The organism is Mesorhizobium sp. M1004 (genome assembly GCF_040318795.1).
Lineage (GTDB): Bacteria > Pseudomonadota > Alphaproteobacteria > Rhizobiales > Rhizobiaceae > Mesorhizobium.
Genome location: NZ_JAMYNB010000013.1, coordinates 56340 through 168433, shown reverse-complemented (window position 1 = coordinate 168433; position 112094 = coordinate 56340). Strand labels below are relative to the sequence as shown.

General features: G+C 63.2%; 107 protein-coding genes, 1 other RNA gene and 2 pseudogenes (2 of these 110 cut by a window edge). 37 read left to right on the top strand and 73 right to left on the bottom strand.

Annotated features, from left to right (window positions below; genetic code table 11):
• A protein-coding gene (locus NKH54_RS25300) for a PilZ domain-containing protein (RefSeq protein ID WP_023685169.1) crosses the window boundary here: on the top strand, positions 1-187 show its 3' portion. Its footprint begins 98 nt before the window's first position; the window shows 187 of its 285 coding nt (coding positions 99-285); the start codon falls outside the window, past its left edge; the stop codon is at positions 185-187.
• An 81-nt stretch (positions 188-268) separates the two neighbouring features.
• Here NKH54_RS25300 and ilvC read toward each other — a convergent pair whose 3' ends face one another.
• The 3 genes from ilvC to NKH54_RS25285 all read right to left on the bottom strand — a co-directional run bounded on the left by ilvC (position 269) and on the right by NKH54_RS25285 (position 2578).
• Complete coding sequence (gene ilvC / locus NKH54_RS25295) at positions 269-1288, bottom strand: ketol-acid reductoisomerase (protein WP_353029238.1); 1020 nt, start codon at positions 1286-1288, stop codon at positions 269-271.
• Positions 1289-1311: 23 nt separating this feature from the next.
• Positions 1312-1977, bottom strand: coding sequence for a TetR/AcrR family transcriptional regulator (locus NKH54_RS25290; RefSeq protein ID WP_245271367.1), 666 nt, complete (start codon positions 1975-1977; stop codon positions 1312-1314).
• Positions 1978-2119: 142 nt separating this feature from the next.
• Complete coding sequence (locus NKH54_RS25285) at positions 2120-2578, bottom strand: MarR family winged helix-turn-helix transcriptional regulator (protein WP_353029237.1); 459 nt, start codon at positions 2576-2578, stop codon at positions 2120-2122.
• 62 nt (positions 2579-2640) lie between these two features.
• Here NKH54_RS25285 and NKH54_RS25280 point away from each other — a divergent pair, with 62 nt between their 5' ends.
• Complete coding sequence (locus tag NKH54_RS25280) at positions 2641-2979, top strand: Rieske (2Fe-2S) protein (RefSeq protein ID WP_352445541.1); 339 nt, start codon at positions 2641-2643, stop codon at positions 2977-2979.
• 1 nt (position 2980) lies between these two features.
• Positions 2981-3739: a glutathione S-transferase family protein gene (locus tag NKH54_RS25275; RefSeq protein ID WP_353029236.1), complete on the top strand. Its 759-nt coding sequence runs from the start codon at positions 2981-2983 to the stop codon at positions 3737-3739.
• Here the strand turns inward: NKH54_RS25275 and NKH54_RS25270 are convergent.
• Positions 3696-4937, bottom strand: a pseudogene (locus NKH54_RS25270) (FAD-dependent oxidoreductase); the annotation flags it as partial. The gene NKH54_RS25275 and the pseudogene NKH54_RS25270 overlap by 44 nt on opposite strands.
• A 75-nt stretch (positions 4938-5012) precedes the next feature.
• Complete coding sequence (locus tag NKH54_RS25265; protein ID WP_023690335.1) at positions 5013-5420, bottom strand: winged helix-turn-helix transcriptional regulator; 408 nt, start codon at positions 5418-5420, stop codon at positions 5013-5015.
• Positions 5421-5558: 138 nt separating this feature from the next.
• On the opposite strand from NKH54_RS25265, the gene NKH54_RS25260 reads away from it, so the two are divergent.
• A complete protein-coding gene (locus NKH54_RS25260; protein WP_023712683.1) occupies positions 5559-6449 on the top strand; it encodes an SDR family oxidoreductase in 891 nt (296 codons plus the stop codon).
• Positions 6450-6499: 50 nt separating this feature from the next.
• On the opposite strand, the gene NKH54_RS25255 is transcribed toward NKH54_RS25260, so the two are convergent.
• The 4 genes from NKH54_RS25255 to NKH54_RS25240 all read right to left on the bottom strand — a co-directional run bounded on the left by NKH54_RS25255 (position 6500) and on the right by NKH54_RS25240 (position 12368).
• The gene (locus NKH54_RS25255; protein WP_023731260.1) at positions 6500-7540 is read right to left on the bottom strand and encodes an SDR family oxidoreductase; all 1041 of its coding nucleotides are present in this window, start codon (positions 7538-7540) and stop codon (positions 6500-6502) included.
• Between the two features lie 35 nt (positions 7541-7575).
• The gene (locus NKH54_RS25250; protein WP_286459217.1) at positions 7576-9495 is read right to left on the bottom strand and encodes a potassium transporter Kup; all 1920 of its coding nucleotides are present in this window, start codon (positions 9493-9495) and stop codon (positions 7576-7578) included.
• 141 nt (positions 9496-9636) lie between these two features.
• Positions 9637-11550 carry a potassium transporter Kup gene (locus NKH54_RS25245; RefSeq protein WP_023823130.1) on the bottom strand — a complete coding sequence of 638 codons (1914 nt, stop codon included), beginning with the start codon at positions 11548-11550 and terminating at the stop codon, positions 9637-9639.
• 77 nt (positions 11551-11627) lie between these two features.
• Positions 11628-12368: a pyridoxine 5'-phosphate synthase gene (locus tag NKH54_RS25240; RefSeq protein WP_353029235.1), complete on the bottom strand. Its 741-nt coding sequence runs from the start codon at positions 12366-12368 to the stop codon at positions 11628-11630.
• 112 nt (positions 12369-12480) lie between these two features.
• Between NKH54_RS25240 and NKH54_RS25235 the strand changes: the two genes are divergently transcribed.
• A complete protein-coding gene (locus tag NKH54_RS25235; protein WP_023682069.1) occupies positions 12481-12900 on the top strand; it encodes a SpoIIAA family protein in 420 nt (139 codons plus the stop codon).
• 20 nt (positions 12901-12920) lie between these two features.
• Here NKH54_RS25235 and NKH54_RS25230 read toward each other — a convergent pair whose 3' ends face one another.
• From NKH54_RS25230 to NKH54_RS25190, 9 genes are all read right to left on the bottom strand, one after another.
• Positions 12921-14048 (bottom strand): ATP-dependent DNA helicase, encoded by a 1128-nt coding sequence (locus NKH54_RS25230; protein WP_023668361.1) that lies wholly within the window; start codon positions 14046-14048, stop codon positions 12921-12923.
• Between the two features lie 140 nt (positions 14049-14188).
• Positions 14189-14839 carry a hypothetical protein gene (locus NKH54_RS25225; RefSeq protein WP_352595385.1) on the bottom strand — a complete coding sequence of 217 codons (651 nt, stop codon included), beginning with the start codon at positions 14837-14839 and terminating at the stop codon, positions 14189-14191.
• A 146-nt stretch (positions 14840-14985) separates the two neighbouring features.
• A complete protein-coding gene (locus NKH54_RS25220) occupies positions 14986-15336 on the bottom strand; it encodes a nitrile hydratase accessory protein (RefSeq protein ID WP_352595382.1) in 351 nt (116 codons plus the stop codon).
• Entirely contained in the window at positions 15323-15982 is a 660-nt protein-coding gene (gene nthB, locus NKH54_RS25215; RefSeq protein ID WP_352595380.1) for a nitrile hydratase subunit beta, read from the bottom strand. The genes NKH54_RS25220 and nthB overlap by 14 nt, the downstream gene beginning before the upstream one ends.
• Positions 15979-16602 (bottom strand): nitrile hydratase subunit alpha, encoded by a 624-nt coding sequence (gene nthA, locus NKH54_RS25210; RefSeq protein WP_023668357.1) that lies wholly within the window; start codon positions 16600-16602, stop codon positions 15979-15981. Before nthA ends, nthB begins: the two co-directional genes overlap by 4 nt.
• Positions 16603-16666: 64 nt before the next feature.
• Positions 16667-19828 carry an efflux RND transporter permease subunit gene (locus tag NKH54_RS25205; RefSeq protein WP_353029233.1) on the bottom strand — a complete coding sequence of 1054 codons (3162 nt, stop codon included), beginning with the start codon at positions 19826-19828 and terminating at the stop codon, positions 16667-16669.
• Positions 19825-21114 (bottom strand): efflux RND transporter periplasmic adaptor subunit, encoded by a 1290-nt coding sequence (locus tag NKH54_RS25200; protein WP_023702995.1) that lies wholly within the window; start codon positions 21112-21114, stop codon positions 19825-19827. Before NKH54_RS25200 ends, NKH54_RS25205 begins: the two co-directional genes overlap by 4 nt.
• Positions 21115-21339: 225 nt before the next feature.
• Positions 21340-21936 carry a LysE family translocator gene (locus NKH54_RS25195; protein ID WP_023688075.1) on the bottom strand — a complete coding sequence of 199 codons (597 nt, stop codon included), beginning with the start codon at positions 21934-21936 and terminating at the stop codon, positions 21340-21342.
• 123 nt (positions 21937-22059) lie between these two features.
• Positions 22060-23016 carry an acyl-CoA desaturase gene (locus NKH54_RS25190; protein ID WP_023714739.1) on the bottom strand — a complete coding sequence of 319 codons (957 nt, stop codon included), beginning with the start codon at positions 23014-23016 and terminating at the stop codon, positions 22060-22062.
• A gap of 156 nt (positions 23017-23172) precedes the next feature.
• Between NKH54_RS25190 and NKH54_RS25185 the strand changes: the two genes are divergently transcribed.
• On the top strand, positions 23173-23553 hold the full coding sequence (locus NKH54_RS25185; RefSeq protein WP_023702997.1) for a metalloregulator ArsR/SmtB family transcription factor: 381 nt from the start codon (positions 23173-23175) through the stop codon (positions 23551-23553).
• An 11-nt stretch (positions 23554-23564) separates the two neighbouring features.
• Here the strand turns inward: NKH54_RS25185 and ilvN are convergent, their stop codons facing one another.
• The 3 genes from ilvN to NKH54_RS25170 form a co-directional block, all read right to left on the bottom strand.
• Positions 23565-24137 carry an acetolactate synthase small subunit gene (gene ilvN / locus NKH54_RS25180; RefSeq protein ID WP_023668352.1) on the bottom strand — a complete coding sequence of 191 codons (573 nt, stop codon included), beginning with the start codon at positions 24135-24137 and terminating at the stop codon, positions 23565-23567.
• Between the two features lie 81 nt (positions 24138-24218).
• Positions 24219-26015, bottom strand: coding sequence for an acetolactate synthase 3 large subunit (locus tag NKH54_RS25175; RefSeq protein ID WP_023668351.1), 1797 nt, complete (start codon positions 26013-26015; stop codon positions 24219-24221).
• A 331-nt stretch (positions 26016-26346) separates the two neighbouring features.
• Positions 26347-27309 carry a DUF1236 domain-containing protein gene (locus tag NKH54_RS25170; protein ID WP_023668350.1) on the bottom strand — a complete coding sequence of 321 codons (963 nt, stop codon included), beginning with the start codon at positions 27307-27309 and terminating at the stop codon, positions 26347-26349.
• Between the two features lie 586 nt (positions 27310-27895).
• Here NKH54_RS25170 and NKH54_RS25165 point away from each other — a divergent pair.
• The 3 genes from NKH54_RS25165 (at position 27896) to NKH54_RS25155 (ending at position 30398) form a co-directional block, all read left to right on the top strand.
• Positions 27896-28198, top strand: coding sequence for a DUF1236 domain-containing protein (locus tag NKH54_RS25165; RefSeq protein ID WP_023731684.1), 303 nt, complete (start codon positions 27896-27898; stop codon positions 28196-28198).
• Between the two features lie 164 nt (positions 28199-28362).
• Complete coding sequence (locus tag NKH54_RS25160; protein ID WP_023668348.1) at positions 28363-29754, top strand: sensor histidine kinase; 1392 nt, start codon at positions 28363-28365, stop codon at positions 29752-29754.
• Entirely contained in the window at positions 29751-30398 is a 648-nt protein-coding gene (locus NKH54_RS25155; protein ID WP_023668347.1) for a LuxR C-terminal-related transcriptional regulator, read from the top strand. The genes NKH54_RS25160 and NKH54_RS25155 overlap by 4 nt, the downstream gene beginning before the upstream one ends.
• A 49-nt stretch (positions 30399-30447) precedes the next feature.
• Here NKH54_RS25155 and NKH54_RS25150 read toward each other — a convergent pair whose 3' ends face one another.
• From NKH54_RS25150 to tmpA, 3 genes are all read right to left on the bottom strand, one after another.
• The gene (locus NKH54_RS25150; protein ID WP_023750905.1) at positions 30448-30876 is read right to left on the bottom strand and encodes a hypothetical protein; all 429 of its coding nucleotides are present in this window, start codon (positions 30874-30876) and stop codon (positions 30448-30450) included.
• Between the two features lie 392 nt (positions 30877-31268).
• A complete protein-coding gene (gene tmpB, locus NKH54_RS25145) occupies positions 31269-31853 on the bottom strand; it encodes a (R)-1-hydroxy-2-trimethylaminoethylphosphonate oxygenase (RefSeq protein WP_023751655.1) in 585 nt (194 codons plus the stop codon).
• Positions 31850-33001 (bottom strand): 2-trimethylaminoethylphosphonate dioxygenase, encoded by a 1152-nt coding sequence (gene tmpA, locus NKH54_RS25140; RefSeq protein ID WP_352712329.1) that lies wholly within the window; start codon positions 32999-33001, stop codon positions 31850-31852. The genes tmpB and tmpA overlap by 4 nt, the downstream gene beginning before the upstream one ends.
• Before the next feature lie 121 nt (positions 33002-33122).
• On the opposite strand from tmpA, the gene NKH54_RS25135 reads away from it, so the two are divergent.
• The gene (locus tag NKH54_RS25135; RefSeq protein ID WP_023668343.1) at positions 33123-34013 is read left to right on the top strand and encodes a LysR family transcriptional regulator; all 891 of its coding nucleotides are present in this window, start codon (positions 33123-33125) and stop codon (positions 34011-34013) included.
• A gap of 138 nt (positions 34014-34151) precedes the next feature.
• The gene (locus tag NKH54_RS25130; RefSeq protein ID WP_023668342.1) at positions 34152-35954 is read left to right on the top strand and encodes an NAD(P)/FAD-dependent oxidoreductase; all 1803 of its coding nucleotides are present in this window, start codon (positions 34152-34154) and stop codon (positions 35952-35954) included.
• Here the strand turns inward: NKH54_RS25130 and NKH54_RS25125 are convergent.
• The 3 genes from NKH54_RS25125 to NKH54_RS25115 are packed head-to-tail and all read right to left on the bottom strand — an operon-like array spanning position 35951 to position 37367.
• A complete protein-coding gene (locus NKH54_RS25125; protein ID WP_353029232.1) occupies positions 35951-36472 on the bottom strand; it encodes a GNAT family N-acetyltransferase in 522 nt (173 codons plus the stop codon). The two genes, NKH54_RS25130 and NKH54_RS25125, sit on opposite strands and share 4 nt — an antisense overlap.
• 15 nt (positions 36473-36487) lie before the next feature.
• Positions 36488-36796, bottom strand: a complete 309-nt coding sequence (locus NKH54_RS25120) for a hypothetical protein (RefSeq protein ID WP_023682084.1) — start codon at positions 36794-36796, stop codon at positions 36488-36490.
• 4 nt (positions 36797-36800) lie between these two features.
• On the bottom strand, positions 36801-37367 hold the full coding sequence (locus NKH54_RS25115) for a helix-turn-helix domain-containing protein (protein ID WP_023690908.1): 567 nt from the start codon (positions 37365-37367) through the stop codon (positions 36801-36803).
• Between the two features lie 152 nt (positions 37368-37519).
• Between NKH54_RS25115 and NKH54_RS25110 the strand changes: the two genes are divergently transcribed.
• Entirely contained in the window at positions 37520-39352 is a 1833-nt protein-coding gene (locus NKH54_RS25110) for an ATP-binding protein (RefSeq protein ID WP_023668338.1), read from the top strand.
• 287 nt (positions 39353-39639) lie between these two features.
• Here the strand turns inward: NKH54_RS25110 and NKH54_RS25105 are convergent, their stop codons facing one another.
• A complete protein-coding gene (locus tag NKH54_RS25105) occupies positions 39640-40431 on the bottom strand; it encodes a GGDEF domain-containing protein (protein ID WP_023690907.1) in 792 nt (263 codons plus the stop codon).
• Between the two features lie 131 nt (positions 40432-40562).
• Entirely contained in the window at positions 40563-41546 is a 984-nt protein-coding gene (gene miaA, locus NKH54_RS25100; protein ID WP_023733841.1) for a tRNA (adenosine(37)-N6)-dimethylallyltransferase MiaA, read from the bottom strand.
• On the opposite strand from miaA, the gene serB reads away from it, so the two are divergent.
• Together serB and NKH54_RS25090 are read left to right on the top strand one after the other, a co-directional pair.
• A complete protein-coding gene (serB, locus tag NKH54_RS25095; RefSeq protein ID WP_353029231.1) occupies positions 41536-42423 on the top strand; it encodes a phosphoserine phosphatase SerB in 888 nt (295 codons plus the stop codon). The two genes, miaA and serB, sit on opposite strands and share 11 nt — an antisense overlap.
• Entirely contained in the window at positions 42420-42992 is a 573-nt protein-coding gene (locus tag NKH54_RS25090; RefSeq protein WP_023744631.1) for a GNAT family N-acetyltransferase, read from the top strand. The genes serB and NKH54_RS25090 overlap by 4 nt, the downstream gene beginning before the upstream one ends.
• A gap of 43 nt (positions 42993-43035) precedes the next feature.
• On the opposite strand, the gene NKH54_RS25085 is transcribed toward NKH54_RS25090, so the two are convergent.
• From NKH54_RS25085 to NKH54_RS25060, 6 genes are all read right to left on the bottom strand, one after another.
• Complete coding sequence (locus NKH54_RS25085; protein ID WP_023668334.1) at positions 43036-44553, bottom strand: DegQ family serine endoprotease; 1518 nt, start codon at positions 44551-44553, stop codon at positions 43036-43038.
• Between the two features lie 238 nt (positions 44554-44791).
• A complete protein-coding gene (locus tag NKH54_RS25080) occupies positions 44792-44977 on the bottom strand; it encodes a DUF2065 domain-containing protein (protein ID WP_023668333.1) in 186 nt (61 codons plus the stop codon).
• Between the two features lie 4 nt (positions 44978-44981).
• Positions 44982-45938 (bottom strand): protease modulator HflC, encoded by a 957-nt coding sequence (hflC, locus tag NKH54_RS25075; RefSeq protein ID WP_353029229.1) that lies wholly within the window; start codon positions 45936-45938, stop codon positions 44982-44984.
• Positions 45938-47053, bottom strand: coding sequence for an FtsH protease activity modulator HflK (gene hflK / locus NKH54_RS25070; protein WP_352761885.1), 1116 nt, complete (start codon positions 47051-47053; stop codon positions 45938-45940). The genes hflC and hflK overlap by 1 nt, the downstream gene beginning before the upstream one ends.
• A gap of 145 nt (positions 47054-47198) precedes the next feature.
• Positions 47199-47717, bottom strand: coding sequence for a dihydrofolate reductase (locus NKH54_RS25065; RefSeq protein ID WP_353029228.1), 519 nt, complete (start codon positions 47715-47717; stop codon positions 47199-47201).
• On the bottom strand, positions 47717-48733 hold the full coding sequence (locus tag NKH54_RS25060) for a DUF4424 domain-containing protein (RefSeq protein ID WP_023735947.1): 1017 nt from the start codon (positions 48731-48733) through the stop codon (positions 47717-47719). The genes NKH54_RS25065 and NKH54_RS25060 overlap by 1 nt, the downstream gene beginning before the upstream one ends.
• A 147-nt stretch (positions 48734-48880) precedes the next feature.
• Here NKH54_RS25060 and cobF point away from each other — a divergent pair, with 147 nt between their 5' ends.
• Complete coding sequence (gene cobF, locus NKH54_RS25055; RefSeq protein WP_023668328.1) at positions 48881-49654, top strand: precorrin-6A synthase (deacetylating); 774 nt, start codon at positions 48881-48883, stop codon at positions 49652-49654.
• A 202-nt stretch (positions 49655-49856) separates the two neighbouring features.
• Here the strand turns inward: cobF and NKH54_RS25050 are convergent, their stop codons facing one another.
• The 4 genes from NKH54_RS25050 to modA all read right to left on the bottom strand — a co-directional run bounded on the left by NKH54_RS25050 (position 49857) and on the right by modA (position 52891).
• A complete protein-coding gene (locus NKH54_RS25050; RefSeq protein WP_023682094.1) occupies positions 49857-50198 on the bottom strand; it encodes a winged helix-turn-helix domain-containing protein in 342 nt (113 codons plus the stop codon).
• 69 nt (positions 50199-50267) lie between these two features.
• Positions 50268-51380, bottom strand: a complete 1113-nt coding sequence (gene modC, locus NKH54_RS25045; RefSeq protein WP_353029227.1) for a molybdenum ABC transporter ATP-binding protein — start codon at positions 51378-51380, stop codon at positions 50268-50270.
• Positions 51377-52081: a molybdate ABC transporter permease subunit gene (gene modB, locus NKH54_RS25040; protein ID WP_353029226.1), complete on the bottom strand. Its 705-nt coding sequence runs from the start codon at positions 52079-52081 to the stop codon at positions 51377-51379. Before modB ends, modC begins: the two co-directional genes overlap by 4 nt.
• A gap of 15 nt (positions 52082-52096) precedes the next feature.
• The gene (gene modA / locus NKH54_RS25035) at positions 52097-52891 is read right to left on the bottom strand and encodes a molybdate ABC transporter substrate-binding protein (protein WP_156939240.1); all 795 of its coding nucleotides are present in this window, start codon (positions 52889-52891) and stop codon (positions 52097-52099) included.
• Positions 52892-53050: 159 nt separating this feature from the next.
• On the opposite strand from modA, the gene NKH54_RS25030 reads away from it, so the two are divergent.
• Positions 53051-53260, top strand: coding sequence for a hypothetical protein (locus NKH54_RS25030; RefSeq protein WP_245263047.1), 210 nt, complete (start codon positions 53051-53053; stop codon positions 53258-53260).
• 15 nt (positions 53261-53275) lie between these two features.
• Here NKH54_RS25030 and NKH54_RS25025 read toward each other — a convergent pair whose 3' ends face one another.
• Both NKH54_RS25025 and NKH54_RS25020 read right to left on the bottom strand, forming a co-directional pair.
• Positions 53276-54070, bottom strand: a complete 795-nt coding sequence (locus tag NKH54_RS25025) for a thymidylate synthase (RefSeq protein ID WP_023682098.1) — start codon at positions 54068-54070, stop codon at positions 53276-53278.
• A gap of 337 nt (positions 54071-54407) precedes the next feature.
• Positions 54408-54719: a DUF2853 family protein gene (locus tag NKH54_RS25020; protein ID WP_023668323.1), complete on the bottom strand. Its 312-nt coding sequence runs from the start codon at positions 54717-54719 to the stop codon at positions 54408-54410.
• 168 nt (positions 54720-54887) lie between these two features.
• Here NKH54_RS25020 and ssrA point away from each other — a divergent pair.
• Positions 54888-55246, top strand: a transfer-messenger RNA (tmRNA) gene (gene ssrA / locus NKH54_RS25015).
• A gap of 212 nt (positions 55247-55458) precedes the next feature.
• Here ssrA and NKH54_RS25010 read toward each other — a convergent pair.
• Positions 55459-56664 (bottom strand): multidrug effflux MFS transporter, encoded by a 1206-nt coding sequence (locus NKH54_RS25010; RefSeq protein WP_023682099.1) that lies wholly within the window; start codon positions 56662-56664, stop codon positions 55459-55461.
• 188 nt (positions 56665-56852) lie between these two features.
• Between NKH54_RS25010 and NKH54_RS25005 the strand changes: the two genes are divergently transcribed.
• From NKH54_RS25005 to NKH54_RS24990, 4 genes are all read left to right on the top strand, one after another.
• Positions 56853-57536: a TetR/AcrR family transcriptional regulator gene (locus NKH54_RS25005; RefSeq protein ID WP_023668320.1), complete on the top strand. Its 684-nt coding sequence runs from the start codon at positions 56853-56855 to the stop codon at positions 57534-57536.
• Between the two features lie 130 nt (positions 57537-57666).
• Positions 57667-58212, top strand: a complete 546-nt coding sequence (locus NKH54_RS25000) for an SspB family protein (protein ID WP_023667419.1) — start codon at positions 57667-57669, stop codon at positions 58210-58212.
• Positions 58213-58230: 18 nt separating this feature from the next.
• Positions 58231-58425 (top strand): DUF4169 family protein, encoded by a 195-nt coding sequence (locus tag NKH54_RS24995; protein ID WP_023682102.1) that lies wholly within the window; start codon positions 58231-58233, stop codon positions 58423-58425.
• A gap of 13 nt (positions 58426-58438) precedes the next feature.
• Positions 58439-58660, top strand: coding sequence for a ribbon-helix-helix domain-containing protein (locus NKH54_RS24990; RefSeq protein ID WP_353029224.1), 222 nt, complete (start codon positions 58439-58441; stop codon positions 58658-58660).
• Between the two features lie 7 nt (positions 58661-58667).
• On the opposite strand, the gene NKH54_RS24985 is transcribed toward NKH54_RS24990, so the two are convergent.
• The 3 genes from NKH54_RS24985 to NKH54_RS24975 all read right to left on the bottom strand — a co-directional run bounded on the left by NKH54_RS24985 (position 58668) and on the right by NKH54_RS24975 (position 64663).
• A complete protein-coding gene (locus NKH54_RS24985; RefSeq protein WP_353029223.1) occupies positions 58668-62600 on the bottom strand; it encodes an AsmA family protein in 3933 nt (1310 codons plus the stop codon).
• A gap of 153 nt (positions 62601-62753) precedes the next feature.
• Positions 62754-63188 carry a hypothetical protein gene (locus NKH54_RS24980; RefSeq protein ID WP_352522192.1) on the bottom strand — a complete coding sequence of 145 codons (435 nt, stop codon included), beginning with the start codon at positions 63186-63188 and terminating at the stop codon, positions 62754-62756.
• A gap of 65 nt (positions 63189-63253) precedes the next feature.
• Positions 63254-64663, bottom strand: coding sequence for an FAD-binding oxidoreductase (locus NKH54_RS24975; protein ID WP_353029222.1), 1410 nt, complete (start codon positions 64661-64663; stop codon positions 63254-63256).
• Between the two features lie 223 nt (positions 64664-64886).
• On the opposite strand from NKH54_RS24975, the gene NKH54_RS24970 reads away from it, so the two are divergent.
• From NKH54_RS24970 to NKH54_RS24955, 4 genes are all read left to right on the top strand, one after another.
• Entirely contained in the window at positions 64887-65372 is a 486-nt protein-coding gene (locus NKH54_RS24970; protein ID WP_023712460.1) for a thioesterase family protein, read from the top strand.
• Positions 65373-65518: 146 nt separating this feature from the next.
• A complete protein-coding gene (locus tag NKH54_RS24965; protein WP_013531006.1) occupies positions 65519-65716 on the top strand; it encodes a hypothetical protein in 198 nt (65 codons plus the stop codon).
• Positions 65717-65974: 258 nt separating this feature from the next.
• Positions 65975-67123: a histidine kinase dimerization/phosphoacceptor domain -containing protein gene (locus NKH54_RS24960; protein ID WP_023667428.1), complete on the top strand. Its 1149-nt coding sequence runs from the start codon at positions 65975-65977 to the stop codon at positions 67121-67123.
• Complete coding sequence (locus NKH54_RS24955) at positions 67120-67569, top strand: response regulator (RefSeq protein ID WP_023668313.1); 450 nt, start codon at positions 67120-67122, stop codon at positions 67567-67569. The genes NKH54_RS24960 and NKH54_RS24955 overlap by 4 nt, the downstream gene beginning before the upstream one ends.
• Before the next feature lie 3 nt (positions 67570-67572).
• Here the strand turns inward: NKH54_RS24955 and NKH54_RS24950 are convergent, their stop codons facing one another.
• Positions 67573-68478, bottom strand: a complete 906-nt coding sequence (locus tag NKH54_RS24950; protein WP_023682108.1) for a dienelactone hydrolase family protein — start codon at positions 68476-68478, stop codon at positions 67573-67575.
• Between the two features lie 295 nt (positions 68479-68773).
• On the opposite strand from NKH54_RS24950, the gene NKH54_RS24945 reads away from it, so the two are divergent.
• Entirely contained in the window at positions 68774-68914 is a 141-nt protein-coding gene (locus NKH54_RS24945) for a hypothetical protein (protein ID WP_023713551.1), read from the top strand.
• 212 nt (positions 68915-69126) lie between these two features.
• Here NKH54_RS24945 and NKH54_RS24940 read toward each other — a convergent pair whose 3' ends face one another.
• On the bottom strand, positions 69127-71466 hold the full coding sequence (locus NKH54_RS24940; RefSeq protein WP_196814830.1) for a glucose/quinate/shikimate family membrane-bound PQQ-dependent dehydrogenase: 2340 nt from the start codon (positions 71464-71466) through the stop codon (positions 69127-69129).
• Between the two features lie 98 nt (positions 71467-71564).
• Between NKH54_RS24940 and NKH54_RS24935 the strand changes: the two genes are divergently transcribed.
• A complete protein-coding gene (locus NKH54_RS24935; protein ID WP_353029221.1) occupies positions 71565-72542 on the top strand; it encodes a DUF2059 domain-containing protein in 978 nt (325 codons plus the stop codon).
• An 80-nt stretch (positions 72543-72622) separates the two neighbouring features.
• A pseudogene (locus tag NKH54_RS32545) lies at positions 72623-75527 on the top strand (ATP-dependent helicase).
• 312 nt (positions 75528-75839) lie between these two features.
• Here the strand turns inward: NKH54_RS32545 and NKH54_RS24920 are convergent.
• The 5 genes from NKH54_RS24920 to NKH54_RS24900 form a co-directional block, all read right to left on the bottom strand.
• Positions 75840-76880 carry an ABC transporter permease gene (locus tag NKH54_RS24920; protein WP_023725342.1) on the bottom strand — a complete coding sequence of 347 codons (1041 nt, stop codon included), beginning with the start codon at positions 76878-76880 and terminating at the stop codon, positions 75840-75842.
• Complete coding sequence (locus NKH54_RS24915; protein WP_023668308.1) at positions 76877-77674, bottom strand: ATP-binding cassette domain-containing protein; 798 nt, start codon at positions 77672-77674, stop codon at positions 76877-76879. Before NKH54_RS24915 ends, NKH54_RS24920 begins: the two co-directional genes overlap by 4 nt.
• Positions 77675-77760: 86 nt before the next feature.
• Entirely contained in the window at positions 77761-78774 is a 1014-nt protein-coding gene (locus NKH54_RS24910; protein ID WP_023682113.1) for a substrate-binding domain-containing protein, read from the bottom strand.
• 116 nt (positions 78775-78890) lie between these two features.
• Entirely contained in the window at positions 78891-79796 is a 906-nt protein-coding gene (locus NKH54_RS24905) for a sugar phosphate isomerase/epimerase family protein (protein ID WP_023744620.1), read from the bottom strand.
• Positions 79796-80827 (bottom strand): Gfo/Idh/MocA family protein, encoded by a 1032-nt coding sequence (locus NKH54_RS24900; protein ID WP_353029220.1) that lies wholly within the window; start codon positions 80825-80827, stop codon positions 79796-79798. Before NKH54_RS24900 ends, NKH54_RS24905 begins: the two co-directional genes overlap by 1 nt.
• Before the next feature lie 194 nt (positions 80828-81021).
• Here NKH54_RS24900 and NKH54_RS24895 point away from each other — a divergent pair, with 194 nt between their 5' ends.
• Positions 81022-82047, top strand: a complete 1026-nt coding sequence (locus NKH54_RS24895; RefSeq protein ID WP_023697001.1) for a LacI family DNA-binding transcriptional regulator — start codon at positions 81022-81024, stop codon at positions 82045-82047.
• A 161-nt stretch (positions 82048-82208) separates the two neighbouring features.
• Complete coding sequence (locus tag NKH54_RS24890) at positions 82209-83684, top strand: esterase-like activity of phytase family protein (protein ID WP_353029219.1); 1476 nt, start codon at positions 82209-82211, stop codon at positions 83682-83684.
• Between the two features lie 78 nt (positions 83685-83762).
• Here the strand turns inward: NKH54_RS24890 and NKH54_RS24885 are convergent, their stop codons facing one another.
• Positions 83763-84557 carry a L,D-transpeptidase gene (locus NKH54_RS24885; protein WP_023826609.1) on the bottom strand — a complete coding sequence of 265 codons (795 nt, stop codon included), beginning with the start codon at positions 84555-84557 and terminating at the stop codon, positions 83763-83765.
• A gap of 176 nt (positions 84558-84733) precedes the next feature.
• On the opposite strand from NKH54_RS24885, the gene NKH54_RS24880 reads away from it, so the two are divergent.
• Positions 84734-86206, top strand: a complete 1473-nt coding sequence (locus NKH54_RS24880; protein WP_023826608.1) for an MATE family efflux transporter — start codon at positions 84734-84736, stop codon at positions 86204-86206.
• A 3-nt stretch (positions 86207-86209) separates the two neighbouring features.
• Here NKH54_RS24880 and NKH54_RS24875 read toward each other — a convergent pair whose 3' ends face one another.
• Positions 86210-87292: an MFS transporter gene (locus tag NKH54_RS24875; RefSeq protein ID WP_353029243.1), complete on the bottom strand. Its 1083-nt coding sequence runs from the start codon at positions 87290-87292 to the stop codon at positions 86210-86212.
• A 3-nt stretch (positions 87293-87295) separates the two neighbouring features.
• Positions 87296-87418: a hypothetical protein gene (locus NKH54_RS24870; protein ID WP_353029218.1), complete on the bottom strand. Its 123-nt coding sequence runs from the start codon at positions 87416-87418 to the stop codon at positions 87296-87298.
• A gap of 153 nt (positions 87419-87571) precedes the next feature.
• On the opposite strand from NKH54_RS24870, the gene NKH54_RS24865 reads away from it, so the two are divergent.
• On the top strand, positions 87572-88147 hold the full coding sequence (locus NKH54_RS24865; protein WP_023682120.1) for a TMEM175 family protein: 576 nt from the start codon (positions 87572-87574) through the stop codon (positions 88145-88147).
• Positions 88148-88159: 12 nt separating this feature from the next.
• Here the strand turns inward: NKH54_RS24865 and NKH54_RS24860 are convergent, their stop codons facing one another.
• The gene (locus tag NKH54_RS24860) at positions 88160-88441 is read right to left on the bottom strand and encodes a hypothetical protein (protein ID WP_023668298.1); all 282 of its coding nucleotides are present in this window, start codon (positions 88439-88441) and stop codon (positions 88160-88162) included.
• Between the two features lie 131 nt (positions 88442-88572).
• Here NKH54_RS24860 and NKH54_RS24855 point away from each other — a divergent pair, with 131 nt between their 5' ends.
• The gene (locus NKH54_RS24855) at positions 88573-89439 is read left to right on the top strand and encodes an SDR family NAD(P)-dependent oxidoreductase (protein WP_023682121.1); all 867 of its coding nucleotides are present in this window, start codon (positions 88573-88575) and stop codon (positions 89437-89439) included.
• Between the two features lie 26 nt (positions 89440-89465).
• Here NKH54_RS24855 and NKH54_RS24850 read toward each other — a convergent pair whose 3' ends face one another.
• The 3 genes from NKH54_RS24850 to NKH54_RS24840 form a co-directional block, all read right to left on the bottom strand.
• Entirely contained in the window at positions 89466-89897 is a 432-nt protein-coding gene (locus tag NKH54_RS24850) for a low affinity iron permease family protein (protein ID WP_023750938.1), read from the bottom strand.
• A gap of 382 nt (positions 89898-90279) precedes the next feature.
• Positions 90280-90921: an LbetaH domain-containing protein gene (locus tag NKH54_RS24845; RefSeq protein WP_023733062.1), complete on the bottom strand. Its 642-nt coding sequence runs from the start codon at positions 90919-90921 to the stop codon at positions 90280-90282.
• 60 nt (positions 90922-90981) lie between these two features.
• Positions 90982-91500, bottom strand: a complete 519-nt coding sequence (locus NKH54_RS24840; RefSeq protein WP_023753104.1) for a CreA family protein — start codon at positions 91498-91500, stop codon at positions 90982-90984.
• Between the two features lie 182 nt (positions 91501-91682).
• Between NKH54_RS24840 and NKH54_RS24835 the strand changes: the two genes are divergently transcribed.
• The 3 genes from NKH54_RS24835 to NKH54_RS24825 all read left to right on the top strand — a co-directional run bounded on the left by NKH54_RS24835 (position 91683) and on the right by NKH54_RS24825 (position 95163).
• Positions 91683-92258 (top strand): SCO family protein, encoded by a 576-nt coding sequence (locus NKH54_RS24835; protein ID WP_023697009.1) that lies wholly within the window; start codon positions 91683-91685, stop codon positions 92256-92258.
• A gap of 82 nt (positions 92259-92340) precedes the next feature.
• On the top strand, positions 92341-93213 hold the full coding sequence (locus tag NKH54_RS24830; protein WP_353029217.1) for a 50S ribosomal protein L11 methyltransferase: 873 nt from the start codon (positions 92341-92343) through the stop codon (positions 93211-93213).
• A gap of 105 nt (positions 93214-93318) precedes the next feature.
• Entirely contained in the window at positions 93319-95163 is a 1845-nt protein-coding gene (locus NKH54_RS24825) for an aminopeptidase P family protein (RefSeq protein ID WP_352797189.1), read from the top strand.
• Positions 95164-95318: 155 nt separating this feature from the next.
• Here NKH54_RS24825 and NKH54_RS24820 read toward each other — a convergent pair whose 3' ends face one another.
• Positions 95319-95615: an AzlD family protein gene (locus NKH54_RS24820; protein ID WP_023741691.1), complete on the bottom strand. Its 297-nt coding sequence runs from the start codon at positions 95613-95615 to the stop codon at positions 95319-95321.
• Complete coding sequence (locus NKH54_RS24815; protein ID WP_023668289.1) at positions 95612-96340, bottom strand: AzlC family ABC transporter permease; 729 nt, start codon at positions 96338-96340, stop codon at positions 95612-95614. Before NKH54_RS24815 ends, NKH54_RS24820 begins: the two co-directional genes overlap by 4 nt.
• A 116-nt stretch (positions 96341-96456) precedes the next feature.
• Here NKH54_RS24815 and NKH54_RS24810 point away from each other — a divergent pair, with 116 nt between their 5' ends.
• Entirely contained in the window at positions 96457-97215 is a 759-nt protein-coding gene (locus NKH54_RS24810) for an SDR family NAD(P)-dependent oxidoreductase (RefSeq protein ID WP_023682129.1), read from the top strand.
• A gap of 22 nt (positions 97216-97237) precedes the next feature.
• On the opposite strand, the gene NKH54_RS24805 is transcribed toward NKH54_RS24810, so the two are convergent.
• From NKH54_RS24805 to murG, 12 genes are all read right to left on the bottom strand, one after another.
• The gene (locus NKH54_RS24805; protein WP_353029216.1) at positions 97238-97930 is read right to left on the bottom strand and encodes a DUF2461 domain-containing protein; all 693 of its coding nucleotides are present in this window, start codon (positions 97928-97930) and stop codon (positions 97238-97240) included.
• Positions 97930-100134, bottom strand: coding sequence for an NAD-dependent DNA ligase LigA (gene ligA / locus NKH54_RS24800; protein WP_353029215.1), 2205 nt, complete (start codon positions 100132-100134; stop codon positions 97930-97932). The genes NKH54_RS24805 and ligA overlap by 1 nt, the downstream gene beginning before the upstream one ends.
• A 111-nt stretch (positions 100135-100245) precedes the next feature.
• A complete protein-coding gene (gene recN, locus NKH54_RS24795; RefSeq protein ID WP_023817957.1) occupies positions 100246-101919 on the bottom strand; it encodes a DNA repair protein RecN in 1674 nt (557 codons plus the stop codon).
• A 218-nt stretch (positions 101920-102137) separates the two neighbouring features.
• A complete protein-coding gene (locus tag NKH54_RS24790; protein ID WP_023817956.1) occupies positions 102138-103007 on the bottom strand; it encodes an outer membrane protein assembly factor BamD in 870 nt (289 codons plus the stop codon).
• A 263-nt stretch (positions 103008-103270) separates the two neighbouring features.
• Positions 103271-104218, bottom strand: coding sequence for a UDP-3-O-acyl-N-acetylglucosamine deacetylase (gene lpxC / locus NKH54_RS24785; protein WP_023817955.1), 948 nt, complete (start codon positions 104216-104218; stop codon positions 103271-103273).
• Between the two features lie 271 nt (positions 104219-104489).
• Positions 104490-106148 (bottom strand): cell division protein FtsZ, encoded by a 1659-nt coding sequence (gene ftsZ, locus NKH54_RS24780; RefSeq protein WP_023705548.1) that lies wholly within the window; start codon positions 106146-106148, stop codon positions 104490-104492.
• 66 nt (positions 106149-106214) lie between these two features.
• A complete protein-coding gene (ftsA, locus tag NKH54_RS24775) occupies positions 106215-107522 on the bottom strand; it encodes a cell division protein FtsA (RefSeq protein ID WP_023682133.1) in 1308 nt (435 codons plus the stop codon).
• Positions 107519-108460 carry a cell division protein FtsQ/DivIB gene (locus NKH54_RS24770; protein WP_353029214.1) on the bottom strand — a complete coding sequence of 314 codons (942 nt, stop codon included), beginning with the start codon at positions 108458-108460 and terminating at the stop codon, positions 107519-107521. The genes ftsA and NKH54_RS24770 overlap by 4 nt, the downstream gene beginning before the upstream one ends.
• The gene (locus tag NKH54_RS24765; RefSeq protein WP_023668279.1) at positions 108448-109374 is read right to left on the bottom strand and encodes a D-alanine--D-alanine ligase; all 927 of its coding nucleotides are present in this window, start codon (positions 109372-109374) and stop codon (positions 108448-108450) included. The genes NKH54_RS24770 and NKH54_RS24765 overlap by 13 nt, the downstream gene beginning before the upstream one ends.
• A 301-nt stretch (positions 109375-109675) precedes the next feature.
• A complete protein-coding gene (gene murB / locus NKH54_RS24760; protein WP_353029213.1) occupies positions 109676-110641 on the bottom strand; it encodes a UDP-N-acetylmuramate dehydrogenase in 966 nt (321 codons plus the stop codon).
• The gene (murC, locus tag NKH54_RS24755; protein WP_353029212.1) at positions 110638-112044 is read right to left on the bottom strand and encodes a UDP-N-acetylmuramate--L-alanine ligase; all 1407 of its coding nucleotides are present in this window, start codon (positions 112042-112044) and stop codon (positions 110638-110640) included. The genes murB and murC overlap by 4 nt, the downstream gene beginning before the upstream one ends.
• On the bottom strand, positions 112044-112094 hold the end of the coding sequence (gene murG, locus NKH54_RS24750) for an undecaprenyldiphospho-muramoylpentapeptide beta-N-acetylglucosaminyltransferase (RefSeq protein WP_353029211.1). 1074 nt of this gene lie beyond the right edge of the window; only the last 51 of its 1125 coding nucleotides appear in the window; its start codon lies off the right edge, out of view; the stop codon is at positions 112044-112046. The genes murC and murG overlap by 1 nt, the downstream gene beginning before the upstream one ends.

Below are 112094 nucleotides of genomic sequence, written 5' to 3'. Positions count from 1 at the left end.
GCGCAACATGCATGCCGGCGGCGCAGAGCTGAAAGTGTCTATAGACGCGCGCGTGCCGGACGAGTTCCTGCTCTATGTGCCGGTCGACGGCATCGGCTACAAGGCCATCGTGCGCTGGCGCCGCGACGACCGCATCGGCGTCGAGTTCACCGGCACCGAGCCGAAGCCGCATTGGCACTATGGCTGAGCATCCTGATCGATAAACCGGCATGAAAGAGCCGGCGGATCGCTCCGCCGGCTCTTTGCTCCCAATCCCGACGACTGCGGGTTAGTTCTTGGCCTTGTCGACCAGCTTGTTCTTGGAAATCCAGGGCATCATGGCGCGCAGCTTGGCGCCGACTTCCTCGATCTGGTGGCTGTCATTGTTGCGGCGGATGCCCTTGAAGCGCGACATGCCGGCGCGGTATTCCTGCATCCACTCCGAGGTGAATTTTCCGGTCTGGATGTCCTTCAGCACGCGCTTCATCTCGGCCTTGGTCTCGGCGGTGATAATGCGCGGGCCAGAGACATATTCGCCCCATTCGGCCGTGTTCGAGATCGAGTAGTTCATGTTGGCGATGCCCCCTTCATAGATCAGGTCGACGATCAGCTTGACCTCGTGCAGGCACTCGAAATAGGCCATTTCGGGCGCATAGCCGGCTTCCACCAGCGTCTCAAAACCGGCGCGGATCAGTTCGACCAGGCCGCCGCAGAGCACGACCTGCTCGCCGAACAGATCGGTCTCGCATTCCTCGCGGAAATTGGTCTCGATGATGCCCGAACGGCCGCCGCCGACGCCGCAGGCGTAGGACAGAGCGAGATCGAGCGCGTTGCCGGAAGCATCCTGGTTGACGGCGACCAGGCACGGCACGCCGCCGCCCTTCTGGTATTCGCCGCGCACCGTGTGGCCGGGGCCTTTCGGCGCGATCATGACGACATCGACGGTCGACTTCGGCTCGATGAGGCCGAAATGCACGTTGAGGCCGTGCGCGAAGGCAATCGCGGCGCCGTCACGAATGTTTGGCGCAATTTCGTTTTTGTAGATGTCGGCCTGCAATTCGTCAGGCGTCGCCATCATCATCAAATCGGCCCATTTGGCAGCGTCCGCCACGCTCATCACTTTCAGCCCATCAGCCTCGACCTTCTTGGCGGTCGCCGATCCCGCCTTGAGGCCGATGGCGATTTCCTTGGCGCCGGAATCCTTGAGGTTGAGCGCGTGCGCCCGGCCCTGGCTGCCATAGCCGATAATGGCGACCCTCTTGCCCTTGATCAGATTGAGATCGGCGTCGCGATCGTAATAGACACGCATCTTTTGCTTCCTTCCCACAGAGATTAGAGGCCTTGCGGCCCGGTTTTTGCTCCATAAAGAGCGAGAAACTGCTGCGTCGCCCGGGCGGCATCGCCGCCGATCGCCGCTTCAGTCAATTCCAGCCTGTCGCCGAGCAGCAGACGGATCTGCACGTCGCGGGCGACCAGCCCGAAAAAGGTCCGGAACGCCATTTCGGCGTCCGTAAAGTCGAGCAGCCCGGCCTGCTTGCCGGCAAGCAGCACCGGCTTCAACCGTCTGGCCAGCGCGAAACGGCCATTCTCCAGCACGATCGCGCCGAGATCGTCCTTTCCGGATCCGGCATGGCCGACCGCGACGCGGTTCAGCGCGATCGAGGTATCGCTCGAAATCACCTTCAGCCAGTCCGAGGCGAAGCCTTCCAGGCTTGCCGTCAGCGAGGCAAGATCGAGCCGCTCACCGTCGACCGGCACCACGCGCACTTTCGATGCCTGCCACTGCACGGTCGCCGTCAGCAGTCCGTCGCGGTCGCCGAACCATTTGTAGAGCGTTTCCTTCGAGCAGCTGGCGCGGCGCGCCACCGCCGTCATGGTCAGATTGTCGCCCTCCTCGACCAGCAGCCGCAAAGCCGCGTCCAGGACGGCCTTTTGCCGCTCTGTCAGCACTTCGCTGGTATCGATCTCGGCCCTTGCCTGCAACAATTTCCTGCCCATTCGATGAGTTCGCCGGGTCGCCTCAAACGGCGTACCGTACGTTACGGTTCGGCATATTGCGCAATCCTATGCTCGACGCAAGGGGTCAGGTAGAAAAATCGTCGACTGAGAGCCGCCGAGCAAACCACGAGATTCTGACGGATCAATCATCGGCGGGCGGATGGCGCAGCTCTCCAAGCAGGCTCGCCAGTATCTTCAGCTCCTCCGCGGAGAGTTTTGCGCCGACCAATTCCGCAATCGACCGTCCATAGACAGCCCACATCCGCCGCCGCGTCTCACGGCCCTTGGCCGAGATGCGGATGGTCTGGCCGCGGCCGTCATCGGCAACCCTGAGCTTCTCGACCAGTCCGTCGGCCTCGAGCCGCGCCAGGAGCCGCGAGATGTTGTACTGCGCAAACAGTGTGCGCTCGGTCAGCTGGAATGGCCGCAGCCCGCCCTCACCCGCCTCGGCGAGTTCATGCAGCACGTCATACCAGTCGAGCGGCGGCAAGCCGCTGGTCTTCAAAGCCTCTTCCGCCTTTTCGATGAGCTGGCGCGAAACCCGCATCAGGCGGGCCCAGGCCTTGACGGCTTCGGGCGAAGGCGTGGTTGTTTTGGTCATGACCCATCCTAGGCGGTAGATGCAGTTGCATCAAGCTTGACGGTCGATGCACTTGCATCTATATGCATGCAACTGCATCGATCCGGGAAAGATCCACGAAACACGAAATTTGCAAAGTCGCCGACGTCCCACAGACGGGCAGCCTGATCGCACCGTTCTTCGGCCGCGAGGTCCATGTCTGGCGCAGCGGCGAGCGTGTCCGCGCCGCCGCCAATGTCTGCCTGCATTTCGGCGGGCCGCTCGACTGCAAGGACGGCAAGCTGGTCTGCCAATGGCACGGCGCCGCCTTCGACATGACATCAGGCGACCGAATCGAAGGGCGGGCGCCAAAAGCGTCGCGACTGATGTTCCTGTCGACGCGCGTCGAGGACGGCGCGTTGAACTATGTCTGGGGAGAGTGACATGCCTGAGAAGAATGAAATGCCTGAGAAGAATGAAATGACTGGCAAGCTCATTCTCGTCAGCCATCATCTATGCCCCTATGTGCAGCGCGCGGCGATCTCGCTGGCCGAGAAAGGCGTGCCGTTTGATCGTGTCACCATCGACCTCGCCAACAAGCCGGACTGGTTCAAGGCGATTTCGCCGCTGGGCAAGGTGCCGCTGCTGATCGTCCAGGCAAATGGCGAGGAGACGGTGATCTTCGAATCCGCCGTCATTCTCGAATTCCTCGAGGAGACGCAAGCCAATCCTCTGCATCCGGCCGACGCCTACGCCCGTGCCCGGCATCGCGCCTGGATCGAGTTCGGCTCGGCGACATTGAACGCCATCGGCCGGTTCTACACGGCTTCGACGGAGGCCGCCTTCCTGGCAGAGTCCACGGCACTTTCGGCCATGTTCGATCGTCTGGAGGACGAACTGGCCGACCAGGCCGGACCGTGGTTCAATGGCGAGTGCTTTTGCCTCGTCGATGCCGTCTACGGCCCGGTCTTCCGCTATCTCGACGCCTTCGACCGGATCGGCAATTTCGGCATTCTGGACGGCAAGCCATTGGTCCAGGCCTGGCGCAAGGCGTTGAGCGAACGCGCCTCGATCAAGGGTGCCGTGGCGCCGGACTATCCGCAGCGGCTGCGTCTATTCCTGCGTGCGAGAAATTCGTTTCTCTCGACCCTGATCCCGCCGGATGATCTGGCCAGTGCACCTCCTCTAGCCCGATCCGCCTGAACGGATCGATCAGCGTGCCGGCCACCATCGAGGCAAGCACGCTTGGCACTGGCGGGATTTTGGCGATGGTTGCCACCAGCCTGTCGCGGAAGAAGGGCAGCATCGTGCCGTCCGACTGGTAGAACGGCGTCAGCGCCAGCGACAGCAGCTGGAAGATCCGAACATGCCATCGCCGCGCCCGGGCGTAGCTTTCCAGCGCTGCCTCGACGTTGCCCGTTTGTGCCAAGGCATGGCTGAGTGCTGCCGCGTCGAGCAGCGCCATGTTGGCGCCTTGCCCGAGCTGCGGGCTGGTCGAATGCGCGGCATCGCCGATCACGGCCAGCCTGCGGCCGGCCGGCAGCTTCATCGTGTGGTGGCCGTAGCGCGCCAGCGACAGCTGGTCGAAGCTGTCGATCTGGCTGGTGAACGCCTCGCACTGTGGCCACAGCGAGACCAGTCTCGCCTTCCAGGCGTCGAGCCCTGCCGCGCGCACGTTTTCGGCATCCGCCGGCTTCAGGCTCCAGAAGAACGCCGCCATCTTTTCCCCGCCCGGCTCCGGTCGGCCGATCGGCAGGACGCCGATCATCACGCTGGCCTTGTCGTAGCGCTGCAGCAGCGCATTTTCGTCGAAGCCTTCGCGCCAGCCGAGCGAGGCCCAGAACGCGCCGTAAGTGAGCTGCCGCGGCTGGGCCGGATCGTTGAGGCACCGGCGCAGCTTCGAACGCGAGCCGCTGGCGTCGACGACGAGGTCGAACGGCCCTGCCCTGCGGCCCCCCACCGTTCGGCTCTTGTCGAAGATCAGGCTTGCCCGCTCACCGACGTCCAGCGCCTCGATCTCGACACCGGTTTCCATGGCTATGCCTTGGCGCTGCGCGGCGCGGAACAACACGTTGAACAGCGCCGCCCGGTGCACCGCCAGCCCGAAGCGGCCGCCAGGCTGCGCGTCGTAGCGCACGGCGAGCACGGTGCGGCCGGTCGAGGCATCGGCGCCATGCAGACGCTCGATGCGGCTGCCGAGCGCCAGAATGTCGTCGAGCAGGCCGAGATCGGCAACCACGCTCAGCCCGGTCGGCTGCAGGATCAGTCCGGAGCCGACGGGCTTGGGCTCCTCGAAACGTTCGAAGATGGTGACGTTATGGCCCGCACGCTTGAGAAAGAGCGCGGTGGCGAGCCCTGCCGGGCCGGCGCCCGCAATCGCGATGTCTAGAGATTTTTCCATTGCCCGCCCAACCACTGGCGGGACAATCCTTCAGCGCCATTGTCAAATCAAGCCGTTGCTGCATGGACCAAAATATCAGCCACCGGCGTCGAAGGCAGCGCGCGCCTTGCGCACCGCACCATGGTTGAGTTCGGCCCACAGGATCAGTTGATGCAAGGCGCCGAACATCGAACGGCCGAGATCGGTCAGGCTGTATTCGACGCTTGGCGGCTTGGTCGGGAACACTTCGCGATGAACAAAGCCGTCGCGCTGCAGATCGTGGAGCGTCTGGGTGAGCATGCGCTGCGAGATGTCGGGCACCAGGCGCCGCAACTCGCCGAAACGATAGGGCTGCTCTGCGAGCGCCGCCATCAGCAGCGAACTCCATTTGCCGTTCACGCCCTGCATCACGTCGCGAACCGGGCAATCGGCAATGTTTGCGCCATCGCTGGTGGCTTTGAATATATTGAGCTTGGTTCTCAGATTGACGACCTTGCCGTCCATCGCTGCTGGTTCCCTGGCGGTGCCTACCTCCCTAAAAACTGCCTTCTTTACGGTGGCCGGTCAATTCTTATTTTAGTGCTGGTCTCTTTTTGAGACTGTCAAAAGCACCCGCCACCCGGCGCAATTTCAGGATCCCCCATGACCGCAACCCTTCTCGTCACCGGCGCTTCCGGCCAGCTTGGCCGCGGCGTCATCAACCACCTGCTGGACACATTAAAGATCTCCGCAAACCGCATCATCGCCACCACCCGTACACCCGCCAACCTTGCCGATCTGGCGGCGCGCGGCGTCGTCGTCAGAGCCGCTGACTTCAACGACCCGCAATCGCTTGCCGAGGCCTTCGCGGGAGCCGACCGGGCACTCGTCATCTCGACCAACGAACTTGAGGTACAGGGGAAGCGGCGCGAGCAGCAGCTTGCGGCGGTGACGGCGGCCAAACAGGCTGGCGTCGGCCACCTGCTGTACACCTCGATGCCCAACCCCGAGCCTGGTTCGCCGGTTGTTTTCGCGCCCGACCACTACGACACCGAACAGGCGATCAAGGCGAGCGGGATCCCCTACACGATATTCCGCAATGGCTGGTATAACGAGAACCTGTTCATGGCGTTGCCGCAGGTTCTGGCATCGGGTCAGTGGTACACCTCCGCCGGCGACGGCGCCATTTCCTACGGCACGCGTGACGATTTCGCGGCGGCGATCGCAGCGGGGCTCGCCTCGGACAGCAGCGAAAGCGCGACTTACACGCTCACCGGCCCCAGTGCGTATACGGCTGCCGAAGTGGCGGCGTTGGTCACCGAGGTCACCAGCAAGCCGATCCAGGTCATCCAGCTTTCCGACGAAGCCCTGACCGAGGGAATGAAGTCGGCCGGCCTGCCTGAACCCTTCGCCAAGGTGCTGGTTTCATTCGACGCCGCCGCACGCGCCGGTGACCTCGGCATGGTGACAGACGCGGTCGAAAAACTCTCCGGCCGAAAGTCGGTGCCGCTGAAGCAGTTTCTGGAGACGAACAAGGCTGCACTGGCCGGCTGAAAGCTGCCGTTGCGGGACGCCGAGCCCTTAAGGTTCGGCCTCCCGCACAATTACCTACGTCGCTTGACCAGTCCCAGCCGGATCAGGCTTTCGCCCGTGGCAATCAAAGCATCTTCGCGCGAGCGTGGCGCCCAGCCGAGCACGCGCACCGCCTTGGCGTTGGTGGCGTTCTTGATCTTGCCCAGTTCCGTTGCGAGTTGTGCCGCTTCCGGATTAAACAGCCCGATGATGCGCACCAGCCAATCGGGAAACTCCCGCGTCGAGACGCGCGACGCCGCCGGCCCAAGCCGCGTCTTCAGGGTCTGCGCGATCTCGCGCACCGTCATGAAATCGCCGGCGACAGCGAGGAACCGTTCGCCCTTGGCGGCGGGGTGGGTCATGGCGCGAACATGCAGATCCGCCACGTCGCGCGCGTCGACGACGCCGAAGGACAGGCGCGGCAGCCCAGGCACGGCGCCGTTCAGCATGCGCTGGACAAATTCGGTCGAGGTCGAATGGTCCGCGCCGAGCACCGGTCCAAAGATGCCAACGGGATTGACGACCGCAAGCTCCAGCGCGCCGCCCTGCTCGGCGATGAAATCCCAGGCCGCGCGCTCGGCGAGCGTCTTGGACTTCACATAGGCGCTGACCTTGCCTGCCGGATCGGTCCAGTTTTCCTCGTTGAAAGGCTGCCCATCCGCGCGCATCTTGCCATAGCCGACGGCCGCGAAGGATGAGGTGAGCACGACGCGCCTGACCCCGGCATCCCGCGCCGCCCGCAGCACGCGCAACGCGCCCTCGCGCGCCGGAAGGATCAGGTCATCCTCATGCGTGGGCACGCCGGGCGGAAAAGGCGATGCGACATGCAGCACGTAATCGCAGCCGGCCACCGCCGCCGGCCAGCCTGCGTCGGCCATCAGATCGGCATGGGCGAATGAAAGGGCGTCACCGGGCTCCGTGCCACCTGCCTTGAGCATGGCGAGCACATCGGCTTCGCGCCTGGCCGATCGCACGGAGGTGCGGACGCGGTAGCCGGCCTTCAACAGTTCGAGGATGCAGTGAGCGCCGAGGAAGCCGGACCCGCCGGTGACCAGCACCAATTCGCCGCTCATATTAGCCTCCTCGACGATTTATCCGTTCGAGACCCTCAGATCGCCACCTGCGTGCCGATCTCGACCACACGTCCGGTCGGGATCTGGAAATACTCCGTCGCATCGGCCGCCGAGCGGGCGAGCCCGATGAACAGCTTGTCCTGCCACACCGGCATGCCGGAATTGGGCGATGCCTTGAGCGAGCGCCGCGACAGGAAGAACGACGTCGTCATGATGTCGAACTTCCAGCCCTGCTTGCGGCAGATCGCCAGCGCGCGCGGAATGTTGGGCTGCTCCATATAGCCGAAGGTCAGCGTCACCCGCATGAACAACTCGTTGACTGTCTCCATCTTGACCCGCTCGCTGTCGGGCACCAGCGGCTGCGGTGCGGTGACCACCGACAGAATGACGTTCTGCTCGTGCAGCACCTTGTAGTGCTTCAGGCTGTGCATCAGCGCTGTCGGCGCGCTTTGCGGATCGCTGGTCAGGAACACGGCGGTGCCGGACACCAGCTGCGGCTTCTTCTTCAGCAGATTGCCGGCGAGGAAATCGAGCGGGATTTCGTTGCGCCGGGTCTTGTCGAACAGATAGCGGCTGCCGCGCACCCAGGTCCACATCGCCAGAACGATGGTGAAGGCCACCGCAAGCGACGCCCAGCCGCCCTCGAACACCTTCACGATGTTGGAGGCGAAGAAGCCGATGTCGATGAAGCCGAACAGCGCCGTCATGGCGACCGCCACCCACAGCCGCCATTTCCAGATGCGGGTCATGACGACGAACAGCAGCACCGTCGTCACCAACATGTTGCCGGTCACCGAGATGCCATAGGCGGAGGCGAGCTTGCTCGATTCGCCGAAACCGACGACCAGCAACATCACCGCCAACGCCAGCAAAACATTGACGCGCGGCATGTAGATCTGGCCCGACTGCCGTTCCGACGTGTGCAGGATTTCGAGGCGCGGCAGCATATTGAGCTGCACCGCCTGCCTGGTCAGCGAGAAGGCGCCCGATATGACCGCCTGGCTGGCGATGACCGTCGCCGCGGTTGCCAATACCACCATCGGGATCAGCGTCCAGCCTTCGTTCATCTCGAAGAATGGATGGCCGACGTGACCGTTCTTCGCCAGCACGAAAGCGCCCTGCCCGGCATAGTTTAGCAGTAGGCAGGGAAACACGATGGCCAGCCAGGCGAGCACGATGGGCTTGCGGCCGAAATGGCCGAGATCGGCATAAAGCGCTTCGGCGCCGGTGACGGCGAGGAAGATGGCGCCGATGGTGACGAAGGCGACATCGGGCGAATTGATCAGGAAGGCGACGATGTAGTGCGGGCTGACCGCCCACAGGATTTCGGGATCGGCGATGATGTGGTTCAAGCCCGAAAGACCGATAGCCAGGAACCAGACCGCCGTGATCGGCCCGAAGATCAGCGCCACACCGCCGGTCCCGAAGCGCTGCACCGAAAACAGGATCGCCAGGATGACCAGCGTCAGCGGCACGACGTAGGGCTGGAAGGTCGGGGTAACGACATTCATGCCTTCAACCGCCGAAAGCACCGAGATTGCCGGCGTGATGACGGCGTCACCGAAGAACAATGACGCGCCGACAATACCGATGGCCAGGATGATCGCCGAGCGGGTCGGGAAACTGCCGCGCGCCAGCGCCATCAGCGACAGCACGCCGCCCTCGCCTCGGTTGTCGGCTCTGAGCACAAACATGATGTATTTGATGGTGACGATAATCGTCAACGACCAGATGATCAGCGACAGCACGCCCAGAATATCGCCGCGCTCGGCGATTTCGCCGCCGGAGGACGCAACAAGCGCTTCCCGGAAGGCGTAGATCGGGCTGGTGCCGATGTCGCCATAGACCACGCCGAGCGCGCCCAGCATCAGAACTTTGGTGCTGTGCTGTTCGATTTCGGGATGGCTCGATTGTTCGACGGGTTCTGCCTCAATACCAGCATTGGTAAGGGCCATGGACGACACTCCGATAAGCGCGCGGTGCTCTACGCTTGCTGCGATGCAATATCAAGTGCCGTGACGGTAGGGCTACCATGTTCCCAGCGCAGGGCTTGCCCCGCAATGACCGGTGCGTGGCGTCAAAGGCTGCCGGAAACCTCAGATCGCCACCTGCGTGCCGATCTCGACCACACGTCCGGTCGGGATCTGGAAATACTCCGTCGCATCGGCCGCCGAGCGGGCGAGCCCGATGAACAGCTTGTCCTGCCACACCGGCATGCCGGAATTGGGCGATGCCTTGAGCGAGCGCCGCGACAGGAAGAACGACGTCGTCATGATGTCGAACTTCCAGCCCTGCTTGCGGCAGATCGCCAGCGCGCGCGGAATGTTGGGCTGCTCCATATAGCCGAAGGTCAGCGTCACCCGCATGAACAACTCGTTGACTGTCTCCATCTTGACCCGCTCGCTGTCGGGCACCAGCGGTTGCGGTGCGGTGACCACCGACAGAATGACGTTCTGCTCGTGCAGCACCTTGTAGTGCTTCAGGCTGTGCATCAGCGCTGTCGGCGCGCTTTGCGGATCGCTGGTCAGGAACACGGCGGTGCCGGACACCAGCTGCGGCTTCTTCTTCAGCAGATTGCCGGCGAGGAAATCGAGCGGGATTTCGTTGCGCCGGGTCTTGTCGAACAGATAGCGGCTGCCGCGTATCCAGGTGGTCATGATCAGCCCCATGAGGCAGGCAACGGATATTGACACCCATCCGCCTTCCACGATCTTGACGACATTCGCCAGGAAGAAACCCATGTCGATGGTGCCGAACAGCAGCGCCAATGCCAGGGCGAGCCCAAGCTGCCATTTCCACAAATTGCGCATGACAACGAACAGCAGAATGGTTGTCATCAGCATCTCGCCGGTCACCGAAATTCCGTAAGCGGAAGCCAGCGAACTCGAGCTGCCGAAGCCGACAACCAGCAGCATCACTCCCAGGGCGATGAGCAGGTTGACGCGCGGCATATAAATCTGGCCGCTCTGCATTTCGGACGTGTGCTGCACCTCGATGCGGGGCAGCAGGTTGAGTTGCACTGCCTGACGTGCCAGCGAAAAAGCACCCGAGATCACCGCCTGACTGGCGATCACGGTGGCGGCCGTTGCCAAGCCGACCATTGGCATCAGCGCCCAATCCGGCAACATCTCGAAGAATGGATTGGTCGGCCTGCCGCCATTCGCCAACACAAAGGCGCCCTGGCCGAAGTAGTTGAGCAGCAGGCAAGGAAACACCACGGAAAACCACGCGAGCACGATCGGCTTGCGCCCGAAATGTCCAAGGTCGACATAAAGCGCCTCGGCCCCCGTTACCGCCAGGAACACTGCACCAACGGTCACGAAAGCGGCGGTCGGCGTGCCGGCTAAGTAGGCGATCGCATAATACGGGTTGATCGCCAACAGCACCGAAGGATCATCCATCAGGTGGTAGAGCCCGGAAACGCCGATGGCCAGGAACCATAGCGCCGTCACCGGCCCGAATACTGCCGCCACCTTCCCCGTGCCGAAGCGCTGCACGGAGAACAGAAATGCCAGGATGACCAAGGTGATCGGAACGACATAGGCCTCCAGCGTCGGTGTCACCACTTCCAGGCCCTCAACTGCCGACAGCACGGAAATGGCCGGAGTTATGATAGCGTCTCCGAAAAAAAGCGACGCCCCGCAAAGTCCGATGCCGAGGATAAGCTTGGCGCCTTTTGGATAGGCGCTGCGCGCCAGCGCCATCAGGGACAGCGTGCCGCCCTCGCCCTTGTTGTCGGCGCGAAGCACGAAAGCGACGTATTTTATGGTGACGATAATCGTCAGCGCCCAGACGATCAGCGACAGCACGCCCAGGACATCTATGCGCGTGTCGGTACCAGGCGAAGCGTGAAGCGCCTCGCGGAAGGCATAGATCGGGCTGGTGCCGATATCGCCATAGACGACGCCAAGCGCGCCCAGCATCAGAACTTTGGTGCTGTGCTGTTCAGTGTGGGAGTGGTTCGGTTGTTCGACGGGTTCAGCCTCGCTACCGATGCTGGAAAGAGCCATCGACTACTCCCCGATCACCGCGCGGTGCGCCTTGCTTGCTGTCATGCGATATCACCTTCGACACGAGCCTTCCACCGCTACCAACCGCAAGCCTTCAGAAACCGCCCCACCGTGGCGGCCATGCCATACTCCAACGCATCGGCTGTCAACCCGTGTCCGATAGACACTTCGGCCAATGCCGGAATGCGCTTTGCCAATGCCGGAAGGTTGTTCACCACCAGATCGTGCCCGGCATTGACCTGGAGCCCTGCGGCGAGTGCGGCATCCGCGGTTTTTCCCAATCTTTCCAGCTCCTTCCGCGCCTTGGCGGAATCGGAATGGTAGCTGCCGTAGGGCCCGGTATAGAGCTCGATGCGGTCGGCGCCGGTGTCGCGCGCGGCATTGACGCCGGTGGGATCCGGATCGGAAAACAGCGACACGCGGAAGCCCCCTTTTTTCAGACGCTTGACGATCGGGTTAAGGAACGCCGCCTCGGCGGCAAAGTTCCAGCCATGGTCCGATGTCGCCTGCGCCGGATCGTCGGGCACCAGCGTCACCTGCTCCGGCTGGTGCCTTTCCACAAGCGCCAGAAAATCCTCGGTCGGGTAGCCCTCGATGTTGAATTCCGCCTTGGGAAACTCGTCGTCGATAAGCGCCCGGATCTCCGGCAGGTCGGAATGCCTGGTGTGGCGCTCGTCGGGCCGCGGATGAACCGTCAGCCCGTGCGCGCCGGCCGCCAACGCCAGGCGGCCGAGCCCGGTGACGCTGGGCCACGGCAGGTTGCGGCGGTTGCGCAGCATGGCGATGGCGTTGAGATTGACCGAGAGTTTCGCGGGCATGGCGTGAGGTCCGGCTGTTTGTGCAGCGCATCTATACTGCCTTTGATGGGAACAGACAGGGGCTTTCGGGTGTTCCAGTGATGACATCTGCTCGCAAGGGGGAACCCAGCCAATGAATTTTCTCCAATCCGTGCCCGCGATCCGCCGCCTCGAAACCGACCGTGAGGACCTTTTCGCCATCGACGTCGTCGGCCATGTATCGGCCGCCGACGGCGAAAATCTGTTCGGATTGCTGGAGGCTGCCTACGCGCTGCACCCGAGGATCGACGTCTTGGTGCGGCTGGTCGACCATGAGGGCGTCGACTGGATCGATATGGACGACGAGACGCTGAAACAAGGTACGGTTCATGCGCTAGAGCATATCGCCCGGTGCGCGACGATCGGTGAGCCCGACTGGATAGCGGATGCGCGGAACTTCCTTCCGGCTTCGCCACCCATCGAGTTCAGGCACTTCGCGGCCGAGGATGAAGCGGATGCCTGGCAATGGCTGGGTGCGACGCCACTCAGCCCTGCTGCGCCGGCTGCTACCTGACGCCGGCTATCTAACGCCAGCTATCTAACAATCGTCAGCCGCTCTGCCGCCCGCGTTATGGCAGTATAGAGCCAGCGCTGGCGGGTTTCCTTGAACGCCCAGCTCTCGTCGAACAGCACGACATCGTTCCACTGCGAACCCTGCGCCTTGTGCACGGTCAGCGCGTAGCCATAGTCGAAATCGTCAAAGCGCTTCTTCTGCTGCCAGGGGATATCGGCGTCCGGATCCTCGAAAGCCGACTTGAGCAGCTTGATCTTGGCGACGCCGCGGTCGGGATCGTCCTCCTCGGGCGAGACCAGAAGGTTGATGCCCGGCTTCACCGTTTCGCGCGACGAGGTCATTACCTTCCACAGCGAACCGTTGAGCAGGCCCTTGGCGGGGTCGTTGCGCAGGCAGACCAGTTTGTCTCCGGCCTGCGGATAATCGGCATTGAAACCCTTCAGCTCGCGCAGGCGCTGATTGTAGCGGCGGCGTGTTCGGTTGGTGCCGACCAACACCTGGTCCGCCTTCAGCACCAACTCCTGGGTGACGTCCTCCTTGCCGATGACCTGCGCGGTGCCGTAGTCGCCGCGCATGAACTCGCGGCCCTCGCGCACGTCGAGCGCCAGCTGGATGATCGGATTGTCGCGCGCCTGGCGGTGGATTTCGGTCAAGAGCACATCCGGCTCATGCTCGGTGAAAAAGCCGCCGCCCGAGATCGGCGGCAGCTGCGCCGGATCGCCAAGCACCAGGATCGGCGTGCCAAAACTCAGAAGGTCGCGGCCAAGCTGCTCGTCGACCATCGAGCATTCGTCGATGACCACCAGCTTCGCCCGTGAAATAGGACTTTGCCGATTGAGCGAGAAGGTCGGCGACATCGAGGTCTTGCCGGTCACCTCGTCCGACACCGATTCCTCGCCTTTCGGCCGGTAGATCAACGAATGGATGGTGCGGGCATTGACTGCGCCCTTGGAGCGCAGCACCTGCGCCGCCTTGCCGGTGAAGGCGGCGAACTGCACCTGGCCGTCGACATGTTCGGCAAAATAGCGCGCCAGCGTGGTCTTGCCGGTGCCGGCATAGCCGAACAGCCGGAAGACCTGCGGCCGGCCCTCTTTCAGCCAGCGCGCCACCGCTTTCAGAGCCTCGTCCTGTTGGGGAGAGAATTCCATCAGCGCGAGAGACCGGATTCGCAAGGGAAAGACAAGCCGCCACCATACCGACCGCCACCGGTGGCGAACTCAACGCCTCCGGTGGCTCAGGCTATCAGGCGCAAACAAGAACGTAAAGAGAACAATCGATCACGTCATTTCTACAAAATGCGAGACCTGATCCTCATGCACGCTTGGAACAGGTCGATGTCGGCGGCGTACCACTCCGATAGATTGGCGATGGCGTCGGGGCTGAGATAGGACGAAAATCCGTCCGGGTTGCGATGCGCGAGAATTGGATCAGCCGGCAGCGTTGCCGATTCCGGCAGACTGAGGCGGGCCTTCAGGACGTTGAAGTCGTCGTTAAGGTCGGGTTGGTGCCAGATCATCAGGATGTCTTGCTCTCGACTTTCGAGGTACGCTGGTGACACGAACCAATCGGCATAGCGATGCCTGACATGATTGATGCAGCCCATGGCTTTCTGTGCCATGGCTTTGTGCGATCCGTCCGTCGAAGACAGGGATCTGGCGAGGTCATCCGGAGTTCCGAAATGCGCGAAGGCGAAACGCTCGTCTTCAGTCCATTCGCTGTTGTTTCTAGGGTGACCCTTGCGAAGCCTGCTATTAAAGCCGCTGGCAAACCGGGTCACAGGATGGCGAATGCCGAAGATGATCTTGTCGCCAGACGGCACATCAGGCAGGTATTTCTGGTGGCCCCACAGCGCTATATTGTATTCGGCGCTGATAGGCTCCAAAGCGGCACGAACAGCGCTGCCGCCCGTTTTTCTGACATGAAGAAAATGAGTTTCCATCCATTGAAATAAGCCGGCGATATAAAGGGAATCAAGCCGATTCCGCTTCGATGCCCGCCCGACAGGCTTCCTTCAAATCGTCGGTCCGGGCAATCGTAGCCACTGAGATAACGGAGGGCTAAATTGATCTTTTGGCTGCGCGCAGCCTAGCCGCCCAGGCCGGGATCGTTCTCCAACAAAATCGGCTTGCCATGCGGGGTTGCATGCGCGGCGCGTTCCCAGGCGGCGGCGAGCGTGTCGACATCGCTCTTGCCCGCGACGCCCTTGGCCGCCAGCAGCGTTTCCAGCGCCGCCAGCCAATGCTCGTAATAATCGTGGCCATCGCTTGCGGCGCCCGGCTTCTTCACTTGCGCCGACAGCGCATCGGCCCATTCGCTCCACGAAAACAGGCCCTTGTCATGCAGCGCCACCGTCATGGCGAAGGCTTCGGCCTGCCAGGGTTCGGCGAATACCGGTTCGTCCAGACCCGCCGGCAATGCACCTTCAGGCCGGCTCAAGATAGCTCTCCCAAGCATCGATCGAGACGGTCAGCGTCGAGTCGGCGCCCTCGCCCCAGATTTCCGAGCCATCGAAAACCACGGTATAGACCCATTGCGGGTTTTCACCGTTTCCATGCGCGTTGCTGTCGGGGAACACAAAACCGTCACGCACGGCCTCGATCACTCCGTGCTTGCCGCGCGCATAACGCGGTAGCCTTGTGTGGCCGGTGGGATTGAAGTTCCTTGTCCGCACCGGGTCGCCGGCCTTGAAGCGCGGCGCCGTCTCGACCGGCCGGTCGCAAGGTCCTCCCTTGGCCAGTACCGCCGGAACGTTTTCGGCCTTCAGCACCCTTTTGGGCGTCGCCGCCGGATCGATCGCCCGGCGCTCAGCAAGATCGCGCTCGCTGACGAAGCCATGGCGCTTCAGCAGCACCTCGAGCGCTTTGATCCATATCTGGTAGTAGCTTGAGGAATAATAGACGGCCGGATGCAGCGATTCCCTGGCGTGCCGGCTCTCGTCGATGTTCCAGGCGCCCATGGCGCCGGCGGTCAGCGTCACGCCCAGCGCCCGCCGCTCCCAGTCGGCATGGAAGTAAGGCTCGTCCCTTTCGGGCGCGACCGGCCCGAAACCCATCTGCCCACCGAGATCCTGCGGCCCGTTCATGCCGGTACCTTCTTTGTCCCGGGTTCCTTGGCCACCGCCGTGCCGATCATCGCATCGCGGCTGACCAGTTCGGCGAGCTGGTCCTCGCTCCAGCCTTCGGTACCGTCAGGCCGCATCGGCACCACGAGATAGCGCAGTTCGGCGGTGGAATCCCAGACGCGGATCTTTTTCTCCGCCGGCAAGGTCAGCCCGAACTCCTCCAGCACGCCGCGCGGATCGATAACCGCCCGCGAGCGATAGGGCGGCGCCTTGTACCAGACCGGCGGCAGCCCGAGCACCGACCACGGATAGCAGGAGCACAGCGTGCAGACGACGAGGTTGTGCGTCTCGTCGCTGTTGAACACCGCCTGCATGTGCTCGCCCTGACGGCCGCTATAGCTCAGCGAAGCGATCGCTCCCGTCGCATCGCGCTTCAGCCACTCGGCATAGGCCGGATCGCTCCAGGCTTTCGCCACCACCCTGGCGCCGTTGCGCGGCCCGATCTTGGTCTCATAGGTGTCGACGATGACGTCGATTGCGGCCGGATCGATCAGGCCTTTTTCGGTGAGGATGGTCTCCAGCGCGCGCACGCGCGCCGCAAACGGGTCGAGCTCATTGTCGTGGTCATGATCATGGGACATGACCTCAGATTAGGATCGGCGGCACGCGGCCGCAAGCATGACAGCTTGGGCCAAGGGCTATCGCCTATTCGGCGGCGGCCTTTTGCGGCTCGAGCCGATCCTCGGGACCGAACAGCGAGGCCTGCTCGCCGCTCTGGACCGCATGCAGCTCCGGCCTGTTCTTTTTCGAAGAGAAGAAGCTCACCAGCCAGCCGGAGAAATTCTCGAAATAGACATAGATGACAGGGGTGACGAACAGCGTCAGCGCCTGGGAAGCGAGCAGCCCGCCGACGACCGCGACACCGAGCGGCTGGCGCAGCTCAGCACTGGCGCCGGTGCCGAGCGCGATCGGGAACGTGCCCATCAGCGCCGCCAACGTCGTCATCATGATCGGCCTGAAACGCATCAGGCACGCCTTGTGTATGGACTCCTTGGCCGACATGCCTTCTCGTCGCAGCTCCAGCGCGACGTCGACCATCATGATGCCGTTCTTCTTGACGATGCCGATCAACATCAGGATGCCGATCACCGCGATCACCGACAGGTCCATGCCGGCAAAGCGCAGCGCGACCACGGCGCCCAGCACCGCCGAAGGCAGGCCGGTCAGAATGGTCAGCGGATGGATAAAGCTCTCATAGAGGATGCCGAGTACGATATAGATGGTCAGAATGGCGCCGCCGATCAGCAGGCCCTGATTGGCCAGCGAATCCTGGAAGGTCTTGGCGGTGCCGGCAAAGCTGGTCGAAATCGCCGGCGGCATGCCGATCTGCTCCTTCAGCGCGGCGATGCGGGCCGTGCTGTCGCCCAGCGCCACGCCTTGCGGCAGGTTGTAGGACATGGTCACCGCGGGCAGCTGGCCGAGCTGGTTGACCGTCAGCGCGCCGGCGGTGCGGTCGACGCGGGCAAAGGCGCCGAGCGGCACCAGGCTGCCGCTTGCCGTCCTGACCTGGATGGCCAGCATCCGCTCGGGCGACCATTCGATGTTGGGATCGAGCTCCATGATGACTTCGTAGCTGTCGGCCGAGCCAAAGATCGTCGAGACCTGCTCCGTGCCGAAGCCGCCATAGAGACTGGAGCGCAGCGTGTCGGTGTCGATGCCGAGCGACGCCGCCTTGTCGCGATCGACCACCAGCGTCGCCTGCAATGAATTGTTCTGCAGATCGCTGGTGACGTCGGTGAAATTCGCATGATCGGCCGCCATCGCATCGTTGAGCTTTTGCGCCCATGTGTCGGTCAGGCCGGTATCGAGGCCCTGAACGACGAGCTGGTAGGCGCTGGCGGAAGAACGCGCGCCAAGTCGCAGGTTCTGCACCGGCTGCATATAGGCATCGATCCCCGGCACGACGGCCAGCTGCCGCCGCAGATCCGACAGCACCTTATCGATGTCGGGGCGCTGGCTCTTGTCCTTCAGCTGCACATAGAGCTGGCCCTGGTTCAGCGCATTGTTGCCGCCGCCGGCTGACCAGGCCACATGCGAGACATAGGGCGAACGCGAGAAGACACTTGCCGCCTGGTTCTGCAGCTTGACCATGGCGTCGTAGGAGATGTCCTGCCTGGCGATCGTCGTCACCGAGATCTGGCCGATATCCTCTTGCGGGAAAAAGCCTTTCGGCGAGACCTCGATCAGCCAGACCGACCCTGCCGCCGTGCCGACGAAGACGAGGAACACCAGAAAAGTGTGGCGCAGGCAGAAGGTCAAAAGCCGGTCATAGCCGCGGGTGACGATATCGTGCTTGTGGCCGGGGGCATGCTTGTCGCGATCGGCCTTGGTCACCGACAGCAAGCGCGAACACAGCATCGGCGTCAGTGTCAGCGACACGAACATCGAAGCCAGGATGGCGACCGTCACCACGACGGCGAATTCGTTGAAGATGCGGCCTATGACGCCGCCCATCAAAAGCACGGGGATGAACACCGCCACCAGCGAGATCGAGATCGAGATGATGGTGAAGCCGATCTCGCGCGCGCCTTTCAGCGAGGCATCGAAGGCCGAGAGACCGTCCTCCTCCATGTGGCGAAAGATGTTTTCCAGCATGACGATGGCGTCGTCGACGACGAGGCCGACTGCGAGCGTCAGGCCCATCAGCGAGATGTTGTCGATGGAAAAGCCGAACAGGAACATGGCGCCGAGCGTCGCGATCAGCGAGATCGGCACCGCCACGGCCGGAATGATGGTTGCGGTCACCCGGCGCAGGAAGACGAAGATCACCGTCACCACCAAAGCGATCGTCAGAAGCAGCGTGAACTGGACGTCGTCGACGGCCTGGCGGATCGAGGTCGAACGGTCGTTGAGCAGCTTGATGTCGGCGGCGGCCGGCATTTGGTCCTTGAACGACGGCAGCATCGCCTTGACCTTGTCGACGACGTCGACCGTGTTGGCGTCGGGCTGGCGCTGCACCGCCAGGATGATGGCGCGCGTGCCGTCGTACCAGCTTGCGGTCGTCGTGGTCTCGACCGAGTCGATGACGCGCGTCACCTCGCCCAGCCGCACCGGATGGCCGTTCTTGGTGGCGATGATGAGGTTGGAGAACCCGGCGGCATTGGTGAGCTGCGTGTTGGCCGTGATGGTCAGCTGCTGCTTGTCGTTCTGCAAGACCCCGAGCGGCGTGTTGGAATTGGCCGAGGCGATCGCCGTCTGCAGCTGGTCGATCGAAATGCCGCGCGCCGCCAGCGCCGTCGGGTCGATCTGCACGCGCACCGCATATTTCTGCTGGCCGAAGATCGACACCTGCGCCACGCCGTCGATGGTCGACAGCGAGGGCGAGATGACGTTTTCGGCGAAGGCGTCGAGGTCGGTGAGCGGAACCGTGTCGCTGACCAGCGACATCAGAAGGATCGGCGCGTCGGCCGGATTGACCTTGCGATAGCTCGGCGGCGACGTCATCTCCGGCGGCAACTGCCGCTGCGTGCGCGCGATCGCCGCCTGCACGTCGGCGGCCGCCGCGTCGATATCCCGGTTGAGCACGAACTGGATGGCAATGGACGTGCGTCCCAGCGAATTGCTGGTCGAGATCGAATCGATGCCGGCGATGGTGGCGAACTGCTTGATCAGCGGCGTCGCCACCGAAGTGGCCATGGTTTCGGGCGAAGCGCCGGCCAGGGTGGCCGAGACGTTGACGACCGGGAATTCGGCGCTCGGCAGCGCCGCCACCGGCAGGAACTTGTAGGCAAACAGCCCGCCCAGCACGAGGGCGAACGACATCAGCAGCGTGGCGACAGGCCTGCGTATGCAGAATTCGGAAATCATTGGGCAGCCGCCTTGCCGGCCTCGGCGACCTTGGGAGCAGCTTGATCACCGCTGGCCGCCTTGCCTTCGTGAATGGCGGCGCCGTCCTTCAGCCTGGTCTGGCCCTCGACCACCACCTTCTCGCCTGATTTGACGCCCTCGCTGATGGCGCTGTTTTCGCCTTCGGTCAGCGCCACCTGCACCGGTCGCATCTCGACCGTGTTGTCGGGCTTGACGACATAGACGAACGGTCCCTTTTGGCTGGGCTGCACGGCAACGGTCGGGATGGATGTCATCTGCGGCATGATGCCAGCGTCGAGCACGACATTCACATATTGCCCGGGCCACAGTGAAAGATCGGCGTTGGGAATGCTCGCCCGTGTCGCGATGGTGCCGGACGCGGTGTCGACGCTGGAATCGACGAAGTCGAGCGTGCCGTTGCCGATCGGCGTCGGATCGCCATCCTTGGTCAGCGTCACCGCGCCTTGCTGCGGGTTGGCCAGCGCCTTGTGCAGCAGCGCCAGGTTGCTCTCCGGCAGGTTGAAGTTGACTTGCAGCGGATCCATCTCGGTGATCGTCACCAGCGGCGTGGCCGTGCTCGAGTTGCCGTTGCTCAAGGTGACGAGGTCACCGACCGAAACGTTGACCGCGCCCAGCCGGCCGGCAATCGGCGCCTTGATGCTGGCAAAGCCGAGCTGGACATTGTCGGCGTCGATCGTCGCCTTGTCGGCATCGACCGTCGCCGCGGCAGCCTTTTGCGCCGCCACCGCCTGATCGTAAGTCTGCTGCGTGCCGGCCTGCTTGGCGACGAGATCCTTGGCGCGCTGAAGGTCGGAGCCCGAACTGGTTAGCAGCGCCTGGTCCTTGGCGAGCGTCGCCTGATCCTTGGCAAGCTGCGCCTTGAGCGCCCTGTCGTCGAGCGAGAACAGCAGGTCGCCGGCCTTCACCATCTGGCCGTCCCTGACGTCGATCGATACGATCTGGCTGGACACGCGGGCGTTGATGTTGACCACGGCCGGCGAAGACACGAAGCCGATGGCGTAACGGCGGATCGGAAAATCGGCCGTTGTCGCGGTGGCCGAGACGATCGAGGCCGAACGGGCGGCATTGCCGCCGGCGCCGGATTTGCCCCCTGCCTTGTCGGCCGAAGCCTTGTCCGATCCAGCCGGCTTGTCCGCCGCTGCCGTCTGCCTGGCGCCCGGCAGCATCTGCTGCAGACTGCTCATCGCCGCCGGCGAAAAATAGACCCATGCCGCGGCGACACAGGCCGCTGCCACCACCACCGCCAGAACGACTTTACCGCGCATCGACTAAAAGCCCTATGATCCGACACGCCGAACCCGGTGGTCTCATTCTACGCAATCACGGCGCCTTGCCGCGATCTCGCCGAAGTAGATAGGACGCACATTTGTCGGAAAAGGGCCAAAACACGGCATTACGAAGATTTAATGTGCACTGCACAATGACTATGCAGCCGGCTCAGCAGTCGGAAAACCAGCCAGGATGCGGTTGAGATCTCAGGCGGGATGCGTCTATTTCAGCATCGGCCAGAGCGTCGCCGCCAAGAGCACGCCCATGGCGATGTTGAACCATTTCAGCCGCACCGGATCCGACAGGAACCCGCGCAGCGCTGTGCCGAAACCGGCCCACATCGAGACGCTCGGCAGGTTGACGACGGTGAAGGCGATCGCGATCAGCGCCACCGACAGGAACGGGTGGTCCGGATTGGAGTAGACGGCCATGGCGGTGATCGCCATCACCCAGGCTTTCGCATTGACCCACTGGAATGCGGCTGCCTCGATGAACCGCATCGGCCGTGCCTCCGTCTCACCCTTGCTGGACAGCGAGCGCGACATGGCGATCTTCCAGGCGAGATAGAGCAGATAGGCAGCGCCGGCGATCTTCAATCCGGTGTGCAAGGCCGGAAACGCCGTAAGCACCGCGCCCAGGCCAAAGCCGACAGCAAGCAACAGCACCAGGAAACCCATGCTGATGCCCAGCATATGCGGAATGGTTCTGACCAGGCCGAAATTCACGCCCGACGCCAAGAGCATGAGGTTGTTCGGCCCCGGCGTGATCGAGGTCACGAAGGCGTAGACCAAAAGGGCAAGGAAAGCGTCGAGGGTCATGACGGCTCACAAAGGTCAGCAATGCTGACTTAAATCGACAGAGCGCTGGACGCAACCTCATTCCATTGGTCCAAAGCGCTCCGCCGTGATCCGCCTATCCCGAGCCAGCCAGGCCGGCACAGTCTACCTGCCGTGGGCCCGCGCCGACAACAGGCTGGGAGCGGCGGCGGCCTCCTGACGGCCAGCCACACGCCGCAGGCCTTTGCGCCTCGGCGTGTTCCCGGGAAGCTTCACGCCATGCGCGAGGCCGAGGGCAGCCAGGATGCGGATGAAGAGCCAGCCGAGATCGATCTGCCCGCGTTCCAGGCCGAGCTTTGCGGATTCGGGAAACGCATGGTGATTGCCGTGGAAACTCTCGCCAAAGGTCACCAGGCCGAAACGCGGCAGGTTGTAGCCCTGCACGGCAACGCCATCGACGCGCCAGCCCTGCTGCCCGCTGCGATGTGCGAAATGCCCGACCAGCCAATGCCCGGTCAGCGACACGGAGATACGCACCGCAATGCCCCAGACCACCCAGCTCCACCCGCCGAGGAGCAAGAAAAGGATCGCCCACGGCAGTTGCTGCAGCATCCAGGTCCGCTCGACGAATTTGTAGAAGCGGTCGTTTCTGATCGACGGCTCGATGACGAAGTCAGGCGGATTGCGCAACGCTACGGCGCAATGCATTTGCCAGAAAGCGTCGGTGAAGAAAGGCCGGCGGTGGGCGTGCAGGTCGTGACAAGCCGTCTGGCGCTGCGCCCAGTCTCGTATGTCATGCGCATAGATCATGCCGAACGGACCGGCCATGCCGACGAGCGTGCCGAGATAGACCAGCGCGTGTTTGAGCCAGATGTGAACCTTGAACGAGCGATGGATGAGCAGGCGATGCATGCCGACCGAGTGTCCGGCGCAGATCGTCACCGCCGTCGTCGCTACGAACAGGGCGAAAGCGCTCCAGCTGAAGGTCAGCGGCCCGAACACCAACGCAATCAGCGTCATCGCACCGACCCAGATCGACTTGGCCGGCATCCAGACGACCTCGCCATCTTCGGCATCGCTCAAGGGCTGCGAGATCATTCTGCCTGTGGATATGGTCTTCATCGGTACCCCTCCTCTGCAGGAAACATTTCCGGACCAAAGAGCCTTGCCTTCCGGCGCGCCGGCGCTTATTTAGGCAATAAGCTAACTATCTACTATTCCGATTTAGGTATTTAGGCAATAGACTAAATACCGGAAGCGAAACGACAGAGGCAGGCGGTGATCGAAGACAATGCAGCGGATGGCGACACGGCTATCGGGGCAAGCAGCGCCATACAGCGCGTGTTCGAGGCGCTGTCATCGCAGCCGAGGCGCAAGATCCTCGCCTATCTCGCCCACTCCTCGCTGACCGCGGGCGAGATCGCGGCGCGCTTCGACATGTCGAAGCCGTCGATCTCGCAGCATCTGAGCATCCTGGAGACGGCCGGCCTCATCGCCAGGGAGCGGCAGGGACAATTCATCCGCTACTCGCTGGTCCAGAACAATCTGGTTAACACGCTGAACGGCTTCGTCCAGGACGTCTGTCCGGTATCGCGCCCGATCAAAAGGGAGAGTAAGAATCTGGCGAGCGGCAAGGTCGATCCCAAGCCGGTAAAATAGTTGGACTGAGACTACATCCCTTGCGGGCCGCGGTTCATCGCCGCCACGCCGGTGCGGCAGATCTCGACCAGGCCGAGCGGCTTCATGATGGCGATGAACTGGTCGAGCTTCGAACCCTTGCCGGTAATCTCGAAGATGAAGTGCTCGGTGTTGGCGTCGATGACCGAAGCGCGAAAAGCGTCCGCCAGACGCAGCGCCTCGACGCGGGCTTCGCCGGTGCCGGCGACCTTGACCAGCGCCAACTCGCGTTCCAGCGGCCGCTCCTGGCCGAACTCGTGCGAGCGCACGGTGAGATCGACGACGCGATGCACCGGTACGATGCGTTCGAGCTGGTGCTTGATCTGCTCCAGCACATGCGGCGTGCCGCGCGTCACGATGGTGATGCGCGACAGGTGCTTCTCGTGTTCGGTCTCGGAGACGGTGAGGCTCTCGATGTTATAACCGCGGCCGGAAAACAGGCCGATGACCCGGGCAAGCACACCGGGCTCATTGTCGACCAGCACGGAGAGCGTGTGGTTCTCCGGCTTTTCCGTTTCCTTGGCGATGAAATAGGCGGAGCCGGTCGGTTGAAGCTGTGCGTTCATGACATGAATCTCGATTTCAGACTTTGAGCTAATTCTCTGTTTGCGCACGGCTTCTCGCGACAGCCCTGCCCCGGCTTGGACCTAGACCAGTTCCCTGCCCTTGGCGTCGATGGCGTTGGCCACGGCTTCGTCGGTCGCCTCGTCGGGCAGGAGCATTTCATTATGCGCCTTGCCCGACGGGATCATCGGGAAGCAGTTGGCGAGCGTCGCCACCCGGCAATCGAACAGCACCGGCTTCTTCACCGCGATCATCTCCTTGATCGCATCGTCCAGCTCGTCCGGCTTCTCGCAGCGAATGCCATGGCCGCCATATGCGTCGGCCAGCTTGACGAAGTCGGGCATCGCTTCGGTGTAGGAATGCGACAGACGGTTGCCGTGCAGCAGCTGCTGCCACTGGCGCACCATGCCCATATACTGGTTGTTGAGGATGAAGATCTTGATCGGCGCATTGTGCTGCACCGCCGCGCTCATCTCCTGCATCGTCATCTGCACCGAGGCATCGCCTGCGATGTCGATGACCAGCGCATCCGGGTGCGCGATCTGCACGCCGAGCGCAGCCGGCAGACCGTAGCCCATCGTGCCCAACCCGCCCGACGTCATCCAGCGGTTCGGCTTCTCGAAATGATAGTGCTGCGCCGCCCACATCTGGTGCTGGCCGACCTCGGTGGTGATGTAGGTGTCCATGTCCTTGGTCAGTTCGTAGAGCCGCTGGATGGCATATTGCGGCATGATCACATCGTGGTTCATCTTGAACGCGAGCGAGTCACGCGCGCGCCATTTGGCGATCTGCTCCCACCAGGGATGGAGCGCCTTCTTGTCGGCCTTGGCGCTCGCCCGCCACAGCCGCACCATGTCCTCCAGCACCCGGCCGACATCGCCGATGATGGGCACTTCCGTGTGCACGTTCTTGTTGATCGACGATGGATCGATGTCGATGTGGATCTTCTTCGAGTTGGGCGAGAAGGCGGTCAGCCGTCCGGTGATGCGGTCGTCGAAGCGCGCGCCGATGCAGATCATCACGTCGCAATCATGCATCGCCATATTGGCTTCATAAGTGCCGTGCATGCCCAGCATGCCCATCCAGTTCTTGCCCGATGCCGGATACGCGCCGAGGCCCATCAGCGTCGAGGTGATCGGGAAGCCGGTGAGGTCGACCAGTTCGCGCAGAAGATGGCTGGCCTCCGGACCGGAGTTGATGACGCCGCCGCCCGAATAGATGATCGGCTTCTTGGCGCTGGCCATCAGTTCGACGGCGGCCTTGATCTTTTCCAGGTCGCCCTGGACCTTCGGCTGGTAGCTGGTGCGCGGCGCCGCCTGCGGCGGCACATAGATGCCTTTGGCGAACTGCACATCCTTCGGAATGTCGACCACCACCGGGCCGGGGCGGCCGGTCGTCGCGACATGGAAGGCCTCATGGATGGTGGCGGCCAATTCGTTGACGTCCTTCACCAGCCAGTTGTGCTTGGTGCAGGGGCGCGTGATGCCGACCGTGTCGCACTCCTGGAACGCGTCGGAGCCGATCAGCGAAGTCGGCACCTGCCCGGTCAGGCAGACCAGCGGGATCGAATCCATCAGCGCATCCTGCAGCGGCGTCACCGCATTGGTGGCGCCCGGGCCGGAGGTCACCAGCATGACGCCGGCCTTGCCGGTCGAGCGGGCATAGCCTTCGGCCGCATGCCCTGCGCCTTGCTCGTGGCGGACGAGGATGTGCTCGACCTCGTCCTGCTGGAAGATTTCGTCATAGATCGGAAGCACCGCGCCGCCGGGATAGCCGAAGACATGCTTGACGCCATTGTCCTTCAGCGCCTGCACCACCATTTCGGCGCCAGTCATTTCCCTGTTTGGCATTTCGCGCCGTTCGTTCTGTCCGTTGCTCATCGGTCTGGTCCCGTACTTCTAGCCATGAGGCGATTGCTGGTCGTTTAGTCGTGTTTCGGGCAATAAAAAAGGCCCCCGATGGGAGCCTGTGTGTTGCGCATGGGAGGTTTTCGCCCGGCGGTTACACCGCCTTGCCCACGCGCTTTCCTACGAGAATGAGTGCCTTTTTCATCGTGGCGGACACTACGAGGGTGAAAGGCAAGGTGTCAACGGGAAAAACGCGCGATGCGAAAGACAAAGCAAGTGGCCCGCCGCCTCTGGTCGGCGGGCCACCGCGGCGCATACGATACCCCTCAATCGCACCGCGCCGGGAACAAGAGCCACTGCCGTGTCACGTCAGGATCAGCACGATCTTGTACGTATCCGGGTCGACGATGACGATGCGCCCGTCGGCCAGCACGAAGTACTCATAGGATTCGTAAGCCGGGACGATCTTGACAATGCGCGCCGGCAGACGGTGCAGGCGCACTTTGTGCCGCGGCACCTCGATGCCGACCGAAATGTCGAAGTCGACGTTCTTCACCGGCTCAACCCTGGTCTCGTGGATGATCTGCGTGACCTGCGTCTTCTGCTCGACTGTCACGTTGTTGATCGAGGCCGTATTGCCCTGGTCGGTCTGGACGTTTGTGTTGCCCTGAGCGTTCTGCTCGGTGGTGGTCCCGGCCTTGCCCTGGGCCTGCTGGTCCGTGCTGGTGCCGGTCTGGCCCTGAGCGTTCTGCTCGGTGCTGGTCCCGGCTTTGCCCTGAGCCTGCTTCTCGGTGCTGGTGCCGGTCTGGCCCTGAGCGTTCTGCTCGGTGCTGGTCCCGGCCTTGCCTTGGGCCTGTTCATCCGTCTTGAGCTTGGCCTTGCCCTGAGCCTGCTTCTCGGTGCTGGTGCCGGTCTGGCCCTGAGCATTCTGCTCGGTGCTGGTCCCGGCCTTGCCCTGGGCCTGTTCATCCGTCTTGAGCTTGGCCTTGCCCTGAGCCTGCTGATCGGTCGTGGCGCCGGCCTGACCCTGAGCATTCTGCTCGGTACTGGTCCCGGCCTTGCCCTGTGCCTGTTCATCCGTCTTGAGCTTGGCTTTGCCCTGAGCCTGCTGATCGGTCGTGGCGCCAGCCTGGCCCTGTGCATTCTGATCGGTCTGTGACTTCATCTTGCCTTGCGCCTGTTCGCCGGCCTTGCCGCCCTTCTGGCAATCGGCCGCGCCAGCGGCGCAGTTGTCGCCGCCGCTCGGCTGCACAGCCTGGGTCTGGGCGATCGCGGCGCCGCACCCGACGCCAAGCGCAATCATGCTCGTGATCAACACATGTTTCATCTGCTTTCTCCTTAAAGAGTCGGTCCCTCAGCCTAGCCAACTCTGTCAAAAATACTTTGTTCCGCATTTTGCGAATAAAATCGGGCTTCTAAGAAGACCAATAAATGTAGGCAGTAGTTTTGCCAACAATCAGCTACAAATTGCATCAAAAAATTAATGCAACGCAAGATTTTTGCTTTTTTCTGAGCTTGTAATCCCATAGCGATGACACCAGCCTCACAAGCTTAGAAGTACTCCCGTCGTCATGACCAGGATGGCTACCCCGAAAACAGGCAAGAGCAACCATCGTGCCTGATGGACGCTGTTGTCCATTAACGCCTCCCACAAGTGCTGATCTCAACGATGCCGAGAACCCTGTGTTCCGCCCTGAGGAGGCTCTAGGACCTCTACAGCCTGGCACCAGACTTTGGTCCCTCTCCCTATAGTCCATTGGCCCGATGACGCCCGGACCGAAGCCCCACGCGGGAACGCAGCCGCGAAAAGCCCGTTCGGCTCCCGGTGTGTGCATCAACCTCATCAACACCACCCGTATCGGAATCGAGCTCGCGCAAGATGCATGAGCGTTGCTCGCATGAAGGAGAGAATCATGACGACCATGTACCAGTCGACCGCAATTGCCGGATTCTTGCTGCTCGCGAGCGCCGGCGTAGTTGCTGCTCAAGACGTCATCATCGCGCCGGAGCAGGAAACGGTTGTGCGCGAATACGTGAAAAAGCAGCCCCTTGCGTCGGTGAAGATTCCAGGTGTCGAATTGAACGTGGGGACCGCCATTCCCGACACGGTGGAACTGCATGAAGTGCCGAGCGTCAAGTATCGCTACGTTGTGGTCGACGGGCGAACCGTGCTGGTCGACCCCGGCACGCGGAAGATCGTCAAGATCATACAGTAACGCTGATCCCACCGCCGTTCCCCGCGGGTGGCGGTGGGATCATGCCCTGAATTGGCGGTTTCCCCAGCAATTCAACCTGGCGCTTGCTCGCACCATCGACCGTTCTAGATGTAGGATGGCTTAGGCATTTTGGCACGGCCAAAGCTCGCGGGGTCGGTTGAGACGTGCGCTACATTGATAGTCTCTATCAAAACTGGAACAGGCTATCGTTGGCTTGGCAGTTCATCATAGTCGGAAGCATTGGGCTGCTGTCGCTGATGCTGGTCGTCGGCCTATGGGTCACCTCGCAAATACGAGATGGAGTGATCCGCAACTCTGCAAGCACGACCGCGCTTTACGTCGACAGTGTCATCGCGCCAATCCTGCCGGACATGCGCAAAAGCCAGCAGCTCAGCGACACCGTTAAACGGGCACTCGATGAAACCCTGGACCAGGGTGCTCTCGGAAAAAAACTGGCGTCCTTCGTGCTTTGGCGGCGTGATGGCAAGGTGCTGTACGCCAAAGACGCGGCTCTTATCGGCCAGACCTTCGAGCCAAATGCGAACTTGCTGCATGCGTTCGGTGGAAACGTGGTGGCGCAATTCAATGATCTGGACGAAAATGAAAGGAAGGAACGCAAGAGCCCCACCGCCTCGCTGCTCGAGATCTACAATCCGGTTCGAGAGCCGTGGTCGGGCGATGTTGTGGCCGTTTCCGAGTTCTACGAGATAGCCGACGATCTTCAGGGCACTTTAAACTCGGCACTATGGTCGAGCTGGCTGCTCGTGGCTGGCGCGACCGCGGTCGCCTTGGCGATGCTCTCGGGAATCGTGCTTCGCGGCAGCAGCACTATCGAAACGCAGCGTTCAGCGCTTGAGACACAAGTGGCCGAACTTCAGTTGCTTTTGGAGCAGAATTCCGCTTTGCGGGAGCGCGTCCAGCAGGCGTCGCGCCGCGCAACGGCAATCAACGAGCGTTACTTGCGCCGCATTGGGTCTGATTTGCATGACGGTCCAGCTCAGCTCGTCGCACTGGCTGCGCTGCGCATGGACAGCCCTCTGCTGCTCGATCCCGCCGCATCCCCAAGCCACCGCAAGACCGAGATCGCCGATATCCATCATACGTTGGACGAGGCGATGCGGGAGATCCGCGCCATCTGCACCGGCCTCGTACTGCCACAGATCGAAGCTTCGACAGTCGCGGAGATATTGCGGCTTGCGGTTGCCGAACATGAACGCCGGACGGCCTCTTCCGTATCGCTTTCACTGCCATCTCGCCTGCCCGACCTGGGGACGTCCGAGAAAATAAGCATCTTTCGCTTCGCGCAGGAGGGGCTGAACAATGCCTGGCGACACGGTCTGGGCAAGGGGCAGGCTGTCAAGGCGCGAGTGACGCAGGGCAAGCTCCTCATTCAAGTGCTTGATCGCGGCCCTGGATTCCAGTCGGGATCGTGTGAAGGACTTGGACTCGCCGGTATGAGGGAACGTATCGAGAGTATCGGAGGTCACTTCGAGACCTTTTCGAGCCCCAGGGGGACCCGGCTGACGATAACGCTCAACATCGAGGACCAGAAATGACCGCTCCCATAAGGATTGCCATTGTTGATGATCATCCGCTGTTTCGCGAGGGTGTGGCTCGCAGCCTCGCCGAAATCGGCGGCTTCGAAGTCGTTGGTGCGGGCGAAACCGCGACGGATGCCGAACAGCTTGCGGCCTTGGCAAATCCCGACATATTGCTGCTCGACATCAGTTTGCCGGGAGGGGGTCTGGCGGCAGCGGAAAATATTCTTGCAACTCAGCCTGACTGCAAGATCGTCATGCTCACCGTCTCGGAGGCGAACGCCGATTTGGCGACGGCGCTCAGGCTGGGCGTACGCGGATATGTGCTGAAAGGGATTGGGGCGGCATCGCTGGCCGAGGTGCTGACTTATATAGCCGCAGGAAAAAAATATGTTTCGCCGACCCTGTCAGCGCAGCTTTTGAATGAACTGATCCGGCCGGAAAAGCGCACAACCGATCTCGTTGCCAATCTCTCGGGACGCGAGCTTGGGATAATCTCCTTGGTAGGCGAAGGACTGAGCAATAAAGAAGTCGCCAAACGTCTCAACCTGCAGGAGAAAACGGTAAAACACCACATGACTCGGATATTTCAAAAGCTAAAGGTGCGAAACCGCACCGAAGCAGCCATTCTTATGCACGCGCCCAAAACGGGTCTTGTATAGGGAGATCGGGGCTTGTCTGAAGGTCGGATGCTGGTTGGCGAACCAACAGTTACAGCCCTTTCAGACGAGCAATGTCGGAGGCCCTTACGGCGCGTTCGACAATTGTCCTTCCAAGCGGATCCTTCATAGTGAAGCGGCCGGCCTCGATGCTTTCGCTGAATCCATCGCGATGCACGACCTGGATTTTGGCGCCCTGTACCGTCACCGTGTCGCCAGCGGCATTGACTTGGCTACTGGGAGCTTGGCTACCGGGGGCGTTGTCGCCGGCACCATTTTTTCCCTTTCCGTTGGCGTTGCCATTCCCGGCGTTGCCGCCTGAGCCATTACCGTTACCACTACCGTTGCCACCACCGTTACCATTGCCATTGTTTCCGCTCTTGGCGCTGGCAGCGGCGAATTCGATCTTGTAGCCGTCGACATGGCTCAACCGCAGACCAAGCACCGGCATCGCCACCGCAACCGCCGCGAATACGCGCAAGCTAAAGTACGCCCAGCGACGCACGGATGAAAACAGGGGCTGCCTTTCTCCATTCATGCCACCATCACATCATGATGTGTCACGGTATTCAAGAATGAACAGCCCAAAATTGCGGCTTACAAACGCTGAGGAAACTCTCCTTTCGTGCTTTCAGCTCGATTCTCAGACCTTCGTCTGAGTCAAATATACACCGAAGTCTGACCTACTGATCTTGGCCGCGCCGACGGATGTCGCAATAAAACCCGCGGTGACAAGGCTCGTCACCGGTAGGGATCGGCAGCGAGGCGCGAGCGCCTGCGGCACGCAGACGCTTGCGGCAGGTCTCCGGCATACGGTTAGCGCATGCTCGCCGTCGAAGCGGTAGCACATGTCGTTCCTTCCCCGGATTATGATCAGGCGCGATTGGCGAATTCGCGGACAACCCGTTGCAGCAGCGGCATGTAGTCGCGAAATGCCCGGGTCTTCATGTTGGCGATCTTGCCGGCCTCGTCCCAGACGCGAACCCGCACCGCTTCCTCGTGGAACGGGTTCTTGCGGAACTCTGCCACCTCTTCGGCATTCATCGGCCCGCCTTGCAGCGACAGTGTGTGGACCGAGGCCTGCGACAGCCTGCCGAAATAGCTCGGGTCGGTGGCGCAAAGGTAGCGCTTGGCCGCGACATGCAGCCTGACGCATTCGACGATCACCGGTGGAAAGAACGGCGCCAGCACCTCGCCGCCGGCTTCGTCATGATGCTTGTCCTCGACATCGTCGGGCGAATAGGTGCCGAACTCGCTGGTGTAGTGGCCGATATCGTGCAGCAGTGCTGCCGCCACCAGCACATCGGGCGCGCCGTCCTTTTCGGCGAACCAGGCGCCCTGCAACATGTGCTCCGACATGGTGACGGGTTCGCCGAGATAGGATTCCGCCCCTCGGCGTTCGAAAATATCGGCGATGAATTCGACGATGTTGCCCGCGTTCAAATCCTGGCCGCTCATTCCGCAGCCTCCTTGAAGCTGTGTTCGATCGCCGACAGCGTCGACAAAAGGCCATCCTTGTCGGCGTAGCAGCCCTGCAGCCAGCGCTTGCCGGTGCCGGAGAACGCCTTGCGGGCATGCATGACGCGGGTGTTGTCGACGATGAAGGCCTCGCCCGCCTCGAGCCTGAAGGTGACTTCGAAGGAAGGATCCTCGATCAGTTCGGCAAACCGGCGATAGGCGGCGTAGTAGGCCTCCATCTCCGCGAACGGCACATCGACGGTCGGCGCCAGCGAGCGGTTGTTGAAGCGGATGGCGATGAGTTCGCCATCCGGCCCGAGCTCGATCATCGGCCGTTTGGCCTGCAATCGCACGCCCGACGACCCCGCATATTCGAAACGCGCCGGGTATGAACTCAACAGCCGGAAGCCTTCGGGGTTTTCTGCCTGCAGCGCGGCCGCCACGGCAAAACCATCGACGACGCTGGATTCGCCGCCCTCCACGGTGTTTTCGATGCAGGACAGGATCTGCAAGGTCGGCACCGGATCGCGATAGGGATTGTCGGTATGCGCCTGCAGGCCAAGATTGGTGTAGGCCAGATTGGTTGGATTGACCTCGGCGCGCACCTCGAACCAGCGGCCGTAATTGGTCTCCCTGATATAGCCGAACAGATCGGACACTTTGCACAGCGCCCCGGATTCGGGCGGCAAATCGTCCATCACCGCGAAGCCGTAGGTCTTCACCGCCGACAGCCATTGCCGCAAGACGGCGCGGTCGCGGCTGGCAGCGAGATAGCCGGCGCGCGGCACCGAATTCTGCATAGAGGCCCTGGTCCATCGCACGGTGCCCTCGCCTGTCCAGCCGGGCTGTCGGGCGGCATCGCGGTCATAGGCATTGGCGCTCAGCCATGCCGCAGGAAAGCGCACCGTCTTTCCCTCCGGTTCGAAACTGACTTCAAGCGCATCGCCCTTGATCGCGGCTGCGCCGATCCATGTCTGCACGGGAATGTCGAGAATGGTGATCAGCCGCTGGCCGTTGCCGGCGCTGCGCGTCTTGTCGTCGAGCGCATTGTCGCGCAACCACACGGCGTGAAAGCGAGTGCGCGCGCCGTCCTTCCAACCGAGGTCGATCGTTCTTCCTTCGTCGCCGATCAGCGCCTGGGTAAGCATGGAGATCCGTTCCTGTCCGCTGCGCCCCGCAGCCAACTCCGCAGGGTTTCCGGTTGCATCGTGATGATGTCGAAGGCATAACTCAAATTATCATTTTGCAGCCAAAGGCCCTAAACGGTTTATGACTGAAACAACCCTGCCCTTGCCCCCGCTTGACTGGCTGCGGAGTTTCGAGGCCGCCGCGCGGCTGTCGAATTTCACCGCCGCCGCGGCCGAGCTTGGCCTGACCCAGGCTGCGGTCAGCCAGCACATCCGTTCTCTCGAAGAGCGGTTGAAGCAGCCGCTGTTCATCCGCCTGGCGCGCGGCGTCGAATTGACGCCGGAGGGTGCCGCCTACCTGCCGCATCTGCAATCGGCCTTTGCCGTGATCGCCAACAGCACGCGCGAGTTGTTCGAACCCAAGACCGTCCAGAGCGTGACGATACGCTCGCCGATCTCGTTTGCCGTGCTGATGATCGCGCCGAAGCTGCCGCAAATGGCCAAGGACCTGCCCTTCGTCCAGTTGCAGATCGAGACCATCCACACACCGGCCGATTACGGCGAGCGCTTTGTGGGTCTCGACATCCGATTCGGCATTGGCTCCGGCTCCTTTGCCGGACGGCAGGCCGACCGCCTCACCCGCGAAACCTTAACGCCGATGGCGTCGCCAAATGTCGCCAAGGCCAAGGATTGGACAGGATTGCCGAGACTTACAGTGGTCGGCGCGCGGGAAATGTGGGGCGAGTGGTTCGCCGTCGCCCGGATGAAGCCGGCGCTCGGGCCCACGCACAAATTCGACAGTTTCGTTACCGCGTTGGAGGCGGCGAAGCACGGCGCCGGCATGGTGCTGGGATCGCGACCGTTGGCCGACGCGGCACTGCGCGAAGGATCTCTCGTTACCCTGTCCGGCTTTACGCTGTCGAGCGGTGCCGGCCACTATCTGACCGCACCTTCGGGCGCGCATCTGAGCCCGGCCGAAGAAGCGGTCCGCCGCTGGTTCGCAACGGTCTTCGGCGTCCCGATTTCCCGATAAGCCCCTGAATACGCGGCAAACTATTGGACGACGTGACGCGGCGCATAATTTGTCGCGATACTGCGCCAGGCCGGACGTCAAGCTTCGGCAGGGTTCCGCTCGCTACAGGCGGCCAAGAAAAATCGCGGAGGAAATTCAATGCTCGACAAGGCCCCCAACAAGAAGCTTTCCGACCTGCTCGATCGCTTCGGCGCGGCACTCGCCGCCGGTGACATCGACAAGGCGGTCGCCTGCTTTCAGGAGGATTGTTTTTGGCGCGATCTCGTCAGCTTCACCTGGAACATCAAGACCATGGAAGGCCGTGACCAGGTGCGCGACATGCTGGTGAGCCAGCTGGCCAAAACCAACCCATCGAACTGGGCGATCGCCAGGGGCGAGGACGCCACTGAAAACGATGGCCTGCTCGACGGCTGGATCAGTTTCGAAACGTCTGTGGCGCGCGGCTTCGGCCACATCCGGCTGAAGGACGGCAAGATCTGGACGTTGCTCACCACCATGGTCGAGCTGAAGGGCCATGAGGAGCCGGCCGGTTTCGACCGCCCGCTCGGCGCCAAGCACGGCCATGGCAAGAACCGCCCGACCTGGAAGGAGGAGCGCGAGAAGGAGGCCGCCGAGCTCGGCTTCAAGACGCAGCCCTATACGCTCATCATTGGCGGCGGCCAGGGCGGCATCGCGCTCGGCGCGCGGCTGCGGCAGCTCGGCGTGCCGACCATCATCGTCGAGAAGAACGAACGGGCCGGCGACAGCTGGCGCAAGCGCTACAAATCGCTCTGCCTGCACGATCCGGTCTGGTACGACCATCTGCCCTATATCGACTTTCCCAGGAACTGGCCGGTCTTCGCGCCCAAGGACAAGATCGGCGACTGGCTGGAAATGTACGCCAAGGTAATGGAGCTGAACTACTGGTCGTCGACCGAGGCCATGAGCGCTGTCTATGACGACAGCAAGAAGGAATGGACGGTGGTGGTGCGCCGCGACGGCAAGGACATCACGCTGAAGCCGAAACAATTGGTGCTGGCCACGGGGCAATCCGGCAAGGCCAACATGCCGAACTTCAAGGGCATGGACACATTCAAGGGCGACCAGCATCACTCCTCGAAGCATCCGGGACCCGATGCCTATGTCGGCAGACAAGCTGTCGTCATCGGCTCGAACAACTCCGCCCACGACATTGCAGCAGCCCTTTGGGAGGCCGGCGCCGACGTCACCATGGTGCAGCGCTCGACCACGCACATCGTCAAGTCGGACACGCTGATGGAGATCGGCCTGGGCTCGCTCTATTCGGAAAAGGCGGTTGCGAGCGGCATGACCACAGCCAAGGCCGACCTCGTCTTCGCCTCCCTGCCCTACAAGATCCTGCACGAATTCCAGATTCCGGCCTATGCCGAGATGAAGAAGCGCGACGCCAACTTCTACAAAGGCCTGGAGAAGGCCGGCTTCATGCTCGACTGGGGCGACGACGGCTCCGGCCTTTTCATGAAATATCTGCGACGCGGCTCGGGCTATTACATCGATGTCGGCGCCTCCGACCTGATCATCGACGGGTCGATCAAGCTGAAAAGCGGTGTCGACGTGAAGGAGATCAAGGAGCATTCGGTCCTGCTCAGCGATGGATCGGAACTGCCGGCCGATCTCATCGTCTACGCCACCGGCTACGGTTCGATGAATGGCTGGGCGGCCGATTTGATCTCACGGGAGGTCGCCGACAAGGTCGGCAAATGCTGGGGCCTCGGCTCCAACACCACGAAGGACCCCGGCCCCTGGGAAGGCGAGCTGCGCAACATGTGGAAGCCGACGCAGCAGGAGGCGCTGTGGTTTCATGGCGGCAATTTGCACCAGTCGCGCCACTATTCGCAGTTCCTGGCGCTGCAGCTGAAGGCGCGCATGGAAGGCATCGCGACGCCGGTCTACGCGCTGCAAGAGGTTCATCACAAGGCTTAGGCAGCGCCGCCGATGCGCTTCCAGTAGATGAGCGTGCCGGTCAGCCCGCCATGGGGCTTCAAGGCAAAGTCCGGTATTTCGCCAGTGAGCGTGAAGCCGAGTTTTTCGTAAAGGCCGGAAGCGCCCTCCTCGGTTGCGGTGTCCAGCACCAGAAGCGTGCGGCCTTTCTCGACGGCGAGCGTTTCTGCCGCCCGCATCAGCCGGCTCGCTATGCCTTTGCCGCGGTGTTCGACGCGGGTCATCAGCTTGGCGATCTCGGCCCGGTGCGGCTGATTATCAGGAAAGTCGAGCAGCACGGTCACGGTGCCGACCAGAACCTCGCCCTTCCATGCACCCAGCACCGCTCTTTCACCTCTCTCTGCTGCCACCAACGAGTTGCCCCAGAAGGCCTCCGCCGATTGCCTGGATAAGGGATGCATGAAGCTGACGGAGCCGCCGGCCGCGACCGTCTCGATCAGGAGGTCGGCCAGCATGTCGCGTGTTTCCGCAGTCAGCGACCTGATTTCGATGGGACTCACCTGCACTTTCCCTTGCTAATCCAGACGCGCGACGCGGCGCCGCTTTCGTCTCGCCTTGATCGCGGCGATGCGATCGGTGTCTTTCGGCTGCAGATGCAGCCCGCGTTCGAGGATTTCGAGCGTGTATTCCTCATAGGTCAGGCCAAGCCGCTCGGCCTTTTCCATGCGCATCAGCATCACGTCACGGCTTGGCGCCTTCCACGCCTTGGCATGCGCTGCCTGCCAGGCCAGGAAGATGTAGGGATCGCCCTTGCCCCATGGCGGGCCCTTGTAATCATCGAGCGGCGGTCCGCCATTGTCGGAGCGCTTGGGACGTCTTGCCACGATTTCAGCCCCTGACCAGCGCAACCAGATAGTCGGCCGGCTGCGGTCCGACGGCATGGAACGTGCAGTCCGACGGCGCGCCGAGCGCCAGGCAGTCGCCGGGCTCGAGACTATGCACCATATCACCCTCGGTGAACTCAAGTCGCCCGGAGATCAGCCACATCTGCTGCTTGATGAAGGCATAGGACGCCGCCGGGAAACTCACACTGGCGCCAGCCGGCAGTTGCACCCGGATCAATTCGAGCGGCGTGTCGGAAACCGGCGACAGATGCCGACGGACATAGCCCGTACCGGGGTCGCGCCAAACCGGCTGCTCAATCTCGCGCAGCAGGCCGCCACCTTGCTGCTCGGCGCGTGCAATCAGCGTCGACAGCGTCATGCCGAAAGCAGCGGCGATGCGCACCAGCAGCGCGGCCGTCGGGCTGGTCATGCCGCGCTCGATAGTGCTGAGCATGGCTTTGGAGACGCCGGAGCGGTTCGCCAGGTCGGCCAACGACCAGTCCCGCAAGGCTCTTTCGGCGTGGATTCGTCTGCCTATCGTGGCCGACATGTCATTCGCTATATCAGTCATTCGTCCAATATATCGAATCTTCGGATTGGGGGAAGAGGCCGGCCGGTTGAATTTTCGCTGACGGGTTAACCCCTGCTACACCATCCCGCATCACGCCACCTTAACCCCGTCTGTGTAGGATCGAGGCTCCACGGGAATGGGGATCGGATCGTATGTTTGTCGAGCGCGAAGCCTCCGTCGGCGAACCGACCTCGCAGGAGCGCCGCCGCGCAGAGCAGAGCGACAAGCGCATTCTCGGCAACGTCGTGCAGTGCGACGGTGCGCGCGCCACCATCAGCGCCTATGCCGACGACATCGAAGGAGCGGTCACCGGCCTGTGGACCGTCGGCAAGATGATCTCCATCAATCTCGGGACATCGCGCACCGTTGGTCTGGTCTACGAAATCGGCAAATCGGATCGCGCCTGGAGCAATGAGGGACAAAATCCCATCGAGGTCAGCGTCGAGCTGATCGGCGAAGTGCGCGACGGCGCCGAACCGGGGGCCAAACCGGTGTTCGACCGCGGCATCACCACCTATCCTCATATCGGCGCCATAGCGCACCGCATCCGTACCCGTGATCTGCAGGCGGTCTACGATCTCGCCGGGCGTCATTCGATCACCATCGGTACGCTGTCGCAGGATGAGTCGATCGACGCCAACATCGCCATCGACGACACGCTGGCGCGCCATTTTGCCGTTGTCGGCACAACCGGCGTCGGCAAATCCACCGCCATCTCGCTGCTGCTGCGCAAATCGATCGCCGCCCGGCCCGATCTGCGAATCCTCATTCTCGATCCGCACAATGAATTCGCGGCATCCCTGCCTGAGTTCTGCGTCCGGGTCGATTCCAAGACGCTTGACCTGCCGTTCTGGATGTTCAGGCTTGAAGAATTCGCCGAAGTGCTGTTTCGCGGCCGAGAGGTCGTGCCGGAAGAAGTCGATGTCCTGCGCGACCTGATCCCCGCCGCCAAGAACCTCTATCGCAATCCCAATTCAGGCTCTTACGTGCGCCGCGGCAGCGATGCGCTGACCGCCGACACGCCGGTGCCCTACCGCATGGTCGATCTCATCAAGCAGATCGACGAGCGCATGGGCCTCCTGGAAAGCAAGAACGACCGCCCGACGCTGAAATCGCTGAAGACGCGCATCGAGTCCGCCGCGTCCGACCCGCGCTATCGCTTCATGTTCAATTCGCGGCTGATCGAGGACACGATCCACGAGACGATCGGCAATATTTTCCGTGTGCCGCATCATGGCCGCCCGGTGACCTGTTTCGAGATGGCCGGCATGCCGTCCGAAGTGGTCAACTCCGTCTGTTCGGTGCTGGCGCGCCTGGCCTTCGACCTTGCGCTGTGGAGCGAGGGCCGGCTGAAGCTGCTGTTGCTGTGCGAGGAAGCGCACCGCTATATGCCGGCCGATCCGCGCCTAGGCTTCGCCCCGACAAGGCATGCACTGTCGCGCATCGCCAAGGAAGGCCGCAAATATGGCTGCTATCTCGGCGTCGTCACCCAGCGCCCGGGTGAACTCGATCCGACCATCCTGTCGCAATGCTCGACCTTCTTCGCCATGCGGCTGGCCAATGAGCAGGACCAGGCGATCATCCGCTCGGCGATCGCCGATTCCTCCGCCTCCACGCTGGCCTTTCTGTCCTCCATGGGCCAGCGCGAAGCCATCGCCTTCGGTGAAGGCGTGGCGACGACCATGCGGCTGAAGTTCGAAAAACTGGCGGAGAACCTGATCCCCGGCACCGCCAAGCGAGAGCAGGACGAGTTCTCGCAGGACGGCAACGACGTCGATCTCGCCGCCATCGTCGAGCGGCTGCGCAACGTCCCGAAACCGCAGCAGCAGATGGCCTTCGCCGAGGTCGTGGACTCCGGCCGCCAGGCCGGCGATCCCGATTACCGCAAGCCGGCCACCGCCCAGCGCGTCCAGCCCGACGACGATTTCGACCTGCGCTACGGCCTCAAGCCCACAACCTTCGGCATGCGCCCGCAGAACGATTGACCTTCAGCGTAGCGACTTTTTTGCCGGCCAATTGAGAAGCCGCCGGAGCGCCAGGGCTCGGCTTCGTTGGCCGCTTGGGTAAATCACGCCAGAAAATTCGTCAGGCTGAGTCGGTCGGTGTCGACTTCGGGAACCGGAGCGGAGCGGACATTGAGTCCGTGAGCACCGGCCTACGCCGGCCGTAGCCATAGCTGCCGCCACCACCTCATGAGTGCTTCGGCCGGCGAAGGCCGGAAGCGCAGAAGACGGCATCAAACGGCCAGCCTCACGAATTTAATGCCGGGATTTCAGGCGCAGACGCGGTTGCGGCCTTGCCTCTTCGCCTCGTAGAGCTGGCGGTCGGCGCGGCGGTAGAATTCCTCGGCCGTTTCCTTCCGATCCCAGACGGCAAGACCGACGCTGGTGGTGATCTTGAGGCGGACATTGCCCGACAGCACCGACATGTTGGCAATCGCCTTGCGGATGCGTTCGGCGAACTTCCCCAACAACTCCGCGTCCATGTTGGGGGTGACAACGGCGAACTCTTCGCCGCCGAGCCGCGCCACCACGTCGTGATAGCGCGTCATGCCTTTGAGGCAATTGGCGACTGCCCTCAGCACCTCGTCGCCGACATCGTGGCCATGCGTGTCGTTGACCTGCTTGAAATGATCGAGGTCGAGGATCATCAGCCCGACGGGCTTTTCGATGCGGCGGAATTCCTCGAGATATTCCTTCAGCGCATCGTCGAAATAGCGCCGGTTCTGCATGCCGGTAAGGCCGTCGGTCAATGCCGCATGCTGCAGCGTTTCCGAGCGGGCGCTGAGCGAAACCGTCATGGCGCGCAGCTTGCCCTCTTCCGTCGCCTGCCTACGGATCAACGGGTAGATGAAGAACACGCCGAAGAACAGCGCTGTCGCCAGCAGCACCCCGGTGACAAACAGCAGCGTGTTGAGATAAGCGATCCTCTCGACTCGGGAAGTCGTATCGTGACCGACCGCGATGGACTGCAATTGACCATAGGCATAAAGCGTCACCAGGCCTGCGGCCAGGATCACGAAAATAAAGACGAAAAATGCGGATTCCGCCTTGTGGAAACGCATCTGCTCCCCGTTGGAAAAGTACCCCCCGGATCTATGGCATGCCGGCGCCTTACGGACGGTTAATCCAGACAACCGGAGCGGGAATGTTCATTCCTACTTCTGTTTCTTTAATTGTATTAGCAGCACGAAAATCAAATCACGGCTTGCAGGCCGTCGCCGGGCTGCAATCTCAGCCATTCCGGTCCCAGCTGATGGCGAAACCACGTCGTTTGCCGTTTGGCATATTGCCGCGTCGCTGCCTTGCAGCGCTCGATGGCCTGAGGAAAGCTGATGTCACCGGCCATGGCGGCCGAAAGTTCGCGAACGCCGATCGCCTTCATCGCCGGCAGCTCGGGATCGAGGCCAAGCGCCGCAAGCCGTTTGACCTCATCGAGCGCGCCGAGATCGAGCATGCGGTCGAACCTTGTTTCGATCCGCTCGACAAGGGCGGCGCGGTCCGGCTCGATAACGAAGAACCGAGCGCTGTCGCGGTCGATCAGCGGCCGGCCGCGCGCTGCCTGCCATTCGAGGATGGAGCGGCCGGATGCATCGAGCACCTCCAGCGCCCGCACGATGCGCTGGCCGTCGGTCGGCTTCAGCTGCATGGCGACCGCCGAATCCTCATGCATCAGGATGCGGTGCAGCTTGGCTGCGCCTTGCTCCTTTAACTCGTAGCGCCAGCGGTCGCGTACCTGCTGCGGAATGTCGGGCATTTCCGAAATGCCCTCGGCAAGTGCGCGAAAATAGAGCCCGGTGCCGCCGACGAAAATCACCGGACGTTCAAAGGCGGCGTCGTCGGGCTGTCGGGCGAGCGTGCCGTCATCGATCAGCTTCATCACGTCGCGCAGCCAGGCGCCGGTGGAATAGGCGGTGGAGGGATGCACATGGCCATAGAGAAAGTGCGGCGCGCGGCCGAGTTCGGCGGCGCTCGGCCGCGCCGTCAGCACATCGAGCACCGAATAGCCCTGCATGGAATCGGTGTTGACGATGACGCCGCCCTTGCGCTCGGCGAGATCGAGCGCCAGCGCCGACTTGCCGCTGGCTGTCGGCCCGGCTATCAGGATCGCGTTCTTCACGCGGCCCTCGCCCGCCTGCCCGCCCTCGCCTAGCTGCTTGGAAGTCTCGATGCCGCTCATTGCCACGCTTGTGTCCCACCCCCTCCGCCGCGCGATGTCGGCCTCGCTTGCGAATATCGCCTCACGGTCGGTCGGTGCAAGCGCTGTTCGCTGGCTGGGCGATGGCGTCGCCTGCGACCTGGTGCTGCCCGAGGGGGCAGAAGCCGCCGAGGCAAGTGCCGCCTTGCGCACAGCACTTGGCTCAGAGCCGGTCGACGTGATCGTTCAGCAGGCCGAAAGCCGCCGCAAGACAATCCTGCTTGCCGATATGGATTCAACCATGATCGACCAGGAATGCATCGACGAACTCGCCGACGAGATCGGCGTCAAGGACCGCGTTGCCGCCATCACGGCACGCTCGATGAACGGCGAGATCGCTTTCGAGCCGGCGCTGCGTGAACGCGTGGCGCTGCTGAAAGGCCTCGATGCCGCCGTCGTCGACCGCATCATCGCGAACCGCCTGACGCTGGCGTCGGGCGGCCGCGCTCTGGTGCAGACGATGCGCGCCAATGGCGCCTGGACGGCGCTTGTCTCCGGCGGCTTCGACGTCTTCACCAGCCGTGTCGCCGCCATGCTCGGCTTCGAGGAAAACCGTGCCAACCGCCTGATCGAGGAGAACGGGCGCTTTGCCGGCCTGGTCGCCGAGCCGATCCTCGGCCGCGCCGCCAAGGCCGATGCGCTGAACGATATCTCGGCCCGCCTCGGCCTGACGCCATTCGATGCGATTGCGGTCGGCGACGGCGCCAACGACCTCGACATGATCCGCCTGGCCGGCACCGGTGTCGCGCTCCACGCCAAGCCGGCCGTTGCTGGCGAAGCCAAGGTCCGCATCGACCATGGCGATCTCACCGCGCTGCTTTATCTCCAGGGCTACCGCCAGGAAGAGTTCGCCCAATGAAACCGATGCGCACCGAGCGCCTCATCCTGCGCAACTGGGAAGACCGCGATCGCGAACTCTTCCACCGCATCAATTCGGACGAGCGGGTGATGGAATTCTTTCCGTTCCGCCGCGACCGCGCCGAGACGGATGCCAAGATGGACGAGTTTCGGGGCTGGATCGCCGAGGACGGCTTTGGTTTTGCCGCCGCCGAGATCGCCGCGACTGGGGAATGCATCGGCTTCGTCGGTCTCTTAAAGACCGATCACGTGCCGTCCCTGCCTTCCGATACGATCGAGATCGGCTGGCGGTTGGCGCCGGAATTCTGGCGCAAGGGCTATGTCACGGAGGCCTCCGAAGCCTGGCTCGCCTTTGGCTTCGAAACGCTTGACCGCGACGAGATCGTCTCCTTCGCCGTCGCGGCCAACCGCCGCTCGACGGCCGTCATGGAGCGTCTTGGCATGAGCCCTGACCCGGCTCGCGATTTCGACCACCCATCCATCCCTGACAGCCACCCGCACCTCAAGCGGCATGTCCTCTACAAACTGTCGCGCACGGACTGGCAGGCACGAAAAAGGGCGGCTCGCTAGCCGCCCTTTCCCTGAAGACAATCGGTTATAGGGCTTTCCGGACTCAATCCATCCGGATCGTCACGAAGCGCAACTCGCCTGTCTTGGACGCCAGCATCAAGAGCGCATTCTTGCGGCCCTGCTCCTTCAGCGCGCCGATCCGGTCCATCACGTCCTTCGGGGTCGCGACCGATTCCTGGGCGATTTCGGTGATCACCTCGCCGGCCTGGATGCCGCGCTCGGCGGCGGCCGAATCCTTGGTGACGTCGGTGATGACGACGCCGGAGACGTCGGCCGCGATGCCGAATTTTTTCCGTGTGTCGTCATTGAGCTCGCCGACGGTCATGCCGAGCACCGAGGCCGTGGAGACCGCGGGCGCCTTGTCGCCGCCCTTGTCCTCATCGGTAGTGCCGTCCTCACCGGCGGCGACCTTCTCGCCGTCCTCAAGCCGGCCGAGCGTCACCTTCACCGTCTGCTCGACGCCCTTGCGCACGATGATCACGTCGACCGCCTTGCCAACCGGGCTTTCCGCCACGACGCGCGGCAGGTCGCGCATTTCATGGATGTCCTTGCCGTCGAACTTGATGATGACGTCGCCGGCGAGAATTGTGCCGTTGTCGACCGGTCCGCCCTTGATGACGCCGGCCACCAGCGCGCCCTTGGCGGTGGCCATGCCGAGGCTCTCGGCGATGTCGTCGGTCACCGGCTGGATGCGCACGCCGAGCCAGCCGCGACGGGTCTCGCCGAACTGGCGCAGCTGGTCCACGACGCCCGAGGCAAGCTGCGAGGGGATGGAGAAGCCGATGCCGATCGAGCCGCCCGACGGCGAGATGATCGCCGTGTTGATGCCGATAACCTCGCCCAGGCTGTTGAACAGCGGCCCGCCGGAATTGCCGCGGTTGATGGCGGCGTCGGTCTGGATGAAGTCGTCATAGGGGCCGGAATTGATGTCGCGGTTGCGGGCCGAGACGATGCCGACCGTCACCGTGCCGCCAAGGCCGAACGGATTGCCGATCGCCATCACCCAGTCGCCGACGCGCATCTTGTTGGAATCGCCGAATTTCACCGCCGTCAGCTTGTGGCCCTTCGGGTCGACCTTGAGCACCGCCACGTCGGTCTTGGTGTCGGTGCCGACCAGCGTCGCCTTCAGCGTCACGCCGTCGGAGAAATTCACCTCGATGTCATCTGCATCGGCGATGACGTGGTTGTTGGTGACGACAATGCCTTGCTCGGCGTCGACCACGAAGCCGGAGCCCAGTGACTGTACCTTTTGCGCGCCGCCATCCTTGTCGCCGCCACGGTTCTTGAAGAAGTCGTCGAAGAAATCCTGGAACGGCGAACCCTCGGGCAGCTGCGGCATCGGCACCGCGCCCGGACCTTCCGTGCCCTTCACGGTCTGCGAGGTCGAGATGTTGACCACCGCACCGAGCAGGCCTTCGGCGAGGTCGGCAACCGAAGCCGGTCCGTCCGCGGCCATCGTCGGCGTCACGAAAGCTGGAACGGCAAGCGCGCCGACCAGAAGTGCCGCAGCACCTGCGATGAACGTCCGCCGCGCCGCGCGCAGAAGGGTGTTGGATGTCATCGAAAGCCTCCCGGATTGCTGAAAAGAAAAGCGCTTCGGCAAAACGCCGCGTCGCGTCATGTTGGCAAGAAATACGGCACGTTTGCGGCTATGGCCACATCAGGAGGATAAATCCTCCGTTACACCTTAGAATGGTTCGCCGTTTCGCGGAAACGGCGAACCGTTCGATCCCTTTGCTTTTACGCAATTCCGGACGGAAAACCGCTCACACTTTCCTGGAATTGCAGATCAGCGGTCCTCAGCCACGCACCAACCAGACGATGCCGACGCCGATGGCGATCGCCACCAGCCCGACGATGCGCAGCGCAATTTCCGGCGTCGACAGCACTTCGCCGGCAAGACGTTTGGCAAGGCCGGGAAAGCCGCCATAGACCAGACCCTCTACGACGAGGACCAGGCCTATGGCCGCAAGGAAATCCTGCACCGCCCTACTGGGCGGGTGCAGGTTGTGCAGCCGGCGCGGCAGGTGCCGTCGCCGGAGCCGCAGGCGCCGCCAGCTTCGCGTCCGTCCCGTCCGGATTGCGGAAGAAGCGGAAGAACTCCGAGTTCGGCGACAGCACCATCGTCGTCCCGGAGTTGTCCAGCGCCGTGCCATAGGCATTCATCGACCGGTAGAAGTCGAAGAACGCCGGATCGCGTTTGTAGGCGTCGGCAAAGGTCGCGCTGCGCTGGGCTTCACCTTCACCACGCAGGATTTCCGATTCCTTGCGCGCTTCGGCGACGATTTCCACCACTTCGCGGTCGGCGCGGGCGGTGATGCGCTGCGCGGCCTCTTTGCCGCGTGCCCTCAGCCGTTCGGCCTCGGCCAAACGTTCGGCCTTCATGCGGTCGAAGGTCTGCTGCGAAACCTCGGCCGTCAGATCGGTTCGGCGGATGCGCACATCCTCGATCTGCAGGCCGAGCGAGGTGGCGTCGGGCCGAAGCTGATCGCGCACTTCGCGCATCATCACGGCCCGCTCTTCCGAAAGCGCCGCCTCGAAGTCGCGCAGACCGTAGACACGGCGCAGCGCCGCATCGAGACGCGTCCTCAGTCGTGCTTCGGCCAGTGTGATCTGGCCGGACACGGCTGAGCGGAACACCCGCGGATCCGAGATGCGGTACGCGATGAAAGCGTCGACCTCGTAGAACTTGCCGCCCGAAACCTGGACGCGGATGTTGTCGAGATCGAAGCGCAGCACCCTGTTTTCGATCAATTGCACGCTGTCGGCGTCGAAGAAGGCGAAAGGCGCCTTGAAATAGATGCCGGGTTCATTCTTCACGTCGACGATCTCGCCGAACCGCAGCACGAGCGCCTGCTGGCGCGCGTTGACCACGAAGACCGAGGAGTAGAGCAAGAACAGAAGCACGGCCGCGATGACCGCGATGATGGGAAGACGATTGGCCATCACTGGGCTCCTCCCGTGGTCGCGCCGGCAGGCGCCGGCGCCTTCGGCTGCAGTGCCGGCAGCGGCAGATAGGGAACGACCCCTTGTCCATTGCCCTGTTCGACGATGACCTTGTTGGAATCCTTCAGCACCTTCTCCATCGTTTCCAGATAAAGCCGCCGGCGCGTCACGTCGGGCGCCTTAGCGTATTCGTCATAGACCGAGATGAAGCGCTGCGCCTCACCTTCGGCTTCCTGGACGACACGGTTCTTGTAGGCTGCCGCGTCCTCGCGGATCTGCGCCGCGGCGCCACGCGCCTGGCCGAGCTTCTGGTTGGAATACTGGTTGGCCTGCTCGACGAACTTGTCTTCGTCCTGCTCGGCGCGCTGCACTTCGTCGAACGCGTCGGCCACTTCACGCGGCGGCGCCGCGTCCTCGATCGAAACCGCGTTGACGTTCAGGCCGGCCTTGTAGCCGTCCAGCGTCGTCTGGATGATTTCACGCACCGACGCCGCAATGCCCTGACGGTCGTCGCGGAAGATGTCCTGGGCCGGTCGCCGGCCGACCGCTTCGCGCATGGCGCTCTCTGCGACCTGCTGCAGCATGCCTTCTGGGTCGGAGACGTCGAACAGATAGGCCCGGGGATCGGAGACCTGATAGGCCACCGAAAACTGGACGTTGACGATGTTCTGGTCGCCGGTAAGCATCAGCCCCGACGAGTTGCCGCTCGTCGCGCCGCCACCACCGATATCGACGAGTTGTTCGGCGATGTTGGCCGTCTCGACGGTCTCGACCGGCCACCAATGGAAATGCAGACCCGGCTGCGACAGCTCCGCCTTCGGCTTGCCGAAGCGCAGCTCGACCGCAACCTCGTCCGGCTGCACGGTGTAGACCGCCTTGAACGCCCACAGCACGATCAGAGCCGCTGCGATCAGCGCAAAGACGGCCGGGCTGGCGCCGCCGCCACCGGGCAGCGCGCGCCGCAGCCGGTCCTGGCCGCGGCGGATGATGTCTTCGAGATCGGGAGGTGACCCCGGCGGGCCGCTAGGCCCCTTCGGTCCCTGCCCCCAGGGTCCCTGATTGTTGCCGCCGCCGCCCCATGGGCCGCCGCCGCCGCTCTTGTCGTTCCAGGGCATGAATGTCCTTTCGCTTGGGATTCCCTCAGCGCCGACGTTGCGGCGCAAAATCCAGTTGTTCTTCTATAGGGACGCAGCGATGCGCTTTCAACGCGATCCGCTGCCGAGCATGTCCGTTTTGGACGTTCGCGACCCTTTTATCGTCTCAATGCACGCCGCGGCGTCGCTCGTAAACCGAATAGCGCGTCGCATGGCTGTCCTTTTCACCGGCCGGAACGTCCTGAGCGCTGACAAGGCGCCACAAATCCGGATCGATATCGGGAAAATGCGCGTCGCCATCGACCGCCGCCAGCACATGGGTGACGTGCAGCCGGTCTGCCAGCGGCAGCGCCTGCGCATAGATCTCGCCGCCGCCGATGATGCAGATTTCGTCGACGCCGGCCATGCAACGCCCGCGCACCGTGGCCAGCTGGATCGCTGCCTCCAGCGAGTGCGCCACCTCTATGCCCTCGGCGCGCCAGGCCTTGTCGCGGGTCACCACGATGTTCAATCGGCCCGGCAGCGGCCGGCCGATGCCTTCATAAGTCTTGCGGCCCATGATGACGGGCTTGCCCATCGTATCGGACTTGAAGCGCTTGAGATCGGTGGACAGCCGCCACGGTAAGCCGCCGTCGCGCCCGATGACGCCGTTCTGCGCAATGGCGACATAGATCGCGACGTCCATCAGTTGGCTCCCCGGGCGCCGTCATCCGACGGCTCCAAAAGCAATATGTCGATGTTGTGCTCGGGATAGAGATCCTGCGCCGCCGTCTCGAAGGTCGTCGGCCCGACCTTCTTGACATTGTCGCCGCAAAACGAGATCAGCGCTTTCGGATTGCCCTTGTCGACGGTTAGCTTGAACTTGCCGATGCTGCCATTGGCCCAGTTGCCGCCGGTGGTCAGGATATAGGCTATGCGGTTCTCGTAAAAATGCGGATAACCGTCGGCCTTGGCGGCCTGCCGCACCGCATTCTCGAAGCTGTCGTCCATGCAGTAGCGGGTCTTGTAGGTCGTATACTGGCTGCCCTCGGAGAACTTGCCGTCATAGAAGAAACTCACCGATGACGTGCCGCCGACGCTCGGTTTGTAGCGGTGCGAGACGTGGACATCCTTGTTGGCCGGAAAGGTCGCGCGCCACCAATAGGTCGAGCGCAACTGCCACCACGGCGTATAGACCTTTTTCGCCTCGGTACCGTCGCTGCCCGTATCCTCGATGATGATGCCGCGGTTTTCCCAATCCTCGGCGACCGTTTTCGGCAGATTCGCCAGGGCCGCCTTGGCCGCATCGCCGAACGGATTGAACGGCACGTTCTGCGCCTTCAGATCGGCGCCGATATCGATGCCGACAGCGAACACTTTCTGCTCGAGCTGCGGCTTTGCCGGCGCTCCGTCGATCGTCACCTCGAAGCCAAGGAAATTGTCGCTCTGGTTTTCCGGGATGGCCGGCATTTCCTCCGGATTGCCTTCGATGTCCGGCAGCGGAAAAGCGACGATGGCATTTACATCCTTGTCCGTGTTGTTGTGGAAGACGTAGTCGACCGTGACCTTTTCCGGCGAGATATAGAGGTCCTCGCTTTGCATCGACACCGCGTCGCTACGCGACAGGATCAGGCCACCTGTGCCGAGTTCGGCGGTCGTATCATTGGCCAGCGCGGGCGCTGCTGAAAGCGCCAGCGCTACGGTCAGAACATATTGCAACATCGAAGCCCCTCGCCAAGAATGCCGCGACCCTAGCCGTTTCAGTGTGGCGTTTCAAAGCCTTCCGTCTCCCAACAGGACGCCACAGTGTCTGGACACGCCAATCGGCGGTCTGGACTAACAGGTTTCGATCGGGCAGGAGTTCGCGTCATGCGCAAGCTTCTCGTCATCGGCATCGGCGCCGGCAATCCCGATCATATGACCGTGCAGGCGATTGATGGCCTGAACCGGGCGGACGTCCTGTTTATTCCCGACAAAGGGGCGAAGAAGAACGACCTTGCCGAATTGCGCCGCCAGATCTGCGACCGTTTCGTCAGCAATCCGAAATCGCGCCGCGTCGAGTTCGACGTGCCGGTGCGCGCCGAGCCGGCGCCTTCCTATCGCTCGACCGTCGATGACTGGCACGAGGCCATCGCCCAGATCTATGAGAGCCTGGTCCGCGACGAACTTGCCGAGGACGGCTGCGGCGCCTTCCTGATCTGGGGCGACCCCTCGCTCTATGACAGCGCGCTGCGCATCCTCGCGCGCGTAAGACTGAGGGGCAATGTCGCATTCGAATTGGAAGTCATCCCCGGCATCACCGCCGTCCAGGCGCTCGCCGCCAGCCACAAAATGGCGCTGAACCGCATCGGCGACCCCGTGCTGATCACCACCGGCCGCCGCCTCGCCGAACAAGGCATGCCGCACAATGCCGGCAGCGCCGTGGTCATGCTCGACGGCAAATGCGCCTTCAACACGCTGGCAGACAAGGATCTGATCATCCATTGGGGCGCCTATCTCGGCACACCGGACGAGATCATCGTTTCCGGTCGCCTGGGTGATGTCGGCGAGGAGATTGAGAGGACGAGAGAAGAAGCCCGGAAAAGAAAGGGCTGGATCATGGACACCTATCTGCTGCGTAAAGCAGGAGAGCCCGAGGAATAGCGCGCTCAAAGGTCGAGTTCCTTCGCGCCCCCCTCTGTCCTGCCGGACATCTCCCCCTCTAGTGGGGAGATTGGCCGTCACGGAGGATTTCGCCAATCGCCTAACAGATTAGCGCCCGTCTACGGGCTAGCTGATCTCCCCCCTTGCGGGGGAGATGTCCGGCAGGACAGAGGGGGGTGTGACGGATCGCAAGCTTCAACCCTCACCCAGCATCAATCTCCGCCTGCAAGGCGTCCATATGCGTGGCCGCCGCTGCCGCCGCAGCGCGCTCGATAGCGCGAAAACGGCTGACAACTGCAAGGCCAACTGAGGTCAGCTGTGCGCCGCCGCCCTTTTTGCCGCCGGTCTGCGCCGCGACCAGTGGCTTGCCGAACACACGGTTCATATCTTCCACCAGATCCCAGGCGTGCTTGTAGGACATCTCCATGCCGCGTGCCGCAGCCGAGATCGAGCCGAAAGTGTCGATCTGCTCCAGCAATTCGATCTTGCCCGGACCTATGCGCCCGTCCGGATCGAGATTTATCCGCAGGCTCAGCGACGGCATCTCTTGTCCTCCACAGTCACACTAGCCCCTCTCGACCCATAGCGCTATTCCAAAACGATATAGCGGCTATCAGCCATCCGCTTCGGCCGGCAGGCCGGCGCCGGTGTTGGCACGGTCGAAACTGACCGTCTTGATCACCGCGAACACCTTGCCGCCGAGTTGAAGGTTCAGTACCTGCCTGGATTGTTCGGTAATGCGCGCAAGCACGGTTGCGCCATTGCAGTCGATGCCGATTTCGACCGTCGGCCCCTCGCCCGAGCCGATTGCGACGATGGCGCCCGGCAGGATGTTGAGCGCACTGAGACCTTTCGGCTGTTCGGTGGCTATCATCACGTCGCGGGCGCGGATTCGGATGCGCACAGGCGCGCCGACCGAGACCGCCAATTGCGGCACCCGGATTTCGCCCGCCGCCGAGCCGAGCACGGTCATCCCGAAGATCTCATCATGGCGCAGCACCTTGGTGTCGAGAACCGCGCCGCCCTCGCCGCGTTCCTCCGCCGGCGGCAATTCGAGCCGTTGCATGATCTCGCCGGTCGGGCCTGAGGCAGCGACCTTGCCTTGCGCCATCACCACCACGTCGCTGGCCAGCCGCGCCACCTCGGCGACGGAGTGGCTGACATATACGATGGGCAGCTTGGTCTCGTCGCGCAGCCGCTCGATATAGGGCAGGATCTCGGCTTTGCGCGCATCGTCGAGCGAGGCCAGCGGCTCGTCCATCAACAGCAGTTTCGGGCTGGCAAGCAGCGCCCGGCCGATCGCCACGCGCTGCTTCTCGCCGCCCGAGAGCTTTGCCGGTCGCCGGTCGAGCAGAGGACCGATGCCGAGCAGTTCGACGACCGCGTCGATATCCGCATAGCGCTCCGCCGGTGGCGTGAACCAGCGGCCATAGCGCAGATTGCCGGCCACGCTCATATGCGGAAACAGCCGCGCGTCCTGGAACACCATGCCGATCCGGCGCTTGTGCTTCGGCACGAAAATGCCGGCATCGGTGTCGACCAGCACACAGCCGTCGACCGCGATACGGCCCTTGGTCGGCCGGATCAGGCCGGCGATCACGTTGATCAGCGTCGTCTTGCCGGAGCCCGAGGGCCCGAACAGCGCCGTCAGCCGCCCGGCGCTTTCGAAACGCGCGTCGACGGCGAAACCGCCGAGCCGATGGCTGATGTCCACCAGCACGCTCATTCGATGTCCATCCGCCGGCCGACGCGCCGCGCCAGCACTTCCGAGGCGACCAATGCGGCCATCGAGATGACGATGGAGATCAGCGTCAGCCTGAGTGCCCCGTCATCGCCGCCAGGCACCTGCGTGAAGGTGTAGATCGCCGAAGGCAGCGTCTGCGTCTCGTTGGGAATGTTGGAGACGAAGGTGATTGTGGCGCCGAACTCGCCCATCGCCTTGGCGAAGGACAGGATCGAGCCGGCGATCAGCCCGGGCAGGATCAGCGGCAGCGTGATGGTGGCGAAGACCCAGAGCGGGTTGGCGCCGAGCGTTCCCGCCGCTGCCTCCATTTTGCGGTCGACCGCCTCGATCGACAGCCGGATCGCCCGCACCATCAGGGGAAAGCCCATGATACCGCAGGCCAGTGCGGCGCCGGTCCAGCGAAACGAGAAGACGATGCCGAAATGCTCGGTCAGGAACGCTCCCGCCGGCCCGCGCCGGCCGAAGGTAAGCAGCAAGAGATAACCTGTCACCACCGGCGGCAGGATCAACGGCAGGTGAACCACACCGTTGAGCAGCGTCTTGCCCCAGAATTTTCCGCGGGCCAGCAAAAGCGCCATCAAGATGCCCGGCGGCAGGCTGAACAGCATCGCCACCGTCGCCACCTTGATCGACAGCCGGACCGCATTCCATTCGTCGGGAGTGAGGTCCAGCAGCCAGTTCATGCGTCAGCCGCTACCTTAATTGCTCGGCGTGAGCACGGTGAAACCCTGATCCCTAAACAGCTCCACCGCCTTGGCGGACTGCAGGCACTTCAGGAAAGCCGGGGTATCCTTGTCCTTCGAATCGGTGGTCTGGGCAACCGGATAGATGATCGGCGGGTGCGAATCCTCCGGGAAGGTGCCGACCACCTTGACTCCCATGTCGGCATGCGCGTCGGTGGCATAGACGATGCCGAGCGCGGCCTCGCCCGTTGAAACCAGCTTCAGCGCGGCGCGCACATTCTCGGCCTGCGCCACCTTGCCTTCGACCGACGACCAGACGCCGAGCGATTCAAGTGCCGCCTTGCCGTATTTGCCGGCCGGCACCGCCTTGAAATCGCCCATGGCGAGCTTGCCGTCGCCGATCAGCTTGGCGAGATCGAAGCCTTTCTCGATCCTGGTTTCGACAGTCGAATCCTTCGGCGCCACCAGCACGATCTGGTTGCCGAGCAATTTCACCTCGGTGTCCGGCTTGGTCAATTTCTTGTCGGAGAGATATTTCATCCAGTCAAGATCAGCCGAGATGAACACATCGGCGGGCGCCCCGAGTTCGATCTGCTTGGCCAGCGCCGAGCTCGCGGCGTAGGAGACGGTCGCCAATTCACCGACATCGGCTTCGCAGGCCTTGGTGACGGCGTCGAGCCCGTCCTTGAGGCTGGCTGCCGCGAACACGATCACCTTGTCTTCTGCATGCGCGGCCGGCATCGCGGCCATCACCGCTGCGGCAAAGCCGCCAATCGCGATCGCCCTCAATCCAAAACCTTTGTGCCCCAACATGAAAACTCTCCCTGGGCTTGAAATCTGCTGGCTCGACTCCTGCCGACCGATATATCTGGATGAATATAACAAGGGAAGGCCGCCTCCCTGCGAAAGCGTATGGTCGGCATCGATTGTTCTGGTTTGGACGTGCACCGAACCCGGAAAAGAACTTCGATGAAGATCAGCGCCCGCAACATCCTCAAGGGAATGATCGTCGAGATCGTCAAAGCACCTCGCCTGTCCGCGGTGATGTCGCCGGCTCCGTCGTCACGCTTCGATCACCAACGAGGCCGTTGCCGATCTCAAGCTCGAAAAAGGCAAGCAGCCTATGCCATGATCAGGCAACCGACGTCATGGTCGACATCGATTGAGGGTCGGAATTGATTGAAGGTGGGCGGATCAGACCGCGATTGGCGCCTTGATCGACGCGTCGGCAAAATAGTTTTCCAGCCGGAAATCCTCGAAGCGGAAGGCGAACAGGTCCTTCACTTCCGGATTGATCCACAGCGTCGGCAGCGCCTTGGGCGTGCGACGCAATTGCTCGCGCGCCTGCTCGAAATGGTTGGAATAGAGATGCGCATCGCCCAGCGTATGGACGAACTCGCCGGGCTTTAGCCCGGTCACCTGCGCCACCATCAAGGTCAGCAGCGCGTAGGAAGCGATGTTGAAGGGTACCCCGAGAAAAATGTCGGCCGAGCGCTGGTAGAGCTGGCAGGACAGCTTGCCTTCCGAGACGTAGAACTGGAACAGGCAGTGGCACGGTGGCAGCGCCATCGCCTCCACTTCGGCCGGGTTCCACGCCGAAACGATCAGCCGGCGTGAATTCGGATTCCGGCGTATCTCCTTCAGAACATTGGCAATCTGGTCGATCGACCCGCCATGGCCATCCGGCCAGGAGCGCCACTGCTTGCCATAGACCGGGCCGAGATCGCCATTCTCGTCGGCCCATTCGTCCCAGATCGAAACGCCATGATCTCTAAGGTATTTGATGTTGGTGTCGCCGGCCAGGAACCACAGGAGTTCATGGATGATCGACTTCAGATGCAGCTTCTTGGTGGTGGTGACGGGAAAGCCGCGCGACAGGTCGAAGCGCATCTGGTAGCCGAACACCCCACGCGTGCCGGTGCCCGTGCGGTCGCCACGATCGGCGCCATTGTCCAGCACATGCTGCAAAAGGTCGAGATACTGGCGCATCGGCTTCGCCTCGATTCGGGATCGTCAGCATCATAGCCGACTGGCCGCCGGCCGAACACAGCAAAAGGGACCAGAACGCGGCTTGCCCCATCTCTCAAGAGGTGGCGCTGCCCCTCACCTGCCTGCCGCCAACCTCTCCCCGTATAGGACGGGGAGAGGGGCGCTGTCATCAGCGGTTTCGCCAATCACAAGCGTTCGAGAGAGAGAGCCAAGGCTGCGGTCAGCCCTTTCTCCCCGTCACTATACGGGGAGAAATGCCCGGCAGGGGCAATGAGGGGCGGTGCTGACCTCCAGGTGAGGAGCAAATCAAGCGCGCTCTGCCTATCGGCAATAATCTCTACAAAGAGCCGAGCTTGCCCAGATCCTTGGCGACCAGATAGTAGAAAGTCACGCGGCTCTTGGAGCTGTCGGCGGCCAACGCCTTGCAGGTCTTCTCGATCGCTGAGTCGGCTTTCGCCCCGTCGGTCACGCCGAGTTTCTTGGCAACCCAGTTGGTCTTGACGCGCTCCAATTCCTTGGGGTCGGTGCAGGATACCAGCGAGGAATCGCGGTTGCGCAACGCAATGCCCAGATGTTTCACAATCTTGGCAACCACATCGGCATTTGCGGCGGCGTCGTATTTCTTCACGTCTGCGAGATAATCGGCCATCAAATTTCCCCATGTCGGCGCCACGGGATCCGATCGATGAGGGCTGTGGCGCGCTGCCGCAACTTGTGCGCTCGGTCGGTACTCCTCACCGTCGCAAAGCTTCGGTTGAGACCGCGCGCGAGTCAACCCTCGGCGCCGCAGTTTGGTGCGGCCAAGAAGTGTCATTGCGGCCTTTCATTTTGTGCGCCGCCCCCCTATATTCGTTTTGTCGGCTTGACCGACTATGGCGATAAATGGGCGATGTAATAAGCCGTTCGGACCCGGGGGCGGTACCCGGCGCCTCCACCAAGAACCGCTCTGTGATCAGAGCGGCTGTTGCTGGGGGCGAAATAGGATCGACGAAGGTGTAAAGATCGTACTTTTGCCCGGCATGGTACCACCGTCATCGGGCTAAACCTGTAGTTGCAAATGACAACTATGCGGAAGCACGTCTCGCCGCGTAAGCGGTGCGATAGCTTCAAATCAAGCCCTAGAGGTTCGCACTTCTAGGCGGGGTTCGGAGGTACCTGGCAACAGAAACCTCCACTTCTCCCCTCCTCGATATCGTAGGCGCAATGCCGGCCGCCGCTGGCCGGATTTCGCATGACGATGGGACGCGAAGCCTACACCAAATTGAGCCATGAGCTGGTGCAATTTGCCGCTGGCGTCGGTCGAAGGCCGTGGTTCTGGCCGGGGCCGGATTACCCCAGACGTGAAAAAGGCCGGGATGACCCGGCCTTTCCGGTCGATTGCGGTCAGCTTACTCGGCCGGCGCTTCAACGGCTTCGCGCGAGCGGCCAAGCGTCAGTTTGGCCAGCGTGAACGAGATCACCGCGCAGAGCGTGATGCCGGCCACCATGGGCAGCGGGGTGCCGTCGAAGAAGATGCCGGCGACGCCCATCGCCAGCGCACCGATGGCGAAGTGCAGCGTGCCCATCAGCGCCGAGGCCGTGCCGGCGATCTCGCCATGCTCTTCCATGGCCAGCACCGACGTCGTCGGGATGACCAGGCCAAGGAAGCCGTAGCCGACGAACAGCAGTGCCGCCATAACATCGAGCCGGTCGACCCCGGTCGCCATGACTGCGAACAGCACAACCATCGTCGTGGCATAGCCGGTTACCGCCACCCAGACGACGCGCTTCAGCCCGAAGCGCTCCGACAGCATCCCCGTCAGTTGCGACATGCCGATGAAGGCCACCGCATTGATCGAGAAGAACACGCTGTAGACGGAAGGCGACAGCCCGTAATGGTCGATCAGGATGAAGGACGAACTCGAGAGGTAGACGAAGAAGCTGGCGATGCCGAAGCCGGCGATCGCCACCAGGCCGAGGAAATTGCGGTCACCCATGAGGAAGCGATAGCCGGCGAGTGCGGTTCCGAAGGAGGAACCGACGCGTTCTTCCGCCGGCCGCGTCTCCTTCAGCGAGGTCGCCAGCAGAATGGTGGCCAGCAGGGCCGCGCCCGTCACCGTCCAGAACACGGCGCGCCAGCCGAAATTCTCGATGATCTGGCTGCCGGTCAGCGGCGCCAGGATCGGCGACACCGAAAACACCAGCATCAGCAGCGACATCAGCTTGGCGGCTTCGGTGCCGGTGTGCAGGTCGCGCACGATGGCGCGCGGCACCGCCATGCCGGCGCTGGCGCCCAGTCCCTGCAGGAAGCGGAAGGCGATCAGCCATTCGATGGTCGGGCTCATGGCCGAACCGATACCGCCGACCATGAACAGCGCAAGGCCGCCGTAAAGCGGCAGCTTGCGGCCGACCATGTCGGAGATCGGTCCGACGACGATCTGGCCGAAGCCCATCGACAGGAAGAAGATCAAAAGGCTCATCTGAACGGCGGCGGTGCCGGCATGCAGATCTTCGCCGATCGAAGGCAACGCCGGCAGATACATGTCGATGGCGAAGGGGCCGATAGCGGACAACAGGCCGAGCACGACCGCGATGCGGAGGAATTTGGGACTCATGATAAAGGCTTCTTTCAAGTCTGGTTGGCGCCGCCAACGCGACGACTAACCCTAGGACGTTCCATCCCGTTGAAATCCGACGGCTCAGAGCGAGATTATTCGTCTCTACGGAGCGAATTCCCCATTTATTGTGTCCACAAATTTAGACAGCCTTGTCTAATTCGTCAATCACCTCTATATAGATTTCTATGAAGCTTGCCGTTTCTCCTGACATTTTCCCCCCACGCGGCCACGAGGCCAAGCGTATGTCGATTATCGATGCGGCGGCTTCGGTCTTTTGCCGGGAAGGCTTTGCCGGCGCGAATATCGACCTGATCGCGGTGGAGGCCGGCGTGTCGCGCCAGACCATCTATAATCACCACCGCGACAAGGAAAAGCTCTTCATGGCTGTGGTGCGCGATCTGACGGAGCGCTGCAATGCCGGCATCTTCGCCACCTTCGCCTCTTTCCCAGACCAGCCGAAGGATCTGGAAGCCGACCTGATTGGCTTTGCCGTGCGCATGAATCAGAACTGCATCTGCAACCGCGACGGACGCTTCCTGCGCAAGCTGATCCAGACCGAAGGCGAGCGCTATCCCGAGCTCTTCGCCGAATGGCGCGACCAGGGGCCGGGCCGGACCTGGCCCGCACTTGCCGCCCGTTTTGCCCGCCTCGCCCATGCCGGCCATCTCGCGGTCGACGATCCCGATGTCGCCGCGCGCCAGTTCCTGGCGCTGGCCAACGCCGAACTGCAGACCACCTTCATGCTCGGCGGCATGCCGTCCGAAGACGAAGTGCTGCAATCGGCGACCCACGGCGTGCGCACCTTCCTGCGCGCCTTCGGCAAGCGCAGATCAGCGGCAGCGGTGGAAAAACAGCTGGCCAGCGCCTGAACGTCAAAGCCGGCGATCAAATCGTCCGTTACGGGCTTCGCTTCGGCGCATCAGCGATCTATATCCGGTTTACGCCGCGCTCAAGCTTGATTACAGCTATGCGGACGATTCAACGGAACCCGACCAGCACATGGCCGACGACCACATCCGCTACGACATTCTGGCCCAGGAGGCATTGCGCGGCGTCATGCGCAAGGTCCTGGCCGAAGTCGCGCGCACCGGCCTTCCCGGCAATCATCATTTCTTCATCACATTCCTGACCGGCGCGCCGGGCGTGCGGGTGTCCTCCAGGCTGCGCGAGCGCTATCCCGAACAGATGACCATCGTCATCCAGTTCCAGTATTGGGACCTCAAAGTGACCGATACCGGCTTCGAGGTCGGGCTGTCCTTCTCCGACGTGCCGGAGAAGCTGGAAATCCCGTTCTCGGCCGTACGCGGCTTCTACGACCCATCGGTCAATTTCGAACTCGAATTCGACGTTAAGACCGACGTCCCGGCGGAAGACGATGCAGCCGCCCAGCCGGCTGCCGAGCCTTTGGCTATCGTCTCCGAGAAAAAGCCGAAGGCCGAGAAGAAGGCAGCTGCCACTGAGGCCGAGAAAAAGCCCGCCGTGGCCGATGCCGCCGCCGGCAAGGGCGCCGACGTCGTGTCGCTCGACGCCTTCCGCAAGAAGTAGCGGGACGGTCGGCGCGACATGGGCGAAATCGTCAACCTTCGCCAGGTCCGCAAGCAGAAGGCGCGCACCGAAAAGGAAAAGCTCGCCGGCGAGAACCGCGCTCTGCACGGCCGTTCCAAAGCCGAAAAGAACCGTGACCGTCTGACATCGGACAAGGCCGAAAAATTCGTCGCCGGCCACCGCCGCGAACGCCCGGAAGACCAGGGCGATTGATGGACCGCCTGCGGTGAGCCCGGTCGAAAAACGCTCCGTGACCATCCGCGGCCATCGCACCAGCTATTCCCTCGAAAAACCCTTTTATGACGATCTCGTCGCCATCGCCGCCTCGCGCAAGCTGACCCTTGCTGCCCTGGTCGCGGAGATCGACGAGACAAGACCGCGAGATGCGAACCTGTCCTCGGCGCTCAGGCTTCATGTGCTGGACTGGGCCAAGCGCGGCGCGGTCTGAATGGTTCTTAATTGCCCAGCGACTTCAGCAAATTGTCGACGGAGAACGGATTTGTCTTCGGCTTCGGCGGCGCCGAACCGTCATTGACGCCGGGAAGTGAGCGGTCGACCTTCGGCGCCTGCTCCTGAGCCTTGCGCTCGGCCTCCAGCCTGGCTTTTTCCTGCCAAGCGATCCGAGCCTGCTCAGCCTTCTTCCGTTCGTCCTCGGCCTTTGCGGCGTCTTCGGCAGCCTGCTCTTCGGCCTGCGCTTTCGCGTCCGCATCCGCCTTGGCCTTGGCGTCAGCCTCTGCCTGCACTTTCGCATCGGCATCGGCCTTTGCTTCGGCATCCGCCTTGGCCTTGGCATCCGCTTCGGCCTGTGCCTTTGCGTCGGCCTGTGCCTTCGCCTTGGCGTCGGCCTCAGCTTTGAGCCGTGCCGCTTCCTCCTGCTTGCGCAATTCCTCGGCGGCGTTGTCGCGCTCGGTCTGCAGGGCGGAGTAGTAGCGCACCTCGCGCCGCAGCCGCTGCTTCTCGAGCAGTGCTGCCTGCATCGCCTCGACCCGCTGCTGCTCCTTTTCCAGGGCACGCTGGGTCAAAAATTGCGCCAGCGGCTCGCTGTCGAACTGCTTCTTCAGCGCCCCGAACGGCCCATCGACGCTGAAACTGACCGTCGGATCGGAGCCGACCAGCGCCTCGTCGCCAGGCTTGTAGGTGACCGCGCCCTTGGTGGCGACGGTGCCGGTGTTGAGGTCGGCCGTGATGTCGGCAGACAGCGTCGCCGCCTGGTTTTCGAATTTGATCGGTGGTGCCCGCAACGTGCCGCCGGCGACCGTGAAGGCGATGTCGGCATCGCCGGCAGCAAAGCTGCCGTCGCCAGCGATCTCAGGTGCAAAGCCCGCGGTCTTTGCTGTGTCGATGTCGCGCCCGATCGCATCGGCCTTGGCAATCAACGCGCCGAAGGCATCGGGATTGACGCCGGCAATGGTGAGGCCTTTCAGCGCCGCCGTGCCCGAGCCGGAGAGTGCGGCAATCATCGCGTCGACCGATTTGCCGCTGGTCGACAGCCCTGTCGAGAAATCGCCGTTGCCACTCAATCCGGCAGCCGGCAGCACAGTCGCCAGGTCAGCGCCGGCAAGCCTCATCTGGCCGGAGAACAGCCCCGTGCCGTCTGTGTTCTTCAACTCGAACAATCCGGTGAGCGCGCCGCCCAGCAGTTTTGCCTTCAGGTCCGAAACGCGGATGCCTTCCTGGTCCAGTTTCAACGACAGCGACGCATCATAGGCTGTCGCCAGCGGTCCGGCGGCAAGCGTCGCCGTCGTCAGATCGAGATCGGCGCTGAACGGCAGGCTGGATTTCTGGCTGAATGGCGCCGTCGGCCAGTTCGCGTTGCTGCTGAGGAACGACTGGTCACCGAACAGCGCAACCGCAATCGGGTCGAGGTCCAGTTCGTCGAGCGCCAGCGCACCGGCAAAATGCGGCAGCCCCTGCTTCGCATCGATGTTGACGTCGCCCGAAATCTCCGACTCGTTGATGGATCCGCTGAGGCCGCTCAACACCAGCAGGCCGTTGCCGAAATCGGCATCCGCGCTGAGCGAGGTCGAGGTGCCCGTTCCCATACCCGGCAGGCCGGCGCCGGTCGTCATCAGCCAGGGCTCGATATCGGAAGCGTCGAGGCCGATCTTGCCCTTGGCGGTGGCGCCTTGCGGCGTCTGAGCGACGGTGCCGTCGAACGTCGCCTTGAAGTCATCGGCGGCGAAATTGAAGCTCGTCGCCAGGCCGCCGCCGAGCGTGCCTTTGGCCGAAATATCGGTGCTTGCCTGGCCGAGCATGCCGAGCGGCAGCGCCGGCAGGCCGTAGAGCGCCAGCAGCACGGTGGCGTCGGGATTTTTGGCGTTGAAGGTCACCGTCACCGGCGCGTCGAGCAACTGGCCGACGGCACCCTTGCCCGACAGCGACGCCGAAAAGGCCGAACCGCCGGCCTTGCCTTGTCCGCTCACCGCCAGCCCGGTAGTGCCGTCGCCATTGTCGGCGGCGCTCGCCACCAGATCGACGCGCGCGTCCTGGAACAGTTCAGGATAGGCGGCCGTGCGGCCAGCCAGTCCCTTCAGCATCAGATTGTCGGGATAGTGTTGCGCGGCAATGTCGATCAGCGGCTTCAGATCGACGGCGACCACCGAGGCATCGAGCTTGCCGGTCGGGCTTGCCGGAAAATCCTTGATCCGGCCGGTGGCGCTGATCGAGGCGCCGGCAAGGCCGCCAATCGACAGCCGGTCGATTTCGAGCAGCCCGTCGCGGAGCCGGAGCGCGGTATCGACCGTGTCGGCGGTGAGCCCGCCGGCATTGACCGGCCCTGCCTTGATCTGAAAATCGAGGTCACGGTCGGAAAAGCGGTTGGCGCCCTTGTCGCTGACGAAGATCGAGGCGAAGGCCGTCAGCCCGTCGACATCGAGTTCGCCGCCCTCGAGCCGCATCAGCACCGAGGACTTGGCGTCGTCGGGCTGGTTGGAATCGATGCGGCCGGTGAACTTCGACTTGCCGAGGATCAGTTCGAGATCGCTGAACGCCTGGCGCTTCTCCGACAGGTCCACCTTGGCCTTGAAGCCGGCGGCCGGCAGCCGGCGGATCGCCTCGTCGACATCTTTCGACAACCAGGCAGCAAAGCCGGAAGGCTGCGCCACCGCCAGCAGCATGGAGCCGCTGAAACGGAAATGATCTTCGACGCTGAGCACGCCGCTGGCTTCCAGCGTCGTGCGCCCGGGCAAGGTCGCGGCCAGCGATTTCACCGACCAGCCGCCCTCGACCGGCTCGGCCGAGAGATGCACGTCGCGCACCGTGGTGTCGCCAGCCACCACCGCCGGCAGCTTGACCTCGACAGTGCCGGGGATGCTCGGCTTCGGCAGTTCGAGCAGCGCCTGCTCGATTCCGGCAATACGCTGGTCCAGCGTCAGGCCGGCGCCCTTCTCAGCGCCCACCGCCTCGTCCAGTTGCACCTGCGCGCCATTGGCCTCGATGGCGAAGTTCGGCCTAAGGCCGAGATCGACCGAAGCCTTGCCGTCGGCTGTGTAGGGATTGTCGAGCGGCCCGGTCTCGAAGCGGAATTCGTCGACGCCAAGCTTCTGGTGGTCGAGCGAGAACTTGCCGTTCAGCCTGAACCCCGGATCGGGTTTGCCGGCGCTGATTTTGACGCTCTCGCCATCGCCGCCGCGCAGTTCGGCGCTGTTTTTGTCGTCGCCGGAAATCTTGAACTGGCCGGAATAGACGGCAGCCCCATTGACGATGCCGGCATTGCCGTCGGTTTCGATGACCAGTGGATAGGCATCGGGATCGACCTTGAGCCTCAGCCGCATCTGGCCGCTGCCTTCGGCCTTGCCGGTCGAAGCCGCAACCGTCGAACGCAGTCCGTCGAGCAGCAACGTTCCGTCCATGCGCCACGGCCCGGCCAGCGACTTGGCAGAGATGGTCGAATTGATCTCGGAAATCAGATGGCTGCGCCCGCCTGCGGCATGGCGGAGCGCAATTTCTCCCTCCGTCACCGTGAGCTTCTCGATCGAGATCTGGTTGAGATCGAAGGGCGAGGACGGCCGTATCGCCCAGTCGACCGTGCCGTTATCGGCGATGTCGATCGTCGCCTTCGGATGCACCAGCCGCATGTCGAAAATCAGCACTTCGCCGCGCAGGAACGGCGCCAGTTCCGCGTCCATCGAAAAGGTCTCGACGGTCATTGCCGGCTGGCCGCCGGGGCCGCCGGCGACCGTGACGTTTGAGAAGGTCACCGAGGGGAACGGCAACAGCCGCGCCGTGGCGTCGCCTTGCACCGTCACCTTGCGGCCGAGAATGGCGCTCGCCTCGCGCTCGAATTGGGCGCGGTACCCGGTCCAATCGACAAAATACGGCACCACCAGCGCCGCAACCAGCACCAGCACAAACAAGCCACCGAAGATCACGAACAGGCGTGCGAGCATCAGCTCCGAACGGGTTGATTGAAAGTCAGCCGCACTCTACCCGCATCAGCGTGTCGATAAAGAGGCAATTCATCCAGAGTTGCTTGATCTCTGTATCTGGACGAGCAGAGATTTCGGACGCCTGTGACTGCGTGCCGGCCGACATGCAACAGACTAACCCGCCACCGCCCGTCGGCGATATTCGTTCAGCAGCACTACCATCTCCTCGGGCGACAATGTCCAGCCCTGCGGTAATGCGGCTTCGGCGCCGAGGCTTTTGGTCACGCTGCCCATGACGGAGCTTTTCTTAACCCCCGGTGCGAAATTGTACCCGATCATATCGCCTATCCTGCGCCGGCGATGGACGACGAAGAAGCTTTCGATATCCTTCCAGGGGACCAGCTTGGGCGATCGAACAAGGCCTCCGCCGAGACTGAAACCTTGTCCGTTCAGCACCAGAATCTGCGGCCGCACAAGCTGCCAGGCAAACACCAACGCGACCAGCCCGAAAAAGGCCACGCACCACCAAAGGCCGGCGGTGTCGCCGTCCTCGGAGACATAAATCAGGAAAGCGCAGGCCAGGACAAAGAAGAGGCTGGCCGACAGCAATAACAGTGTCTTGCCAAGCGATGCCCTTATAATCAGAGTATCCATTGCCGCTCCTCACATTTCGGCTATGCAGGTAATATCTTGCCTGGGTTCATGATGTCTTGCGGGTCGAGCGCTTTTTTTATGGAGCGCATGATGTCGACACCATGGCCGAGCTCATGGCGCAGGAAGCCGATCTTGCCCTGGCCGATGCCGTGTTCGCCGGTGCAGGTGCCGTCCATGGCGATCGCCCGCATGTTCAGCCGCGAGACGAATTTCTCCGCCAGCGCGATCTCTTTGGGGTCGTTGACATCCATCAGCACCAGCACATGGAAATTGCCGTCGCCGGCATGGCCGACGATCGGCGCAACCAGGCCCATCTCGGCAATGTCGGCCTCGGTTTCGGCAACGCATTCGGCCAGCCGCGAGATCGGCACGCAGACATCGGTCGACAGGCCCTTGGTGCCCGGCCGCAGCGTCAGCGACGCCCAATAAGCATCGTGCCTGGCTTTCCAGAGTTTCGTGCGCTCCTCGGCGACGCTGGTCCAAAGGAATGGCCCGCCGCCATTGTCTTCAGCAATGGCACCGAAGGTCTCGGCCTGTTCGGCGACGCCGGCATCGCTGCCGTGGAACTCGACGAACAGGCACGGGCTCTCGGGGTAATCGAGCTTCGAGTAATTCTTCATCGCCCGCATCTGCAGTCCATTCACCAGTTCGATGCGCGCCACCGGAATGCCCATCTGGATGGTCGCGATGACCGCGTTGCAGGCCGCCTCGAGGTTTGGAAACGGGCAGACGCCGCCGGAGATCGCCTGCGGAATGCCTTGCAGCTTCAAGGTCAGCGAGGTGATGATGCCGAGCGTGCCTTCCGAGCCGACCAGAAGCCGCGTCAGATCGTAGCCGGCCGAACTCTTTTTCGCCCGCTTGCCGGTCGTCACCGTCTCGCCATCGGCCATGACGGCCGTCAGCGACAGCACGTTTTCACGCATCGTGCCGTAGCGCACCGCATTGGTGCCGGAGGCCCGCGTTGCCGCCATGCCGCCGAGCGAAGCATTGGCGCCGGGATCGATGGGGAAGAACAGGCCGGTATCGCGCAGGTGCCGATTCAAATCCTCGCGCGTTACGCCAGGCTCGACCGTGCAGTCGAGATCCTCGGGGTTGACCGACAGGATGCGGTTCATGCGCGAGGTGTCGACCGAGATGCCGCCACCCGGCGCGTTGGTGTGGCCCTCCAGCGAGGAACCGACGCCGAAGGCGATGACCGGCACGCGGTGCGCGGCGCAGGCACGTACGATCTCTTGCACCTCTTCTGTCGTCTCCGGGAGCGCGACACCGTCAGGCGCCTGCGTCGGAATATAGGTGGTGGTGTGCGCATGCTGCGAGCGGATCGCCGCGCCGGTCTGGAAGCGTTCGCCGAACTGCTGCTTGAGGATGCCGAGCACCGCCGCAATGCCTTCCTCGTTGCGTTCGACCGGATTGAGGTCGCTCAGAGCCATGAATTCCTCCGCGAATGGACCAGCGTCCATGCTTGTTATGCGATTATGGATGCACATGACGCAATTCCAGGAAAAGTGTGAAGCGGTTTTCCGTCCGGGATTGCGTCAAAACAAAAACTAAAGCGGTTCACCGTTTCCGCGAGACGGTGAACCGCTCTAGTCTCAGCGGCCACGCCCTGTCCAGCACCTGAACTCGGTCCAGCACCAGAACAAGGAAGTTTCCATGCCCATCCCTGCCCCCTTCGTTTCCAAACCGATGGACATCGAGAAGGACTGGATCGACTACAACGGCCATCTCAACATGGCCTATTACAACGTGTTGTTCGACCGCTGCTCGGATGAGGCGTTCGAGGCGATGGGCATGGGGCTGGACTATGTCAAAGAGCGGCGCCTGACCATCTACACGGCCGAAGTCCATGTTTGCTATGTCCAGGAACTGCACCTCGAACACAAAGTCGTCGTATCCTTCCAGCTGATCGATCACGACGACAAGCGGCTGCGGGCCTACCAGGAAATCCGCCATGTCGATGGCTGGCTCGCCGCCACTTCCGAAACCCTGTCGCTGCATGTCGACATGTCCGGGCCGAAAGTCGCGCCCTTCCCCGCCGACGTGCAGGCCAAGGTGGAAGCGATGCGCGCCGCCCACTCTGCACTGCCGATGCCCGAACGCGCCGGCCGTTCGATCGGTATTCGCCGCAGGACCGCTTGAAGCGCTGCCGCGCCCGCGTTAACCTTACCAAGGTTTTAACGTGAACAAGCCATTTGAGCCATTGAACGACTCAGCGGACCGTTTGAGAACGGTGCCATGCGAGTTGCGATGCGGGCGGCGGGCAACAGGCGGTTCGAGGAACGTGCATGAAAACCGACATCAAGGTCGAGGTGGACAGGCTGGCTGCCGATCCGCGCATCACCGACTATGATTTCTGGCGCTCGTTGAAGAACGTCAACAACGAGATCTTCCACATCGCCAACAACAACGAGCCTATCCCCTTCGACATGATCCGCTGGCGCGCCATCCTGAAGCAGGCGCGCATGAAGCGTGGCCACGCCTGACGTTTCCCCTGCTCTGAGAAGCCGACACTGGCGAGCGCCGCCACGGACAATTGCGACCTGATCATTTCTATAGGTCGGCGCCACCCCTGCTTTCAGCGAATCGGCTACATCCGACAACCTTCAAACCCATTTATTTCAATCCGTTGTGGAACCGGCGATTCGGTTCCGCAAATGGCTGCCCGCGACAAGAAGATCAAGATTGAACCAATTCCACGTCTAAGCCGTTGTGACCCCTGAAAAACGGCTTGGAGTGAAAGCATGGACTGGAAAAGGACCAGGGAACCGGCCGACGCATGGCACATGACGGACAATCTGCATGCCGAGCACGGCAAGGGCGATCCGTTCGCGGCCGCCATCCGCGCCACCCGCATGTCGATGGTCATCACCGATCCCCGTCAGGCGGACAATCCGATCGTCTTTGCCAATGACGCGTTCCTGCGCCTGACCGGCTACGAGCGCGACGAGGTCATGGGCAAGAACTGCCGCTTCCTGCAGGGGCCAGAGACAGACAAGGCAGCTGTGGCTAGCGTGCGCGACGCGATAGCAGCGGGAACCGATATCGCCATCGATCTGTTGAACTACCGCAAGGACGGCTCGACGTTCTGGAATGCGCTCTACATCAGCCCGGTTTCCAACGACAAAGGCGAACTCCTGTTCTTCTTTGCCTCACAGCTCGACGTCTCCGATCGCAAGCGCTCCGAGGATCGCATCACCGCCGACAAGAACCGTTTTGAAAAGGCTGTCAAGGAACGCACACGCGAGCTTGAGGCCGCCCTTGAGGCGCAGACCACGCTGCTGCACGAGGTCGACCATCGGGTGAAAAACAACCTGCAGATGATCTCCTCGCTGATCATCATGCAAAGCCGGGCAATCAAGGATGAAGCGACAAAGCGATCGCTGACCACCATGCTGGAGCGCATCGAGGCGCTGAGCACGGTGCATCGCCGTCTCTACCAGTCAAAGGATGTCAGCCGCTTCGATGTCTCGGATTTCGCCAGGGATCTGGTCACCGACCTGCTGACCGCATCCGGACGCGCCGAGATCAAGCCGACGCTGGACCTCGAACCCATCGTCATTCCGGCCGAAAAAGCCACGCCTGTTGCCTTGATGGTCAATGAGCTTGTCACCAACGCGCTGAAGCACGCCTTCAAGGCAAAGCCGGACGGCACCACCGCGGGGCGCATCGGCATCAAGATGAGCCAGCCCGACGGCCACTTCAACATCGAGGTTTCCGATGACGGCGTCGGCATGGCCGAGGCCAGTGGCGATGCTTCCTTCGGCATGCGGCTGATCAAGTCGCTTGCCCGGCAGTTGCATGCCGACATCGAATGGCGCGACGCCGGCCCGGGCACAAAGGTCGTCATCTCGATGCCGAACGAACCGCAGCAGAAAGGGAAGCTGTCATGAACGAACCGCTCAAGGTCCTGATCGTCGAGGACGAGGCGTTGCTGGCGATGGAACTGGAAAGCCTCGTCGAGGAAGCCGGCCACAGCGTTGTGGGTTGGGCGACATCCTTGGCCGAAGCAAGAGGTATGATTGATACCGCCGATGCCGATATTGCCTTTGTCGATATCCACCTCGCCGACGGACCAACCGGGGTCGAGGTTGCCGAGCATATCCGCGAGGGTAACCGTTCCATGGTGGTGTTCATGACCGCCAATCCAAAACGCATCCCCGACCATTTCGCCGGCGCGATCGGCGTCATCGCCAAGCCCTACACGATGAACGGACTGGTGTCGGCGTTGCGCTATCTGCAGGAGGGCGTGCGGCGCCCGCCCCCGGTCTCGGTGCTGCCGGCCGGTTTTACGCTGTCGCCGGCCTATGAAAGCGTATGGGCGTCGTCGGCGGCCTGAAGCCTACGCCAGCTTCTCCTTGAGGAAAGCGATCGTCCGTCCCCAGGCGAGATCGGCTGCCTTCTTGTCGTAGCGCGCGGCCGAGGTGTCGTTGTTGAAGGCATGGTTGACGCCGTCATAGACATAGAGCGTGTATTCGACATGGGCGGCGTCGAGCGCTTTCTTGTAGGCATCGATGCCGGCGTCGATGCGCTCGTCGAGCCCGGCATAGTGCAGCAACAGCGCCGCCTTGATCTTCGCCACATCCTCGGCCTTCGGCTGCATGCCGTAATAGGCGACGCCGACGGCGAGATCGGGCGCGTTGACCGCCAGATTGTTGACCGTGCCGCCGCCCCAGCAGAAGCCGACAGCACCGACCTTGCCGTTGCCGTCCTTCTCGCCCTTGAGATAGGCGATGGTCGCCAGGCCATCGGCGGTGACCTGGCTGGCGTCGAGCTTGGTGAACATGTCGCGCGCCTTGTCTTCGTCAGCGGGCGTGCCGCCGAGCGGCGACAGGAAATCCGGCGCCAGCGCCACGAACCCTTCCAGCGCAACGCGCCGCGCAACATCCTTGATATGCGGGTTGAGCCCCCTGTTCTCATGCACCACGATGACGGTGCCGAGCTTGCCGGACTGGTCCGCCGGCCTGACCAGATAGCCCTTCATCTCACCGCTGCTGCCGGAATAGGTGATATCTTCAGCCTTCACGCGCGGATCGTTGTCGGCGACGATTGCCGCCTGCGCCGAATTCGCCGCAAGCAGCGGCGCGATCGCGGCCGCCGCCGCGCCCGATCCGGCAAGCCTGGTCAGCTGTTCCATGAAGCGGCGGCGGTCGAGCGTCAGATGCGTGTATTCGTCATAGGCATCGATCATCGCCTGGGTGATGGCAGGTTTGGCAGGTTTGACGGCTTCGGCGGTGGGTTTCGTCATGGCGTGCTCCTCGTTAGGAGATGATCTCACGGTCACTCCGGGATGATCTCACGGTCACTCCGGGATGACCTCGCGGTCACTCCGGGATGACTCGCGGATCAAGATAGGGTGCAAGCTCGCACGGTCCAGTCTCGGACGGGTGACGCTTGCGCCATCGAACGATGCGGCCGCCCCGCCGAACGCGCCCATCACATTTTGGTCATTTCAGAGAATGTCGATGGTGCCGCCACAATATGGAAGGAAGCTGATGATGGTCTCGCTCGTAGCGGCGAGCCCGACGAGAAGGAACAACGCCATGACCTTGTCTACTCCGATCCTTGCAAGCGCGCTCGTGCTTGCTGTTGCTGCCTTGCTGGCAATGCGCTCCGCTGCTGCCGCAGCCGCCGCTCGGATGGTGAAGGTCCGCGTCGACCGGCGTCGGCCGGCACCACGCTGATCCAGCAGGCCGAAACAGGGCCGCAGCTAACCAATGAAGTACTGGGCTCCGTGCCCAGCCTCAAAGGCCATCTCTTACGCAAGCTGACCAAGGCTGCTGCTGCCCTCATCGCCCTGCCGGGCACTTCTCCCCGTATAGATGCCGGCAGGCAGATGAGGGGCGGCGCGACAGAATATCTGCCGGGCCGATCACTTACCTAAGTCACATCGCTGCTACTTCGGCAGCGTATAGGCCATCACATAGTCGCCGGGCTTGGTGCCGACCGAGCCATGGCCGCCGGCGACGATGACCACGAACTGGCGGCCGTCGGCGACGGTGTAGGTCATCGGCGTCGACTGCCCACCGGCCGGCAGCCTGGCCTGCCAAAGCTGCTTGCCCGATGTCAGGTCATAGGCGCGCAGATAGTCGTCGACCGCCGCGCCCAGGAAGACGACGCCGCCGGCGGTGATCATCGGCCCGCCAATGCCGGGAACACCGACCTTCAGCGGCAAGGGCAACGGCGTCATGTCGTAGACGGTGCCGTTGCGGTGCTTGTAGGCGATCTTGCCGGTTCTGAGGTCCGCTCCCGCCACATAGCCCCATGGCGGCGCCTGGCAGGGCACGCCGAGCGGCGACAGGAACGGCCCCATCACCACCGCATAGGGTGCGCCCTCATTGCGGTTCAGCCCCTGCTCGCTGCCGCGCCCCTCATCCGGCGGCGGCACCTGGTCGCGCGGAATGAGCTGCGATTTGAACGCCAGATAGGTCGGCATGCCGAACATCACCTGCCGCACCGGATCGACGGCGACGCCGCCCCAGTTGAATGTGCCGAAATTACCGGGATAGACCAGCGACCCCTGCACCGATGGCGGGGTGTAGCGGCCCTCGTAGCGCAGGCCCTGGAATTCGATCCGGCAGGCCAGCTGGTCGAACATGGTGATGCCCCACATGTCGGCGCCGGTCAGCGGCCTCGGATTGAAGGAGAGATCCGAGACCGGCTGCGTCGGCGACGTGTGATCGCCCTCGACAGCGCCGCCCGGCGCCGGCACTTCCTTGATCGGGATGATCGGCTCGCCGCTGCGCCGGTCGAGCACGTAGAGGTCGCCCTGCTTGGTCGGTCCAACCAGGCCCGGAACGACGCCGGCAGCGGTGGTGATGTCGACCAGGGTCGGCTGTGCCGGCACATCCATGTCCCAGAGGTCGTGATGCACGGTCTGCCGCACCCAGCGCACTTGTCCGGTGGCCAGATCGAGCGCGGTGATCGAGGAGGAAAACTTCTCGACATTGGCGCTGCGGCCCATCCCGAGCTGGTCCGGCGTCTGGTTGCCGAGCGGCACATAGAGCAGGCCGAGCTTCTCGTCGGCGCTTGCCGTCGACCACATGTTGGGCGAGTTGTGGGTGTAGGTCTGGCCTGCCGCCAGCGGCGTTGTCTGGTCCGGATTGCCGGAATCCCAGTTCCACACCAGGGCGCCGGTGTCGACGTCGAAGGCCCGGATGACGCCGGACGGCTCTTGCGTCGAATAATTGTCGTTGACCGCGCCGCCGATGATGATCTTGCCGCCCGCAATCAGCGGCGCCGAGGTCGAGTAATAATAGCCCGACTTCGGATACGGCATGTTGGTCAACAAATTGAGCGTGCCGGCTTCGGCGAAGGACGGGCAGACCTGGCCGTTGGCGGCGTCGAGCGCGATCAGCCGCGCATCCGAGGTCGGCAGATAGACGCGCGTCGCGCAAGGCTGGCCGGCGGCGATCTTGGCATCGGCATAATAGGACACGCCGCGGCAGGTCTGGTGCTGGCGGTCCTTGTCGAGCTTGATCTTGGGATCGAAACGCCATTTCTCCTTGCCGGTGGCGGCATCGATGGCGATGGCGAAATTGTGCGGCGTGCAGATATAGAGCGCATCGCCCACCTTCAGCGGCGTCACCTGGTAGGTGGTTTCGCCGACATCGTCCGGCCCTTTCACGTCGCCGGTCTGGTAGATCCAGGCCGGCTGCAATTTGGCGACATTGTCGGGCGTGATCTGGTCGAGCGGCGAATAGCGCTGGCCAAATTGCGTACGGCCGTAGAAATGCCATTCGCCCGGAGGCACATTGCCGCCGAGATCGGCAGTCGGCGTCACCTTGTCGGCGCTGAGGTCGCCGGCGATGTCCTTGGGATCGGCCGTCATCGAATAACCGGCGACGGCGAGCGATGCGAGCACGGCCAGAATGAGCGGCGCGCGCGCGTCGGGGCCGATCAGGCCCCGCCTTGCCCAAGGCGTCAGCAGCCACAGCGCCAGAAGCACGATGATGCCGCCGCGCGGTCCGAGTTCCCACCAGTCGAAGCCGATTTCCCACACCGCCCAGGCCAGCGTGCCGAGCACGATCGCCGCGTAGAGCCAGAGCGCCGTCGATTTGCGCCGGAAGAGCAGCCATGCGGCGATGAGGAAGGCGAGACCGGTGACGACATAGTACCAGCTGCCGCCCAGCATCGCGAGCCAGACGCCGCCGCCGCCAAGTGCGAGGCCGATGAGGAACAGGATGAGGGAGGTGATGACGACAGCCAAGACGATACTCCTTCGACTGATGCGCATTCCGCGGCGCGGCCATGGGCAAAGGTATGCCAATCCTGCCCCCGGCGGTACAACCTTCTCCCGCCCGCCGTGCCTGTCAAGCCGCCGGGGAGCGATCCATGGCGAAACCAAACGGCCATGCCGCAGGCTCCGCGCACAGGGCGTTTTTTCGAGGCCACACGCCCAGGTGGCAATCCCGCCTTGCCGGCATCCGGGTTTTCCAGCAGTCTGCTTTCGACCAACCATCAGGAGCAACCAGAGTGATGTCATTCGCCTCGCCTCTGACGCGAGTAGTCCTTGTCCTCTGTAGCTTCGTCGCGCTCACGACCGGCACAGTGGCCGCGCCGGCACAGACGCTGAGCGAGATCAACAAGGCAAACGGCTTTCACGAGATGCTGATGGGCATCGGTCCCGGCATCGCCGCAGCCACGAAATCCATACCCGAACCGTTACCGGCAAATTTCCAGGACGCCTTGTCGGTCGCGCTGGAAGGCGCCTTCGACGCAGTCAAAATGGAGACTGCCATCGAATCGCGGATGGCGGACAGGCTGTCGGCCACCGATCTGTCCGACCTCGCAGCGTTTTACGCTTCCCCGTTGGGCAAGCACGTCACCGCTTTGGAAATTCAGTCGTCTGGCCCGGAAGGCAGGCAAAGCAAGAAGACAGAGGGCAAGCAAATCCTCGCCGAGCTTCCGACCAAGGATCCAGCCCGGCTCGAATTGTACCGCAAGATCATCGACGATATCAGCGCTGTCGACACCGGCGAGGCGATAGCGCTGAACATGAGCTACGCGATGGTCACGGGGATGCTGGGCGCAGCCGGAAAGCCTCTGTCGGACGAACAGATCATGGCGCTGGTGCGTCAGCAATCCGTGAAAATTCGCCAGAACATCGAACAGAATGCCATGCAGGGTAGCGCTTATACGTACCGGGATCTCCCGCTCGGCAATCTCAGACTGTACTCGACATTCCTGGCGTCACCCGCGGGCAGCCGCTATTACGACCAGATGCTGACGGCCTTTGGCATGGTGATGACAGAGGAAGCGCGCTCGTTCGGACATCGATTGTTCGTCGCGCTCGGTTACCGAAAGGCCTGAGCCGCAGTATCGGGCACTTTAGCAGAACAAAACGTAGACACTTCTGGTCTTTCGCTCCCGAATCACTACATTCGGGGGAGATGTCCGGCTTTGCGGAAGAAATGCCCTTTTTCGACGAACCCAATGCGCGGCCCGCGGCCCCGTCGGGCATAGCCGCGCGCGCCATGGCGGCCCGCAGCGGACCCAACAGCGCACCCGATTATCTCAACGGCCTCAACCCCGAGCAGCGGCTGGCGGTGGAAACCACCGAAGGCCCGGTCCTGGTGCTGGCCGGCGCCGGCACCGGCAAGACCCGCGTGCTGACCACCCGCATCGCCCATATCCTGGCCACCGGCAGGGCTTTCCCCTCGCAGATCCTGGCGGTGACCTTCACCAACAAGGCCGCGCGCGAGATGAAGCAGCGCATCGGCCATCTCGTCGGCGAAGCCGTCGAGGGCATGCCGTGGCTCGGCACCTTCCACTCCATCGGCGTCAAGCTCTTGCGCCGCCACGCCGAGCTGGCCGGGCTCAAATCCGATTTCACCATCCTCGACACCGACGACGTCGTACGGCTGATCAAGCAGCTGATCCAGGCCGAAGGCCTCGACGACAAGCGCTGGCCGGCCAAGCAGTTCGCGCAGATGATCGACGGCTGGAAGAACAAGGGCCAAGGCCCGGCCGACATTGCCGAGGGCGATGCCCGCAGCTTCGCCAACGGCAAGGGCCGGGAACTCTACAAGGCCTATCAGGAGCGGCTGAAGACGCTGAACGCCTGCGACTTCGGCGATCTGCTCTGCCACCCGATCCGCATCTTCCGCGCCAATCCGGACGTGCTGAAGGACTACCACAAGCGCTTCAAATACATCCTCGTCGACGAGTACCAGGACACCAACACCGCGCAATACATGTGGCTGCGGCTGCTGGCGCAAAGACCTACCTCCCCCTCGATGGGGGAGGTCGCGCCCCGTTGGGGGCCGGGGGGGGGTGGGCGGGGCGGCGCCCCGGCCCCCCCCCCCGCGCGCGGGCGGGCGGCGCCCCCCACCACCCCCCCCCCCCCCCCGGGGGGGGGGGCGGGGCGCCGCGCGGCGCGGGGGGGGGGGGGGCCGCAGCGCCGGCGCCAGTCACCCCTCCCGGCCGCTTCGCGGCGACCCTCCCCATCCAGGGGAGGGTAAAGCGCGCTCGGCCGAAGGCCGCAAGCCCGACCGGGCGTCCGAGCCGTTGCGAGGCGACTCCCGCGACGCCGAAGGCGCGCAAAAAAGAGGGGGCGGAGGGCCTGCGCCGGCAGGCGCGGAACGGCCCGTGAGCGAAAACAAAGTCAACATCTGCTGCGTCGGCGACGACGACCAATCGATCTATGGCTGGCGTGGCGCCGAGGTCGACAACATCCTGCGCTTCGACAAGGATTTTCCCGGCGCCACCATCATCCGTCTGGAGCGCAATTATCGCTCGACCGCGCACATCCTCGGCACTGCCTCGCACCTCATCGCCCACAATGAGGGTCGCTTCGGGAAGACGCTGTTCACCGAGAAGGTCGCCGAGGACGACGAGAAGGTGCATGTTCACGCCGCTTGGGATTCCGAGGAGGAAGCCCGCGCCGTCGGCGAAACCATCGAGACCTACCAGCGTGCCAAGCACAAGCTGAACGACATGGCCATCCTGGTCCGCGCCTCCTTCCAGATGCGCGAATTCGAAGACCGCTTCGTCACGCTCGGCCTCAATTACCGCGTCATCGGCGGCCCGCGCTTCTACGAGCGCATGGAAATCCGCGATGCGCTGGCCTTCTTCCGCGTCGTCGCGCAGGGCGCCGACGACCTCGCCTTCGAGCGCATCGTCAATGTCCCCAAGCGCGGCCTGGGTGAAGCCACCATCCGCCAGATCCACGACACGGCGCGGACCTTGCGCATCCCGATGCTGGAGGCAGCCGCCAAGCTTGCGGAAAGCGACGAGCTGAAGCCGAAACCGCGCGCGGCCTTGCGCGAAGTGGCGGCCAATTTCGAGCGCTGGCAGAAGGCGCTGGAAACCACGCCGCACACCGAACTCGCCGAGACCATTCTGGAGGAGAGCGGCTACACCGACATGTGGAAGAACGACCGTTCGGTCGAGGCGCCGGGCCGGCTGGAAAACTTGAAAGAGCTGATCCGCTCGATGGAGGAGTATGAATCGCTGCGCTCCTTCCTCGAACATGTCGCCCTGGTCATGGACGCCGAGCAGAATGCCGAGTTGGACGCCGTCAACATCATGACGCTGCATTCGGCAAAAGGCCTCGAATTCGAGACGGTTTTTCTCCCCGGCTGGGAGGAAGGCCTGTTCCCGCATCAGCGCGCGCTGGACGAAGGCGGTCGCTCAGGCCTGGAGGAAGAGCGCCGCCTCGCCTATGTCGGCCTGACCCGGGCCAAGAAGAACCTGCATCTGTGGTTCGTCTCCAACCGCCGCATCCACGGCCTGTGGCAATCGACCATCCCGTCGCGCTTTCTGGACGAACTGCCGGAAGCCCATGTCGAGGTCGCCGAAAGCGGCAACTCCTACGGCGGCTACGGGAATTCCTATGGCGGCGGTTCGTTCGCCTCTGGCCGTGGCGGCCAGGGCGCAGGACGGCAGAACCCCTACGGCGCCTCGCGCTTCGACAATGTCGGCGCGGAAAATCCCGGCGCCTTCTCCAACACCTATGCGACGCCCGGCTGGCAGCGCGCGCAGGCCAACCGCACCGAGGCCACCGACCGCAACTGGGGTTCGCGCTCCGGCCACCAGGTCGAGCGCATCGGCTATGGCGAGACCGACTCCGGCTACGGCGCCGGCCGAACCAGCGTCAAAGGCCGCACCATTGACGGCGAACTGGTCGCCAAATCCGTCGCCGACACGCCGTCGCCCTTCAGCGTCGGCGACCGCGTCTTCCACCAGAAATTCGGCAACGGCAACATCTCCAACATCGAAGGCAACAAGCTGACCATCGACTTCGACAAGGCCGGCCAGAAACGCGTGCTGGACGGGTTTGTGGCGGCGGTGTGAGCGCCGCTTGTCCTGTTGTCCTACAAGCGACCACATTGTTGTAGTCTGGCGGAGCCCTCCCCGCCTCGTTATCCACTGGCGGAGCAAGGAGCGTGGCGACGCAGCGTAGACTCGAGGATCCATCCCGCGTCTTCAACGCGTTGCCACGGTGCGGAATCCTGCGCAGCTGCACTCCAAGGTCACGGAATGGATTCCAGGGTCTACGCGACGGAGCTTCGCTCCTGCTCCGCCCTAGAATGACGAAGCGACGGGCGTCTGCCCAATCGTCGGGGCATGCGGTCCGCAACATGAGCGTCCCCGTCAATTAGCCCCTCACCTATACCTTGCCTGGTTCCACTTATGCCCCAGCAGCGACAGGATGATGATCAGCCCGTTGAAGAACTGCACGTAGAAGCCGCTCAAGCCCGCCGCCACGACGCCGGTCTGGATGAAGGATACGGTGACCGCGCCGATCGCGCCGCCGGCGACCGTGCCGATGCCGCCCCAGGTCGGCGTGCCGCCGACGAACACTGATGCCAGCACCGGCAGCAGATAGCCGTCGCCCGCGGTCGGCCACCAGGTGAAGTTGATCATCACCGAGAACGTACCGGCGATCGCCGCCCCGATCCCGGTGAAGATGAACACTTTCACCCGCACGCGTTTGACGTCGATGCCCATCTGCTGGGCGCTGTCGGGGTTGTCGCCGACCACCCTCACCTGCGCGCCGAAGCGGTGCCGGTTGTAGAGCATTGCCGACAAAATGACGAAGGCGAGTGCCCAGAAGACCTGTACCGGAAAACCCCACACCTGACTGGAGAAGATGGTGTACGCCCAGCTGTCGCTGAGACCGGTCAGCGCCGTCGACCTGCCCTCGTTGATGATCTGGATTAGGCCGCGCAGCAGGAAATTCATGCCGAGCGTGGCAATCAGCGACGACAGCCCGCCATAAACGACCAGTGATCCGACGAGAAAGCCGAGCAGCGTGCCGGTGATGAGTGCGGCAGCAATGCCGAGGAACGGATCATAGCCGGCCTGCACCACCAGCGCGAACACCCACGAGGCAAAGCCCATGGTTGCGGGAAATGACAGGTCGATCTCGCCGCAAGTGACGACGAAGACCAGCGGCACCACCACGAACAGCGCAACGGGCAGCGTGGTCAGCACGGATCTGTAGAGATACCAGGTGGTGAACACGGTTGGGTTGGCGATCAGGAACGCCGCCATCATGATGATGAACACGGCGAGCGTGCCGAGCGCTGCGCGGTTGTCGATGACGAAACCGCGCAGCCAATGGTCGGACGGGTGCTTCCACTCAGGCCGGGCCGCCTTGCCGCCGAGCGGGCTCTGCAGATCGGGTTCCATGGTCTTGCTCATCGTGCTGCCCTCTCCGCGTCGCCGGCCTCGTGCAGCCCCGGCAATCCTCCGGGATGCGCAACGTCTTCCATGAAATTGATCAGCTCTTCGGCCGACTTGACCTCGGTGCGATCGGCGGTCAGCGCCACCTTGCCGCGGTCAATCACCACGAAGCGGTCGGCGATGTCGAAGACATGGTGGATGTTGTGGCCGATGAACAGGATCGAACGGCCGCTCGCCCGCACCTGGCGCACGAAATGGAAGACCTTGGCGGTCTCGGTCAGCGACAGCGCCGTCGTCGGCTCGTCAAGGATGATCAGCTCGGCCTGCTTGTAGATGGCGCGCGCGATCGCCACGCCCTGGCGCTCGCCGCCCGAGAGCTGGCCGACGATCGAGTGCGGCGTGAACACCTTCGAGGTAAAGCCGATCTCGCGCATCAGCCGGCTCGCCTCCTCTATCTCTTTATTGACCTTCAGAAAGCCCATGAAGCCGGTGAGTTCGCGGCCCATGAAGATGTTGCGCACGATGGTCTGCTGCACGGCCAGCGCCCGGTCCTGGAAGACCGTCTCGATGCCGGCGTCGCGCGAGCGTGCCGCACTCCAGCCGGTCACCGGCTTGCCGCGCACCAGGATCTCGCCGCTGGTCGGCTTGACGACGCCGGACAGGATCTTGATCAGCGTCGATTTGCCGGCGCCATTGTCACCGATCAAGCCAACCACCTCGCCGCGGTCGACCGAGAGATTGACCCCGCCCAGCGCATAGACCTGGCCATAGGATTTGCTGATGTCGCGCAGTTCGATGATGCGTTCGGCCATGGCGATCCTCGCTCCTGTGGTATCATCCCGGCCTGGTGCCGGCGGTCCTGCCGGCCGGGCTTGCGCCCAGCCGGCAGTTTGGGAGGTCAGCGCAGCGCCTGCTTGGCGAGCTCGGCGACGATCTCGTAATTCTGCGGCGTGACGAAGCCGGCGCCAGTGTCGACATTCATCGGCGCCAGGCCCAGCACCACCTGCTGGCAAAGGCTGAGGATCGGCAGATAGCCTTGCAGAAACGGCTGCTGATCGGCCGTCAGTTGCACCCAGCCGCCCTTGAACGCCTCGACGATCTGCGGGCTGGTGTCGAAGCCGAAATTGAAGATGTCGCCCGGCTTGCGCCCCGCCGCCTGCATGTAGGTGGCGACGTTGCCCAGCATCTGGCCGCCGGGATAGCCGACCGCCTTGACGTCGGGATTGTTGAGCAGGGCCGCGGTGATCACCGGTATCGCCAGATTGGGGTCGGACGCCCATTCGCCGCTCGGCGGCGACGACAGCTGGATGACCTCGACGCCGGCTTCCTTGAGTGCTGCCACCGTGCCGCGCTCGCGCGCGCCGCGGGCCTCGTTCTCGAACGGGCCGATCATGATCGCCTTGTCGCCGGACTTGAGATTGCCGAGCTTGAACGCTTCGACGCCGAGCGCGCGGCCCTGCTGCTCCTGCTGGGCGCCGACATAGCCGCCGCCGAACGCAGCCACCACCGTCGGCACCGGCACGTTCTGGTACATCATCTTGATGCCGTCCTTGTGCGCCTGTTCGGCCAGCGGCATGATCGCGGCGTCGCCGGGATGGCCCATCATGGCAATGCCGTTGGGCTTCACGGCGACGGCCTCGCGCAATTGCTGAACCATCTTCTCGACGTCCCACTGCGAGAAGATGTAGTCGACCTTGGGTCCGAGATCGGACGCCGCCTGCTTGGCGCCATTGTAGACGATGGTGCCGAAAGCGTCGCCCTCGGCGCCGCCGACGAAAAAGCGGATGTGGACATCCTTGCACCACTGGGCGTCGAGCGCCTGCGCCGGCAGAGTGGAGATGGCAGCGCACAGCGCCGTGGCGGCGGCCACGACGGTCGAGCGCAGAAGTGTCGTTCTCATTGCGATGCTCATGCACGTTCCTCCCTTTTGTCCTCGGTGAGCCGAGGGGTTTCGTCGTTCGCCTGTCGGCAGTGCTTGTCGGCAGTGCTTGGGAATCTGTCAGGCCGGCTCCTCCCACCGGCCCTCGGTCACGCCGGGTTCGGCAGGTAGGTCGCTCCTCCCCGGCATTGCTTGAGGTATTCCAGCCCGCGCACCTGGCCTGTGATTTCGAGGTCGCCGCGATAGACCGGGTCGTGCCAGCCCTCGATGTCGATGGCGCCCTTGTAACCGGCCAGCCGCAATTCGCTGATCACCCGCGTCCAGTCGCTGTCGCCAAACCCGGGCGTGCGCATCTGCACGAAGGGCAGCTTGCCGAACACGCCGTGCTCGCGGATCACATCCCAGCGCACCGTCGCGTCCTTGCCGTGGACATGGAAAATGCGCGGCGCCCATTTGCGGATCTGCGGCATCGGGTCGATGAGGTAGACAAGCTGGTGGCAGGGCTCCCATTCGAGGCCGAGATTGTCGTCGGGCAATTCGTTGAACATCAGCTCCCAGGCGTCCGGATTGTGGGCGATGTTCCAGTCGCCGGCGGCCCAGTTGCCGTCCATGGCGCAATTTTCGAAGGCAATGCGCACGCCCTTGTCGGCGGCGCGTTTGGCCAGCGGCCCCCAGACCTCACGGAAGCGCGGCAGGCTGTCGGTCAGCTTCTTGCCGCGCAGGCGGCCGGTGAAGCCGCTGACCGTCGAGGCGCCGAACAGATGCGCATTGTCGATCACCGTTTCCCAGGCCGCGAGCACGCCGCGATCGACCTCGCCATCCTCCAGCGGATTGCCGAACACACCGATCGACGACACGACGACATCGGCATCGCCGATCGCCTCGCGGATCTCGCCGGCGAGCCGCGGCAAATCCTTGCCGCCCAGCGTCTGCCAGAAGAAGGGCTGGATGCTCTCGAAGCCGAGCGGCAGAATCTCTTTGATGTAGGCGGCCGGGTCTTCGAGATTGGCCCGCACCATGGTGCCGATCCGGATGTCGAGAAGCGGGTTTGGCATCATGATGCTTCCTGTGTGATTGCGACGCGCCGTCCGGTCTCGGCGCTTTCGATGGCGCCAAAAACCATGGCCAGGCTTTTGATGTTGTCGCTGCCACGCGTTTCCGGCTCGCTGCCGGTCTCGATGGCGTGGATGAAATCCTTGATGATGCCGAGATGACCGCCGATGCGGTCGGCGGGATCGAGCGGCGGCACTGTGATGGGTTGGGTCAGGTCGAACAGGCCGTCGCGGACCGACAACACAACTTCGGCCTTCAGCCCGTCCTCGCCGTCCCAGACCAGGCTGCCGTGCTCGGCGACGATGCGCCATGTGCTCTCCCAACTGGTGCGGAAGCCCGCCGCGCACCAAGAGCCTGCATAGGTGAACCGCTTGCCGCCACCGAGATCGAAGATAGCGCTGGCCGAGGAACCCTGCCGGTACCAGGAATTGGCCGGCTCCCATTCCTGGCAAAAAACACCGGCGGGATCGCCTGCGACCATGTAGCGGGCGGCGTCGAATGTGTGGATCGCCATGTCGAGCAAGAGCACATGCGCCATCTCCTCGCGAAAGCCGCCGAAATGCGGCGCGACGAAGAAATCGGCATGGATGCTGGTTGGCTTGCCGATGGCGCCGGAGTCGAGAAAGCGCCTTATGCGCCGGACATTGGCGACGTAGCGGCGGTTCTGCACCACGGCATGAACGCGCCCTGCCTGGCGCGCCGCGTCCACAATGGCGCGGGCATTTTCCGGAGTATCGGCGAGCGGCTTTTCGGTGAGCAGATGGCAATTGTGGGCAAAGGCGGAAAAGGCGACGTCGCGGCGGGCGGCGGGAACCACGACATCGAACACCGCTAGCGGTTTGGTCTGGTCGAGAACCTGATCGAGGCTGGTGCCGATGACCGCGCCGTCGAGCCCGTATTCGCGTGCCCTCGCCCGCGCCCGTTCGGCGTCGAGATCGACCAGGCCGACAATGGCCAGCCCGTCGATCTGCCTCGCGGCATCGAGCCAGGCCTTGCTCATCGCTCCACAGCCGACGAGGACGGCATTCATCATCCGGCATTCCTCCCGTCCGGCCCCTCCGGACCGAATGTCACGGCATTTCCGGCATCACCGTAAACGTTTCTCCGTAAACGTTTACGAGAACACACCCGATGGCGTAGAATGTCAATCGGCTGCCAGCGAAAATCATCCCGAAGCCTTGGCCTGGGCGGCAGCCGGTGCTAGCCAAGACAGGGGGAGAACTGTCCTTGGCGTCCAGCATCCATGACCTTGCGCGTCACCTGAACATTTCGATCGGCACCGTGTCGCGGGCGCTGAACGGCCGCGCCGACGTCAATGCCGACACCCGCCAGCGCGTGCTCGCCGCCGCCAAGCAATTGAACTATTCGCCCAACCAGTCCGGCCGCAGCCTGCGGCAAGGCACCACCCATTCGATCGCCTTCATGCTGCAGCCGCATCCGGGCGACCAGCAATATGGCGAACCGTTCTTCATCCCGTTCCTGATCGGTCTGCAGGGCCGGCTTGCCGAGGATGACCTGGATCTGATGGTCGTCATGGGTGAGCCCGGTCAATATCAGCAGGAGAGGCTGCGGCGCGTGGTTGAGACGCGCCGGGCCGACGCGGTCGTGTTGGCCAATACACGGCGGGAAGACGATCGGATCGACTATCTCAGCAAGGCTGGCTTTCCCTTCGCCACGCTTGGCCGAAGTCAATCCGGCGACGACACCTATCCTTCGCTCGATATCGATTTCGAGAGGGCGGGTGATGAAGCCGTCGACCGGCTGGTCGCGCGCGGCCACCGCCGCATTGCCGCCATCCGCCCTTCGCTGGATCTCAACTTCGGCTACCTGTTCCTCGACGGCTACCGCAAGGCGCTGGGGCGGCATGGCATCGAAGTCGACCCCGGCCTGATCGCCGACGGCTTCATCAACGAGGCCGGAGGCTACCAGGTGACGCCGCGCGTGATGCTCTCCAAGGACCGGCCCACAGCCATCATCTTCAACAATGACGCAATGGCGCTCGGCGGCTGCAAGGCACTGGCCGAAATGGGCATCAGGCCCGGCCACGACATCGCGGTGATCGTCATCGTCGACACGCCGCTCTGCCGCTATTTTTCACCTGCACTGACCGCCTTCCGTCCGTCGCTGGAGCCGATGGGCCGGCGGCTGGCCGAAATGCTGCTGGCCTCGCTTCCCGCCTTTGCCGGCCCGGAAGGTCCGCGCATCATCCGCGAAGTCTGGCCGCTGGAGCTGATCGCCCGCGACAGCGATTGATAGTGCGTCTCTTCCTTCTCCCACAAGGGAGAAGGAAGAGGCCCGCTCTGTCACGCAAGTATCATGTTCGCGTCCTAGACCGCTTTGCGAGAGGGCGACATCGTCGATGCGATGCGGTGGCCCCTTTGCGCCGCTCAAGGCTTGTCACAAAGAGGATCTCCATGAAAATCTCGCACCGAACCGTGTCGCTCGGCGCCGCGCTGGCGCTGTTTACCGCCCTGACCCCTGCCCTTGCCGACAGCACAGCCACCGTTGGTGGCTTCGTCAACAAGGGCCTGGTCGGCGTCGGCCGCATCCCGGCCGATCAGAAGGACAAGTTCGGCGAGACCTTCGGCTCCGGCTCCGGCATGTCCATCGACGCCGCAAGCTGGACCCGTGGCGCGGACGGCTACAAGGGCTCGCTCTGGTTGCTGCCGGACCGTGGCTACAATGTCGTCGGCACCACCGATTACCGGCCGCGCCTCAACACTATTCGCATCGAGTTCACGCCGGTAGCACTAGGCGCCACGCCCACCTCCGGCCAGGAACAGACAGGCGTCAAGGCGACGCTTGCCGATTCCCTGGTCCTCACCGACGACAACGGCGCTGACGCCACCGGCCTCGATCCGCTCAACGGCGTGCGCGCGGCCAATGGCGACCTGCCGATCCTGCCCGAGGCCAATGGCAAGCTGGCGCTCGACAATGAGGCGATCGCGCGGCTGCCCGACGGCACCATGTTCATCTCTGACGAATACGGCCCCAACATCTACCGCTTCTCGGCCCACGGCCATCTGTTGTCGGCAACGCAGCCGCCCGCCGCTTTGGTGCCGATGCGCAAGGGCGCGCCGAACTTCGCCTCCGACAATCCGGGCCCCGGTGCAGCCGAACCCGATCCGAAGGATCCCGAAACCGGCCGCCAGAACAATCAAGGCCTCGAAGGCATGGCGCTGACGCCGGACGGCAAGTCGCTGATCACTGTGCTGCAGTCGGCGCCCCGCCAGGATGGCGGCGATTCACCCGCGACGCGCCAAAACACCCGCGCGCTGGTCTACGACGCCTCCGACCCGGCCCATCTCAAGCTGGTGCATGAATATGCCGTGCCGCTGCCGGTGTTCAAGGACGCCAAGGACAAGACCAAGGTCGCCGCGCAGAGCGAGATCGTGGCGCTGTCCGACAAGACCTTCCTGATGCTGGCGCGCGACAGCGGCAACGGCCAGGGGGTGAAGGGCGACACGTCGCTTGTGCGCCAGATCTTCGTCGTTGACGTCTCGGCCGCCACCGACATTGCCGGCGGCGCCTTCGATGCGGCCGACAAGCCGGTGGCGCCCAAGGGGGTGCTCGACCCCTCGGTGACGCCGGCCAAGCTGACGCCGTTCATAGACATCAACGACAACAAGGAACTCGGCCGCTTCGGCCTGCATGACGGCAAGCCGAACGACAAGAACAACCTCTCGGAGAAGTGGGAAGCGATGTCGGTGGTCAGCGTGCTCGATCCGGCGCTGCCCGACGACTATTTCCTGTTCGTCGGCAACGATAACGACTTTCTCACCCAGGACGGTTTTCAAGTCGGCGCGCCCTACAAGGCCGAAGACGGCGCCGATGTCGATACCATGTTCCTGGTCTATCAGGTCACGCTTCCGGGCCTCGCCAAGAAGTAGCCGTATACGGAGAGGCGGACGCGCCCGGCGCGTCCGCCTCTAACCGTTTGTCGGTGATCAGCGATGCCGTGAAGGCACCTATTTCAAAATCTCCGCATCCCTTGGCACGCCGGCATCGATCGCCTCGGCGGTCCGGCTCGACACGGCCATGATCTTGCCCGCGGCCGAAAGGTTCGGGCGCACATAGACCTGGGCTACGCCGTTGACCCGGCTGTAGAGGTCGATGATGTCCTGGTTCATGAAGCGCACGCAGCCCGACGACGCATTCTTGCCGATGGAATCCCATTCCGGCGTGCCGTGCAGCCGGTACATCGTGTCCTTGCCGTCGCGGAACAGATAGAGCGCGCGCGCGCCGAGCGGACTCTGCGGTCCGGGCGGCATGCCGTCCTTGTATTTCGCCAGTTCCGGCCGGCGCTGGATCATTTCCGGCGGCGGCGTCCACACCGGCCATTTCTTGCGCGCCTGGATCACGGCGCTGCCGGTCCAGCCAAACCCGGCCTTGCCGAGGCTGACGCCATAGCGCATTGCCTTGCCGCCGTCGCGCACCAGATAGAGAAAATGCTCGGATGTATCGACGACGATCGTGCCGGGTTTTTCGCCGGTCGGATCGTCCACGATCTGGCGCACGAATTTCGGATCGAGCTTGGCGACGGGGATTGCCGGCAATGAAAAGCCCTCATCGACGCGCGCCGAATACATGGTGGCGGCATCGCCGAAAGCGGGCTCGGGTGCGGGTGCCGGCGCCGGCGTCGGCGGTACTGCCACATCAGTGGTTGTGCAGGCCGAAAGTGCCATGGCAGCGGCACCCAAAGTGGATGCTCCCAGAAACGCGCGCCTATTCAGGCGCTCAGAAAATAATGGATTGTCGGACATGATCCCCCCGGTTTGCGGCCCCTCGCGGCGATGACCCATAGCCCATTACGCAAGCTTTGAGAACCTGATCGCCTCAGCCGCGTTAAGCGTGATGTTCCGATGCCGCATCGACCTTGTCCGTTAAATCGGCGATCATTGCCGGGCGGACTTTGAGATGAACCTTCGCCGAACAGCCCATGGACGAAAAAATACCCCCGCGCCGGCGCACCGGCGATCTCACCAGCGGCCCAATCCCTCGCACGCTGCTGTTGTTCGCGCTTCCGGTGCTCGGTTCCAATGTGCTGCAGTCGCTCAACGGTTCGATCAACGCCGTCTGGGTCGGCCGCTTCCTCGGTGAATCGGCGCTGACGGCGACCTCAAACGCCAATCTGGTGCTGTTCCTGATTCTTGGCACCGTGTTCGGCATCGGCATGGCCGCCACCATCCTGGTGGCGCAATCGGTCGGCGCCCGCGACCTGCCCGAGGCGCGGCGCATCGTCGGCACCAGCGCCAGCTTCTTCTTCCTCGTCTCGGCTATCTTCGCCGTCTGCGGCTGGATCTGGGTCGAAGCCATCCTCAACACACTGGGCACCCCGCCCGATGCGCTGCCGCTGGCGCGCTCCTATCTGCGCATCATCTTCGTCGCCGTGCCGATGATGAATCTTCTGTCCTTCGTCATGACGGTGCTGCGCGGTGCGGGTGATTCGCGCACGCCATTTTTCTTCATGGCGCTCGCCGTCGTGCTCGACATCATCCTCAATCCGCTGCTCATTCGCGGCATCGGCCCCTTCCCCGAGCTCGGCATCGCCGGCTCCGCCACCTCGACGCTGATCGGCCAGACGGTGAGCGTGATCGCCATCCTCGTCGTGCTTTATGCCAGAAAGCATCCGTTGCGGCTCGCCGGCGCGAACCTCGCTCTGCTGCGGCCGGATCCGGCGCTGCTCAGGATCGTCGTTTTCAAGGGCGTGCCGATGGGCCTGCAGATGATCGTCATTTCGGCGGCGGCGCTGACCGTGATGGGCATCGTCAACTCCTACGGCTCGCAGGTCGCCGCCGCCTATGGCATCGCGGCGCAGCTGTGGACCTATATCCAGATGCCTGCACTGGCGATCGGCGCCGCAGTCTCGTCGATGGCGGCCCAGAATGTCGGCGCAGGGCGGTGGGACCGCATCGGTCGCATCGCGGCGTCCGGCGTCGGCTTCAACCTGGTGCTCACCGGCGCCCTGGTGGCGCTGCTGTTCTTCTTCGACAGGCCGGTACTCGGCCTGTTCCTTAGCGGGGACAGCACCGCAATCGACATTGCAGCCCACATCAACAAGGTGGCGTCCTGGTCGTTCATCCTGTTCGGCGTCACCATCGTGCTGTTCGCGACCGTGCGCGCCACCGGTGCCGTGATGCCGCCGCTGATCATTCTGGTGATTTCCGTGATGGTCGTGCGTACCGGCTTTGCCTACTTCTTCAGGAGCTACATCGGCGAGGAAGCGCTGTGGTGGAGTTTTCCGGCGGGATCGATCACCTCGCTGGTGCTGGCCGCCGCCTATTATCGCTTCGGCCGCTGGCGCACCATGCACATGATCGAGGACCGGCCGGCCGCCGGCGAGCCGCCCGACACCGGCCTCGGCATCCCGCGCGGACGGGCAAACATGGCGCCCGGGACGCCAAACGGGTGAGGCTCAGCGCGCGTATTTGACGCCGAACCCCAGCGCTACGACAGAGAACAGCGTGATCATGCCGGCGAAGGCCAGGCTTGCCGTCGTCGGAGTGGCCCAACTCGACAGCAGCCCAATGCCGATCACCGGCAGCGCATTGCCGCAGAAGCAGCAGATGAAGAACGCCGACACCAATTCGGCGCGACGCTCGGCAGGTGCGATCTGGTTCACCACCTGCAGGCCGCCGCGATAGCCGAGCGCCGCCGCCACGCCGCACACAGCGGTGGCGGCAACCATCAGGGACATCGACGCGAAAAACTGAGCAGCAACCATCAGCCCTACGGCCGGGATCATCAGCGCCAGCGCGGCCAGCATGCCGGCGCGACTGGACAGTCGGGTCGTGGCCAGAATGGTCGCGGCCGCAACGATCGACAGTTCAAAGAACAGCCCGCCAGCCTCGGCATGGTTGGCCACATGCAGCTGCTGCGCCAGGATGCTCGGCGCCAGGGCTGCATAGAAGCCGACCAGCGCCATGGCGCCGAAGCCGGTGACGGCCGGCGCCACGAAAGCGCCGCGGATATCAGCGGGCACCGACAGCCGCGGCCGCAGCGAAACATCGGCCAGCCTTCCCGGCCGCGAAACGGTTTCCCTGGTGCGCCAGATCAACAGCGTCACCACCACGAGCAAGGCAAGATAGACCGCAAACGTTAGTCTCAACGGCCAGGGCGCATATTCGGCGAGCAGGCCCGATGCCAGCGCGCCGAGGCCAAGGCCAACGAAGTTGGTGCTGGTGGCGATGATTGCCGCGCGCGATTTGTCCTTACCCTCGATCAACTCGGCAAGCCAGGCCGTGCCGGTTCCCGCGCCGATGCCGATGCCAAGGCCGCTCAATATGCGGGCGACATCGAGCCATGCGACATTCTCGGCCAGCAGGAACACCACCGCGCTGACCACCGCTATGGCCATCGACGCCAGCGCCGCAGGACGGCGGCCAATGCCGTCGGACAAGCGCCCGAACATCAGCAATGCGCCGAGATTGCCGACGACATAGACGGCGTAGACCAGCGTCAGCGTGATCTGCGAGAAACCGAAGGCCTGCTTGTAGATGACTTAAAGCGGCGTCAGCACCGTGCTGCCGGCGAACAGAGCGGCGATCATGGCGGCAACCGCGGCCATCGCGGGCCGGCCATCGAGTCCATTGTCGCGCGTTATGGTCTCGGCATAGCTGGTCATGGCAACCTCCGGCCAATCGCCCAACGCCCAATTGCGCCCCAACGTCCATGTAAGGATGGCCGTTCCACGCGCCGAACTTCATCCTGACAACCTTGTCAGGATGGTCTTGCCCGAAATCCTCGCTTAACGTCTTTCCATCGAGAGGGAGAATCCATGGGAAAAGGCAGAGTCGAGGCATTCACCGATGGCGTCGTCGCCATTATCATCACCATCATGGTGCTGGAGCTGAAAGTGCCGCATGGGGAGGATTTTTCAGCGCTTCTGCCTCTGTGGCCGATCTTTTTCAGCTATGTCTTGTCGTTCATCAATGTCGGTATCTACTGGAACAATCTGCACAACATGTTCCACACCGTCCAAAGGGTCGACGGCCGCGTGCTGTGGGCCAACCTCAACCTTCTGTTCTGGCTGTCGCTGATGCCGGCAACGACGGCCTTCATGGGCGAGAACCATTTCGCGCCGGTCCCCGTCGCCGTCTATGGCATCGACCTGGTGCTGTGCGCGGTCGCCTACACCTTTCTCGCCACCAAGCTGCACCATTTGCACGGCAACGACACCGCCTTCGCCAAGGCGCTGGGCAATGACCGCAAGGGCAAGATCTCGGTGGCCCTCTACGCCGCCGCCGTCCCGCTTGCCTTCGTCAACCAATGGATCGGCGTTGCGATCTTCGTGCTGGTGGCCGCCGTCTGGTTCGTGCCGGACACGCGTTTTTCGCGGGTGCTGGAAAAGTAGCGTAGGACGCGTCTACTTGCGCATCGCCTTCAGCTTTTCGGCAACCGACGCCGCAAGGTCGGCATAGCGCTCCTCCAGCCGCTCGGCCGCCTTGATGATCGAAAAATCATGGCCGAATTTTTCCAGCGCCATGCGCAATTTCTCGACGAACTCGGCCTGTTTTTCGAGTGCCGAAAACAAGGTCTTCACCTGCGCTTCGCTTATGTCCGGATTGGCAAGCATCTGTGGCACCTCGCGGCCCATCTGGTCGCCGGTGGCGGTCTGCTCCTTCAGGATCGCAACCCAGTCGGTCAATCGGCAGTCTCCTGTTCAGCCGCAGCATGCACGGCCGCCGTTGATGCGGTCAACCCGAACACGCGGGACGGCCTTGCACGATGCGCGTCCCGCGCTAAGTTCGGCGCCACCCGAACCCTAGGAAAAAGATCATGACCTCCGACGCCGAAATCCAATCCGCTTTGCCCGCCCTCAGCCGAGGCAACGTCGCCGTCATCACCGGGGGCGCCAGCGGCATCGGGCTTGCCGCTGCCAAAAGGCTGGCGGCTATGGGCATGAGACTGGTGCTGGCCGACATTGGCGGCGCGCGCCTCGATGCGGCCCGCCAGGCAGTCGCCGCGATCGCCGGCGAGAATGCCGTGCTTGCCGTCGCCACAGACGTCTCGAAGGCCGACGAACTCGGCCGGCTGGCGGAAAAGACGCATGCCGCTTTCGGCGCCGTATCGCTGCTGATGAACAATGCCGGCGTCGGCAACAATCCGGGAAAACCGTGGGAGAACGGCGACGCCTGGAAGCGGCTGATCGACATCAATTTCTGGGGCGTCGTACATGGCGTCGAGGCCTTTGCGCCGGCCATGCTGGCCTCCGGAGAGCCGGGCCTGATCATCAACACCGGCTCCAAGCAAGGCATCACCACGCCACCCGGCAATCTCGCCTACAACGTATCCAAATCGGCATTGAAGACGTTCACCGAAGGCCTGGCGCACGCATTGCGCAACGAGCCGGGCGCGAAGGTCGCGGCGCATCTTCTCATTCCCGGCTTCACCTTCACCGGCCTCACCGAAGGAGCGGTCGAAAAACCCGCTGGCGCCTGGACCGGCGAGCAGGTGGTCGACTTCATGCTGGCTTCGCTGGCGCGCGGGGACTTCTACATCCTGTGCCCCGACAATGAGGTGATGCGGCCGACCGATGAAAAGCGCATGGCCTGGGCGATCGGCGACATCATCGAGAACCGGCCTGCTCTCTCGCGCTGGCACCCCGACCATAAGGACGCTTTCGCGGCCTTTATGGGAAACTGATCGTCGAACTCAGCCAAAGCCGAGACTCAGGCGGGCGCGCGTTTTTTCGCGGTGCGCTTTTGCGCGACGGCCTTCTTGCCCGCCAGTTCGGCGAGCTCGTGGTCATGGCGTTTTGCCGCCCGCTCGCATTTGTCTCTGATCTCCTCGACCTCGGATTCGGTCAGGTGCTCGATGCCGATGAAATGATTGTGGCCCTCGCTGACGCGGATCAGTTCGTCGAGCTTGGCCTGAACCGCGGCGCCGTCGCGGTTCTGGGTGTTCTGAATCAGGAACACCATCAAAAAGGTGATGATCGTCGTTCCCGTGTTGATGACGAGCTGCCACGTATCGGAGAAGCCGAAGAATGGCCCGCTTACCGCCCAGACGATAACGATGGCGCAACAGGCGATGAAAGTCGGCGGCAGGCCCGCCAAGTGCGAAACGGTGTTGGCGATTCTGGTAAACAGCTTTTCGATCATTCACATCCTCAACCGTTCAAAGCGCGACGAGCTGACCAAGGCCGCATTCATCGCTCCAACAATAAACAACCGGCAGCCGCTTCCGGTTCCCTGTCGCAGAGGGCATCGCTGGTGCAATTGTATGCAGGCCAAAGGCGCAGCGCCGTGAAAAGCCGCCTTATCGGTTTGTTGCCATTAGTCACCATGCAGGCCAAAACCTGTGCGTTCCGCTTCACGGCGGATTTGTCTCCAAGCCCCTTCCGCTGCGCCACCCCCGCATGGCGGAAGGGGTCCGTTGCGTTGCCGCAGACCGGCGGAACTCTTCCCGACACGTGCCGTTCAGAATTTTGGCGCCAGGATTTCGGCCAGCCAGTCGATGAAACCGCGCACGCGCGGCGAGCTCTCAGGAATGCTCTTGCTCCCAACGATCGAGGAAATCCTCAATCGGCAAGGCCTGCATGTCGGGAACCGCTTTGGCGAGTTTCTCCGGCGGCCAGTCCCACCAGGCAAGGCTTTCGATCCGCGCCGCGATCTCGGAGGGAAAGCGCATGCGCAACGGCTTCGCCGGTACGCCGGCGACGATTGTGTAGGCCGGCACATCCCGCGTCACCACCGAATTGGCGCCGATGATGGCGCCATTGCCGATGCTGATCTCGGGCATGATGACGGCGCCATGGCCGATCCAGACATCATTGCCGATGCCGACCGCCTTGGCCTGCCGCCGCGCGCGGAACGCCGCGTCGACGCCCAGCCAGCGGAAATACTCGTTCGGCCGGTAGCTGAGCTTGTGCTGCGTGATCCGCTCGATCGGATGCTCCAAGGCATTGATGCGGCTGTTGGCGGCGATCGAGCAGAATTTTCCGATCGTCGTGTAGATCGCCTCGGCGTGGCGCTCGAAATAGGAGAAATCGCCGACATTGACCTCGCGCAGCACCACCCGTTCGCCGATCGAGGCATAGCGGCCAAGCTTGCACGCTTTCAGCTCCGCGGTCGAATGGATGCGCGGCTCGGGATCTTTCAGGACGAGGTTTTCGGTACGGTCCATCTGGCGGATTTACCCCCGCGCAATTGCGGAAGCAATTGTCGCGTTGCGCCCGGAGGATCGTTATTTCGGCTTGCCGCCGGTCCACACCACGTTCTGGCCGAACAGCGGCACGGTCGTCACCGACATTTTCGCCGAGCCGTCCTGCACTTGGCGCGAATGCGAGAGATAGATCAGCGTCTCGTTCTTCTTGTCGTAGATGCGGTTCACCACCTGCTTCTTCCAGATCAGGCTGATGCCTTGCTTGAACACCTCTTCGCCGCCCTCGCTCATGTCGATGTCGCCGATGGTGATCGGCCCGGTCTGGCGGCAGGAGATCGAGGAATCAGACGGATCCTCGAACCAGTTGCCCTTGTGCAGCCGGTCGATGACGCTGCGGTCGAAATAGGAGACATGGCAGGTCACGCCGTCGATCTTGGGATCCTTGATCGCCTCGACGATGATGTCGTTGCCGACCCAATCGACGCCGACCTTGCCGACTTCCTCTGCCGCTGCGGCACCGGCGCCAAGGGCAATGCATGCGGCCAGCGCGCCGCCGATCAGTTTCTGCCCAATCCGTCTCTGCCCAGTCCGTCTTTGCAAGGGAGCCTCCTCAGGTTCAGTTTGCCGGTCTCAGGTGGGATAAGGGCCAGCTGTTTGCAAGGTAGCGCCCAGCCCGGTTGCGGCAACGCGGCATCTTTGCCTTGCCCCCTGCGACCGGCTAAGACTGCCGGCAGAGAGGCGCCGATCCGGCGCTCGATGATTTCTGCTACGGACAATTCCTGATGATGCGTTCAATTCTGGTCGGCATTCTCGTTCTGATGGCGGCGGGCATCGGCTGGCTCACCTTTGACTTCTATCGCGGCCACTATGGTGGCGAACCGTATGGCGCGCCATTCACGCTGGTCGACCAGAAAGGCGCGCCAATCACCGAAGCCGCCTTCCGGGGAAAACCCAGCATCGTCTTCTTCGGCTTCACCCATTGCCCGGAAGTCTGCCCGACCACTTTGTTCGAAATGGCCGGCTGGCTGAAGACGCTGGGCGACGACGGCAAGAACCTCAACGCCTACTTCGTTACCGTCGATCCAGAGCGCGACACGCCGCCTGTGATGAACACTTACGTCAGCAATTTCTCCGACCGCATCGTCGGCATATCGGGCGATCCCGACAAGGTGCACGCCATGGCGAAGTCCTTCAACATCTACTGGAAGAAGGTCGACACCGGCGACGGCGATTATACGATGGACCACACCGCCTCGGCGCTGCTGCTCAATGCCAAGGGCGAGTTTTCGGGCACCATCGCCTATGGCGAAAGCGCCGATACCGCGATTGCCAAGCTGAAGCGGCTGGCAGCAGGCTAGGCATGATCCCTAAATGTGGAATCCGGTTTTCTCGGACAGAAAAGTGTTGTCCAGAGATCATGCTCAAGCAAGAGACCAACTGATGGGTCAGACCAGGCTCCACTTCATCGCTGGGAAGATCGAGGCCGACCGCATCTTTGCCGCGCTCGAGCCGGCTTTCGAGGATGAAGGCCTGCCGATCGCCGTGCTCGAAGTCGATGAAGACCGCGACATCTATGAGGTTTCGCTCTACACCGACGGCAATGTCGACGCGGTTGAGGCGCGGCTAAAAGACAGCCTTGTGGGACTGTCCCTGTCGAAGCCGATCGAGCGCGAGGTTTTGCCCGACATCGACTGGGTGGCGCGCTCGCTGGAGGGACTGAAGCCGGTGCGCGCCGGACGTTTCTTCGTCCATGGCGCGCATGACCGCCGGAAGCGCCACAGCGGCGAACTCGCCATCGAGATCGAGGCCGGCCTTGCCTTCGGCACCGGCCATCACGGCACCACGGCCGGCTGCCTCGAAATGCTGGAACGGGTCGTGCGCCGCGAACGTCCCAGGAATGCCCTCGACCTCGGCACCGGCAGCGCGGTGCTGGCAATCGCCGTCGCCAAACTGGCGCATATTCCGGTGCTGGCGACCGACATCGATCCGATCGCCGTCAGGGTCGCCGCCGCCAATGCCCGCCTCAACCACGTCAAGGCGCTGGTTGAAACGGTGACGGCGCCCGGCTTCCACCACCCGATCTTCGGCAAGCGCGCGCCTTTCGACCTCATCGTCGCCAACATATTGGCGCGGCCGCTGATGCGGATGGCGCCTGAGATGGCCAGGCACATCAGCCTCGGCGGCTCGATCGTGTTGTCCGGCATCCTCGAGCGCCAATGCAATGCGGTGATCTCGGCCTATGTCGGCCAGAATTTCCGGCATGTCAGGACCTTGCATCGCGAAGGCTGGGTGACGATCCACCTGAAGCACTGAGACGCAACGCGCTTTGGACCAATCCGAGCCTGTTGCGATTGGCGAAAATCGATTCCGGTTTTCCGGGTCATGCGCTACGGTCGCGCCCGATACAGGAGGCATACCATGTTCCAGACCTTCGATTCCGCAGGCGACCCCAGCGTCGGCAAGCCGCGCGTGACGTTGCTGCGGCGATGGCTGGCGGATAATGGCCTCGACGGTTTCCTGGTGCCGCGCGCCGACGAGCACCAGGGCGAGTATGTCGCCGATCGCTCGGCGCGGCTGAAATGGTTGACCGGCTTCAGCGGCTCGGCGGGCGTAGCACTTGTGCAGCGTGACCGCGCCTTCATGTTCGTCGATGGCCGCTATACCTTGCAAGTGCGCCACGAGGTCGATCTCGACATTTTTGCGATCGAGAGTCTCGTCGACAACCCGCCGGCCTCCTGGATCAAGGACAATCTCGGCAAGGGCGCCAGGCTTGGCTTCGACCCGTGGCTGCACACGATCGCTGAGGTCAAGGCGCTGAAAACCTCGGCCGAGCAATCCGGCGCGACGCTGGTGCCGCTCGACAGGAACCCGATCGACATCATCTGGAAGGATCAGCCGGCGCCGCCCGTGGCGCCGGTCGAAATCCACCCGATCGGCTTTGCCGGGGAACTCGCCAAGGACAAGCTGGCGCGGCTGGTGGCGGCAATCGGCAAGGAGGGCGCGACGCACGCCGTGCTCACCGACCCCTCCTCGATCGCCTGGGCCTTCAACATCCGTGGCGGTGACGTGCCGCACACGCCGCTGGCGCTCGGCTTCGCGATCCCTGCCGCCGACGGCAAGCACCAGCTGTTCATGGACCAGCGCAAGTTTTCGCGCACGGTCGCCGCCTATCTCACCCAACTCGCCGATCTGCACGAGCCCGGCGAATTCGAGGCGGCGGTCGTTACCCTTGCCAAGGGCGGCGCCAAGATCGCGCTCGACCCGGTGCTGGCGGCGGAGAAGCTGAGAATGCTGGTCGAGGACAATGGCGGCGCATTTGTTTCAGCGGCCGATCCCGCCCGCATTCCGCGCGCCACCAAGAACCAGGCGGAAATCGCCGGCAGCCGCGCCGCGCACCGCCGAGACGGGGCGGCCGTGGCGAAACTGCTGTGCTGGCTGGAACGGCAAAAGCCGGGCACGCTCGACGAAATAACCGTTGTCACCAAGTTGGAGGAAACGCGCCGGCAGACCGGCGAGGAAACGCAGATGCCGCTGCGCGACGTCTCCTTCGACACCATTTCCGGCGCCGGGCCGAACGGCGCCATCATGCACTACCGCGTGTCGCGCGCCACCAATCGCAAGCTGACAAAGGGCGAGCTGTTCCTGCTCGATTCCGGCGCCCAGTATCAGGACGGCACCACCGACATCACCCGCACGGTGCCGATCGGCCAGCCGACCGAGGAGATGCGCGAGCGCTTCACACTGGTGCTGAAAGGTATGATCGGCATTTCCACGCTGCGCTTTCCCGCCGGCACGCGCGGCTCGGAAATCGACGCGGTGGCGCGCATGGCGCTGTGGAAGCATGGCTGCGACTTTGCCCACGGCACCGGCCACGGCGTCGGCTCGTATCTGGCCGTGCATGAAGGGCCGCAGCGCATCGCCCGCACCGGCACCGAAAAGCTGCTGGCCGGCATGATGCTCTCCAACGAGCCCGGCTATTACAAGGAAGGCTCCTACGGCATCCGCATCGAGAACCTGATCCTGGTGACGCCGGCCGAACAAGTTGAAGGCGGCGACATCGCCATGCACGGTTTCGAGACGCTGACACTGGCGCCGATCGATATCAGGCTGATCCGCACCGACCTGCTGACGCGCGAGGAGTTGCACTGGCTGGATACTTACCATGCCTGGGTGCTGGCCGAGATCGGCCCGATGCTCGACGGCGAGACGCTGGCCTGGCTGGAGAAGGTAACAGCGCCGCTGCCGCACGACGCCAAGATCTGAAATGAGCTTCTTTCTCCCCGTCACTATACGGGGAGGTGAGGAGCGGTCCGCGAAGCGGACGAAAAGCCAATTGCTTGGCTTTTCGAGTGACGAACGCCCGGCAGGGCAATGAGGGGCGGCGCCGACCGTTCGAAACTGATCTGCCGGCAGGCGCCCTATGCCACAAACTGCCGCGCGAGGACCAGCACCACCGCCCCGGCCAGAAACATCGCCATCAGGCCGCCGCGCAGCGAGACCACAGCGGCGACGACCAGCGCCGCCCATTCCGCCGGTCCGGCGCTAAGTGCGGCGGGCGCCACCAGCGTCGTCAACACTGCGGCCGGCACGGCATTCAAACCCGCCTCGACGCGTGGATGGATGTGGTCGAAGCGCGAGATCACCAGATGGCCGCCGACGCGGGTGAGATAGGTGGCGATCGCGCCGGCAATGATGATCCACAAGGTCGCGCTCATCGTTTTGCCTCCACACCGCTATGGTGCGGCGGCAGGATGACGGCCAGAAGCACGCCTGCAACGGCGCCGATGGAGACGTGCCATGGCGATCCCACAGTTTTGTAGGCAATGATCGACGCCGCGGCGCTGGCGATCACCACCGGCAGCCACAGTGGCCGGTTGCGAAAGCCCATGACCAGCCCGAGGAAATAGATCGGCAGCAGGAAGTCGATGCCGAGCGCATGCGTGTCCGGGATCAGCTTGCCGAACACCGCGCCCAGCGCGCTCTCGATCCCCCAGAACACATAGACCGGCAGGCCAAGCCCCATGTACCAGGCAAAGCCAACGGTCTCGCCGGCTTCGGCCTTACGCTCGGCCACCGCGAATTGCGGATCGGTGAGCACGAAATAGCCCAGCGCTTGGCTGATAACCGGCCAGTGCGCGATTCGCCGGCCGATGCTGGCGGAGTAAAGCACGTGACGGAAGTTTACGGCGAAGATCGACAGCACGATCAGCCATGGCGCGACATGCTGGCCGAACAATTCGATGCCGACCATCTGGCTGGCGCCGCCGAAGATCAGCGCGCTCATCAAGAAAGCTTCGAGAACGGAAAAGCCGTTGTCGACGGCGATGGCGCCGAACAGCAGCCCAAATGGCGCCGCGGCGACAACCACCGGCATCGACAGCCGCACGCCGTCCCAGAAGTCGCTGGCCACGGAATTTTCGCTTAAGGTCTCTGCCGACATGTCACATTCCCATCTCGCGCTGCTATGTAGGAGCCGGCGTTTGAAAAGTCAGACGAATTCGCTTGAGCCAACAAATCAGCGAAACTGATGTTGTAAAAACAAATGAGGGGGTTCGGATGATCGCTTATGACTTCACCGGCAGGCACGCGGTCGTCACCGGCGCCGGTGGCGGTATGGGCGAGGCGATCTCGCTGGCGCTGCTCGATGCCGGCGCCTCGGTCACCGCCATCGACGTCAAGCCGCGTCCGGCGTCGCTTGCCGCCTATGACGACCGGCTCACCTTTGCCCAGGGCGACCTCACCGACGCCGCCTTCGTCGAGCAGACCATCAATGCCGCGGGCCGCGAGCGCGGCGGCATCGATTATCTCGCCAATGTCGCAGGCGTGCTCTGGTTCGGTCGCGACAAATCGGCCCTCGAGATGGACCTCGATGTCTGGGATCAGGTCTTCAACATCAATCTGAAATCCTTCGTCCACACCGCGCGGGCGGTGGTTCCGCATATGCGGGCCGGCGGACGCGGCGGCGCCATGGTGCACTTCTCCACCATCCAGTGGTATCGCGGCGATCCGACCCCGCAGGATGCCTACCAGGCATCGAAGGCCGGCGTCTGTGCGCTGTCGAAGTCGCTCGCCATGCAGTTGGCGGGCGATGGCATCCGCTCCAATTCGATCTGCCCGGGAATGGCGTTGACGCCGCTGCAGGCGCGCTGGGACACCGAAGAGAAACGCGCGGCCGTTGCCAATTATGCGCCGCTCGGCCGCATCGGCACGCCGCAGGACATGGCCAATGCCGCGCTATTCCTGCTTTCCGATGCGGCAAGCTACATCACCGGCATCGAACTGGCAGTCGACGGCGGTCTTTTGATGCGGATGTAGCCGTGCAGTGCGCCGGGCTGATTTAGCTCCGCGGTGCCGTGCCCTGGATCGCCCTGCCCCAGTCGAGCAACGGCTTGGCGCGCAATGTGAAATCGACAAGCTCGTCGACCAGCGCTGGCGCGTGGATGCCGGCCGGATCGATCATGTGCTGGACATAGAAGTGCCGGTTGCGGATGGCGTCGACAAGATCGGGTTCGTTGACCTGCTCGAAGCCGCGCGGCGTGCGCTTCATGCGGCCCTCGGTTTCGAGTTCGAAGCCGTTTTTCCTAAGGGTTGAAAGCAGTTTTCGGAACTCGGCCGGCCGGGCGATGATCGCCTTGCGCATCGCCAGCAGCAGGGACGGCTCCGGATTCCACCAGGCGACATCGGCAAAGCAGCGGTCGATCCCGACATAGACGAAGAACACGCCCTGCTCCATCTTGGTGCCGTCCGGCGACAGCATGGCCGACAAATGCTGGTTGTAGGGCCGCTTGTCCTTGGCGAAGCGCACGTCGCGGTTGATGCGAAACAGCGACTTCTTGCGGTCCCCGCGCAAGCCCAGACCCGCCGCCGCGAAGCGCTCGGTCAGCGTCTCGACCAGATCGCAGAACGGCTCATGCAACTCGCTGTCGTAAAGCGCGCGGTTTTCCTGGAACCATTCGCGGCTCTGGTGGAAGTCGAGCGCCTTGAGGAACGGGATGGCTTTTTGCCCGAAACCTTTGAACGAACCGGCCATCACGCCTTGCCGACCCGTTGCAGCCAGGTGTCCTCGTCGATGACTTCGACGCCGAGTTCGCTGGCCTGCTTCAGTTTGGAGCCTGCGCCCGGCCCGGCCACCAGCAGATCGGTCTTCGCCGACACCGAACCCGCCACCTTGGCGCCGAGCCGTTCGGCCATCGCCTTGGCTTCGGAGCGTGTCATCTTTTCCAGCGTGCCGGTGAAGACGATGGTCTTGCCGGCAACCTCGCTGTCGGCCGACACGGTGACGACATACGGCTTCGGCTTGACCTGTTCGAGCAGTCTGTCGAGCACGTCGTCATTGCGTTCATTGCCGAAGAAATCGCGCAACGCATCGATCACCGTGTCGCCAATGCCGTTGATGGAGGGGAAGACGCTGTGCGGATCCTCAGCCGCCGCCGTTTCCTTGCCGACGCGGATCAGCTCCTCGATGGTCGAAAACGTCCGGGCAAGCACGGCCGCCGTCGTTTCGCCGATATGGCGGATGCCGAGTGCGAAGATGAAGCGGTCGAGCTCCGGCTCGCGGCGCGAATCGATGGCCGCGAACAGCTTGTCGAGGCCTTCATAATTGCGGTCCTCGACACCGCGCACATTCTTGCGCGCCTTGCCCGATGCCGCCTCGCGCTGCCTGGCCTGCTCCTCGCGCCGCTCGGCCAGCGCCCTGGTGACGGCCGGGCGGCGATCCCTGAGGGTGAAGATATCGGCGGCGGTCTTGACCAGTCCCGAATTGAAGAACAGGTCGATATTCTCGGCGCCCAGCCCCTCGATGTCGAGCGCGCCGCGCGACACGAAATGACGCAGCCGCTCCACGGCCTGCGCGGCGCAGATCAGCTCGCCGGTGCAGCGCCGGCGCGAATCCTCCTTGCCGGTCTTCTCGTTGATTTCGCGCGTCGCCGGCGAGCCGCAGACCGGACAAATGTGCGGGAATTCGTAAGGCACCGCATCAGCCGGCCGCTTGTCGACGACGACGCTGACGATCTGCGGAATGACATCGCCCGCCCGTTGTATGACAACCGTGTCACCGATGCGGACATCGATGCCGTCGCGAATCGGCAAGCCGTTGCTGTCAAAACCCTTGATGTAGTCCTCATTGTGCAGCGTGACGTTTTCGACCACCACGCCGCCGACCGTGACCGGCGCTAGCCGCGCCACCGGCGCCAGCGTACCGGTACGGCCGACCTGGATGTCGATCTTCTGCACCGTCGTCATCGCCTGTTCGGCCGGGAATTTATGCGCAACCGCCCAGCGCGGCTCGCCGGTGACAAAGCCCCAGCGACGCTGCAATTCCAGCTGGTCGACCTTGTAGACGACACCGTCGATGTCGTAGCCGAGCGACGAACGCAGCTCCTCGATCTTGTGGTAGTGCGCGATCAGCTCCTCGACAGACTTCGCCCGCACCATCAATGGGCTGACCTTGAACCCCCATTCGGCGAATTTCTGCACCGAATCATATTGGGTCGGCGCCGGATCCGCTGTCGTATAGCCCCAGGCATAGGCAAAAAATTTAAGATTGCGGCTGGCGGTGACGGACGCATCCTTCTGTCGCAAGGAGCCCGCTGCCGTATTGCGCGGATTGACATAGTCCTGGCCGCCCACCGCCGCCGAGCGGGCCCTCAGTGCCTCGAATTCCGCATAGGTCATGTAGACCTCGCCGCGGATCTCGATGGTCTCGGGCCAGCCCGATCCTTTCAGCTTGGCGGGGATGTCGGCGATGGTCCTGAGATTGGCGGTGATGTCCTCGCCTACAGTGCCGTCGCCGCGCGTAGCACCCTGCACGAACACACCGCGTTCATAGCGCAGCGACGCCGACAGGCCGTCGATCTTCGGCTCGGCCGTAAACGCGATGTCGAGGTCCTTGTCGCGGTCGAAGAAGCGCCGGCCACGCTCGATGAAATCGGTGACGTCCTCGTCTGTGTAGGCCTTGGCGAGGCTGAGCATCGGCACCGCATGGCGCACCTTGGCAAAGCCTTCCGCCGGCGCGGCGCCGACCCGCAGCGAGGGAGAATCCTCGCGCACCAGACCGGGAAAGCGCTCCTCGATGGCAAGATTGCGCCGCCGCAGCGCGTCATATTCTGCGTCCGTAATCGTCGGCGCGTCCTCGGCATGATAGCGCCGGTCATGACCGGCGATCTCCTCGGCCAGCCGCTGGAGCTCATCCGCGGCTTCGCTTTCGCTCAACGATTCGACTGGTTTTTCAGACATGCAGCGGTCCCTGGACAGTGGCGAGGCACCATAAATCAGGATTTCGGAAAAAGCATTCCTGAACAGCGGGATGGAGCCATATCCTGACTCAGTCCGAAAGCCTTGCGACGACTACGCTGCAGCAATATTCTCGCGCAGCAGCCGTTCCGCGGCTGCGCGCGCCTCGTCGGTGATGGTAGCGCCGGCCAACATGCGCGCGATCTCTTCCTGGCGCGCCGCCCGGTCCATTTCGGCGATGCCGGTGGCGACCTTGTCCGAGCCGCCGGATTTGGAGATCAGGAAATGCGTCGCAGCACGTGCCGCCACTTGCGGAGCATGCGTGACCGACAGCACCTGCACGCGCTTCGACAGCCTGGCCAGCCTTTGGCCGATCGCATCGGCCACGGCGCCGCCGACGCCGGTGTCGATCTCGTCGAAGACCAATGTCGGCGCCGAGCCACGGTCGGCCAGCGCCACCTTGAGCGCCAGCAGGAAGCGCGACAGCTCGCCGCCGGAGGCGACCTTCATCATCGGCCCAGGCCTGGTGCCGGGATTGGTGCGCACCCAGAACTCGACCTGGTCGATGCCTTCTTCCATGCGGTTCTCGCCATCGCTGGCCAGTTCGACGATGAACTCAGCCCGTTCCAGCTTCAGCGCCGGCAATTCGGCCATCACAGCCTTGGTCAGGCCGACCGCGGCCGCATGGCGAAGGGCGGAGAGCTGGGCTGCGGAAATATCGTAGGCTTCGCGCGCCGCTGAGGCCTGCTTTTCCAGGACATGCAGGCGCCCCTCGCCGGCATCAAGATCGGCGAGATCGGCGCACATGGTGTCGCGCAGTTGCGCCAGATCGTCAACGGCCACACTGTGCTTACGTGAGGCCGCACGCAGCGAAAACAGCCGCTCCTCCGCCTTCTCCAGCCTCTGCGGGTCGTATTCGGTGGCGCGCAGTGCCGCCTCGACGCCCGATTGCGCTGCATCCAGTGACAGCATCGCCTCGTCCAGCGACTTCACCACATCCTCGAGCAGTCCCGGCGCTTCGCTGGCCTTGCGCTGCAGGCGCCTCAGCAGGCTGGCCAGTTGCGGCAGCGGCGAGGACGGGCCTGACAGCACATCCTGTGCATCGTGTATTTCCGAGGCGATCTTTTCCGCCCGCATCATCGTTGCACGCAATTCCGCCAGCTGCGTCTCTTCGCCGGGCTGCGGATCGAGCTTTGCTAGTTCCGCCACCGAGGCCCTGAGATAATCGGCCTCGCGCGCCGCCGCCTCGACCTTGGCGCGGTGCCTGACGAACTCCTGCTCGGCGCCACGCCAGTAGCGCCACGCCTCGCCGGTCGCGCGGGCAGCGCCCAGATGGCCGCCAAAACTGTCCAGCAATTCGCGATGCGCGCCGGGGTCGACCAGAGCCCGCTCGTCATGCTGGCCGTGGATCTCGACCAACGCATGGCCGATGTCGCGCATCAGCGTGACGCTGGACGGCTGGTCGTTGACGAAGACGCGGGTGCGGCCATCCGCGGTCTGCAGCCGGCGCAGGATGATGTCGCCGTCATCCTCGATGGCGTTTTCGGCCAGCAGCGCGCGCACCGGGTGGTTGCGCGGCACATCGAAGACGGCAATGACCTGGCCTTGGGCCGCGCCGTGGCGCACCAGCGAGGCGTCGCCGCGCGCACCAAGCGCCAGCGACAGCGCGTCGAGAAGGATGGATTTGCCGGCGCCGGTTTCACCGGTCAGCACGGAAAGGCCGGGCTGGAAGTCGATATCCAGCTTCTCGATCAGGACGATATCGCGGATCGACAGTCTGGAAAGCATCAGAACCCGGACCTCAAGCAATTCCAGGAAAAGTGCGTAGCGGTTTTCCGTCCGGAATTGCGTACAACAAAAAGTTAGGACGGTTCAGCGCCTCATTCAAACCACTGAACCGTTGTGAAGCGGCATGCGACCGATGGAGTCGCAGCGCCGCACTATCTTTTTGTTTGAGCGTCGGATCAATCCGAAAAGCGCGTTCCGCCTCAGTCGATGCTCGGGCGTCAGGCGCCGGTGATCAGCTTGCCGGCCTTGGATATCCACGATCCGGCATTCTCGCGCGGCTCAAGCCCGTTGCTCTGCAACAGCTTGTAGGTATCCTTGTACCATTGGCTGTCGGGATAGTTGGTGCCGAGCACCGCAGCGGCGGTTTGCGCTTCCGAGGTCAAGCCCATCGCGTAGTAGCTTTCGGCCAGACGCGCCAGCGCCTCTTCGACATGGCGGGTGTTGGAATAGTTCTCGACCACGTTGCGGAAGCGCTTGACGGCAGCAATGTATTCGCGCCGCTCGAGATAATAGCGGCCGATCTGCATCTCTTTGCCGGCCAGCTGGTCGTTGGCGAAACGGATCTTTTCCTTGGCGTCGTCGACATATTCCGACGTCGGCCAGCGCGTCACCAGATCCTGCATCGTCTGCACGGTCTGGCGTGCTTCCTTCTGATCCTGGGTGACGTCCTTGATCTGCTTGTAGTAGCTCAGCCCGATAATATACTGGGCGTAAGCCGCGTCGTCGGTCGACGGATAAAGCGTCAGATAGCGCTTGGCCGAGCCGATTGCTTCGTCATAACGGCCAGCGCGATAGTCGGCGAAGGCGCCCATCACCATCGATTTGCGGGCGAATTCCGAATAGGGGTGCTGGCGGTCGACGGCGTCGAACTTCTTGCTCGCCTCATCCAGGCGGCCGGCATTGAGATTGGCAAGGCCTTGATTGTAAAGGACGTCGGCCGGTTCGGTCTGGTCGACATAGGTCGACAGGTCGACGTCTTTCTCGGACGACATGCAGGCCGAGAGGAAGAGCGTTGGCACAACCACCGAAAGCGCCAGGAAAACAGCCCGATACGGCGCTTTCGATTGACCAACTCGCTTGAAGAACATGATTGGATTGCGCCCTTTCGGCGTTAGTTCAATGCCTTTCGCATGGCGTTCCCTCAAAACTGATCCCCACTTTTGAGCGACATGCGCCTAACAGACGGCAGCAGCCATAAACCATAACTGCCTTGCCCAGCAACGCTATGTCTAGCCAATCGCACATTTTTGTGGCGGCTTGGTGTTGCCCCGAATGCTATGCACTTTCACCGGCCAGTGATGCATCCGTGCAACACCGGCCCGCGTTTAGAAAGCCAGAAAATCGTTAAGAATCAGATCACCCAGGGCGCAAAGACAGGCCCGGTGACGGCGCTCATCTCGGCGGTGCGGCCGCGCTCGCGCCGCGTGGTCTCGACGACCTCAAAGGCCGAACGGTCGGACAGAAGCCGCCGCAAAGCAGCCGCATTCATCCGGTGACCGCCGCGATAGGAGCGGAAGCAACCGATGAAACGGGCGCCGGCCAGCGCCAGGTCGCCCATGGCGTCCATCGTCTTGTGGCGAGCGAACTCATTGGGATAGCGCAGGCCGCCCATGTTGATCACCCGGTTGTCGTCGCCGATCACCAGCGAGTTCTCCAGCGAGGAGCCGAGCGCATACCCCGCCGCCCACAGCCGCTCGACATCCTTCATGAAGCCGAAGGTGCGGGCGCGCGCGATATCCTGCCGAAAGATGTCGGGGTTGATGTCGGAGGCGAATAGCTGGCGGCCGATCGCCGGGCTTTCGAAATCGATCTCGACCTCGAAGCGCGTGCCGCTATAGGGCCTGAACTCGGCCCAGGACGCGCCATTCTCGATGCGGACGGGCTTGACCACCCTGATGTAGCGGCGCTTGACCGCCAGCGTCTCGATGCCGGCCTGGTCGATTGCTTCCACGAACACCACCGCACTGCCATCGAGGATCGGAACCTCATGACCGTCGATCTCGATGACGATGTTGTCGATGCCGAGCCCGAAAAGCGTCGCCATCAGATGTTCGACGGTGGCGATATGCTCGCCTGCCGGATCGCCGAGCATGGTGCAGAGATCGGTCGCGCCGACTTCGGCAACCAGCGCGCGGAACTCGCGGCTCTCGCTTCCGTTCGAAAGGTGGAAGAGCACGCCGGTGTCGGCGTCCGCTGGAAGGAAATTGACGGTGACCGGTTTGCCGCTGTGAACGCCGGTACCGGTCAGCGTTGCACGCGATTTCAGTGTCGTCTGATAGTCTTGCAAGACAAACCCCATAGCCCAAACGCCTAAGTCCGCTTTAACCCAAAAGGCGCGGCTCTTTTTTATCGGCAGGCAGGGCCACTTCCCCGAATCCCAGCACACCGAAAGTGCTGCGGCAAAGATAATGGTCCGTCAGGGAGACTCCAAATCACGGTTTCTTACTCTGTGTAACCGCGACAGACCTTGAGCGTCACACCGTAACGCCTTGTTATTAAACCACTTTGAACGTTAACAGGCAGACAATCTCTCGTCTGCCTGTTAACAAGTGTTACATACCGTTAACGGCTCAGTTGGCCTGGCGGCGCAGGAAAGCCGGTATCTCCAGCTGGTCGTCTTCCTGGGTCGACCTGGTCTGCGGCGTCAACCGGCCCTGATCGTCGAGCTGGCCGCGGCGCGGCGCGTAAAGCTGCGGATCCTGGCTGGCAAGGCGGCGCATTTCCGGCGCCGCCTGGCGCAGCTTCGGTTCGCGCGGCTGTGCCGGCTGCAACCGGGCCGGCTCTTCTTCGCGGCGCGTCAGTCCGTTGGTCAGCCGCTTGAGCAGCCCCATCGGCCCGCTGTTTTCATGGTCGGCCGGACGGCCCTTGGCTTCCACCTCGGCCCGCACCACCGGCGGAAAATCCTCCACCCGCGGCATGCGCTGCGGTGCGGCAGCCACCGGCTGCGGCATTTCCCGCATCGGCGCCGGTTGCATCACCTGCTGCACGACAGGCTGCGGCTGGGCAGGCGGGGCCTGGAAGATCTTGCTCTGCGGGCGGAAATCTTCCGCCTGGGCCATCGGCGCCGGACGAGCCATTGCCGCCGCATTGGCCTCGGCAAGCTGGATCGCCTCGGCCACCGGATCGGCCGCGCGCTGCTCATAGGTCTGCTGCTGGACCGGTGCCGGACGGCCTTCCGCCCCCGGAGCCGCAGGGCGGCTGACCGGCTTCTGCTGCGGCGGCACGGCCCGGATCGATATCGGCGCCGCGGCAATTTCAGCTGCCGATTTGTCGATGCCGGTGGCGACCACCGAGACGCGGATGACGCCTTCGAGTTCCTCGTCGAAGGTGGCGCCGAGGATGATGTTGGCGTCCTGATCGACTTCCTCGCGGATGCGGGTCGCGGCCTCGTCGACTTCGAACAGGGTTAGGTCGCGGCCGCCGGTGATCGAGATCAGCAGGCCCTTGGCGCCCCTCATCGAGGTCTCGTCGAGCAACGGATTGGCGATCGCCGCCTCGGCGGCGGCCATCGCGCGGCCCTCGCCCGAAGCTTCGCCGGTGCCCATCATCGCCTTGCCCATTTCGCGCATCACCGAACGCACGTCGGCGAAGTCGAGATTGATCAGACCTTCCTTGACCATCAGGTCGGTGATGCAGGCAACACCGGAGTAGAGCACCTGGTCGGCCATGGCGAAGGCGTCGGCAAAGGTGGTCTTGTCATTGGCCAGCCGGAACAGGTTCTGGTTGGGGATGACGATCAGGGTATCGACACATTTCTGCAGCTCCTCGATGCCGAGATCCGCCGTCTTCATGCGGCGCTGGCCTTCGAAATGGAACGGCTTGGTGACGACGCCGACGGTGAGGATACCCCGTTCGCGCGCCGCGCGGGCAACCACGGGAGCCGCACCGGTTCCGGTGCCGCCCCCCATACCGGCGGTGACGAAGCACATATGGGTGTTGGAGAGATGATCGATGATCTCATCGATGCACTCTTCCGCCGCCGCACGGCCCACTTCAGGCTGCGAGCCGGCGCCGAGCCCCTCGGTGACATGCGCGCCGAGCTGGATCAGCCGCTCGGCCTTCGACATGGTCAGCGCCTGTGCATCGGTGTTGGCCACGACGAACTCGACACCGCGCAAGCCCGCGGTGATCATGTTGTTGACGGCATTGCCGCCGCCGCCGCCGACACCGAATACGGTGATCCGCGGCTTGAGCTCGGTGATGTCCGGCTTTTGCAGATTGATCGTCATTGTCTCCGTCCTTTGCCTTTCCCGCCGCTTCGCCGCCGCGGCCGCCTATGGGGCTGTCCCCGTCAATTAGAAACTGTCTCTCAACCACTGACTCATGCGATGCAGTTTTCCGCCCGTCCCGGTCATCCTGAGACCGGAAATTCCTTTCGCCGGATGGCTCTCGAAGCTCGCCATCTGCGGATAGATCAGCAGCCCGACCGCCGTCGAGAAAGCCGGCCCCTTGGCAGCTTCCGGCAGGCCCGCCACGCCGAGCGGGCGTCCGATGCGCACATTGCGTCCCAGAATGCGGCGCGCCGCCTCGGGGAGACCCGCAAGCTGGCTGGCGCCGCCGGTCAGCACGACGCGTTTTCCCACGGCATTGCCGTAGCCCGACTTGTTCAGCCGGTCGCGCAACAGTTCCAGCGTCTCGTCGATGCGGGCGCGGATGACGCGCGTCATCACCGAGCGCGGGATCTGCAGCGGCATCTCGCCGTCTTCGCCGATCGGCTGGATCGAGACCAGGTCGCGATCGTCGGCACTGCCAGGCAGCGCCGAACCATGCATCACCTTCAGCCGCTCCGCGGCGTCGAGCGAGGTCGACAGGCCCTTGGCCATATCGAGCGTCACATGATTGCCGCCGATGGCAATGGCATCGGCGTGGACGAATTTGCCTTCCGAAAACACCGAGATGGTCGTCGTGCCGCCGCCCATGTCGATGCAGGCCGCACCCATTTCCAGTTCGTCGTCGACCAGGGCCGCAAGCCCGCTGGCATAGGGCGTCGCCACCATGCGCTCGACCGACAGATGCGAGCGGTTGATGCAGAGCTCCAGATTGCGCAGCGGTGCGGCATCGCCCGTCAGCACATGCATGTCGACGCCGAGCTGGTCGCCGACCATGCCGCGCGGATCGCGCACGCCGCGCTCGGAGTCCAGCGAAAAGCCGACGGGCAGCGAATGGATCACGTCGCGTTCGGCCTTGAGCGCCTGCTTGGCGCCGGCGGCAAGCACGCGCTTGATGTCGGCTTCGTCGGCCTGATGGCCACCGAGATTGATCGTGGCCGAATAGGTTTCGCTCTTCAGCCGGCCCGCCGTCATGTTGACGATCAGCGAATCCACCGTCAGTCCCGCCATGCGTTCGGCGGCGTCGACGGACAGGCGAATGGCGTGCTCCGCACGGTCGAGATCGACGACCACGCCCGACTTCACGCCTTGCGATTTCTGGTGGCCGATGCCGATTACCTGGATGCGGTGCGAGCGGCCGCGCAACAGCTTGCCGTCCTCGCGCGGCTTCAGTTTCGCCACCACGCAGCAAACCTTGCTCGAGCCGACATCCAGCACGGTGAGCGTGCCGGAACGCCGCGAAGAGGCATCGCTGTTGCCGCCAAGCCAGCTCATATCTTCGTCCCCGACTTGCGCTTCAGACTTTGCGGCTTTTCATTGAGCGCGGCCTGGCGCTGCGTCGCCGCTTCCGGCGTCAGCTGCACCACCAGGCGATCGGAGATGCGCATGTCGACGGCGGCGATGTCCCGCGTCAGAAGCCCGTTGTCGTGGTCCATCCGAACCAGGTCGGCAATCGCCTGATCCTCGCCATCCTCGGGCAGCTTGATCGTGATGCCGTTTTCCAGCTTCAGGTCCCAACGCCGTTCGCCGATGCGGATATAGCCTTTGACCCGAGCCGCGAGCTCGGGAAATTTCTTGATCTTGGCCACGAAGTCGGGCGCCTTGGCCGGTGCGCCGGTGCCGATGATCAGCGGCAGCAGCGCCTGCTTGCCGCCGGAGAACGGCGCGATCACCGCGCCGGAGCGTTCGATGACCGAAAGCTCCGCGCCCTGCTGCCAGAGCGCGAAGGGCTCGCGCTCCTCGACACGCACTTCCAGCGTATGTGGATAGACCTTGCGCACCGCCGCCACTTCGACCCAGGGCAAGGTATCAATACGTTCACGCGCGGCCTCGGCATCGAAGCCGATCAGTGACGTCCAGCCGTCGAGCTCGAGCCGGTCCAGTATGTCGATCTCCGAAGTCTGGCGGTTGCCGACCACCTTGATCTGGTCGACGGCAAAGCCGGTCCGGGCGGTGATGCTCTGGACGATGTCGTCGGCATGACCGCCGAGAATGGCGCCATAGAGGCTGCTTGATGCAATGAGCGAAGCCGACAGGATGGCCGCGGAAAAGCGCGGCGCGACGAAGTCGCCGCCGCCCAGGCGCGCCAGCACGCGCACCGGCCGGCGCAGCACGCGCGGCAGCACGAAATGGTCGAACGACAACGGCATGCCGAACAGCGCCGGCCCGGCGCCGCCCCTGCCCTTGTCCTGTCCCCATTTCAACGCAGACACGAAGCGTCCTCCACCATCCAACTCAACAATTCGCCAAACGAGTGCCCGGCCTGGGCGGCGATTTCAGGCACCAAAGACGTCGGCGTCATGCCCGGCTGAGTGTTGATCTCGAGCCAGACAATCTCGCCGTTTTCGGAGTGACGGTCGTCATAGCGGAAGTCCGATCGGGAAACGCCCCGGCAGCCGATAGCCAGATGTGCCTTGAGCGCCAGTGTCTGTATTTTTTGGTAAATATTTGATGAAATTTTAGCAGGGATTTCGTGTTTTGATCCGCCGGCGACGTATTTTGAATCATAGTCGTAGAAGGAATGGCCGGTCGGAATGATCTCGCAGACGCCGAGCGCCACGTCGCCCATGACGGCGCAGGTCAGCTCGCGCCCATGGATGTAGCGCTCGACCATGACGGTCTCGCCATATTTCCATTCGGACGAGCCGATGACCTGCGGCGGATGCGACTGCCCTTCATGCACGATGACGACGCCGAAGCTTGAGCCTTCATTGACCGGCTTGACCACGTAGGGCGGCTTCATCGGATGCTTGTTCTGGATGGCAAAGCGGCTGGCAACCTTCGATTCCGCCACCGCGATGCCGGCAGCCTTGGCGACCTTCTTGGCTTGCTCCTTGTTCATGGCGAGCGCCGAGGCGAGCACGCCCGAATGGGTGTAGGGAATGGCCAGATATTCGAGGATGCCCTGGATGGTGCCGTCTTCACCGAACGGGCCGTGCAGTGCGTTGAAGACGACATCGGGCTTGAGTTCGGTGAGCACGGCGCCGACATCGCGCGCAACATCGACGCGGGTAACCTGGTAGCCTTCATTCTCAAGCGCATCCGCACACGCCTTTCCCGAAGACAGAGACACGGGCCGCTCGGACGAGAATCCGCCCAGGAGGACAGCCACATGCTTGTTCTTCATATCCCGTCATCCCTCTCACGGCGGGCCCGCAACCACGCATTCAGCGACCAGATTGAGTCCGAGTCTCCCGGCAGGTTGCCCCCCAGACGGAAAACGCGGTCGACGCGTCGAACGACTCAAATCAGGAAACGCTTTAAGGCAGAGAATCAGAGAGTTGATTCGCTGGCAAGTGCTTATGATTCCGACAGATTCACTTTCCGCGAAAACGGCCGGAAAAAGCGTGTTGTGAGTCTTTGGAGCAACGGTGGCGCTGTTGTTTCAGACCTTTGAAGTTCAAGCATCACATGAACTTCAGCTTGCGCTAAAGAAGCTGTCCGAGGAATTCCTGCACGGCATGGCCGGGGCGGAAATTGCCGAGGCGCTTGATTTCCCACTGCAGGCGGATGCCCGATTTTTCAAGCACGCGAGCGCGCACCGTCTCGCCGAGATATTCGAGATCGTAACCGGTCGCTGTTCCGGTGTTGATCATGAAGTTGCAGTGCATCGGCGACATCTGCGCGCCGCCGATCAACAAACCGCGGCAGCCCGCCTTGTCGATTTCCTTCCAGGCCGAGGTGCCTTCCGGATTCTTGAAGGTTGAGCCGCCGGTCTTCTCGCGGATCGGCTGCACCGTCTCGCGATGCGTCTGGACGGCGTCCATGGCCGCCTTGATCGCCTCCGGGTCTTCCAGAACACCTTCGAAAACGGCGGAGGTGAAGATCAGCCCGGCAGGTGCGGCCGAGTGACGATAGGCATAGCCCATGTCGTCATTGCTGAGGGTGTGGAGATTGCCCTTGCGGTCGAGCGCCCGCACCTCGACGACACGTTCCCGCGTCTCGACGCCATTGGCGCCGGCATTCATCCTCAGCGCCCCGCCGATGGCGCCGGGAATGCCGTGATAGAAATGAAAGCCGCCAATGCCGGCCTCATAAGCGACGGCCGCGACGCGCTTGTCGGGCGTCGCAGCACCGGCCTTGATGACGGTCGGCGAAACCACCTCGGCCTCGCCAAAACCCTTGGCCGAAAGCCGGATGACGAAACCCGGAATGCCGCCGTCGCGCACCAGGAGGTTGGAGCCGACACCGACGATGGTGAGCGGGATGTCCTCCGGCACGGCGCGCAGGAAGGCAGCCAGATCCTCCTCGTCGGCCGGCTGGAACAGGGCGTCCGCCAGACCGCCGGCGCGGAACCATGTGACCTTGTCCATCTCGGCATTGGGCGTGATGCGGCCGCGCAGGCCGGCAAGCCGGTCGCCAAGTTTGTCGAGCAGGTCCTGGCCGCGCATCATGAGACGGTACCGCCGAGTTCCCCAGGCAGCGCATAGGCCCATTGGGTGATGTTCCCGGCGCCCAGGAAGATGACGAAGTCGCCCGGTTTCGCCAACGCGCGGATGACGGGCGAAATCGCGGCAGGGGTTTCGACGTAGCGCGCATCGCGATGGCCCCCGGAGCGGATGCGCGACACCAGCGCCTCCGAGGTCACGCCGTCGATCGGCTCCTCGCCCGCCGCATAGACCGGCGCCACCATCACGGTGTCGGCATCGTTGAAACAGACCGAAAATTCGTCGAACAGATCATGCAGCCGGGTGAAGCGGTGCGGCTGCGCAATGGCGATGACGCGGCCCTTGGTGGCGCTGCGCGCCGCTTTCAGCACCGCCGTGATCTCGACCGGGTGGTGGCCGTAATCGTCGAAGATGTCGACGCCGTTCCACGAGCCGGTGTGGGTGAAGCGCCGCTTGACGCCGGCAAAGGACGACAGCCCTTTCTTGATCGCTTCGGCCGACAGGCCGAGTTCATGCGCGACCGCGATTGCGGCGGTGGCGTTGGAGACGTTGTGGCGGCCGGGCATCGGCAGCCGCAGATCAGATATCGTCGTCTGGCCGCCGGTCTTGCGGTCGCGGATCACCACGTCGAATGCCGAGACGGCACCGGCCATGCGGTGGTTGGTGAAACGCACATCGGCCTGCGCGTTCTCGCCATAGGTGATGACGCGGCGGTCCTCTATGCGGCTGACCAGCGCCTGTACTTCCGGATGGTCGGTGCACATCACGCCAAAGCCGTAGAACGGCACGTTCTCGACGAACTGGCGAAACGCCTCGCGCACCTTGTCGAAACTGCCATAATGGTCGAGATGCTCGGGATCGATGTTGGTGACGACGGTGATTTCGGCCGGCAATTTGAGGAAGGTGCCGTCGCTTTCGTCGGCTTCGACCACCATCCACTCGCCATCGCCCATACGGGCATTGGTGCCATAGGCATTGATGATGCCGCCATTGATCACCGTCGGGTCGAGCCCGCCGGCATCGAGCAGCGTCGCCACCATCGACGTGGTTGTTGTCTTGCCATGCGTGCCACCGATCGCAACCGCCTGGCGGAAGCGCATCAGTTCGGCCAGCATTTCGGCGCGGCGGACAATCGGGAGCAACTTCTCCCGCGCGGCCTTCAGCTCGGGATTGGACTTCTTGATCGCGGTGGAGACGACCACCACTTCGGCGGCGCCGATATTCTCGGCCTTGTGGCCGACAAAGCATTCGATGCCCTTGTCGCGCAGCCGCTGGACATTGGCGCTGTCGGCCTGGTCCGAACCCTGCACCTTGTAGCCGAGATTGTGCAGAACCTCGGCGATGCCGCTCATGCCGATGCCGCCAATGCCGATGAAATGCACAAGGCCGATGGTCTGCGGCATCTTCATCAATGCGTCCCTTTCCTGAAATCCGAAACGGTTTTTCTGGACGCAATAGC

What these genes read in the sequence shown, in the direction of transcription:
- ilvC (WP_353029238.1), bottom strand. Translation starts at nt 1,288, where the DNA reads ATGCGTGTCTATTACGATCGCGACGCCGATCTCAATCTGATCAAGGGC.
- NKH54_RS25290 (WP_245271367.1), bottom strand. Translation starts at nt 1,977, where the DNA reads ATGGGCAGGAAATTGTTGCAGGCAAGGGCCGAGATCGATACCAGCGAA.
- NKH54_RS25285 (WP_353029237.1), bottom strand. Translation starts at nt 2,578, where the DNA reads ATGACCAAAACAACCACGCCTTCGCCCGAAGCCGTCAAGGCCTGGGCC.
- NKH54_RS25280 (WP_352445541.1), top strand. Translation starts at nt 2,641, where the DNA reads ATGCATGCAACTGCATCGATCCGGGAAAGATCCACGAAACACGAAATT.
- NKH54_RS25275 (WP_353029236.1), top strand. Translation starts at nt 2,981, where the DNA reads ATGCCTGAGAAGAATGAAATGCCTGAGAAGAATGAAATGACTGGCAAG.
- NKH54_RS25265 (WP_023690335.1), bottom strand. Translation starts at nt 5,420, where the DNA reads ATGGACGGCAAGGTCGTCAATCTGAGAACCAAGCTCAATATATTCAAA.
- NKH54_RS25260 (WP_023712683.1), top strand. Translation starts at nt 5,559, where the DNA reads ATGACCGCAACCCTTCTCGTCACCGGCGCTTCCGGCCAGCTTGGCCGC.
- NKH54_RS25255 (WP_023731260.1), bottom strand. Translation starts at nt 7,540, where the DNA reads ATGAGCGGCGAATTGGTGCTGGTCACCGGCGGGTCCGGCTTCCTCGGC.
- NKH54_RS25250 (WP_286459217.1), bottom strand. Translation starts at nt 9,495, where the DNA reads ATGGCCCTTACCAATGCTGGTATTGAGGCAGAACCCGTCGAACAATCG.
- NKH54_RS25245 (WP_023823130.1), bottom strand. Translation starts at nt 11,550, where the DNA reads ATGGCTCTTTCCAGCATCGGTAGCGAGGCTGAACCCGTCGAACAACCG.
- NKH54_RS25240 (WP_353029235.1), bottom strand. Translation starts at nt 12,368, where the DNA reads ATGCCCGCGAAACTCTCGGTCAATCTCAACGCCATCGCCATGCTGCGC.
- NKH54_RS25235 (WP_023682069.1), top strand. Translation starts at nt 12,481, where the DNA reads ATGAATTTTCTCCAATCCGTGCCCGCGATCCGCCGCCTCGAAACCGAC.
- NKH54_RS25230 (WP_023668361.1), bottom strand. Translation starts at nt 14,048, where the DNA reads ATGGAATTCTCTCCCCAACAGGACGAGGCTCTGAAAGCGGTGGCGCGC.
- NKH54_RS25225 (WP_352595385.1), bottom strand. Translation starts at nt 14,839, where the DNA reads ATGGAAACTCATTTTCTTCATGTCAGAAAAACGGGCGGCAGCGCTGTT.
- nthB (WP_352595380.1), bottom strand. Translation starts at nt 15,982, where the DNA reads ATGAACGGGCCGCAGGATCTCGGTGGGCAGATGGGTTTCGGGCCGGTC.
- nthA (WP_023668357.1), bottom strand. Translation starts at nt 16,602, where the DNA reads ATGTCCCATGATCATGACCACGACAATGAGCTCGACCCGTTTGCGGCG.
- NKH54_RS25205 (WP_353029233.1), bottom strand. Translation starts at nt 19,828, where the DNA reads ATGATTTCCGAATTCTGCATACGCAGGCCTGTCGCCACGCTGCTGATG.
- NKH54_RS25200 (WP_023702995.1), bottom strand. Translation starts at nt 21,114, where the DNA reads ATGCGCGGTAAAGTCGTTCTGGCGGTGGTGGTGGCAGCGGCCTGTGTC.
- NKH54_RS25195 (WP_023688075.1), bottom strand. Translation starts at nt 21,936, where the DNA reads ATGACCCTCGACGCTTTCCTTGCCCTTTTGGTCTACGCCTTCGTGACC.
- NKH54_RS25190 (WP_023714739.1), bottom strand. Translation starts at nt 23,016, where the DNA reads ATGAAGACCATATCCACAGGCAGAATGATCTCGCAGCCCTTGAGCGAT.
- ilvN (WP_023668352.1), bottom strand. Translation starts at nt 24,137, where the DNA reads ATGAACGCACAGCTTCAACCGACCGGCTCCGCCTATTTCATCGCCAAG.
- NKH54_RS25175 (WP_023668351.1), bottom strand. Translation starts at nt 26,015, where the DNA reads ATGAGCAACGGACAGAACGAACGGCGCGAAATGCCAAACAGGGAAATG.
- NKH54_RS25170 (WP_023668350.1), bottom strand. Translation starts at nt 27,309, where the DNA reads ATGAAACATGTGTTGATCACGAGCATGATTGCGCTTGGCGTCGGGTGC.
- NKH54_RS25165 (WP_023731684.1), top strand. Translation starts at nt 27,896, where the DNA reads ATGACGACCATGTACCAGTCGACCGCAATTGCCGGATTCTTGCTGCTC.
- NKH54_RS25155 (WP_023668347.1), top strand. Translation starts at nt 29,751, where the DNA reads ATGACCGCTCCCATAAGGATTGCCATTGTTGATGATCATCCGCTGTTT.
- tmpB (WP_023751655.1), bottom strand. Translation starts at nt 31,853, where the DNA reads ATGAGCGGCCAGGATTTGAACGCGGGCAACATCGTCGAATTCATCGCC.
- tmpA (WP_352712329.1), bottom strand. Translation starts at nt 33,001, where the DNA reads ATGCTTACCCAGGCGCTGATCGGCGACGAAGGAAGAACGATCGACCTC.
- NKH54_RS25135 (WP_023668343.1), top strand. Translation starts at nt 33,123, where the DNA reads ATGACTGAAACAACCCTGCCCTTGCCCCCGCTTGACTGGCTGCGGAGT.
- NKH54_RS25130 (WP_023668342.1), top strand. Translation starts at nt 34,152, where the DNA reads ATGCTCGACAAGGCCCCCAACAAGAAGCTTTCCGACCTGCTCGATCGC.
- NKH54_RS25115 (WP_023690908.1), bottom strand. Translation starts at nt 37,367, where the DNA reads ATGACTGATATAGCGAATGACATGTCGGCCACGATAGGCAGACGAATC.
- NKH54_RS25110 (WP_023668338.1), top strand. Translation starts at nt 37,520, where the DNA reads ATGTTTGTCGAGCGCGAAGCCTCCGTCGGCGAACCGACCTCGCAGGAG.
- NKH54_RS25105 (WP_023690907.1), bottom strand. Translation starts at nt 40,431, where the DNA reads ATGCGTTTCCACAAGGCGGAATCCGCATTTTTCGTCTTTATTTTCGTG.
- serB (WP_353029231.1), top strand. Translation starts at nt 41,536, where the DNA reads ATGCCGCTCATTGCCACGCTTGTGTCCCACCCCCTCCGCCGCGCGATG.
- miaA (WP_023733841.1), bottom strand. Translation starts at nt 41,546, where the DNA reads ATGAGCGGCATCGAGACTTCCAAGCAGCTAGGCGAGGGCGGGCAGGCG.
- NKH54_RS25090 (WP_023744631.1), top strand. Translation starts at nt 42,420, where the DNA reads ATGAAACCGATGCGCACCGAGCGCCTCATCCTGCGCAACTGGGAAGAC.
- NKH54_RS25085 (WP_023668334.1), bottom strand. Translation starts at nt 44,553, where the DNA reads ATGACATCCAACACCCTTCTGCGCGCGGCGCGGCGGACGTTCATCGCA.
- hflC (WP_353029229.1), bottom strand. Translation starts at nt 45,938, where the DNA reads ATGGCCAATCGTCTTCCCATCATCGCGGTCATCGCGGCCGTGCTTCTG.
- hflK (WP_352761885.1), bottom strand. Translation starts at nt 47,053, where the DNA reads ATGCCCTGGAACGACAAGAGCGGCGGCGGCGGCCCATGGGGCGGCGGC.
- NKH54_RS25065 (WP_353029228.1), bottom strand. Translation starts at nt 47,717, where the DNA reads ATGGACGTCGCGATCTATGTCGCCATTGCGCAGAACGGCGTCATCGGG.
- NKH54_RS25060 (WP_023735947.1), bottom strand. Translation starts at nt 48,733, where the DNA reads ATGTTGCAATATGTTCTGACCGTAGCGCTGGCGCTTTCAGCAGCGCCC.
- cobF (WP_023668328.1), top strand. Translation starts at nt 48,881, where the DNA reads ATGCGCAAGCTTCTCGTCATCGGCATCGGCGCCGGCAATCCCGATCAT.
- NKH54_RS25050 (WP_023682094.1), bottom strand. Translation starts at nt 50,198, where the DNA reads ATGCCGTCGCTGAGCCTGCGGATAAATCTCGATCCGGACGGGCGCATA.
- modC (WP_353029227.1), bottom strand. Translation starts at nt 51,380, where the DNA reads ATGAGCGTGCTGGTGGACATCAGCCATCGGCTCGGCGGTTTCGCCGTC.
- modB (WP_353029226.1), bottom strand. Translation starts at nt 52,081, where the DNA reads ATGAACTGGCTGCTGGACCTCACTCCCGACGAATGGAATGCGGTCCGG.
- NKH54_RS25030 (WP_245263047.1), top strand. Translation starts at nt 53,051, where the DNA reads ATGAAGATCAGCGCCCGCAACATCCTCAAGGGAATGATCGTCGAGATC.
- NKH54_RS25025 (WP_023682098.1), bottom strand. Translation starts at nt 54,070, where the DNA reads ATGCGCCAGTATCTCGACCTTTTGCAGCATGTGCTGGACAATGGCGCC.
- NKH54_RS25020 (WP_023668323.1), bottom strand. Translation starts at nt 54,719, where the DNA reads ATGGCCGATTATCTCGCAGACGTGAAGAAATACGACGCCGCCGCAAAT.
- NKH54_RS25010 (WP_023682099.1), bottom strand. Translation starts at nt 56,664, where the DNA reads ATGAGTCCCAAATTCCTCCGCATCGCGGTCGTGCTCGGCCTGTTGTCC.
- NKH54_RS25005 (WP_023668320.1), top strand. Translation starts at nt 56,853, where the DNA reads ATGAAGCTTGCCGTTTCTCCTGACATTTTCCCCCCACGCGGCCACGAG.
- NKH54_RS25000 (WP_023667419.1), top strand. Translation starts at nt 57,667, where the DNA reads ATGGCCGACGACCACATCCGCTACGACATTCTGGCCCAGGAGGCATTG.
- NKH54_RS24995 (WP_023682102.1), top strand. Translation starts at nt 58,231, where the DNA reads ATGGGCGAAATCGTCAACCTTCGCCAGGTCCGCAAGCAGAAGGCGCGC.
- NKH54_RS24985 (WP_353029223.1), bottom strand. Translation starts at nt 62,600, where the DNA reads ATGCTCGCACGCCTGTTCGTGATCTTCGGTGGCTTGTTTGTGCTGGTG.
- NKH54_RS24975 (WP_353029222.1), bottom strand. Translation starts at nt 64,663, where the DNA reads ATGGCTCTGAGCGACCTCAATCCGGTCGAACGCAACGAGGAAGGCATT.
- NKH54_RS24970 (WP_023712460.1), top strand. Translation starts at nt 64,887, where the DNA reads ATGCCCATCCCTGCCCCCTTCGTTTCCAAACCGATGGACATCGAGAAG.
- NKH54_RS24965 (WP_013531006.1), top strand. Translation starts at nt 65,519, where the DNA reads ATGAAAACCGACATCAAGGTCGAGGTGGACAGGCTGGCTGCCGATCCG.
- NKH54_RS24960 (WP_023667428.1), top strand. Translation starts at nt 65,975, where the DNA reads ATGGACTGGAAAAGGACCAGGGAACCGGCCGACGCATGGCACATGACG.
- NKH54_RS24955 (WP_023668313.1), top strand. Translation starts at nt 67,120, where the DNA reads ATGAACGAACCGCTCAAGGTCCTGATCGTCGAGGACGAGGCGTTGCTG.
- NKH54_RS24950 (WP_023682108.1), bottom strand. Translation starts at nt 68,478, where the DNA reads ATGACGAAACCCACCGCCGAAGCCGTCAAACCTGCCAAACCTGCCATC.
- NKH54_RS24945 (WP_023713551.1), top strand. Translation starts at nt 68,774, where the DNA reads ATGACCTTGTCTACTCCGATCCTTGCAAGCGCGCTCGTGCTTGCTGTT.
- NKH54_RS24940 (WP_196814830.1), bottom strand. Translation starts at nt 71,466, where the DNA reads ATGCGCATCAGTCGAAGGAGTATCGTCTTGGCTGTCGTCATCACCTCC.
- NKH54_RS24935 (WP_353029221.1), top strand. Translation starts at nt 71,565, where the DNA reads ATGGCGAAACCAAACGGCCATGCCGCAGGCTCCGCGCACAGGGCGTTT.
- NKH54_RS24920 (WP_023725342.1), bottom strand. Translation starts at nt 76,880, where the DNA reads ATGAGCAAGACCATGGAACCCGATCTGCAGAGCCCGCTCGGCGGCAAG.
- NKH54_RS24915 (WP_023668308.1), bottom strand. Translation starts at nt 77,674, where the DNA reads ATGGCCGAACGCATCATCGAACTGCGCGACATCAGCAAATCCTATGGC.
- NKH54_RS24910 (WP_023682113.1), bottom strand. Translation starts at nt 78,774, where the DNA reads ATGAGCATCGCAATGAGAACGACACTTCTGCGCTCGACCGTCGTGGCC.
- NKH54_RS24905 (WP_023744620.1), bottom strand. Translation starts at nt 79,796, where the DNA reads ATGCCAAACCCGCTTCTCGACATCCGGATCGGCACCATGGTGCGGGCC.
- NKH54_RS24900 (WP_353029220.1), bottom strand. Translation starts at nt 80,827, where the DNA reads ATGATGAATGCCGTCCTCGTCGGCTGTGGAGCGATGAGCAAGGCCTGG.
- NKH54_RS24890 (WP_353029219.1), top strand. Translation starts at nt 82,209, where the DNA reads ATGAAAATCTCGCACCGAACCGTGTCGCTCGGCGCCGCGCTGGCGCTG.
- NKH54_RS24885 (WP_023826609.1), bottom strand. Translation starts at nt 84,557, where the DNA reads ATGTCCGACAATCCATTATTTTCTGAGCGCCTGAATAGGCGCGCGTTT.
- NKH54_RS24880 (WP_023826608.1), top strand. Translation starts at nt 84,734, where the DNA reads ATGGACGAAAAAATACCCCCGCGCCGGCGCACCGGCGATCTCACCAGC.
- NKH54_RS24870 (WP_353029218.1), bottom strand. Translation starts at nt 87,418, where the DNA reads ATGACCAGCTATGCCGAGACCATAACGCGCGACAATGGACTCGATGGC.
- NKH54_RS24865 (WP_023682120.1), top strand. Translation starts at nt 87,572, where the DNA reads ATGGGAAAAGGCAGAGTCGAGGCATTCACCGATGGCGTCGTCGCCATT.
- NKH54_RS24855 (WP_023682121.1), top strand. Translation starts at nt 88,573, where the DNA reads ATGACCTCCGACGCCGAAATCCAATCCGCTTTGCCCGCCCTCAGCCGA.
- NKH54_RS24850 (WP_023750938.1), bottom strand. Translation starts at nt 89,897, where the DNA reads ATGATCGAAAAGCTGTTTACCAGAATCGCCAACACCGTTTCGCACTTG.
- NKH54_RS24845 (WP_023733062.1), bottom strand. Translation starts at nt 90,921, where the DNA reads ATGGACCGTACCGAAAACCTCGTCCTGAAAGATCCCGAGCCGCGCATC.
- NKH54_RS24835 (WP_023697009.1), top strand. Translation starts at nt 91,683, where the DNA reads ATGATGCGTTCAATTCTGGTCGGCATTCTCGTTCTGATGGCGGCGGGC.
- NKH54_RS24830 (WP_353029217.1), top strand. Translation starts at nt 92,341, where the DNA reads ATGGGTCAGACCAGGCTCCACTTCATCGCTGGGAAGATCGAGGCCGAC.
- NKH54_RS24825 (WP_352797189.1), top strand. Translation starts at nt 93,319, where the DNA reads ATGTTCCAGACCTTCGATTCCGCAGGCGACCCCAGCGTCGGCAAGCCG.
- NKH54_RS24820 (WP_023741691.1), bottom strand. Translation starts at nt 95,615, where the DNA reads ATGAGCGCGACCTTGTGGATCATCATTGCCGGCGCGATCGCCACCTAT.
- NKH54_RS24815 (WP_023668289.1), bottom strand. Translation starts at nt 96,340, where the DNA reads ATGTCGGCAGAGACCTTAAGCGAAAATTCCGTGGCCAGCGACTTCTGG.
- NKH54_RS24810 (WP_023682129.1), top strand. Translation starts at nt 96,457, where the DNA reads ATGATCGCTTATGACTTCACCGGCAGGCACGCGGTCGTCACCGGCGCC.
- NKH54_RS24805 (WP_353029216.1), bottom strand. Translation starts at nt 97,930, where the DNA reads ATGGCCGGTTCGTTCAAAGGTTTCGGGCAAAAAGCCATCCCGTTCCTC.
- ligA (WP_353029215.1), bottom strand. Translation starts at nt 100,134, where the DNA reads ATGTCTGAAAAACCAGTCGAATCGTTGAGCGAAAGCGAAGCCGCGGAT.
- recN (WP_023817957.1), bottom strand. Translation starts at nt 101,919, where the DNA reads ATGCTTTCCAGACTGTCGATCCGCGATATCGTCCTGATCGAGAAGCTG.
- NKH54_RS24790 (WP_023817956.1), bottom strand. Translation starts at nt 103,007, where the DNA reads ATGTTCTTCAAGCGAGTTGGTCAATCGAAAGCGCCGTATCGGGCTGTT.
- lpxC (WP_023817955.1), bottom strand. Translation starts at nt 104,218, where the DNA reads ATGGGGTTTGTCTTGCAAGACTATCAGACGACACTGAAATCGCGTGCA.
- ftsZ (WP_023705548.1), bottom strand. Translation starts at nt 106,148, where the DNA reads ATGACGATCAATCTGCAAAAGCCGGACATCACCGAGCTCAAGCCGCGG.
- ftsA (WP_023682133.1), bottom strand. Translation starts at nt 107,522, where the DNA reads ATGAGCTGGCTTGGCGGCAACAGCGATGCCTCTTCGCGGCGTTCCGGC.
- NKH54_RS24765 (WP_023668279.1), bottom strand. Translation starts at nt 109,374, where the DNA reads ATGAAGAACAAGCATGTGGCTGTCCTCCTGGGCGGATTCTCGTCCGAG.
- murB (WP_353029213.1), bottom strand. Translation starts at nt 110,641, where the DNA reads ATGATGCGCGGCCAGGACCTGCTCGACAAACTTGGCGACCGGCTTGCC.
- murC (WP_353029212.1), bottom strand. Translation starts at nt 112,044, where the DNA reads ATGAAGATGCCGCAGACCATCGGCCTTGTGCATTTCATCGGCATTGGC.